The following is a 115343-nucleotide window of genomic DNA, read 5'->3' as shown; positions in this document are numbered from 1 at the left end:
CTGAGGTGTTGTCGCACGGCAGTGTGAGCAGTCGGAGGCAAAGAAATAGACAAAGAAGCTGTCTTTGTTATCAATTCTGGCTTTCAGATCAGCAGGCAAAATAATTTGTTGGTAGTTCGGATCGTCCAGCAGTTCGCGTGTTGCGGGATTAAGTTTGGAGGCGGCGATGCCATAGGCATTCTGCACGCTGTCCATCTGTTTCTTGGATTGCTGGTTCACCAGGACAAGTGCTGCAATCAATACGACGAAAATACCCAGGAAAATAAGGATCGCAGCACTTTTCTTTTTCTTCTTGGATTTCATTAAGACATCCCCCATCGATCATATCGAAATATAGTTTTGGCAAAAATACAGGATGGGATAATATGCATAAACACCCGAATTTTTGCACATCCATCAATCTACTTGCCATTATACTACATTACACGCTGTAGTGGAATATATATGATGCATGAAGCAATAGGAAAGCCATGCCCGGATATGATAACATAGGACTAGTTGCAATTTTAACAAGACAGGATGAGTGGGATTATGGCTGTACAGCTGCCTTCGATATTTGCCGAGCGAATGAAAAGCTTGTTAGGCGATGAATTTGAACAATTTATGAAATCTTATGAGCAGTCGCCACATGCGGGGCTGAGAGTGAATACGTTAAAAATATCGCTGGAACAATTCAAGGAAATTGCTCCATTTGATATGCGACCCATTCCGTGGTGCGGAACGGGTTTTTATGTGCCTCACGGGGTTAAGCCGGGGTTACATCCTTATTATCATGCGGGCTTGTATTATATCCAGGAACCAAGCGCCATGGCCCCGGTTGAATTATTGAATGTGAAGCCGGGGGAACGTGTGCTGGATCTGTGTGCTGCTCCTGGCGGGAAAACAACCCAGATCGCAGCCAAGCTTCAGGGGAAAGGTGTACTGGTTACGAATGATATCCATGCGGAACGTACGAAAGCCCTCGCCAAAAACGTGGAATTGTATGGGGTACGCAATGCTGTTGTATTAAATGAATCACCGGAACGGATTGCGAATGCATTCCCTCATTATTTTGACAAAGTGTTAATCGACGCGCCTTGCTCGGGTGAGGGCATGTTCCGCAAAGATGAGGATATGGTGAAATCATGGGAAAATCATTCGGTGGAAAAATGTGTGCTGATGCAGCGCGATATTCTGGAGACTGCGGCCAAGCTGCTTGCTCCAGGGGGGACCATCGTATATTCCACATGTACATTTGCACCAGAGGAAAATGAAGCGATGATTGCGGAATTTCTGAACATCAATCCTGATTTTGTGGTGAATGACATCCCGGAAAGTGCAGGATTTGCTCCAGGACGACCGGAATGGGTGCGGCAGATTTTGCCCGAAAAAGCAGAAGAAACGGAATCTGTGCTGGATCAAACACGCGGCACTGCGAGGTTATGGCCTCATCTGTTGGAGGGGGAGGGACATTATGTTGCTGTATTGCAGCATCGTGCGGAATCTTTTGCAGAAGAAGACGGAAGTCAAGAACAGGGCAGCGGACTACAAACTGGACAGGCAGTGGGCGCAGATTTCACCGAACCAAATGAATTGGTAGAACCATTTATCCGTGTATCTGTACCCATCAGTAAAGAAGAGCGGAAACGGGAACGTCTAATGAGAACCGAATCCAGAGAACATGATAAGCATACCCGTGGTGGCAAGGCTCAGGGAAAACAGGGCAAAGGAAACGTACGTGGTGGTCGCAAAAACGAACGGGCTCAGGGACGAGGAACGGACCAGGCAAATGTCGATCCAGGAATGGTGTATGCTCAATTTGTACAAGGAAATTTGGAAATCGAGCTTGCTGGAGAAACGGTGTATTACGGCGATCGAGTGTATCAATCTTCAGTGGGTGCTGCCCGTCTGGAAGGGCTCAAGGTTATACGGCCAGGGTGGTTTATGGGTACCGTCAAGAATGGGCGATTTGTGCCCTCCCATCCGCTTGCATGTGCTTTGAATGCAGCTGAAGCCCAGAGATCCGTTAATTTATCTTCGGTAGACGGTGAAGCGGTAAGGTATCTCAAAGGAGAGACGTTGAACATCGAAGAAGCAAGAGTTGAACGTCAAGCAGATACGGCTGCCAAAGGTTATGTGTTGGTGTGTGTGGACGGATTTGCGGCTGGCTGGGGGAAATGGCTGGATGGTGTACTGAAAAATGAGTATCCGGCAGGCTGGAGGTGGACATCGGTATGAGTGGAAAAGGCAAACAAACGCTGCGTCTGGATAAAATATTGAGCCACATGGGCGTGGGGTCTCGAAGTGAGCTCAAAAAGATGGTGAAGCAGGGCAGAATCCGTGTGGACGGTAAACCGGTGAAAGACAGCGGTGTGCAGGTTAATCCAGACGTAAACGTAATTGAAGCTGACGGAGAGCGGATTGTGTATCGTGAAATGATCTACCTGATGCTTCACAAACCACCTGGCGTGGTGTCGGCAACCGAAGATAATCGGGATAAAACGGTGATTGATCTGCTGCGTAAAGAGGAGCGTGTCTTCGATCCGTTCCCTGTGGGACGACTCGACAAAGATACCGAGGGTCTGCTCATTCTAACGAATGATGGGCCGCTTGCCCATGATCTGTTATCCCCGCGTAAACATGTGCCTAAGACGTATGAAGCTCGTGTGCTGGGAAACGTTGACGAAGAAGATATTGAACAGTTCAAAGCCGGCATTCAGCTGGATGATGGATATGAGACGTTGCCTGCGGAACTGACGGTGCTGGATCGTGAGGAAACGGAGGAGGGCGTGATTTCTTCCATTTCATTGATCATTCATGAGGGCAAGTTCCACCAGGTGAAAAGAATGTTCCAGGCTGTTGGCAAACGTGTGGTTTATTTGAAACGTGTTGCCATGGGTGACCTGGAGCTGGATGCCAATCTGGAAATTGGCAGTTATCGCGAACTAACCGCTGACGAGTTAGATCGTCTGCGGAAGTAACAGCTCCCGCCCTTCGCGAAGCGGAGCAGGGAGCCGGGCAGGGTGCGAAGCGCTGCCCACCGCGCCAAAGGCGCAACAGCTCCCGTCCTTCGCGAAGCGGAGCAGGGAGCCGGGCAGGGGGCGAAGCGCTGCCCGTAATGGTCCCGCTTGAGCTTGGGCGGGACCGCCGCTGTCAAGCGGCAGCCCCGGCAACCAAGCGCTCCCACGCCTCCCGTCACATAGCAAGATCGAAACCTCCGCCGGTTAACGAGACGGGAGTCCAGAGGGCAGAGCCCTCTGGGGCCCTCCCTCGGAAGGGAGGGTTTGGGTGGGTGCGACTCTTTTACAGATAAGGAATGAAGACAATGACAATTAAATTAATCGCACTGGATGTCGATGGAACGCTGCTTAATGATCATCATGAACTTACCGAATTGACGCAAGAGACTTTAATTCGTGCTTCCCGTCAGGGAGCTGAGATTGTCCTGTGTTCAGGCAGAGGTCCTGCAAACACGATCCCGTTTATGGAGCAGATGGGACTTGACGGATATGTCATTACACATAATGGGGCGGTAACTGCACAGGTTCAGACTCGTGAAGTGGTGCACCATTTTGCCATGGATGGACAGGGACTGGAGCCTTTCATAACTTACTGCCGTGCGCAAGGTGTACATTTTGATATCAACACGGCGTTTGGACTCTATGTGGATCAGCCGGAAGGTTTGGAGCTGCAGGTACGCGAAATGTATCAAAACTTCATGGCAGAGCCATTAAAGCTGCCGCAATGGGCGGATATGACAGAGCCGCTTGCGAAATTCACTGCGTTTGGACCCATCGAGCAGATGAATGCGGTGCAACAGGAGTGGTCGACCTGGAATCTTCCATATTATATGACGCGCAGCGGTGATTTTTTCATTGATCTGATGCATCCCGAAGCCTCCAAAGGTGCAGCTCTAAAAAGACTGGCCGAAGCCAAAGGAATTCTGCCTTCCGAGATCATGGCGGTCGGTAACTACTACAATGACATCACCATGTTGACCTTTGCAGGCAAAGGAGTTGCGATGGATAATTCCCCGGAAGAAGTCAAGGCTGCTGCGGATGAGGTTACACTTTCGAACAACGATCAGGGTGTGGCCCACGCCATCCAAAAGTATGTATTGTCCGTCTAACCGTACACTATTAAATCTTGATTAGATGCTGTATCTTATAAACTGTCGCTCTCAAGGGTAACCTAACAGAATAACGTTAGAACCGAGGGGGACAGATACATGGAACTGAAAGTAGAGCTGATTCCTGATCTTCGTACATCAGGTGGCGAAGTGCAGGATATTATGGTGGACGGTCAATATGCGGGTTCGCTGCTGCTGGTGTTCAGAGAAGGAGATCGGGTATCTGGCAGTCTTCAGATCGAGCAGATTTCGCTACCTGACGAGACAGAACAATATATTGTGGAGCAGGTGCACGAATATATTCGTTCTCTCGCGGATGCGGTAAGTGCTGCTGAATATGAAGTGCTTGTAAGCTGCAGTACATTGTATTCTGTGTTACAAAAGCCAGAGTCTCAAACGGATGTATTAGTCCAGTCTTCACGGTCTGAAGATACGTATAACCACGATGGACAGAATGTTGGGGCTGTTGTAAATGAAGTAAACGTCATTCCTGGCTCACAAGCCGAATCGTTTACATATGAAGACCCGGAACATTTGCTGGAGATGGAGCTGGTAAGCGCCGGACGCAGCATATCCACCTATGTATTTAATGATGCCAATGGACAGGAGCTGGCCGAAGCCTCTTTGAAACAATATGGTACTGAGGTACAGGGTGAGATCCATTGGTATGATGAACCGGCAGAGAGTTATCAGGATGCGGCTGCCGAGCTGCTGGTACGAGAGCTGGATGAAGAAATCATCGATACGATTACGATCCGCATGTGGCATCAGGGGCAGGAGCTTGAAGCGGCGGAATGGGTGCATCGGGATTTTGCGGATGAGGATGAAATAGAGTCCGAAGAAGAGCTCGAAGAGATTGAAGCTGCTGAAGAAGCCTGTTATGTAATGTTGGTACGCAAAGATCGGGAGTTTCGGGTATATGATCTGTTTCTACAAGAACGCGGAGGGTTACCTGTAGGTACAGCAACGATCGATACCTCACAAGCGGATTTGTCAGGCTATATGGATTATCAGGTTCCCGGCACAAGTGCTCAGCGAAAGAGTCTGGTTGAAGTTCTAATGCGAGAGCTGGACAAAGAGCTTGAATTTGATACATTACATCTCACGATGTTATACCGAAATCAAATGATCGATGAAGCGAAGATCGAAGGGTAAGAGGCACAGCCTCTTGCCTCTTTTGTTTTCTTTTTGACGAAAAAGCCATTTCCCGGTATAGTACCATTAGTTTAAGAGAGACCTGGAAGTGGAGGAGAATCATGAAGCACTCATTCAGTATCACAACAGACTACATCAATGATGAATTCAAGGCATTGCAAGCCCAGCCGGAAGACACGGAGGATGTGATGTCCCTGCTTATGGAAACGGCCGAATGGCTGCGGAGCCAGGGGTCTTCTCAATGGAATGCTTTGTTAATAGGTGAGGATTCTCATAATACGGCGGAGGCCATTCAGCGTGGAGATGTATTTATATTTAAAAAGGGTTCTGACGTAGCTGGCATGGTTATTTTGATGAGTCAGCCAAGTCCATGGGATGTGCATTTGTGGGGAAGCCAAGCGCATGCCGGGGATGGCGCACTTTATTTACACCGATTAGCCATTCGCAGAAAGTATGCCCAGAGTGGACTGGGACGGGCGATTTTGCAATGGTCCAGCAGCGGGATACAGTTTGAGGACAAACATATTGTCCGATTGGATTGTGGAGCGGACAACGCAACATTGAATGCATTCTATGCGCGTAATGACTATACCTTTGTGCGAGAGATAGACGGCTACAGTACGTATGAGAAGGCGGTCACACATCGGTCTGTATAACACTGTATCCAACATAAGAAGTACATTCAAAAAGCCGGGGGCTACGATTGCTCACTGGCTTTCATTTGCATGTGCGCAAAGCGGCTTAACTTTCCATGCATGCATCTGATTCTTAGCCGAGCATCTCCTGAATATGTTGTATATACGACTCCGGAGTGAGGGCGTACGCTCAAACAAGATGAAAAAGATGAACGTATAGTAGAATAAAGGCAGCCAAGGAGCGATTATTTCCAGTGGAGTTGCCCCAATACCTAACAATATTCGTCATGTCGTCAGCGTCAGAACCAGCATGGTACAATTGATATTGAAATGAATTCTATTATTCAGCTGTAAATGAGCGAGTGATAAGAAATCTCATTTTGTACCTTTACTGAACATATGTTCTGGTATATCATGATTGAAGATGTAATGAAGAGACTTATGCTAGAAAGGGGGAAACTAACGGTGAGATTGCTGCAGGCGCTTTTCTTTCCTCCGGAGCAGCCCGGAGGTGTATCCTCTATGATTCCGTATATGCAAGAGAGGTTTACAACCCCGAGGTGGGAGATGGATCTGTTCTCATTGCCTAAGCGAATTCGCAACAAAGGCAGAGAAGATGTCCAGTTTGAGACGTTCGATTGGACTCAGTATCAGGATAGTCCTGTCGTGCAAAAATATATGCAAACCTACCGGGATTATTTGTGGTGGACCAAGCTGCGTATTCAGAAGCCTTACGATCTGATTCATGCCCATCACCCTATTGCGGGGCTTGCAATGAAGAAGGTTTTCCCGGATGTTCCCCTCATTCAAACGATCCACTCCAGTTATGAGCGAGAGCTGATTCTGAATGGGCGCATTGAGCCGGACGGACCGGAGCATCAATTCCTGCTGGCCATCTATGGTGAGCTGGAGCACCAGGCAGAGCGGTTGTTAACGGTATCGGATTCTTTCCGTCGTTATCTGGCGCCTTATGTACAGCATCCCGATGTTATCGGTGTCATTCCGAATGGTTTTGATGAGAAAAGGTTTAAGCCCATTCCCCATGAGAATGCGATCCCACAGCTGGTCACGGTATGCCGTCTGGTTCCGGCGAAAGGGCTGGATATTCTGTTCAAAGCCTGTGCCGAGCTGAAAGCGCGGGGACATGATTATGTGCTTCATATTATTGGGGACGGACCCATCCGTCCGGATTTGGAAGAATTGGCCCAGCGGCTGGGCATATATAATGAGACTATTTTTTATGGTTACACGCTGCACCCGGAGGAATTCATGCCATTTTTTGATATTTTTGTGCTTCCTTCGCGGGCGGAGGCGTTCGGGTCTGTTTTCGCGGAGGCAGCGCTTAGCTGTCTTGCCCTTGTAGGCACAGATGTTGGCGGCATACCAGAGCAGATCGAAAACGGCAGTAACGGCTTACTGGTGCCTTCAGAAGATCCGTCTGCATTGGCAGAAGCGCTGGAGAAGGTAATGGTTGACCCGGCATACCGTTATGAGCTCGCCCGTTCGGCCTGTGAGAAGGCCAAAACCCATTACTCTTTGGGCAGATCAGTCAATGAACTGAAAAAAATGTATTTACAATTTTCGAGCCAGGTCTAGTTTTCGGAAAAGGGAAAGAAGCAAGCCGCTGTGCGAACAGCGGCTTTTTTATGTTTAGGGAAATGATGTTTCGCAACAAAAATACGTTGTTATAGGTGTTTGTTACGACCTCGAAAGCTTCCCCATCGATTCATTACTAATTTTGCCCCCCATATTAGTGCCAAACTGCCGAAAATGGGGTAAAGAATAGAGAGTAGGGAACTGAATCCAAACTGGCTGAGCGAATAACATAGCAGCATGATGGCCAGTATGAGTAGTTTGGGATGTACTTGAACATGCTGTCTGAGTTGGAGGGTCATTCCATAAATATCGGCTACAAACGTACTGAAGATTTCCATAAAAATCAGAGATACATAGATAGACTGGACTACCCATCCGAGTTGAAAGGCAATGCTGCCCATTGGAATTTCAAATTGTGTGATGCCAGGCATCTGGGCTGACATGGCGAAATGAGCTGCCATAAGCATGAATCCTACACCAATCCCGCCCAGAACGCCACCCCATTTGAGTACCTTTCGGCTACGAATCTGATTCCCCACCGGGACGAGTACAGCTTGGGCGAGTGCCAGGTTGAATGAAGTATACAACAGAGGAGATAACCAGACCTGGATTGGATTGCTGTCGGTGGTTAAAGTAATAAATCGGTTTGCGCCGGGATGATGTATGGTGCTGATAATCATAAGCAGGGATAGCAAAAGCATCATGGGCACCACGATACTGTTCATTTGCAGAATGGCCTGAATGCCCCGTCCAAGCAGCAGATATGTACCGATAAGGGTAACAATAAGTCCAGTCTGGTAATGAAGCCCCAGATGCTCTACAAAGACCGACCCGGCTCCTGCCAGCATGACGCTGTTTACTCCAATGAGAATCAGAAGGGTAACCCAAGTGATCCAGTTTCCTGCTTTATGACCGAATAGATGTTTGTTGAGATCTTCGTAAGAACGCGAGCCGGTATCATGGGCAATCAGCATCATTTTTGTACCTAACCAGACAAAAAGCATGGTGGATAAGCCAATGGTAATGGTGGCCCATTTGCCATACTGGGTAAAAAACTGCAATATCTCTTGCCCTGTTGCAAAGCCGGCTCCTACTACCGTTCCAATGTATGTAAATGCGATCTGCAGCACCCGAAATGCCTGTTTCATGCGTTTCCCCTCTCAGGCCCCTGGATAGTTTGGACATGCGGGTGCCATGGTACAAGGTATGCTTGACCCACCAAAGTCATGACAATTGAAGTGTGACAAAGGGTCATTTAACATGCTCTGAACAAGAGCAAAGGCAATTTCGCTTGAACTGATAGCCGGATCTATGATACTTTTACGTCATAGGAACGGCTTGGGAGGTCAAATTATGGAAGTATTGAAACAACGAATTTTACAAGAAGGTGTAGTCATGTCAGATCAGGTGCTTAAGCTGGATGGTCTGCTGAATCACCAGATTGATCCTGCATTGACGATGGAAATGGGACGGGAATTTGCCGCTCGTTTTCGTGAAAGTGGTGTAACTCGGGTCATTACAGTGGAGTCTTCCGGGATTCCGGTCGCCTTTGCTGCCGCTCATGAACTGGGTGTTCCGCTGGTATTTGCCCGACGCAAAAAAACACTTTTGGCTGACCCCGACGCCTACTGTGAAAGAGTACCTTCTTTTACCAAAGGGATTGTAACAGATATTATGGTGTCCCGTGAATATATTCATGAGAATGACCGTATTTTGTTTATTGACGATATCATTGCAAATGGCGATGCCGCTCGTGGTGTCATCAAAATTATCGAACGTTCGGGAGCGGAATTGGTTGGATTCGGTGTTGTGGTCGAAAAATGTTTTCAGGCCGGAGCGCGGACCATTCGTGAGCAGGGCATCCCGGTTGAAGCGTTGGTGCGCATTCGTTCACTGAACGATGGCACCGTGCAATTTGACGATAACGAATTGTGACTTTTTAAAGGAAATAGTGCCTATTTTTATAACAATGCCTTTGCATGACCGCTGATTTCATTTATAATGGGGTTATGTTAGGGAGAGGAGGCAACACCATGGGTAACCAACCGGCAACAGAACAATTTTTTATTGATAAGCTGGCGGAATCGAAAGTACATTTTGAGCGTGCCCTGGATTGTAAACATACGGAATTCGATGACCTTTATCCCTATATGATTGAACATCCTCAATTTTTCTGGTACAAACGCTACGTCGCCTGGTCAGAATTGCTGACGATTGTAGGCTTGTGCGAAGAGTTGTCCTTCTCTTGGAAAGAACAATTTACAGCGCATCAAGTGGAGTACCTTGAAGAACGTGTGATGTCCGCCAAAGTGCTTGATTTTTGGTTTGAGAAGAACGACAGCAAAGAGCACGCGCAGCGGTAACTTTCAGTCGGGACATACTTTCGAATGACATGACAGTCCAATACAGTCACGTGAGACCTAAATGACATTTCATTTAGGTCTCTTTTTGTAAATAATTTTTTTGGGAAAGTAGGCGCCGGGAATATGATTAGTGATGCAGAATTGGATGCACTGCGTTTATCGGGTGAAAAAGTAAGGGTAGTACGGGACGAGATTCAGTCCAATGATGTGACGGGCATTGTGGTGGCCTGGGACGGGGAGCAGGTGCTCATTCGCCGTCAGAATCGTCGTGTGGTTAAGCTTGACCGGAATTATCGGTATCAGTTGTTCAGCGAACCACGTAAGAGCCCGCTCGAAGAATAGGACATGCTTTTTTAGGTTCATTTACCATGGATGTTTTGGCATAATTGCACCTCCCGGGAGAAAAGATAGGTACAGTGAGAGCTTGTAACATATCAGCCGAGAGGATGTGCGGTAACCATGACATTGATGAATGATAAGGTTCATGCCTATAAAGATCAGATTGGTGAATTAAGCGACGTGCTGCCAGCTGTGGTAAAGTCTTATCATGAGTTCACTGGAGAGTGTTTTCAGGCAGGGGCGATTGATGCCAAAACTAAGCAGCTCATTGCGCTTGGCATTGGTTTGTTTGCAAACAATGAGGTATGTACGTTTTACCATGTGCAAGAGGCACGAGCCAAAGGAGCGACCGATCAGGAAATTATGGAGACGGTTGCTGTGGCTGGAGCGGTTGGCGGAGGGCATGCGTTGTCTCAGGGGGCAATGAGAGTACAGAAGGCTCTACATTAAGTATAGAAGTCTACAGCACATCGGAATTGTAAATAAAAGCCCCAAAACAAACAAAAAGGAGGTCCCGGATTCACCCGGAGCCTCCTTTTTGTGGTATATCAACTCAAACTTATATTTTGCCCAGCATTTTGTTATACATAAACTGTCCTGTTACCCGGCGTGCTGTTACATAACGATCGTTGAAGTAAGAATTGGATAAAGGAGTGATGCTGACACCCTTGCTGCTTGAAGCATGAGCGAATTGTCCGCCCCCGATATATACACCTGTATGTGAAATGCCATTGCCCATTGTATTAAAGAATACCAGGTCACCCGTACGCAGATTAGCTTTGGATACCGGCGTGCCGGCCTTCGCTTGCTGCTGGGAAGTGCGTGGTAATTCAATGCTATATTTGTTGAAAATATATCTCATAAATCCAGAGCAATCAAATCCGGCCAATGTCGTGCCGCCCCATTTGTAAGGTATGCCTGTCATGTTGTTAACGACGGTGTTAATACTGCTTGCCTCTGTGCTTGCTGCACCGGATGTAAATAGAACTGCTGCTCCAAAAATGGAGATGATAAGCTTTTTCAAAATGTTTGTTCTCCCTTCGATGCCTACGGAGTTAGCTAAGGGTTCGGTAGAAGGTTCCCTATATTTCCTATGTATAAGAATAATTCACCCAAAATGGTTCCCCCGTTTTCAAACATGAAACTCGGCAAATGAATAATTAAGTTTTTGTAACCTTTTGAAACTATATTGCATAAATGCGAAAATGTCAAACCGTTATTGAACGCTTCTTATCATCTCAATGTTAACGGAATTATCGCTATTTATGTAGAAATAACTCGAATATTGGGTTTTAATAGATGACAAAAAAGTAACTACTGTTTCAAATGGAAAAAAATTGGACAATTTATTGGCTTTCTCACATTTCGATTAAACGATACCTATAGGTTAAGACAAAGAATTTGTTACATATTGTTGCAAATATTGACAAAATTCATTGTTTTGCATAAAATTCTCTTTATCCAATCCACTTATTGGATGAAAAGAAATAGTTTGAGTTTAAAAACAAATATAAGGAGGATAGATGACGCAAGGAAAACCGTTTGCAGAAAATGAACTGGGGAGTGTTTTAAACAATGTTGAAGGCAAAAGTAAGTTTTGCATCTTTGGTTATGGCATGTACAATGGTATTCTCCGTTGTCGGAATGGTATTTCAGCCTACTGCTGAGGTATCTGCTGCAGACGCCTCTGGAACAACAGCAAGTATCTCAGATATTTTGAAGAATCAACGTCCAGATGGGGGATGGAAGAAGGATTACAAAGAAACAAGTGGTGAGTGGGCCAAATCTACGATTGATAACAAAGCTACATACTCAGAGATTAGAAGATTAGCCAAGGAATTTAAAAAGACGAATGATCCCCGTTATTCAGCTGCTGCCATCAAAGGAATCAACTTTTTGCTGAACATGCAGTATTCCAATGGGGGTTGGCCACAAGTATACCAAAGCTCCGGCTATCACAAGCACATCACCTTCAACGACGATGCCATGATTAATGTCATGTATATGCTGGATGAAGTAGGTACACGTAAAGGTGATTTCTCATTCATCGACAGCTCTCTTGCAGATCGCAGTAAAAAATCAGTTGCCAAAGGTGTAGAGGCTATCCACAATACCCAGGTTGTAGCGAACGGTAAACTGACTGCATGGGGACAGCAGCATGATTCCAGCTCCCTTAAACCTGCAGGAGCAAGGATTTATGAAGTGCCTTCTTTAAGTGCAGGGGAGAGCAGTACGATTGTAAAGTTTTTGAAAACAAGACCGGCTAACTCCAAAATTACTGCCTCCATCAAAGCGGCAGAGGCCTGGTTCAACAAAGTTAAAATTACTGGATACAAGTATGTCAGAGAAAACGGGGATAGCCAACTCGTAGCTGATTCAGGTGCAGCGCCAATTTGGGCACGTTTTTACGAAATTGGAACGGATAAACCAATCTTCGTAGGACGTGATGGAATGGTGAAATACAAACTCAGCGATATCGATAAGGAAAGAAGAGGCGGGTATGCCTGGTACGGCAACTGGCCTTCCAAAATCTGATTTATAAAAAGCTTTACACATTAGAAAAGGAATTATTTTTTTGTTGACACTAATTACCTGCACATGATATATTATTTCTTGTCGCCGCGATATAATTTCTCGGAGATAAGATATACGCGGTCGTGGCGGAATTGGCAGACGCGCACGGTTCAGGTCCGTGTGGGCTAACCCCCGTGGAGGTTCGAGTCCTCTCGACCGCATTATACTTAGTAATAATAAAAAGGCTTTCGATCTGCTTTTTCTAGCAGTTCGGAAGCCTTTTTATTATTTTATATTTTTAAAAGCTGGTCTCATTACTCTGGTTCCGTTCTTGTATACGTCGAGGTTCCTTGTCCCGCTCTTCGAGCGCAAAACGGATTTTCACAAGTTGTGGCTGTGGTAGCGCCATAGATGTCATTTCATTGGATCACCGCATCTGTATTCGCCTCACTATCGATGTAACTCGAATCGGTAATTCCCGGATCAATAGATTCGTTCTCCGAGCCGGTCACGTCGGTGCTTGATGTGATGGAACCGCCGGTGAGATTGGCTACGAAGGTCGTAACGCTTTGGGGTGGTAGCTGGGCTGTAAAGGCTTTATTGGTTACACTAATGGACGAACCGGCCTGCAGGTTTCGACTAACATCGGTTACCCAGGAGGAGACGGTAGAGGCGTTACCGTTTTGCAGCACAAACTTCTGATTTGCTGCTGAAGTACCACGGTTGATTGCCACGATAACAATTTTGTTATCACCTTTATAGGCAGAGACGAACGTGTTTGTATCCGGATTTTTAGTTGCGTCGACCCTTACATAACCTGGACGAACGAATTTGGAGAAATGAGCCATATTATAACCGCGTTTGCTGATCGTACCGTCTTCTTTCATCGGGCCATACTGTCTGCGGATATACCACCACACATAGGCCTGAAAGTCTGCCTCGACCATGGATTGGTGCATATGATAGGAAACATCCAGAGCCTCCGGCCAGCGATCGGCTGAGTTGCTGTCGCTGTTCGGATAGTACACCTCTGTCATCCACAGTTCTTTGCCTGCGCCTTTTTGCTTGAACAGTGGGTAAGGGAAGTTGCTGAACTGTGTACCGTACGTATGCGCACCCAGAATATCCATATTGGCGAGAGCTTGCGGATCATTCAGGATAGGATCAGACATATTTTTCAAATATTGAAAGGACTCCGGTGCCATGACTTTTGTATTGTTGATGGATCCTGCATTCTCCTTCATAAAGCGAAGCATTTCTTGTGGCGTCCACCATGTCCAATCATGAGCGTAATCCGGCTCATTTTGTACCGAGATGGCATACAGATTTACGCCGTTATTTTTCATATAGGTTACAAAGTCATTAAGATGCTGTGCATAAGCAGCGTACTTGTCGTATTTCAGCCTTTTGGCATTGGTATCTCCATTGCGATTAAACGTCTCAACCATATCGCTCGGAGGATTCCAGGGTGAAGCAAATACGATAGCGCCCTTTTCAATGGCACGTTTGGCTGTAGCCACCTCACGAGACCAGTTATTTCGGTCTGGATCAACGGAGATTCGGAGTACAGAGAAGCCAAGCTGATTCGTACCGTTCCCGAAGGCGGTTTCCCGCTGAGCTGCCGTCAGGTCTCCGATCCAGACGGGATGATTAATGCCTCCAAAACCGCGAATGACCTGTTTTTCTGCCGACAGATTCACGGTAACATCGCTTGCTGCCGACACCTGGGCAGGAGTTTGCACGGTTAGCATAAGAGGCAAAGCGGTTAAACAGGCCAAGACGACGCTGATCGTTCGTTTAAAACGTAAATTCATAATCCTCAACCTCCTCATAAAATATCAAATCCCTCAAAAACCTGAACACTTGACAAGTGCTGCTTCTAGGCTATTTCACAACCCGTGTAACCACCCCTTTCGTAAAGCCGATTTACCCGCAAGAAGTAATGAAGCATGGTTCCCCCAATGGAAGTATCATTCTTCGCATCGGATAGAAAAAAGAGTATACAAGAATGCGCTTTCACAACTAGCATCGCAGGAACCAATGATTGTTTTATTCTCCACAAATTTACATTATCCTGCAAGAAAATTGAAAATATTTACGAATACATCTGTTTTTGTCTCCGGATTTTACCGATACGTACGAACAAAAAAATGTATGTATAAAATTTGTGTCAACCGATTGACACATTGTATGTCAACCGGTTATCATAAGAACAAATCACAGATGTAAACGCATTCATAATGATGATCAGGGGGGAACTTTCAAGATGAAGAAGAAAATCACACCATTTATTAGCTTCTTGTTGCTGTTAACGTTGCTCACAGCTTGTTCGCAGGGCAAAGGGACGGGGGCAACGACTGAGAATCCGGAAACTTCGGGTGAAGCCGGGAAAGATGTCAAAATTACGTTCTTTAATACGTCTGCCGAAGTAAACTCTGTATTTGAAACTCTTTTTAAGAAATACCATGAGTTGCATCCCGAAGTGACCATTGAATTGATTCCTACTCCGATTGGCGGAGCACAGCTTGAAAAGTTCCAATCGTTGCTTGCATCAGGTAACCCGGCCACAATTGCGAATCTGGATCCAGGCACCATTTTGCAGTATCAAGACAAATTCCTGGATCTTGAATCGGAAAAGTCAACGTATGAACAGCTAACGAAGCAGGGAGCGGTAGAGGGTGCTTTGCTGGACGGAAAATTCCTCGGTATTCCATGGACGGCGCAAGGGTACGGGCTGCTGTATAACAAACGTGTAGTGGAGGAAGCCATCGGGGGAACCTTCGATCCGCAATCGATCAAGACCCGCGATGATTTGGAAGCGCTTTTTAAGAAGATTGAGGCTGCTGGAAAAGCTCCTATCATGCTTCATGGGGCGGATTGGTCCCTCGGTGCTCACTATTTGGGACTGACCTATTCCCTGCAATCCGACAGTGTGGATGAGAATCGCAAATTTGTGGATGGTTTGAAAGACGGTACTGTTTCATTGGCGGATAATGCCCCATTTAACGGCTTGATGGATACCTTCGATCTGCTGAAAAAATACAATGCCCGCAGCAAGGATCCGCTTGTAGCTGATTACAACAAGGATAGCGCTGATTTTGCCAAGGGCGAGGCTGCATTCTACTTTATGGGCGATTGGACATGGGCGGTCATCGGCACGCTGGAGGGCCGTGATGATGAATTCGGAGTCATTCCGGTACCGATCAGCAACAACCCTGAAGATTTCGGCAATACCCAAGTCGCTTATAGTGAGCCCAAATTATTTGCCATCGACAATTCGGGTTCCTCCGAAGCGCAGCAGGCTGCTGCAAAAGAATTTATCAAGTGGCTGGTGACCAGTGACGAGGGGCAGGAAGCTATCGTTTCTCAAATGGGTCTGTCCTTGCCGTACAAAGATGTCAAAGTAAAAGGCACCAACATTATAGCTGATGCAGTCAACCAATATGTAGATCAAGGAAAAGTGCTGAATATTGGCGTCATCAATTACCTGCCACAGGATTATTGGGCGAAGACAGGAGCATCCATGCAAAAGTATCTGGTGGATGTCATCGATCGAAAAGGACTTATCGATGAAGTTCAAGCCTATTGGGCTTCCCAGGCTGGCAAATAACGATTGAACAAAAGGCATATAGAGGGGATGAGCCTGAACATTAAAGGTTCGTCCCCCATATGTGAAGCCAGAGGGTAATCAAGGAGGTCAGCATGGACAGAAAACAGTTGATGAGAAACACCGGGACATTTTTGCTTTTTGGTGGCCCTTCCGTCATCGCCTTTACAGCAGTCGTTGTCATCCCTTTCATCTTAGGTCTTTACCTTACATTCACGAACTGGGATGTTCGCACAGCAGACAGCACGCTCATCGGTTTTTCCAATTATGTCGAGGTTTTTCAGGATAAAGTTTTTTTGGGCCAATTGTGGTTTACGCTGAAATATGTGTTTTTTACAGTCATTATTGCGAATGGTGCTGCCTTTTTCATCGCATTGGCACTTACAGGCGGGGGCAAAGGGGAACAGTGGCTGCGGACAGGCTTTTTCACACCCAATCTGATTGGCGGAATTGTTCTGGGATATTTATGGCAAACGCTTTTCTCACAGGTCATGCCCTATTTGGGAGAGAAATATGGATGGGCTTGGTTTGAAACGTCCTGGCTGACCAATACGGATACAGCCTTCTGGGCGCTGGTGATTACAACGTCATGGCAGTTGATCGGTTATCTAATGATTATCTACATCGCCGGCTTTTCCGGTGTCCCTAATGATGTGCTGGAAGCTGCCAGCATCGATGGAGCCAACAGAACGGCGATCATTCGTAGAATCATGCTGCCGCTCACTGTGCCTGCCATCGTAATCTGCATTTTCATTTCGGTTTCCCGGTCCTTTTTGACCTATGACATCAACCTTGCCTTGACCAAAGGCGGGCCGTTTAATTCCACCGAGCTGGCAACGTATCACATTGTGCAAAAAGCATTTTTGTCCAATCAATATGGGGTTGGTCAAGCTGAAGCGGTAGTGCTCTTCGCTGTAGTAGCGATTATCGCGCTTACGCAATCCTACCTTCTCAAGAAATTGGAGGTTGAATCGTAATGAAGAGCCGTCGATCTCTGCCAAACATAAAAACGCTGCTGCTGTATGTGCTGTTGCTTGTGTTCCTGACGCCCTTTTTAATGATTGTCATGAACTCGTTCAAGTCTACGCAGCAATTTGTCGAGAATCCATTATCGCTGCCCACAAGCTTTCAGTTTGGAAACTATGTTAGTGCATTTGAAAATATGGACTTTCTGCAAGGCTTTATGAATTCCTTGATCATTACCGTGCTGTCCGTGCTGTTCATTCTTATATTTTCTTCCATGACAGGATATTTATTTGTCCGGTTCAAATGGCGTATTAACGGCATCATTTTCTTTGTTATGCTGGCCTCACTGGCTTTGCCTTTCCAAGTGCTCATGATTCCGTTGGTGATGCTGTATGGCAACATGAATTTGCTGGACACGAAGGGGATTTTGCTGTTTATGTATTTGGGCTTTGGTGTGCCATTTGGCGTATTTACGTTTCATGGCTTTATCAAGGGTATCCCGTTTGAGCTGGAGGAATCTGCTTTTATTGAGGGCAGCTCCAGAGTGAGAACTTTTTTTCAGATCGTGCTCCCTCTCCTGAAGCCGGTGTTTGTAACACTCGTCGTTTTGGATGTGCTGTGGATTTGGAATGATTATTTGCTGCCGAGCCTGGTTCTGCTCTCGCCAGATCACAAGACGCTGCCTCTTTCAACGTATAACTTTTTCTCATCCTATTCGGTTGATTATGCTCCTTTAATGGCCGGGCTGATCATGACGATTGTACCGGTGCTGCTACTCTATCTGTTTCTGCAAAAGCAGATCATTCAAGGCATTACGGAAGGGGCTCTGAAATAGCGTTTGGTCATAATGGCTGAAAGAGGACGATGAAAGGTTTATAATTGGGTTAAAAAAGCAAGGTGGTTGTCAGGTTATGCCCAAAATCGAAGATGTTGCCAAACAGGCAGGAGTGTCCGTAACCACGGTGTCCCGTGTATTGAATAATAGAGGGTACATTAGTCAGAAAACGCGAGATAAAGTCAATCAGGTCATGAAACAGCTCAACTATCAACCCAATGAGATGGCGCGTGCCCTGTTCAGAAGAAAATCCAATATGATCGGTCTCATTATCCCGGATGTCTCCCACCCCTTTTTCAGTCAGCTGACGTATTATTTGGAGCATTATGCAGACGAGCGGGGCTACAAGTTGCTGCTCTGCAACTCCAATCGTGATGTGCTGAAGGAAGGCCAGTATATTGAGATGTTGAAAAAAAATCAGGTGGATGCCATCATCATGGGCAGCTCGGTACTCGATGTCGGTCATTATCTGGAGCTGAATCTGCCGATCGTATCCCTCGATCGCGAGGTAGCGAATCATATTCCGATGGTGTCTTCTGACAACCTCATGGGAGGCAAGCTTGCTACTCAGCTGCTTATTGAGAAAGGCTGCACACAGCCGGCTTTTGTCTATCGGGGTATCGGTGGTCCTCATCATCAGGCTCTGCTGGCAAACGGGAGGGCACAGGGATATGACGAGATGCTGGATGCCGCCGGGATGACCCCGATTCATTTGCAGCTGAATGCGGCCCTCGAAGATGAACAGGAGATTGAACAGGAGATTATGCGTTTGCTTCAGGGACATCCGGGGATCGATGGCATATTTGCGAGCAGTGATGTTATTGCAGCCGAGGTTGTTCAGGCCTGTCGCCAATGGGGAAAACAAATCCCGGCGGATATTCGTATTGTGGGTTATGACGATATCAAAATCGCTTCGCTCGTTACTCCGCGTCTGAGCACAGTCAGACAGCCTATTCGAGAGATGGGTGAACGTATCATTGATCTGATCATGAACCAGATTGAAGGAGAAGAGGTTCCCAAGATGAACATCCTTCCGGTGAAGCTGATCGAACGCGAGACGACATGAAAATGCACAGCTTTATGGAGAAAAGTCTGAAGACTTTTCCGTGCGACGATTATATCAACCGGTTGACATAAAATGACGTGGGGCAAAAAAAGGAGAAGCATTCTCCCCTCGTTTCAGCTTTGAAGGGCAGAGGGTCAGCATTCATTATTTTCATTTGAATTTTGCGTGTATTGACGAGCAATTTAGCGGTCTGATGGTGAATGGAGGAACAGAGATGGAATTTACGAGTCGGGTGCTCCCGGAATTACAGCAGAGTCTCAACACACTCGAAACGATTCGCCTGCCGGAAGAGCTTATGCAAGCCAGGGCGGTACAGCCGCCAATCGTTCAACAATCGGAAAATATATCTGTCTCGGATCTTCATATACCGGGCTGGCGGGGACAACCCTTGCGCATTCGAGTTTACAGACCGGTCCATCAGGGAGACAGACGGTTGCCAGCCTTGTTGTGGACTCATGGCGGCGGATACATTTTGGGAAGTGCTGAATCGGATGATGGTTTGTGTATGGAGTTTGTGCAAACTGCGGATTGCATTGTCGTGTCGCCGGATTACCGTCTGGCGCCGGAATATCCTTATCCGGCAGCGATTGAGGATTGTTACGCCGCTCTGCGTTGGATGGCAGAGTCTGCGGACGAATCGGGAATGAACATCAACCGGATCGCGGTTGGCGGCGCCAGTGCAGGCGGGGGACTTGCGGCGGCGGTGGCATTAATGGCACGGGATCGGAATGGGCCGGAGCTCTGCTTCCAGATGCCGCTCTACCCCATGATTGATCATCGTAACGTGACGCCATCCAGTTACGAGATTACACATCCTGCGGTTTGGAACCGGGCCAATAATCTGGCTGCCTGGCGGATGTATCTAGGGCAGGAGCAAGCCGGAGACGTGTCGCCTTATGCCTCTCCCAGCCTCGCTGACGATCTTACACGTTTACCCCCGGCATACATCTGTATTGGTCAGCTTGATCCCTTTCGTGATGAGACGATGGATTACGCAGTGCGTCTGGCACAGGCCGGGGTCGAGGTAGAATTCCACCTGTATCCGGGCTGTTATCATGCCTTTGAGCACGCGGCCCCCGATGCGGCGATTAGCAGGCGTGCCCGATTGGAGTATGTTCATGCCATGTCCAGAGCCTTGAACCGGTAAGCCTGGGAAAACCCGGATTTTTGAAAAAACAGAGCGCTTTAATTAAACTTTCTGGCAGGCATCATCAATACGATAGAATTATTTTACAAATTATGTGCAACATGAAAGCGTGCTTTTTCAAGGGGGAAGATTATGTTTGAGCTGGATAAAGGCATTCGTTTTGAAAATAAGTCCAATGATCTGCTGACGGTGGGTGAGCTGCTCGTCGATCTGATCTCGAATGAATATGATGTGAATTTCGACTGTGACGGCTACACCCGTTTTTTTGGCGGGGCTCCATCCAATATTGGCATCAATGTAAGCAAGCTGGGGGCGCGTTCCCACATCGCCTCGGCGGTCGGGGAGGACGGGTTCGGCACATTTCTGATCAATCACCTGCGCAGGGCAGGCATGGATACGAGCAACATTCAACGAGTGCACGAGGCCACAAGCGTGGTCGTCGTCACCAGAAGCAAGAATACGCCTGTACCGATATTTTATCGCGGAGCCGATTATCATCTGAACTTCGACCCGTCGCTGGAGCACGTTCTGAGCCATTCCAAAATCGTTCATTTTTCCTGCTGGCCCATCTCAAGAGCTCCTGCTCGCCAAACGGTGGAAAGAGTCATTGCCGAGGCCAAAAGCCACGGTGTGCTGATCGGTTTCGATCCCAATTACCATCGCATGATCTGGCAGCGGGGCGAGGACGGCATTGAATATGTGAAATCCATGATTTCACAGGTAGATGTGATCAAGCCATCGGAGGATGACGCCGAGCGCTTGTTTGGCAAGGCGGCTCCCGAGCGCCAATTGGAGCGATTTCTGGAGCTGGGTGCCAAAATGGTCATTATGACCCTGGGCAAGGACGGGGCTATCGTTTGTAATGGCAATGAAACTGTCTCATTTCCGTCCTGCGCTGACGAGATTGTGGATACAACAGGCGCAGGCGACGCATTCTGGTCCGGTTTTTATACCGCTTTGGTGAAGGGGCATACCGTCAGAAAGGCATTAGAGCTAGGTTTCGCTGTCAGTGCCTACAAGCTGAGATATAGCGGTGCTGTGGTGAACTTGCCGAGAATTGAGTCGATTAAGGAACAGTTTGGTTTATAGGAGGCTCTTGAATGACGACGTTAAAAAATAAAGTCCAATTAATTACGTATCCCGATTCCCTGGGTGGCAATCTGAAGGAACTGAATACCGTGCTGCACACTCATTTTTCAGATATTTTCACGGGAGGTGTGCACATCCTGCCCCCGTTTCCTTCATCAGGGGATCGTGGTTTTGCCCCGCTCACCTATTTGGAAATTGATCCAGCCCTTGGCTCCTGGGAAGATGTGCGATCCATTGGCGAGCATTTTGACATTCTGGTGGATCTGATGGTGAATCACATCTCGCAGCAATCACCCTATTTTCAGGATTTTCTCGCCAAGGGGCGATCGTCGGAATATGCCGATTTGTTTTTGACGCTTGACAAGCTGTGGACGGACGGAAAGCCGGACCAGGCCGATATCGACAAAATGTTTCTGCGGCGTGCCAAGCCCTACTCCACGTTTCGGATCGAAGAGAGCGGTGTGGAGGAGACGGTATGGACCACGTTTGGCAAAACCGATCCGTCGGAGCAGATTGATCTGGACGTGCGTTCCGAGCTGACCCGGCAGCTGCTTAGATCCTTCTTTGAAAATTTCAAAGAACAAAATGTCAAAATAGTAAGGCTGGACGCCGTTGGCTATATCATCAAAAAGCTTGGAACAAGCTGTTTTTTTGTAGAGCCGGATATTTATCTTTTTCTCGATTGGGTGAAGGAACTGGCAGATTCGCTTGACATTGAACTGTTGCCCGAGGTTCACGCGCACTACAGCACGCAATACAAGCTGGCAGACTACGGCTGCTGGATTTATGATTTTATTTTGCCTTATCGTGTGCTGGAGGCATTGGTTAATAGGAGCGCAGCAGAGCTGTGCCACTATTTGAAAACAAGGCCGGCCAAGCAGTTCACCATGCTGGATTGCCATGATGGCATTCCAGTCAAACCGGACCTGGATGGACTTATTGATACGGCAGAAGCCAGACGGCTTGTCGATGTCTGTCTGGAGCGCGGAGCCAATCTGAGCCTGATCCTGTCAGACGAGCACAAGGCAGAGGATGGCTTCGATGTGCATCAGATACGTTGCACGTATTACAGTGCGCTGGATCATAATGACGACGCCTATATGGCAGCAAGAGCCATTCAATTTTTTGCCCCGGGTATTCCCCAAGTTTATTATGTAGGGCTGCTTGCTGGTGAGAACGATGTGGAGCGAGTCAAGCTCACGGGTGAAGGCAGAGAGATTAACCGTCATAATTATACGTTGGAGGAAATTGAACAGGCGTTGGAGAAAGAGGTTGTGCAGCGTCTTCTGGGTCTCATCCGGTTTCGGAATTCACATGATGCATTCAACGGGCAATTCAGTGTGCTGGATGCGAGCGATGACGAGATTCGTCTGCAATGGAGCTATGGGGAGCAATACTGCACCCTGACAGTGAATCTCAACACCTATCAATCCGTTATTCGCTACAAGGATGAACAGGGACGCGAGGCAAACTATGTGATCTAATGATTTAATAAGGAGGCTTGATCATTATGGCTATGCTACAGGTTAACTTTTTCTCCAAGAGCTTGCGCAGAGAAGTCACGTTTAATGCCCTGCTGCCGGTAGATGCTCCGGTCATCCCCGGACAGCCTGACCCCGGTGCGGATCGGAAGCCGCTGAAGTCGCTCTATCTTTTGAATGGGTATTCAGGCAGTTACACCGATTGGATCAGCTACACGCGGATTCGGGAGCTCTCGGACAGGCACCGTATTGCCGTGTTTATGCCTGCTGGAGAAAATCACTTTTATGTCGACGACGAGGCCAAGGGTGATTTCTATGGTGAGTATGTCGGCAAGGAGCTGGTTGAATTTACACGCAGCCTGTTTCCCCTGTCCACCAGCCGAGAGGATACCTATATCGGCGGCTTATCCATGGGAGGATACGGCGCCATTCGCAACGGGTTGAAGTATGCGGAGCACTTCGGTCGCATCATCGCCTTGTCTTCAGCCATCCTGCCTTACAAAATTGCCAATGCATCACCTGGCTATAGCGACGGGGTTGCCAATTATGAATACTTCACGCGTGTGTTTGGCGATCTGGATCAACTGACAGGCAGCGACAATGACCCGGAAGCCCTGGTCATGCGGCTGAAGCATACCAACATTCCTGTGCCCGAAATATATATGGCATGTGGAACGGAGGACTTTTTACTGGATGTCAATCAACGTTTTCACGATTTCCTTAAACGGGAGAACGTCGATGTCACCTATATTGAGAGTGCCGGGGTTCACAACTGGGATTTCTGGAATGACTACATTCTTTTGGCACTGGAATGGGCAGCCGCGGATACCGAGTCTGTCCAGTAAACTATAAAATGACCTTCTTAGCCTCTTAGCCTTTCCGATATTTGTGAGCTTGAGCTTGATAAGAAAGAAAGCCTGTTCCAGCACTTAGAGCTGCGCAGGCTTTTTGCCTTGGTATCAAATTTTACCGCAGGGCGAACAGGGTGTCGCGTACATATTCCCTCCTCCATAATGAAACAATGAGGACAAGGACATAAGGAGGGATTCGCCATGAAAGAAAAAAAATCATATCAATATGTAATCTCTGCATTCTTCGCCTTGGCATTGCTGCTGCAGAGCTCAGGCGACATTGCGATTGCGACTGGTCTGGATATAGCGGACCCCAAGACCGCCACGGACATTCGGACATTGCCGGCCCGGCACACACCGGAGAATGGCAATATGAATGTGCAGTCCTCAGCCCAGCACAAACGAATGGCGATCATCATTGATGATGCGGGTAATGACATGAAAGGTACATCTGAAATTTTGGCGACCCCGGTTAAGTTAACGTTGGCCGTGATGCCATTCCTGCAAACGACGAAGAAAGATGCGATTGCGGCACATGAAAAAGGAATGGATGTGATTGTTCACATGCCGATGGAGCCTAATAAAGGCAGACCTGAATGGCTCGGTCCAGGTGCGATCACAGCCAATCTGACGGATGAGGAAGTCCGTGAGCGAGTGGAGAAAGCCATTGATGAAGTTCCTTATGCCGTCGGCATGAACAACCATATGGGTTCTAAAATTACATCTGACAAACGCATCATGTCCATTGTATTGGATGTATGTCGAGAGCGAGGGCTGTTTTTTGTGGATAGTCGTACCAATTTCCGCTCCGTGGTGGGGGAATTGGCCATCGCCAAAAATATGCCACCCGTCGGCAACGATATTTTTCTGGATGACCATAATTCCAAACAGCAAATTCGCAAGCAAATGGATTTGGCGGCAAAACGTGCGCTCGACAAGGATATGTGTGTCGTAATCGGTCATGTTGGCCATACCGGATTAAATACCTCTGCTGTCGTCCATGAATCCGTATCCCGGCTCAAAGGTCAGATTGAGTTCGTCGGTATTAGCGATCTGGTCCGAGATGTATGGCATTGGCAAGCTGAGCCTAAACTGCCGACAGATAATAAATAATACCGTTAGCAATGGACTGTGCAATCCGTTTCTGTTCGCCCGGGTCACTGATCATTGCGCGATCGCGTGCATTGCTCAGAAATCCGGTTTCAACAATTACAGCGGGTTGCTTCACATGGTTTAACAGGTAAAAGGGCTTGCCCCATACCACATCGCGCTCCGTCTCGTACAATTGATTAAGCTGATTCTGAATGGAACTTGCGAGCATGTAGCTGCGTCCTTCGTTCTGATGTAAAACAACCGGGCCTCGTGCAGCTGATCTTGGACTCCAGTTGGCATGGATACTGACGACGATGTCGGTGCTAACCTCTTCGCTAAGGCTTTTGCGTTGAGCCAAATCCCTGCGATGGCGTGAGCGACTGTTTAACCAGCGATTCTCGTCACTCAGCGCATAATCGCCGAGTCGGTTGATGATGACTGCATAACCCTTGCTGCGAAGCAGGAGATACACCTTTTGGCTAATGGCCAGGTTGATGTCTTTTTCCAGTACGCCATGGTCTGTTGTTCCACCGTCGATGCCGCCGTGACCAACGTCCAGAAGGATCACAGGAGCTGCAAACGCATGATGAGTGGAGTGATAGGCATCCCCATCGGTTACCGGCAGCATGGATGGGGTTATGGGTGATGGTTGTGAATGCAATGTAGGCAGATCGGTTAAGGCAAATTTTGCCGCGCTGGCATGAGAGATCAGGGGGATGCAACTGATGCTGATTAGCATTGCCATCGATGCGGCCAGCAGCTTATACATGAGAATACACGCTCCTTCTTGAAATAGGCATGTTATGCCATAAAGTAAGTGGATGGATACCTTTGGCATTAGACTGTGCATTCTTCAGTTTTTCATACTCTTTGCAGCAAAAAAAATGTTTATTGATGATCCCTTCTGCACACAATAGAGATAACATAAGCCCCGGCTTTGCCGGAGCTAAAGGAGGCAGAGGTTATGGCCAAAAGTGATGAGCTGGTAAAATACATTACAGAGCGAGTCGTTCATTATATCGATACACCGAAGGATGAACGTAAAGGACGCACCAAAACCAAAGAGCCGTGGACGATGAAATGGTTTGGCATGATTCCTTTTGCCGTGTCCCTGTGGGTTGGGAAAAAGGAAAAAGCGATGAATTCGCAGGGGAAAATGCAGAAACGAAGCTCTTCGGGTAAAGGGTAAATCAAGAACCAACGGAGGTGGCAGCTTCCAAGAAAAAGACGCATTCCTATGAAGAACCAGAGGAAGGCGTCTTATTTTGTTGTATGGATGGTTCACGGTTTCACAGCATAGAAATTCCCGTCCCGCAACAAGCTTTGAAGAGGTACAAATCGTCTTACCGAAGTATTCCCGCCAATAGCTACATACTGATTATGAACTGTTCCCCGTTCGTCACGCCAGATCTGATAACCACTGACAGGCAAAGGACCGCCATATAAGACATTTTGATGATCCGCAGAGAAAACGATTTTTTTATGTTCTTTCCATTGCTGATTTAATGTTTTCACGCCGTTGATTGAAAGTGCTTTTGACGTGATCCATAACAGATTGTCTGCGGGATCAAACAGAGGTTGCAGATCCAGGGAGTCAACGGACAACGAGGAAACTTGAGGCGAATCTTCGGGCGTCATCACGACAGCTTGTACAGATATGGACCTTATGGACTTCATTCGTTTCGAAGCCTGCCGTGAGTCCGTATCGAGTGCTTTCAGAACACCGGTTGGCAAGGTATCGCCGTTGGTCGCGTCAATATAGATTACATCATCATTAGGCATTTCCACTTTCCAATAAGCGAGCAGGGGAGGCGCATAACGTAATTGAAGCCCTCCACCGTCAGGAATTAGCTCCTCCAAGTCCAGTTGCTGTCGATCCAGAGCTTGATATAACAAGGAAATATTGTACGGTCGTTGTTCTCCCTGACCATACTCGCTAAGCTGCAATTGTCCTTGATCGTTCGCTGAAATAATCATATAACCAACGGGTGACTCTCCAACATTAGCGTATACCAGCCAACTGCGTGTGCCTGGACCGAGGGGATAAAAGTCCAATTGAGCATGATCCCATTGGTTCCCTGCTTGTTCAGTACCTAGGATGATAGCTTGCTCGTGAGCAAATTGTTGAACTGCATCAGGAGCCAGTGTGTCGGAATGAAGTTCCGTCGTACTTTTGATCAATGTAAAGGGTTGCATCAATCTAGTAGCATTTTGAATTCCAGCACCTTCAGCTTGCAGGAAAGGGAGCAGGGTAACTACACATATAAGGCTCACAGCAATGCCTGTAATTCGTCGTAATACGTTCCACGCTGGGTGGAAGGTTTTTTTCATGCCAACACCTACTTTTCTGAGGTACATATCCCATATCCTGACAAAACGGACTTCATTTTCGCTGCGTAATCGGTTCTCATTTCATTTTAGAGGACAGGTTGCGCAAAGGTTGCTGCAACCTGTCGGGCTGTCACTCATGAATAAACACTACTTTTGCCATCATTTGCGGGAAAAGTAGTGTCTTCGTCGTTTATCTCAAGTGAAACATGCCGCTGCTTATCGCGGTAACCTTCACTTTGGGCTCATATTGCCAGATCATCTCGGTACGGCGTGTTTCGTATTGCAGCTTCATAGCTTCCCGGTCCATGACCGCTTGGCGGGCTTTCTCCTGTTCCGGGTCCGTTTCTGGTTCTGCCTGAACAGCCGCTTCAGCCGCGAGTTCGACATCTGATCCGATGGTCACACCCGTTGGTTCGACGGACTGCAGACGTGCATTCTGGATACGGGAGGGGCCGGAGCGGGAAGTCTGAATTTGGGCAGATGGCCCGGTTCCTGCATGTTCCTGATCCGTTGAACTACCGTCTGTGCTCGAGGCAGAGGTTGTATCTACGTCGACCTCAGGGGTGTCCTCTCTAAGAACTGCTTCATAGTACGTGTCCACAACAGCAAGTTCCAGATCAAGCCGTTCTTTGGCTTTCTCTGCCCAGCTATAGTCGAGTTCCAGCAGGCGGTTCGTCAAATGCGATTCCAGAGCTGCTCCGGCATCAGCTAACGATACTTTGGCGGTCTGGACGTGCATATTCTCAGCGAGCCTTGGGCTAAGGTCTCGCCTGTTCAGCTTCGAGCCGAACTTCTCGACAATTTCCCCGGTTCTGAGGGAGATGCCGATAAAATGAAGCTCCTCTTTTTTCAGATCACAGGCAAATTCCACTTTAAAACACACACCAAGCCATGGCTCATATACTGCGGGTGCGGTAGCACGCAATTGCCTTTTTGCAGCCTGTTCAAACAGGTTCACGAATGCGCCACCTTCACGTGCTGCATTGAAGATCTGCTGCAACCTACGGCTGCCATATACAACATCTTCTTTCAAAATGCGTCCAGGTCCCAGCTGAGGCAGAGAAGGGACAATACCGAAGTACCGACCTAGAATAGTCTCTTTGGGAGCTTCGGGGGTACCGGCACCTGGTGAGGGTGGTGGAGCTAACTGTGCAGCTTTTGCTTCTTCGGCTTCCAACGCTTGCTGATAGGCATCCGAATCAAAGACGAATGTAAAGGACATCGTCTCCGCAGGAGCGCCGGTTCGCTCCACAAATCCCCAATAATACGGACGGTTGGTTAACGCCTTGTCGGCTTCAGGTGAAAGCTTTACCGTAACATGAGCAGGGGAACGCTCCATAATCTGGCAATCGAGTGTTTCCAGGTAAGTGAGCACATACGCCTGCACTTCATGGGGTGACATGGTCATGATCAGAGCCCTCCTTTACGAAGGTCAAGCCCGGATACGGCGGGTGCCTCATCTGCGACTTCGCGCTGAATGGAGTTCAGCGATTGTCCAAGCGAGTCCATTTTGCGGCGAATATCCTCTTCGTTTTGTGATTCAAGCATGATTTTGTACAAACTTTTTTCGATCGATTCCTTCTTCTCCAGCCGCTCCAGAATGACATCCAAGCCACCAATAACCATCTCGAACATATTGATCTTCTCATGCAGCAGATTCAGAATATGCTCCTCGATTGTGCCTGTCGTGGAAAGGTTGTAGATGTTCACATCATTCTGCTGTCCCAATCGGTGAACGCGACCGATCCGCTGCTCGACACGCATCGGATTCCAGGGCAGGTCGAAGTTGATCATGTGATGGCAAAATTGCAGGTTGATGCCCTCACCGCCCGCTTCGGTTGCAATCATTGCCTGTACGCGGCCGCGGAAGAGGTCCATCATCCAGTCCTTTTTACCCCGGTTCATGCCGCCCCGGTAGGGAACAGCGGTCAGGCCGTTGTTGCGAAAATAATTGAGCAAATACTCCTGCGTGGCACGGTATTCGGTGAAAATAATAACTTTCTCATTCATGTTACGAACGAGTTCCATCGTTTTTTCCGCTTTGGTATTTTCCTTGATCGCTTTAATATGGGCAACGAGCTCCCAAATCTTATCTCGCAGCGGGGAGTCCAGTGGAAGCTTCTTGGACAGATTGACCAACGTCACAAATACGGCATCCCGGCTGCTGCATACTTCTCGCTGCAACGTTACCAGTGAAAGCATGCTGCTCAGATTGCCGCCCGCTTCCTGGTACTGATCCTTCACAAAGGAAGTCACCCCATCGTAAAGGGCCTGTTCTTCAGGCGAAAGCTGCAAATTCACATTGGACACGTTCCGTTTGGTAAATTGTACAGGGCCTTCACCGCGGCGGTTACGGATCATGACTTTGGACAACTCATCCTTGAGCTGCTCCTGATTTTTCGGAATGCGTTTGTCGACGACAAAATTGGCTGCAAAATCACCCTGACGGCCAAGCTGTCCCGGCTTGAGCAGGTTAATGAGGTTGAACAGCTCGCTCATGTCATTCTGCACCGGTGTGGCGGTAAGCAGCAGGCAGTACTTTTTCCGCAATTTCAGCATGAATTGATAGTTGGTCGTTTTTTTATTTTTGAGCTTATGAGCCTCATCGATAATAATCATGTCGTAATCGGTATTCAGCAGCATATCCTTATGCGGATCACGCTTGGCTGTATCCATCGAGGCAACCACGACTTCATTTTGCCAGGAATACGCCTTTTTCTGTGCCACCGCAGGGATGCCAAATTTGGAATTCAGCTCCCGGACCCATTGCAGTACAAGGGACGCGGGCACGAGAATGAGCACTTTGGAGACGAGTCCACGGACCATATATTCTTTCAAAATCAGGCCAGCTTCAATCGTTTTGCCAAGTCCCACCTCATCGGCAAGAATAGCACGGCCTGACATTTCAAACAGTACTCTGCGTGCAGTATCCATCTGGTGTGGAAGAGGGGTGAGTCCCTGTAAATGCTTGAGACACTGGATTTCATCAAAATTGGGAATCAGATTCGTCTCTTCGGCTTGAATGCCAAGTTGAAAGAGTCTGTAATCACCCCAAGGGCCGCCTTTATCGAGTCTGGACTCCAGTTGCGTAATCCAGCTGCGATCGAATTCAAGCGGAACGGGTAATTCTGCTGCAGGTTGATTGATTAGATGCGGGTTTTTCCGGTTCATGGTGCTTCCTCCCCTGCCATTCGTAATGACGGTTTATTCGTAGGTAATAGTATGGACGAATGAGAGGCAGTTCATAACCAACCTTGGAATAAGGGGTGATTGCAGTCAGGAAATCTGGAAGGGTGCGGATCGGGTTATTGACAGCATTGAGGAGTTGAAGACTTTAATCGGTGTACTGTAAAATGGATGCGACAAAAAAGCGGCCCATGTGGCCGCTTTATTAATTAATTAGTTAAAGAGATTAACTCCAATATTTCTTGATAATCTCGTCGCGTCCGGAATAAATCCGGGAATCTTTATAATATTTCGGATCCTTGCGATGGAAATTTTGATGATATTCTTCTGCCGGATAAAATACGGAGGCTTCCTCAATGGCCGTAACGACAGGTTTATCGAATCGGCCTGTGTTGGCCAGTTCCTCTCGGGATTTCAGGGCCAATTGGCGCTGCTCTTCATTGTGATACAGGATGGCAGCCCGATATTGGCTCTTGCGATCATTACCCTGTCCCGTGGCATCTGTGGGATCGATCTGCGGCCAGTACAGCTCAAGCAATTTCTCATAGGGGAAAATGGCTGGATCAAACGAGATTTGCACAACTTCCAAATGTCCTGTTTCCCCGGTTAATACTTGCTCATATGTAGGGTTTTCTACGGTTCCACCCATGTATCCGGATATAATCCCGTGAATGCCGGGCTGCTCTTCAAAGGGACTTACCATACACCAGAAACATCCCCCGGCAAACGTTGCTTTTTCAATCACTGCTATTCCCCATTTCTCAGTTGTGTTTAATCAAGATTACTATGAATGCGAGTCATAACGCAATCCATTTGATAGTTCATCCACCCGCTCCTCTTCAAAAAGTGATTTGGCATAAAAGGAAGTAATTCTTTTTCATCCTTTACTTATATTGTATAATAATGGATGAGAAAACGGCCTGTTACAGCTTTGGGGCCAATTGAAAACGAAGAGGTGATCAGATGCGGAAACCGATAGATGAACCTATGTTTTATTCCTATCCCGGCATGGTGGCGGTAGTGACATCCCGTCATAAGGGCATGCAGAATCTGATGGCCTCAGGCTGGCATACCTATATTGGGTCGTCTCCCGGAATTTACGGGATATCGCTGAGGAAGGAAACGTACTCTTATGAATTGATTGAGCAGAGTGGAGTATTCGGGGTACACTTCCTTCCGGGTCATCATTCGGAGTGGATTCAGGCTGCGGGAACCTTCAGTGGAAGAGACACAGACAAATTCTCGAAATTCGGGATTACATACGAAGAAGGAATTAAAGTGAATGTACCCATTCTGACTGAATCTTATTTTGCTTACGAGTGCAAGGTAATCGATATGATAACGTACGGGGATCATGAATGGATTGCAGGTGAAGTGTTACAGCGGTATCAAGACCCGGAATACTTCTTGGAAAATGGAATGGTTAATCTGGACAAATTGCAGATTCCAATGTACGTAGGACGATCCTCTTATCGGATTCTTGATGGGAGTGCGGAGGAGAAGGTTCATCCGTTTTACCTCTAGGGTCCTAGGCACCAAGATGCAATTATGAGCAAAACTTTCAATCCGGCAAGAGATAGGTTTATAATGGTTATTGGCTGCTGAGCAAGTCGGCAGCCTTTTCCTATTGGCTTAATTGTACACTCCAGACCCTCAGAGGGATCTGCTCATATATGAAATAAAAGGCAAGGTAATATTAGCCATTCTATGAAAAATGCTGTATTTAACAATAAAATTAGAGTATGATTTTACAGCTATATATGCTTGGCAGGAAAGGTTACATCGTTTCACTGGATTGTAACTATTACTGTAATTTGTGAATAATCTTTCGGGCGTATAATGCTAAACGGGACATAACGACAAAGATATAAAGAAATCGTAATCATAAAACATCATGGTTAAGTAATACGTCTTCTTTATGTTGTAAATGAATGATGGAAGGTGCAATACGTATGTTAATGACAACCAGAACCACAAGGAGTTCTCGAACGCCCCAGACATGGATGATGTCGACTCACATGGTCAAGGAGGGGCTCGCATGTCACAATCGTTGAAAAGCAAGCGGCATATGAACGGACTGGATGGTTTGAGGGCCATCGCTGTGCTTGCAGTCATAGGGTATCATCTGAATTTAGGTTTTATTCCGGGCGGGTTGCTCGGTGTAGGCATTTTCTTTGTTCTATCAGGGTATTTGATTACAGACATTCTTTTGACACAATGGCAGGAGCATGGTCGGATATCCCTCGGTGATTTCTGGGTGCGCAGAGTAAGGCGCTTATTACCTGGCATGATCACGATGACTGCAGTGGTGATGATTTGGCTACTTTGCACAGACCCATCTCGACTGGCTGCGTTGCGTGGTGACATTGTCTCGGGAGTATTATACATAAGCAATTGGTGGTATATCTTTCATAACGTTTCCTATTTCGAAAGTTTCGGCCCTCCATCACCCTTTGGACATTTCTGGTCGCTGGCTGTGGAAGAACAGTTTTACATTGTTTGGCCCCTTCTACTGGTCGCGGCAATCGTCCTGTTCAAAAGAAAGGGATGGCTGGTCGTCTTTATTGTCGTAGCAGCTGAATTGTCTGCTGGTGCGATGGCCATCATGTATAATCCGGATCTGGACCCGAGCCGTGTTTATTATGGAACAGATACAAGAGCATTCGCCTTACTGGCTGGTGCTGCACTGGCCGTGGTTTGGCCGAGTCGCAAACTATCGTCATCCCTTGCCCACACCAATCGCCTTGTCCTGGACGTGTTAGGTTTAGCTGCGCTGGCTTGGTTAATCTACATGATGCTGAATAGCAGCGAGTACGACCCTTCATTGTATCGAGGAGGAATGGTACTTCAGGCTATAGCGACGACTTTGCTCGTAGCTGTACTGGCTCATCCATCATCCTTCCTGGCACGGCTCATTGGCGCCAAGCCATTGCGCTGGATCGGGGAACGATCCTATGGATTATATTTGTGGCACTATACTGTCATTATTCTAACGAGTCCAACGGTAGACACGGGTGGAGCACATCCTGTACGAATGGTTTTGCAGGTTGCAGCAACGGTTGCACTGGCCTCCTTGTCACTTAAATATATTGAAAATCCAATTCGTCATAACGGATTTCGTGATTCCTGGTCCCGGTTATGGGGAAGAGGGCACAATACAACCATTCGCAACGTATGGTGGAAGCGCGCTGGATTGCTGATGAGCATTCTGTTGATGTGTTTTACGGTGTCACAGATGATGATTACGTCAGCAGCGAATTCTGATTCCCATTCGGTATCGATGTCGGCCACGCTGAATGGAGATCATTCCGTAACGGAGGAAAAGGGACAGGACGTTCTTCCAGCAACAGTGAACACCTCCGGGGGCGACAACCAACCTGCGCCACAGAAAAACGATAAACCAGCGGCGAACGCTGGAGATCCACTAGGCAAAGGAGAACAGCAAACGACGAAGCCAGGCAATGCTCCGAAATCAGAGGAACCAACTTCAGGTGAGCAGAAAGGATCAACTCCTGGCGACTCAAACCATGCTGTTGGTAAACCCAAAGGCAGCACCGACAATCCGGGAAATCCAGAAGACAACGGTAATGACCAACCAGAGGATCCTGTCAATACGTCAGATTCGTCCAAAGAGCAAGGAGAAACAGCCCCTCCAGCCAAAGACGGCAAGGTTCATTATACGGTCATTGGAGATTCAGTTATTTTGGACGCCAAGCCTTATCTTGAACAGACCATTTCGGGCGTGCACGTGGACGGTCATATCGGTCGTCAGATGTGGGAGGCTGCCGATGTACTGGATGGCCTGAAGAGAAATAACCAAATGGGCAGTCAGGTCGTACTGGAGCTTGGAACAAACGGTTCCTTCAATTCCAAAAGTCTGAATTCGGTGCTGGATTATTTGAAAGATGAAGAACATGTTTATCTGGTTACTGTGCGAGTCCCTCGCCCATGGGAACGAACCGTGAATAAAGCACTGAACGAAGCGGCGTCCGATTATAGCAATGTATCTCTCATTGACTGGCACACTGCAAGTGAAGGACATGACGAATATTTCGAAAAAGATGGCGTACATCTGACGAAGGAAGGTTCGGAAGCTTTTGCAGCACTTGTGAAAGACAGTATGAAATAAATCAGAACTTATCTATTCATTTATTTATAAATTCAAGAATGTTTACGAATCCAAATACAGAAAGAGCTCTCATGATGAGGGCTCTTTCTGTATGTAAGCAAAGATTGCAGCATCAACGGGGTATCCGATATTTTTCACCCCTGCATCCGTGCATCGTCACCTTACAGAATGATAGCGTTACCATTTACAATAAGTGTATTCAAATCGCCAAGGGGGAGTATAGAGATGTTGAAAAAATGGGTTTCGGGAATGCTCGCAATGGCGTTGTTTTCCATCGCTCTGGCTGGTTGCGGAAGCGGGGACAGCTCAGAAGGCAGCGACAGCAAGGATAAAGTAACCGTCACCATCTGGCACAACTGGACTGGACAGGACGCCAAAGCGGTGGCGATGCGCAAAATCATTGAAGACTTCCGTGGGTCGCACCCGGATATTGAAGTCGTGGATGAAGGTCTGCCGACAGATGGCCTCAAAACAAGGCTCCGGACGGTGGCAGCGGCCAATGAAATGCCGGATCTGTTCGTCATGTGGCCGGATGCGATGACCAAGGAGTTTGTGAAAGGGGATCTGTTGCAGCCGATCAATGCCGAGCTGGACGCGAAGCCGGAATGGAAAGACAACTTTATTCCGAACGCTCTGGATGGATATACGGTGGACGGGGAGATCTACTCGGTACCGATGAATCTCGCACCCACTTCCTTTATTTATTACAATGAAGCACTGTTTAAGCAGTACAACGTGAAAGTACCTGAAACGTGGGCTGAGCTGGAGCAGGCCATCGCTACATTTAATGAGAACAAAGTAATACCGATCGCACTGGGGAACAAGGCTAATTGGGTGGCTCAATCCACGATCTTCAGTACACTGGCTGACCGGGTAACCGGCACAGACTGGTTCTTAAAAGCAGCAGCGCAGGATGGAGCCAGCTTTACAGACCCACAATTCATCCAGGCGCTGGACAAAATGCAGGAACTCGGTAACAGCAAAGCATTTCAGGATGGTTTCAACAGTATTGACGAAACACAGATGATGCAGCTGTACTTCCAGGGAAAAGCAGCGATGGTGATGAACGGCGGATGGGCATTGGCCAACCTCGTCAACAACGCACCGGAAGACATTTTGAACAATACACACATAACAATTTTACCAGCAGTAGATGGAGGCCAGGGTGAGGCCAGGACGACATCTGGCGTTGTAGGGACAGGCTTGGGTGTAAGCAAAAAGTTAAGCGGTGCCCAGAAAGATGCGGCCATGGAGCTATTCTACGCTTTGGCAGGCCCTGACGGTCAGAAAGCAACCCTGGATAGCAGCACACTCGTCAGCTACAAGATTGATCTGGACAAATCAAAAGCCCATCCATTGTTTGTGGAGCTCTATGACTTAATGCAGGAAGTAAAGATTACTCCGGTGTATGATTCCAAACTAGGATCTGCAACCGTCGAGGTTATCAACAATGGATTGCAGGAGCTATTGATGGGTGGTAAAGCCGCAGATATCGCGAATAAAATCCAGGCATCGCAAGCCAGTGCAGTGGGAAATTAAGGTCATAGGTCATTCCGATCCAGATCTGGATGAGCTGAAAGATGCTTTGCGGTAAGATTCAGACCCCTTCCCGGTAGGGGAGGGGTTTTGCATGGATATCAAGGGTTGTAATTACCAAAGGTTTGATGAAAGGAAGTGAGCAAGATGAACGCATTGCGCAGTCGACGTTTTATTATGCTGGGGCTCGCTCCGGCAGTTCTAATTTACGCTTTGTTTGTATTTGTGCCGGTTGTATGGTCAGCGTACTATGGATTCTTCAACTGGTCGGGAATCGGAGAGTCAACATATATCGGACTGGATAACTATGTGGAAATATGGCATGATTCCGTATTTTGGCGGGCACTGAAAAACAACGTCATTTTTGTTCTAGCTTCAGTATTTGGGCAAATTCCGTTAGCGTTGATGCTGGCGGTCATTTTGCACAAAAGCAATCCGTTACAGCGTTTTCTGCGTTCAGCCGTATTTCTGCCGATGGTATTATCCACAGTAGTTATCGGTATGATCTGGCAATATATCTATCACCCGCAGATCGGGATACTGAACTTTCTACTGGATGCATTAGGGCTGGAAAGCTGGAAGCTGCAGTGGCTTTCAGATGACAAAATCGCCATTTTCTCCTTGGTGCCACCGCTGCTCTGGAGTTTTGTCGGTTTGTACTTGATTATCTTCATCTCCGCGCTGCAGAATATTCCCGGCGAAATTCATGACGCTGCCAAGATTGACGGTGCTTCCGGAATCCGCAAGCTGGTTTCCATTTCTTTGCCCATGATCTGGGGAACGGTTCAGGTAGCGATCATTCTATGTATCTCGGGCAGCCTAAAATCATTCGATCTGGTGTACATCATGACCAAAGGCGGCCCGGCGCATGCGACAGAGCTGCTGGCAACGTATATGTATAATTCAACCTTCAACACGTATCGCTATGGCTTCGGGAGTGCTATCTCGACCACCATCGTGTTAATCTCCCTTTTGCTGATCGGAACAAGCCAGTGGGCGACAAGCCGTAAGAGAAAAGAGAATTAGGAGAGAGGGGGGAATGTAATGAGTGTTACACCGTTATCGATTCCAACACCAGGGAATACTTCAGGCCATCCGGTTCGCCGATTCCGTAGTGGAATTGTTTGGACGCTGTTGACAATCTATGGTATTTTAACATTGTATCCGTTCTATTGGCTTGTGATCAGTGCATTCAAAACGAATGAAGATTTCTATAGCAGGCCCTTCGGGCTTCCGGAGAAATGGAACGTGGAGAATTTCAGTAATGCTTGGGAGAGCTCAAAGCTGGGAACCGCTTTTGGCAATTCCCTGATTGTGTCCGTAGGTTCGCTTATCCTAACGCTTTTTATAGCAGCGCTGGCCTCATTTATACTCGCACGTTTCCAGTTTCCCTGGAAAGGGCTGATCATGACCTTCTTCGTTGTAGGTATGCTGATTCCCATTCATAGCACATTGGTTCCGTTATTTATTTTGATGAAACAGATGTCCCTGCTGAATACGTATTGGGCACTGATATTGCCGTATACCGCATTTGCTTTGCCAACCGCGATATTTGTGCTAACCGCTTATTTGACTAGCATTCCACGTGACATTGAAGAGGCCGCTTTTATTGATGGAACAGGTCTATGGGGGCTGTTCACCCGGATCATGCTTCCCATGTCTGTGCCTGCCTTGTCAACGGTCACTATTCTGAGTTTTCTACACGCGTGGAATGACTTTTCGTTCGCACTCGTGTTTATTAACAAAACAGGTTTGAAAACGTTACCGCTCGCGATTGCCAACTTTGCCGACGGATATCAGACCGATTACGGCCTGACTCTTGCTGCCATGACCTTGTCCGTAATTCCGACCATCATTCTATACCTGATATTTCAGGAACAAGTCATGAAAGGCATGACGGCCGGAGCAGTCAAAGGTTAAATGAGAGCGCATCCAGAGGAGGAAAAGGTGTGGGACGCTGGCTAACATCTTCACTGCAACGGAAGCTATCCGTCGTGGTTACGGCTTCCATGATTGTGCCGCTGCTGGCATTGGGGCTGTTCGCCTTTCTGATCTCTTCCCGCATCACAGAGCAAAAAACAAAGCTTTCCGGCATGGACACACTGAAGCAGGTGGAAGCGAATTTGCGCTATATGCTGCAGGATGCCGAGACATTATCGATTTTTTTGATTGGAGAAAGGGACATTCAGCAGTATTTAAGTAACGATGAGGACGATGTGCAGGAGCGTGTGGATATTCTGGGCAGGATGACCAATCTGGCCGCTTCCAAAAAATATATTGCCAACATTGCCATCTATCCGGAACGTTTCGATGCGGCTCTGTCCACGGCTACATGGTATGAATCATCCAATGCCACTTATCCTCCTGCTCCGCGTGGTGATGCGGTGAAGGCATGGACTGGCGTATATCCGGTTCAGAATTATGCGGGAATCCAAAATGTAATTACATTGGTTCGACCCATTCGCAGCATTCATGATTATCAGCCTATCGGATGGCTGGCAATCAGTCTAGACGAGAAGGCAATCTCGAAAGGATGGGCGGCGCTGGGACTGGGTATGGGGGAAGGGCGACTCGAATTGATCGGTCCGACTGGAGAGATTTTGTCTTCCATGGACAAATCCCGTCTTGGACAGTCTCTGGAGAAGATCGAGCCTGAAGTACATACGCTGATCCAACAAGAGGGAAGCGGAACAGCCACGTTTGGCAGCGGCGATGAGAAACGTACGTTGCTCTATTATCCGGAAATGTTGACAGGCTGGACGCTAACGGCAACGGTTCCCTACGATCAGTATAAGTCCGAAAACGGTTATATTCTGATCCTAACTGCTGTTGCAGTGAGCCTGTCTGCTGCGATCAGTGCAGGACTGGTCTGGTTTACGGTACGACGAGTCACAAAGCCGCTGCGAATTCTTACGAAGCATTTGTCCCGAATGGACCCCGATCGACCACTGCCCCTATTCCGATCGGATAGTGATGATGAAATCGGCAAGCTGGGAGAGAGTTATAATTTGCTCGGTGCCCATATTGAGAGATTGAAGGAAGAGGTTATCCGCGGCGAAGCCCGTAAAAAGGAAGCTGATCTCAGGGCACTTCAGGCTCAGATCAATCCTCATTTTCTGTATAACACACTTTCATCCATTCACTGGATTGCCTTGATGTCTGAGGAAAAGCGGATTGCAGAGATGGTCGAAGGATTGAGTGATTTTTTGCGCATCAGCTTGAATCAAGGTAGGGATTATTGTCCGGTAGGGCAGGAGATTGCCCATATTCGCCATTATGTTCGTGTACAGTCCATCCGATTTCCCGACAAGTTCGCCGTGCATTATATTGTGGATCCGGCACTTGAACAGCGAATGATGCTGAAATTGCTGCTCCAACCGCTCGTCGAAAATGCCATGATTCACGGAATTCAGCCGAAAGCGGGTACGGGCACAATCACAATCCTGATTCGGCAAGAACAGGAACGAATAAATGTGCTAGTTCTGGATGACGGGGCTGGCATGGAGCGGGACAGACTGGAGCATGTGAGAAGCAGCCTTGTGTCATCGGATGAGGGAGAGCACCATGATTCAAACTATCCCTGGACGGAAAAAGAACCAATGAAGCAAACATCCCAAGGTGGCTATGGACTCCGCAATGTGAACGAGAGACTACTGCTTCATTATGGAGCGGAGGCGCAGCTCGAAGTGGACAGCCGGGTCGGAGGTGGAACCCGGATTTCATTTTCCATTCCAATCCTGGAGGAATCGCCATGAGATTATTGATTGTTGATGATGAAGTAATTATCCGCACAGGGCTTGCCAGTGTAATCGCTTGGCATGAACTGGGGATTGAGCTGCTTTCGCCAGCAGCCTCGGCAGAAGAGGCGTTAGCACGAATGGCCGAGGAGCGGCCGCATATTCTGATGACTGATATTCGGATGACGGGAAGGACGGGGCTTGAACTGGCAGAGGAAGGGCTGCAACTGCTGCCGGAACTCGAGGTCATTATTTTATCGGGATACGATGACTTCTCTTACGCTCAGCAAGCCATTCGTCAAGGTGTCACGGATTATCTGCTTAAGACGAGTAAACCGGAAGAGATTATCGAGACGGTGCTTCAGGCCAAACAACGGATTACCGAACGATGGGCTGAGAAATCAAGAGAAGGACAGCTGCTGCGAGAGAACAAGCAGCGTCTATTCGCTCGATGGATCATTGATGGAGACGTTGAATCTAGCCCTTGTCCTGTATTTCTGCAGTCGGGAATGAATGTGCAATCGGAAGGTTTCTCCGACATGGATCATATGCAGAGACAGATTCTAATCTTGAAAGCTGCGGGATGGAATCGTTCTTCGGCTGCTTTGCTAAACTTTGCCGTACAAAATATGCTGGAGGATGTTCTGCCGGGCGCAGTTGCACACATTCATAAGGACCGGATTATCTGTGTTGTTCAGCTGCCGCCGGATGAGCAGGATTTCCAATTTACTTTGGGCATTGCGTTAACCCGGATGGAGCAACTGTTGAAATGTACATTGCGTGCAGCAGCAGGTCGACCCTGTATGGAGGTTCAACTTCTGCATGAGAGCTACCGTACGGCATCGATTGCATACCGTTACCATGGGTTAATTGAGGACAGGATATGGCAATATGAAGACGTTTTGCACCGCATAGGAGGCAAAGCCGTCCTTCAGCATGAGGAAGAAACTACCCTGGGGACATTGTTAATGGATAACGACTCGATTATGCTGACCACATGGACGCGAGAACTGGTGAATGAACTCCTGTTGGACCCCGAAGTAACGCCAGAGTCTTTTGATGCCTGTCTGCATGCTGCGGTGAATGCCGGACAGCGCTGGTTGATTCGCACGATGCGGGCCATTGGAAGAGACGATCTGGAACGATTCGAACCATGGAGGCCAAACCCGGATGCCGATGCTGGTGAACTTCGTGATCTGCTGTTTCATCATTTATATGGGCTGATGCATACCTATCACAGCCAGATGGGACAAGGGCGGACTACCCATGTACAGAAGGCTATTGCTTATATGGAATCCGGTTTGGCACAGGATATTAGCCTGCAATATGTCGCAGGTCAGGTTCATCTGCATCCGGGCCATCTCAGTGAACTGTTTAAGAAGGAAACGGGCGTCACTTTTGGTGATTTTGTAACAGGAATGCGAATTCGACGCGCGATGGACATGCTGGTGGTTTCTCCCGCAAAAGTAAGTGAAGTGGCGGCTATCAGCGGATATGAAGACGTTAAGTATTTTAGCAGGCTGTTCAAAAAACATACAGGCAAGACTCCGAGTGAGTTTCGCGAGGAGGCTGTGTCGTACAAGAATTCCGGACATTAAAGGTTAGCAGGCTAAAGAACGAACGAAGTCATGTTTATATTGCAAACGTTTTCGATATTTTATTACCAAGGAAACTGGGGAGCGAGGCAAGGATGAAGATGATTAATTCAAGTCAGGATTTGTCAGGACAATGGAAAATACAGCATTTCGAGGTTGGGGAGAAGCGGTCCATGGATGTTGCAGCGGCAGCGCTTGATGATCGATTTTGGATCGGAGCGGAGGTGCCAGGGGATGTGCACACCGCTCTGGTGGAACGCAGCATCATTGATCCGCCCTACTATGGGCATAACGATGCCAAGAGTCGATGGATCGAGCAGAAGGAATGGTGGTATCGTACTAGCTTCAACCTGTCGAAGGATGGGGAAGCAGAGGAGTACTTTGAGTTAGTATTCGACGGGTTGGATACGTTCGCCACCGTATATGTGAACGGACATGAAGTGGGGCAAACGGCCAACATGCTCATGTCCCACACTTTCGATGTGACGACACTGGTTCGTAATGGCTGGAATGCCATAGCGGTCAAGTTCGACCCCCTTGATCTGCATCACAGAGACAAGGAAACGTTTGACTGGTCTTCATATACGAAGGAACGTCCCTGGTTGCGCAAAGCTGCGATGAATTTTGGCTGGGACTGGGGTCCACGGATGGTCACCGTAGGAATTTGGGGAGGGGTTCGTCTTGAAAGACGAACGATTGCAAAGCTGGAGAACGTATTTGCACGTACCGAATCAGCCAGCAAGCAGCAAGCAGTTGTCCATGTCACTGCGGATGTGAAGTCCGTATTGTCTTTCCGTAGCAGACAGAAACGTGAAAAAGCGGTGGCCCTGTCTTGTGATATCCGTTTACTGGACGCGAGTGGACATGAAGTGGCACGGTCAGCCGAAGCAGTTGTGGAAAATGGTCTCGCCGATACAATACTAAAATTAGATTCACCACAATTATGGTGGACGCATGATATGGGTGAGCCTTACTTGTACAGGATGGAAGTTACGCTATTTGCCGATGGGGTGGAAGTAGATCGTTACAACGAGCCTTACGGTGTACGAACCATTGAACTGGCGCTTCATAATGGACAGGGTGAGGATGCGTTTACGTTTATCCTGAACGGAGTGCGTGTGTACGCGAAGGGAGCCAACTGGATTCCGGCCGACCATCTGATTGGTGCCATCCCCGCCTCCCGGTATCGTGAGCTGATCGAGTTGACTGTGGAAGGGCATATGAATATGCTGCGTGTCTGGGCAGGCGGTATATATGAAAAGGACGTCTTCTATGATGAATGTGATCGGCAAGGCGTACTGGTGTGGCAGGATTTTGCTTTTGCCAACGCCTTATTCCCTGATTTCAATCGGGATTTCATGAACAATGTACGGGATGAGGTAGAAAATAATGTCCTGCGTCTACGCAATCGTGCCTCGCTTGCACTCTGGTGTGGCAATAACGAAATTGACTGGCTCTATGATATGAAGTCCGCCAGTGGAGATATTACCAGCCCCTTCTATGGAGAACTGATCTACCATGAGCTGATCCCGGAAGTGCTGGAGCGGCTGGATCCATCTCGTCCATACTGGCCTTCCTCACCCTATGGGGACAGTCTCGGCAATGATGCCAATGATCCGGATGTGGGGGATCGCCATAACTGGCAGGTATGGCATGGTTCCGTCTATCCACGAAAACACGGCGAGCCGCCACTGCTGAACTACAGTATTGAGGGTGTGACCTTCAAAAACTATAAACACGACAATGCCCTGTTCAGCAGTGAATTCGGCATGCATGCCTCGGCCAACCGCCATACACTGGAGAAAAACATGCCTGCAGGCCAATTTTACTGGGGCAGTCCCGAAATGGCCTATCGGAATAAGGATACCAATCATCAGAAAGGTATTCTTCTGATGGAAGGATACACGGGCATTCCGCAAAATATCGAAGAGTACATGAACTATTCAATGCTGACACAGGCAGAAGGATTACGGTATGGCATTGAACATTTCCGGCGGATCAATCATCGCAATAGCGGAGCCCTTGTGTGGCAGCTGAATGACAGCTGGCCAGGCACAAGCTGGTCCATGATTGACTACGAGCTGCTGCCGAAGGCCTCCTTTTATTACGGAAAAGTATTCTTTCATCCGATACTGCTGTCTCTGGAACATGAACCGGGTGAGCCGCTTACGTTATGGGTTGTGAATGACACACGGGAGACTCTGAAGGGACAACTTCGACTTAATGTCTATGGATTGAATGGGGAAAAGGTGTACTCCGGTTCTCATTATGTGGAGACAGGTTCGCAATCCGCTACTCGCATTGCAGAGCTGAGCGAAGCGGAAGTATTGGGAGGCAGATTGGCGGAAGAAGTAATGGTCGAATTAGTGGCCGAAGGTTTCACTGCACCACTCAATCGATATTTCTTACGTGATCCGAAGCATGTTAACCTGCCTCAAGCGCAGCTCAGTGTGCATGTGAACGAAGAGGAGCAATCCGTATCGGTCACGGCCATGGGTGCAATTGCACGGTTGGTGAAGCTCGAGCTGCCCCTTGGTCGTGTTCGTTTCAGTGATAATTATTTCGATCTTCTCCCTGGTGAGAGCCGTAAGGTGAGATTGCGTCATCCCGAGAAGCTGTCTCTGCCGATGACTGAGCTACGCGTAAGCGCAATGAATGGTAGTGAAGCCTGATCCCTAATTGTTTTTCCACAAAGAACAAAACAGCCGATGCTTCCCCAACAGGGAGTCATCGGCTGTTTGTTGATTTACGCGGTGCGTGAATAACACGCCCCATTATTGAAAAGATTCGTACCGCTGCTGGAACGAAGACTCCATCTCCAGTTGCCTAGCCAACTGCTGCTTCACTTTTTCTCCACGTCGGGCCTGCAGCTCTTGCAGCCGTTCTGTAGAAGTGAATTGATCGGCTGCCATATCAATGAGCAGCTCAGCGAGCACGTCCGCATCTTCCAATGCTGCATTCAATCCAAAAGCGCCCGTCGGAGTCATCGTGTGAGCGGCATCACCAAGCAAGACCACGTTGTCCTGCGCCCATAATTCGGCGAAACTGCTCTCTACGGATAACAAAACAAAATCACTCCATGTCTGGATATGTTGAGCTACCGAATCAGCGAGACAGGGGAAGGCCGCCACGAGTTTCTGTACAAAGGGAGCAAAAGGCTGTTCACGCAGCTTGGAGAAGGACCCTTGCGGGATGTTCCATCCGATCTGTACGTATCCTCCAAATTGTGAGAATAGCGCCAACTGCTGACCATCCATACTGGCCATTCGAACAGCAGGTTCCCAGCCTGCTGGAGCAGGAATGCGAGCCCATAACAGATCGTATCCATGTTTGCGGATATCCGGGGTCAGACCAGCGTGTCTGCGTACAGCTGAATATCTGCCGTCTGCACCAACAATAACCGCTGCTTCAATGGAAGCAGGCCGTCCTTCTTGCCGAATGTTGATGCCAACCGTGTGGTCAGCCTTATTCCGTAATAATCCAGTCATAACCGTATTATAAAGGACTTGTTCGTTTTCCTGGTTCTGTGATTGTGACACGATGACTTCCAGCAGATGATCCTGAGGAACATGAATGCCCACATGGGATTCTTGCTCTCCAGGGAAAATGGTGTGGATGATCTGACCGTTCTCCCAATATTGAATTTGCTCCAGAGGCAGCACGCCACGCTGGGTGACAGAAGGGTATAACCCATGTTTATTCAATACATGTTCACCATCTGCATTAAGAACTTCGCCACGAAACGACTTAAGAAGGTGCGGCTGGCGCTCGATCAGAATGGTGGATATTCCCTGCCGTTTCAGCAGGAATGAGAGTAGAGCCCCACCAGGACCAGCTCCCACAATACAAACGTCAGTTTTTAAATACGAATTTTGATTCATGTGTAAAATTCCCTTGCAATATAATGGATGAATAACCTATTACTTTATAATAACAGATTTATAAAAATCATTAAGTAACTAAAAGTAACTTTAAAGATATACGTTATTATAAACAAATTCAATCCAATAATGCAATAGAATCCTTCTATTTCTCTACAGGAAGGAGGATTCAAGCCTGCGGTACTGCTTTTCAGCTTATGAGCGCAGGCTTGATAAGAACAGCAAATTCTTTTAAGGGAAATACTCTGATATCTATGTGATTAGTCGGTTGGTTATGCGAGCCACGCGTTCTCCCAGAGCTTTACCAAGTGCTATGCCCTGTTCGCTAAGCAGATCATCACTGTCCACCGGACATGTCACCCCAACACCATAATAAGATCCATATAATGCATTATCTGCAAAGTTTCCAGGTAGTCCGGTAATGATCATGCCCTGATGGAGCATGGGTGTCAGCAGATGAATCAACGTTGACTCCAGTCCTCCATGCTCGGTCGCGATGGTACAGAACACTGCACCCACTTTGTCTACAAGCTTGCCCTCTGCCCAGAGGTAGCCCAGCTTGTCGATCCACTTTTTCAACCCGGAGCTGATGGAACCAAAATGTCCGGGGCAGCCCCAGATAATGGCGTCCATTTCCACCAGCTTATAGATGTCGGCTTCTTCTGTGGAATGCAAATGAACGGTTGCACCATGCACACTGGCCGCGCCAGCAGCAATCGACTCGCCAAGTGCTCGTGTATGACCGCCTTCACTATCGAAAACAATATAAATGTTCATTGCTTCATTCCTCCTTGTGTGGTTATCTGTTCATGCTATAAGATAGCTTGTCACATGAAACCGTAAAATAAGCATGAACTTTACAGACAAGTAAAGGGTTTGGGAAACAAGCGCATTTTTCACAAACAAAATAGTACAAATATGTTACAATATAAGGTAGGTTATGATCAAAGGTAGGAGGAACGTTTATGAGCCCGGATACGGAGCGAAACTCTCAATTGGCAAATGTGGATCAATTGTTGGAGGCCTTCTTCAGATATAAAAATAAAGTATTGGATCAGCAGCAAAAGAATGAAACAAACTGCAAATTGAATCCGACGAAAAGTCATATATTGGGTATGATTCTACGTGAAGAACGCTGTATGGCTGTGGATGTGGCCAGACAACTTAGTCTATCTTCAGGAGCAACCACAATTGTGCTGAATCAACTGGAAAGTGAAGGTCTTATTCAGCGGGTGCGCAGCGAAGAGGACCGAAGAATTGTATGGTTGTCCTTAACGGAAGATGGGAAGCAGCTTGCAAAAACGTTGATTAATAATCGCGGTCGGATGACGTGGGAACTTTTGCAGGCGCTTACGGAAGAGGAACAACTGCAGATGTTTGGCATGCTGAAGAAAATTGAGCTGAAACTGCTGGAAAAAATGAAAACGTTGGAACAAACGCATCGCTAAATAAAAGGTGTGTAAAACGCCAGCCTTCAAGATTTGAAGCCCGCTTTGGGACTTGAATCTTGAAGGCTGGCGTTTTAATTTTCAATCAGAGATGGAAACGTTGAATGTGATCGGTCAAACCTTCCATGATCAGAATTTCCTTCTGTTTTTTACCGAGCAGGTCAAAATGGGGGAAAGGCTGACGCCGATGGATGTAACGTGGGTCGAGTCCATGCTCTCTACACCAGTCCTCAAGCCGTTTCAGATCCGAGCAGCCCACTTTGGTCACACTGGTAATGCCCGGAAAACGGTTGTCGATCCAGAAATGAGTGAGATAGGCAAGGTCGCCACGAGAAACACGTTCTTTCCACTCAGCCAGCTCCTGTCGTTTAATTCCAAATGCCATAGACACCAAGTTCCTTTCCAAACGGGTATTGTCCTGAGCATATTGTAACATCTTATAAACAGAACCAATCAGAAATCTGCAATCGGACTGTTGTCCATTCGCTTTGGACGGGTATTAATATGACAACATTTTTATAATGAACTTTGGTTTATGTTAAAATAAGGTACACAAAATGGTTTCACCACTTCATTATTCGGAAAGGGATTGTCATCATGGAACTATTTATCGCCGTGCTTGTTTTGCTGGTACTGATCGGTTTATCGAATATTTTGAACCGATTTGTACCCTTTATCCCCATTCCGTTGATTCAGATTGTTCTCGGTGTAGCCATTGCACTATTACCTGCGGGTGTGCATCTGCCACTGAATCCGGAACTGTTTTTCGTGCTCTTTATCGCTCCGTTGCTGTACAACGACGGGAAGCGAACACCGAGGCACGAGCTGTGGAATCTAAGAGCGCCCATCCTTTTGCTGGCCCTGGGCCTTGTATTTGTCACGGTTGTTGTGGCAGGATATGCCATTCACTGGCTCATTCCAACCATTCCGCTTCCTGCGGCTTTTGCACTTGCGGCAATTCTGTCCCCGACAGACGCTGTGGCTGTAGGCGCTATGGCAGGTCGTGTGCATTTACCCAAGAGCATACATAGGCTTCTTGAGGGAGAAGCATTGATGAATGATGCATCCGGTCTGGTTGCATTCAAATTTGCGATTGCCGCCACGGTTACAGGGGTATTTTCCCTGGCTCAGGCGTCATTTAGTTTTATACTTATCGCGATTGGCGGGTTGCTGATTGGTGCCTTGTTATCGTTCCTGTTGATCCGATTGGGTGTCTGGATTCGGCGTCTGGGGATGGAAGATGTCACGATTCATATGTTACTGCAAATTCTAACGCCCTTTGTCATTTATCTGGTCAGTGAAGAGGTCGGTGTTTCGGGCATTCTTGCGGTCGTCGCTGGTGGGATCATTCATGCGATTGAGCGTGATCGGACTGAGTCTGTACAACTGAAGATGCAGGTGGTATCTGCCAGTACCTGGTCTGTCATTTTATTTATTTTAAACGGATTGGTCTTTGTCATTCTGGGGGTACAGATTCCGGATGTGTTAAGTACTATCTTCGAGAATGTCTCGTTTGATAACCTCCAAGTAATTGGCTATGTGGGCCTCATCTCAGTGTTGTTGTTGGTGCTTCGTTTTGTCTGGATCTATCTGTTCTGGAAAGGAAATGAAAATTCCGGTGAGGCGTTGTCGAGCGGGAAGCCCCGGCTGAAAGAAATTACGATCATTACCCTTTCGGGTGTGAGAGGGGCTGTAACACTGGCGGGGGCCTTCTCCATCCCTTATGTTCTCCAAGACGGGTCTCCATTTCCTGAAAGGGATCTGATCATATTCCTGGCGGCAGGTGTGATTCTGTTCACTCTGATTGCTGCAAGTGTGTTCCTTCCTATTCTTGCGAAGAACGAAGAAAAAGCGGAGGAAGGCACACCGCAAACGACGGAACGAAAAGCACAGGATATTATGCTGAATGCTGCCATTCGTGCAGTCAAGTCGGAAATGAATGATGAGAACAAAGCGGCTGCGCTTGCGGTTGTTTCCGATCTGTCGAAATATATCAGGCAGGCGGCTGGCGAGCTTACTGCGGGTAAGCGCAAGGACATTTTGAAACAGGAAACAGCCATTAATCTCATCGGTACGCGGGCTGAACGCAAGGAGATTGAGAAGATGATGGATGAAAATGTCATTGCTTCGGAAGCCGCCTTTAAATGCAACAGCTGGCTGGATCGTAAGGAGATGATGCTTGCGAACCGTACGAATACCCAGATGATGTTCTCGCTCAGTGAAATTGCACGCGTGTTTGGACATGTGTTTACGAATGGTTCAAAGAAGCCGGATCAGCCGTTTATGCTTGAGAATGCCGACCTGTTCCGTCAAGTGAAGATGCGTACCTCTGAAGCAGCGATCAAGGCGATTCGTGCTCATATGAACGATAGTAACCGGATTGTCGCTCTGTCGGTTATCTCCAGATATGAACGGGTTATTGCCAAATTACGCACCTGGAATCAGGGCAAAACCGAAGACCCATTTGACCAGGAAAAGCTGGAATTGCAAATGGTGGCGATTCAGGAGCAGCGCAATACGATACAGCAGCTATACGAAAATGGTGAAATCAACCGCGATGTGGCCGCCAAACTTCGTCGATTCATCAATGATGTGGAAGCCAATGCGCTGAAAAACACTTAATCCGATAAACCCGATAATTTAAATATGCTTAACCCTCTGATATAATATCATTTGAGTTATCAACGCTCAGAAAAGGAGATGGATGAGAATGGCAGAACAACGTACTCGTTTGGGCAAAACCGATCTGATGGTTAACCCGATTGGATTGGGGGCAAATGCAGTAGGAGGACATAACATCTATCCGAATATGCTGAATGATGAGACAGGCAAGGATGTCGTTCGTACGGCTTTGAAACAGGGCATTAACTTTCTGGATACTGCTTTCATCTATGGTCCTGAGCATTCAGAACGATTAATTGGTGAAGTGCTGAAAGAAACGGGTCAGCGCCAAGATACCATCATTGCAACGAAAGCTGCACATCAATTTGTGGATGGCAACGTCGTTATTGATAACTCGCCTGCTTTCCTCAAAACCTCTGTAGATGAGGCTCTGCAACGTCTGCAGACCGATTATATCGACTTGTTTTATATTCATTTCCCGGATGAGCATACACCGAAGGATGAGGCCGTAGGTGCGCTGAAACGTTTGAAGGACGAAGGTAAAATTCGTGCCATCGGAGTGTCCAACTTCTCTATTGATCAGCTGCGTGAGGCGAATCGGGATGGAGATGTAGATGTACTGCAGTCTGAATATAATCTGTTCAAAAGAGAAGCGGAGAAGCAATTACTGCCCTATACGGCAGAGCATAACATTTCTTTTGTACCTTACTTCCCACTGGCAGCAGGTCTGCTGGGAGGCAAATATAATCGGGATACAACCTTCCAGGATGGACGGGCCAAGAACCCGTTATTCACGGGGGAAGCCTTTATTCAGAATCTGGACAAGGTGGAACAACTACGTAGCATTGCACAGTCCAAGAATGCTGAGGTGGCACATCTCGTTCTGGCCTGGTATTTGACTCAGCCGTCTATCGATGCGCTCATTCCTGGTGCCAAGAAGCCGGAGCAGGTCATCAACAATCTGAAAACACTGGATGTTGAGCTCACAGCTGAGGAAATTGCAGTCATTGATCAAATATTTCGTTAATTAGTTCGAATGAATCGGGAAATGCTAACAGGGAGTTTACGTTTGAAGATAAAGAGAGGACATAAACATGAACCTGAAGGCAGCCCGATGCATCGGATTGTGTACGCTGGTTTTTTTGCTTGGCAGCAGTTCTGCCTACGCCAAACCTGTGCAGAAGAATCGACAGTATTATGAGGAACGGGGAGAGATTGTGTGGGAGGTTCCCACGCATGACAAACTCATCGCACTGACCTTTGATGATGGACCAGATCCGGTCCAGACCCCGCAGATTCTGGCTTTGCTCCAGCAATATCAGGCCAAAGGCACTTTTTTTGTGCTTGGTAAATGGGCGGATAAGTTTCCTGACTTGATTAAGCAGGAGCAGCGGGAAGGACATGAAATCGCTAATCATACGTATGCACATACGTACGCGGTCAGGTCAACAAGGGCGGACAAGTACAGCCACGAAATGAACATAGCGGAGAAATCCATTGTTGGAGCAGGGGCGCAGCGTCCGACGTTGTTTAGACCCCCGGGAGGCTATTACAATGACATGGTCATTCAGGTCGCCAAACAGCAAGGCTATACGATTGTGCTATGGTCCTGGCATCAGGATACACGTGATTGGGCTTCACCAGGTGTATCAGCCATTGTGAACAAAGTGCTAAAGAATGCACGTAACGGGGACATTGTTCTGTTTCATGATAAGGTGGAGGGCAAGTCTCAGACCGTTGCCGCGCTAAAAACAATTCTGCCTAAGTTGCAGGAGCAGGGATATCGTTTTGTAACTGTATCGGAACTGCTTGCCGTCAAGGCGAGAGAGGCTGCCAAGGATGACAATTCATCCTTACCCAAGCTTCCATAGCACAAGCAAAAACCGCAGGTCTCTGGATTGAAGAGACTTGCGGTTTTTATTGTTTCCATTGATCTAAGTAAAGCTTGCGGATTTTATCTGTGATACAGGGTTGTATAGAGGGTTAGAGGTTGCCAGCGTATTTAGCGTTCAGGCTTGACTTTACGAGGACGGGAGCGAGCCCGCCGCAGGAACAATGACAGAAACAGACCAATGATCGAAATCCAGGTCGCTACAATGAAAGCATCGTTAATGCCTTCAATGGTTGACGTCTGAACAGCAATACCATAGAGCTGCTGTAATGCTAGACTGGTACCTTGTTCAGGTGGCATTCCCGCCGCAGTAGCCATTTGCGTGCCCAGCATACCGACTTGTTCTGTCAGTGCGACATTGGTTGTGGTCACGGTATTGCTGTAATCGGCCAAATGAATGCCTGCACGTGTCGCCATTACGGTGATGAGCAGCGCGGTTCCGATTGAGCCTGCGACCTGTCTGACCGTATTGGACATGGCCGTACCATGACTGGTGAGATGAGGCGGCAATTGGTTTAACCCCTCTGTCTGTACAGACATCATCAGCATGGACATGCCGAAGCTGCGGAACGTGTATAGCATCATGATGTGACCATAAGGTGTCTCCCCCGTCAATTTGCTAAACTCAAAGGTGGTGATGGCGGTAATGATCAAACCAACAATGGCTAGGGGGCGAGAGCCGATTCGGTCAAACAGGGCACCTGAGATGGGAGACATGACGCCCATTAGCAATGCGCCAGGCAGCAGCAATAACCCGGATTGCAATGGAGAGAAGCCCCTTATATTTTGCAGATAGATCGGTAACAGCAGCATGCCGCCAAAGAGTGCCATGTTAATCGTTGCACTGACCAGCGTCGAGATGGTGAAGATGTCGTATTTGAATACACGAAATTCCAGCAGAGGGTTCTTCATGGCCGTTTCTCTGAGAACAAAGAAGACGATGAAGAGCACGCCGATGATCAGTGTCAACAGCACTGTCGCACTGGTCCAGCCTTTATCTCCTGCAGAGCTGAATCCATATAACAGAAAGCCGAAACCGATGGTGGAGAATAAAGCGCCAAAACCATCAAATTTCGGTGAAGTAAGCTTGGACACATTTCTCAGCCAAATAAAGGCAAACAAAATATCAAGCAAGGCAAGCGGGATGACCATATAGAACAGAATCCGCCATGTATAGTGTTCCACGATCCATCCAGATAACGTCGGGCCAATGGCCGGAGCAAACATCATGGCAATGCCCATCGTGCCCATGGCGGTTCCCCGTTTCTCAGGAGGGAATACAGTCAGAAACACGTTCATAACCAAAGGCATAATAATACCGGCCCCACTGGCTTGTACGATACGACCGATGAGCATGACCGTAAATCCAGGACTGATGGCACAGATCAACGAACCTAACGTAAACAACAGCATCGCAGTCACGAACAATTTGCGGGTTCCGAACGACTCGATCAAGTAGGCGGTAATCGGTATGAGTACCCCGTTCACCAGCAAATAAGCTGTGGACAGCCACTGCACGGTCGTTGCGGAGACATTGAAGTCATTCATCAGATGGGGGATGGCTACATTGAGCAAAGTCTGGTTCAGAATGGCGATAAAGGCGCCAAGCAGCAGGACAGCAATGGTTTTCCCAAGAGGTACTTGATTATCCATCGGCAGCCTTAGATATGAACGCGCACGGTAGCGCTCATGCCGGGAACTACACCCAGTCCTTTATATCCTTCGATCGTAATGATGATCGGGATGACTTGTGTTACTTTGGTGTAATTCGCATTGGTATTGGACGACGGCAGCAATGAAAAGGAGGACGCCGTGGCAAGTCCGATCTGGTCTACTTTGCCTGTCAATGTGGTGTCTGGAAACGCATCGACATATACATCGACGATCTGACCTGCTTTAATTTTATCAATCGCGGTCTCGTCCACATTGGCCGTCACGTACAGGTTATTGAAATCATAGGCCCGTGCGAGGGGCGTACCGGCAGATACTAGCGAATTCTCGACGGCGGTCTGTTGTACGATGGTGCCATTGACAGGCATCGTCACGGATGTGGATTTTCCTGCAGCAGTGACAGTGGCAACGGTATCACCTGCATTAAATGTTGTTCCCACCTTGCCTTTCCAGGATCGAAGCTCACCGCCTACTGCGGAAGCCACGGAGATCGGCTGCCCGGTAACAAGTGCATTATCGGTTTTAACGTAGCTGGTGGATTGGTTGTAATAGTAGATCCCGGCCGCTCCGGCTCCCAAAATCACCAGTATAACAATGATATTGATCAAAATGGCGCGTGAATTCATGCTGATCATTCCTCCTCAATTCGGTTTTCTGTATACCTTCTCTACAATCGGTGCTGAAAGTCTTCTGCTGACAATCCTGTTTGGAGCATTCCCGCTACTTTGTCGCTCTATACGAAACAAGATGAAATATTATTCGCAGAATAGGGCACCAATATATTGATTAAGGCTGCCTACAGGCGGATGATAAGGAGGATGCTCATATGTTGATCATTTTGGTGGTAATTGTTGTTATTGGGGTTGTGTTTCTGATGATTTATAACTCCAGATCGTCCCGCAAGGCTGCAGAAGCAAGAGCTTCCAAAATAGCAGAGGTGGATAAAGGGCCTGTCCTGCTGCATGAAGAAGATCAAACCCGGAAGGAAGACCGAATTTACGCAGAGGCAGAGCATGCAGAGGTTTTGGAGCATGAGGATCACAGGCAAACGGAGATTCACCATATGGATTCCACTTCCCAGGTGACCCCTTCACCTCAGAAAAAGGAGACACAGACGACAGATGGTGATCAAGCTTACCGTCAAGCGTTGCTTCATTTCCGTAAACCTGCTGAAGTGGAAGAGGAAGCGGTGCTGACGGAGACAAAAGAATCTGAAAAGAGTGCAGATGAAGTCTATCGATCAGCTCTGAAAGTGATGAAAAGCAAATCTTCTGATCCCTCTTCAGAGCGGAAATAACAGTTCAGTTATGTTTTTGAACATTGGACATGGCTTTCGTTTTCAATCCAAAACGTCTACAATAGATGAAGCTTTGTAAATTAGGGCTGCATGACATGGAATACGTTGAAGAGGAGAGGAAACCCATGAACGGACAACAACGCGTAAATATCAAACCGGGTCTTGAAGTGGATATCGTGCTCAAGCAAGATCAGCCGACAGGCAAACTGACACGTGGTATCGTGAAGGATTTGTTGACCAAATCGCCTACACACCCGCATGGAATCAAAGTACGTTTGACCAGTGGACAGGTAGGGCGTGTGAAACAAGTCGTTACAGGAGCATCGGAATGAGCCGGTGCCCGAGGTTGTCACATGATGGTTCATCTGGCCGCAATGAGCAAGGATGAGCTTTGGCAATGGGCACGTTTACGTACGTCTTTTCAGTTCGAATAAAATGGTCTCGCAATCAGATTAGAAAGATAGCCACAATGGTAGTAACTGTTAATCCCAGCAGTACCGGCTTCAGATTACGTCGTGCCAGTTCAAATGGACTGACTCCGCAAATGGCAGCGGCTGGAATTAAGGCCCATGGAATTAAGGTCCCACCGCCTACCCATATGGCGGCGACCTGACCCAGTGCCGTCAAGACAGGTGCGGAATCTGCCGTGCCTGCAAACATGGACGCAATGGAGCCGACCAGGGATATTCCAGAGAACCCCGAACCATCCATTCCCGTGACTGCTCCGGTCACAGTCATCGTTATAGCACCTACCGTATTATTCAATGGCACTAACCCTGCTAGAGCAACCCCTAAATCATTCACAATCCCGTGTGAACCAGCAGGCAGCGGGTTGTTGAACAGTTCTTTGATCGCAGCATCCCCAAGATAAAAGAAAGCGGCAATTGGTATGACAGGACCAAACACCTTGAACCCGAACTGAAATCCTTCAATTAAATAGTTTGTTGTTTCTTCCGGACCTGTATGACGATGCGCGGCAATTGATACGGCAATCAGAATGAGCACGGCTGTTCCACCAATTAACGCTGTGGCATCACCGCCTTGAAGTTTAAGTAAAAACATCAGAATGACATCGACTAAAAATAACAATGGGATAATTAAAGCAAATACCTTTTGCAAACGTGGCGGCATTGGTTGACGTGGAACGGCTGGCATCTCGGAAATCGGCGCAGAGTCTGACGAAGGTGGATGGACGGTTACGGCTTCACTAGAGATCGGATCACTAAGTTTAACGGGGGAAATTGACTTCATCTCCTTGCGCAGCATCCAGAATGCGGTTACCGTTGATACTGTCCCCATCACGATGACAAGCGGGATACTTGCAGTCATAACAGCGGTAACGGGAAGTCCAGCTGCATCAGCTGTCAGTTTGGGTGCCCCTTGGATAATGTAATCCCCTGATAAGGCAATTCCATGCCCGAACAGATTCATGGCAATGGCAGCGCCGATGGGAGAAAGTCCGACTCGTACTGCTACCGGAAGAAGTACAGCCCCAACGAGAGCAACGGCAGGTGAGGGCCAGAAGAACAGTGATACGATCATCATAATAAATCCAATTCCCCAATAGGCGACCTGTGGAGAACGGATGAACCGGGTAAGCGGTGTCACCATGACTTCATTGATCCCCGTCCGAATTAACACCCGACTCATGGCGACAATGATCGAGATGATAAAAATGGTGCTGAGCAGCTCTTTGGCTGCGTAGATAAAGCTGCTGAAGATGCCGGAAACCGATCCGCTTAATGTTTCGGTCGCGAGGAGTCCAATGGTCATAATACCTGCCACACAAATGATGGTTGTGTCTCTACGCCGAACCATGACGGCGATAATCAAGACGATAAAAGCCAGATATACATAATGCAATGGGACGAGTTGAATATTCATCGGACATGCCTCCTTACATCCTTGGTGTCAATTCAAGGAGTGGTATATCGTATGCATGTCATCACCGGGCGTTCGTGGAGTGTGGAGCAGGATTTTTTTTACAGATGGAGAACTAATTAGAGCATGGACCCTCGAACACGTACTTTAAGCCAAGAAGTGCAAGTCACCAGAATTGACAGTAATAGGTCACGGAACCACATAGACAGACGCAAGCAAGTATGACTACAATAAACATGCCATTATAAGGAAGAAGATGGAAGAAACACAGAGGTGGAGCATCGAAAAACAGGAGAAACACTTGATCCTGATAGCGGTTAAAACGTAGTGTAAAAGAACTGAAATCCAGATTAGACAAAAGGGCGGGAATTCATGAATTTCATCCGTTCATTGCGCTTTAAGTTTATTGTGGGTCTGACATTGATCATGCTGCCGCTATTCATGCTGCTATATTACAACAACGTATATGCCATGAAAGTTGTGCGTGATCAAGTGTCTCTCACCAATATGAATCATCTTGCGAAAAGTGTGGAGCAGAACGAACGCGTGCTGCAGGAGACCAATCGGTATTTATACAGTCTGGGCGAGCGTGACCCGGATATTATCTCGCTGTTTTTTCTGAAGTACGGCAGCGGCGATTACATTATTGCAAAACAACGCATTATGAACAAATTCATGACCGATATCGGATTTTATAATCTGATCGATTCATTTTTTCTGTACGATACTGTGAATGACGATCTGTTACTCGCTACTTCAGGCAATTATGATGTCAAAATGTCGGTTGTGCAGGAGAGCATGCCGGTACAAATCCAGCAGCTGGAGGGGGAAATCCAGAAGCCAGAGTGGAGCATCGTTCGGGGGGGCACTTGGAATGCCTTGGTCAAAACGGTGCGGATCAACGCCCAGTTCTATGCAGGGGCACTGGTGGACATGAACGCACTGAATCACCCCGAGCAATTCACGGAATCCGGTGACCGGGGAGGTGCAGTCATCGTGGGGGCGGATGGCGGGGCGCTGTCTGATTCAGCCCTGAACTCGGCACAAATCAAACTGGCTGCAGCCCATATTACTGGACTGAATAATCCATACCAGGTGATCTCTGAAGTGACATCCACAGGCAATGCACGTCAGTATCTGATGCTTGGCATTCCCTCAGCTATGTCTGAGATGAATTATATTGTGCTGCTGCCCGAGGAGGATATGATGCGAAACCTGCCATTTTTTCAGCAGATCATTCGCCTGCTTCCGATTGGTGCAGCGGTCATCCTGATTACAGCTATGATCTTCCTCAGGCAGCTTCTGTTCCGTCCAATGAATGTGCTCATACGCGGCATGAGGAGGGTTAGCCGTGGAGAACTTGATGTAAGGCTTGAGACGCCGGCTTCATCTGAACTGGAGTTTGTCACGCACAGCTTCAATCAGATGACAAGTGAGATCCAGCATCTGAAGATTGATGTGTATGAGGAGCAATTGCGGACGAGGGAAGCAGAGTTTAAACAATTGCAGATGCAGATTAATCCTCACTTTTACCTGAATTCATTGAATATCATTCATAGCCTGGCTTCCTTGCAAAAGCATGAGCTGGTGCAGCAGATGGCTGGTCATCTGGCAGATTATTTCAGGTTCAGCCTGCGTGCAGGCAAACGTGTCATTCGATTGGATGAAGAATTGGAACATATCAGTCATTATTTGGAGATCCAGAAGCTGCGGTTTCCAAACAAGCTGGATTTCGTTCTGGATGTTGAACCGGATCTTGGGCACTATGTGCTGCCGCCCTTAACGATTCAGCCTTTTGTGGAGAATGCTATCATTCATGGTTATCAGCGACGCACAGAGCCATTTGTTATTCGCATAACAGCACGCAAGTCGAAAACGTTATCTGATCCTGCGCCATCTTCGGTTCTTCAACTTGCGATTACGGATAACGGTGTTGGATTTGAGCAAGAAATACTGGAGCGCCTGCAACAGGGGCATTACGCCGAAGATCCGGGGGGACAACACATTGGCATCTGGAATGTTATCCATCGGCTGCTTGTAAAATACGGCGAACATGCCGGATTGCAGTTTAGCAATCAGACTGAAGGAGGGGCAGCAGTCCATATTCATATGCCCGCCCAGACGGAAGAGGAAGAAGGGAGAGCCTATGCGGAACCTGTTGATCGTGGATGATGAAGTATACGCCCTGCAAGCGATGGTGGAAGGGGTGGACTGGAGCCTGGCCGGAATTGACCAGGTATTCAGTGCTGGTGATGCGGAAGAGGCGAGAGTGCTGATGAAAGCCCATCCCATCGATATTATGATCTGTGATATTGAAATGCCGGGTGAAACGGGACTGGATCTGCAGAGCTGGGTGTTAAAGCATGATCCCGGCATGCTGACGATTTTTCTTACAGGGCATGCCCTGTTCGATTATGCCCAAACGGCAATCAAGCTGAACAGCTTCGATTATGTACTGAAACCTGCTCCCGCAGACCAGTTGCTCAAGGTAGTGAGCCAGGCCATGGACAAAATCAAGGATGGCGAGCAGCGTTCCCGCACCAATGAAGTATATGAGACCGTGTACAAACGCTGGCAAACGCATAAACCGCTGTTAACCGAGCGTTTCTGGAAAGACGCCATCTCACAGCGCGTAACCTTAACCCAGCAAAAGCTTCAGGAGCTGGCCGAGGTCTATGGAGCCGAGATTGATCCGCAAGTGCGACTGTTGCCCATTGTCATATCTGTCGAAGAATGGGTGCGAGACTTTGATCTGCGTGATGAGGAAGTCCTGGAATATGCGCTTCGCAATGCTGCCAAGGAAATGCTGCTTGGTGACAAACCCGGTGAAGTGTTTCAGGACCACAGTGGGCTAAATATTGTGCTTGCATACGAACAGGATGGGATCGTACCTACGGCGAGTGAAGTGGCACAAGGATGTCAGAGCTATATCCAGGAGTGTGGTACGTACTTTTATTGCCGATTGTCCTGTTACGTCGGAGTCCCGGTTGCTGTTACAGATTTACAGGGGATGCTGAATGAGCTGATGGACATGGAGCGTCGCAATATCAACGAGCTTGAAGGGGTCTTCATCTATGACGAGGTGGGCCGGGATACGGAGGACCGCTTTCTGCCGATACCGTGGTTTTCCGAGCTGTCCATCCTGTTCGAAACGGGAAAGTTTGACGACCTGCGCGAGCGTGTAGATGAAATCTTTGAATTACTGGCTGCACAGGAGCGTTTGTCACCCGAAATTCTGCGCTTGTATTATCATGCGATGCTGCATGTAATCTACCCGTTGCTTCATCAGAAGAATGTATCTGTACGCAGCCTGTACCCCGGAGAACGGGAGCCGGAAGAAAACGTTGTGACACGTTCGTTGCCCCAGCTGAAGCAGTGGACATCAGACCTGATCAGTCGTGCGATCCCGGTTTTGTACCCGGACGATCACAGTCCAATGACCATTGTGGACCAGTTGTGCATTTACATTGAAAATCATATTGGTGAAGAGCTGATGCGAGAAGAACTTGCATCCTTTGCCGGATTTAATCCGGCCTATCTATCCCGCCTGTTTCGTAAAGAAAAGGGCATGTCGCTTTCCGAATTCATTCTCCAGCGCAGAGTAGCCAAAGCGAAGACGTTATTGGCCCAGTCTACCGTGAAGGTGACGGATATCGCAGGCAAGGTCGGGTACTACAATTACTCTCATTTTACGAAAATGTTCAAAAAGTGCACGGGCATTACCCCACAGGAGTTTCGCAAGCAGTCCCGAACGGTACAGATTTGACGCAGCATGCTGCGTCTTTTGTTTTTTTGTGCCCTAAAGTCATAATTTGATCAGTGAACAGGTCACCACAGCAGATAGTGGACCTGAACGCCCCGCCGTATACTTGAACCACAGGAGACACAGCGGTGTTTCATCCTGAGGATGAAATTCAAGAGGAGTGAGGGAGAACAAGTTATGAAGACACAACCCCAGGCGGGTAAGGCAGCACGTCTATCGGATGGAAGGGACATACCGGTTCGAAAACGAAAGTCTGTCCTGTACAATCTAGGTAAATTCAAGGTTTTGTATCTCATGTTTTTGCCAGGCATTCTATTTCTGCTGGTGAACAACTATATGCCGATGTTCGGCGTTCTGATTGCATTCAAAAATGTAAACTATGCCGACGGCATTTGGGGCAGTCCGTGGAGCGGCTGGGATAATTTCAAGTATTTGTTCTCCACCAGTGATGCTTGGGAGATCACACGTAATACGCTCGCATATAACACCGTATTTATTGCGCTGAATTTAGTTGTAGGTGTAGGGCTTGCGATATTGTTGAATGAAGTGAAGAACAAGGCAATGTCCAAATTGTATCAGTCCCTCATGCTGCTTCCATATTTTCTCTCGATGATCGTAGTCAGCTATCTGGTGCTCGCGTTTCTGGGCAAGGATTCAGGCTTCATGAACTCGACGATTCTTCAGATCTTTGGCGGACAACCAATTGACTGGTATTCAGAACCCAAGTATTGGCCGTACATTTTGCCGCTGGTGAATACATGGAAGAATATCGGTTATTATGCGGTCATTTATCTGGCAGCAGTGGTAGGTATCGATGAGGAATATTATGAAGCGGCCGTGCTGGATGGTGCGAGCAAGTGGCATCAGATTCGCTTCATTACCGTTCCGTTTCTCGTGCCGCTGATCGTGATTATGACATTGCTTCAGATCGGTCGTATTTTCTACGCGGATTTCAGTCTGTTCTACCAGGTTCCGCTGGAATCAGGCGCATTGTTCCCGGTCACGAACGTCCTGGATACGTATGTATACCGAACCTTCCTTATTGGGGGCGATATCGGGATGTCCTCGGCAGCCGGGCTGTATCAGGCTGTTGTCGGATTTGTACTGGTTCTCGTATCCAATACCATCGTTAGGAGAATGGACAAAGATAATGCATTATTTTGAGAGGAGGCAAGCCAGCTGTGAAATCACGTGATCCATTAGCCGTGTCGCGGCGTTCCGCGTCTATCATACACGCTATGTTTATATTCTATGCCATTGCCTGCATCGTGCCGATCCTGCTTGTCTTCGCGATCTCATTCTCGGACGAGACGACAGTCATTGCGAACGGGTATAAGCTGATTCCGGAGAAATTCAGCCTGACGGCCTATGATTTTCTGTTCAAAGATATGGATCAGATCATCCATTCCTATGGCATTTCAATTATCGTAACCGTGATAGGTACAATAACGAGTGTAGCACTGACGGCATTGTACGCGTACCCGCTTTCCCGGAGGGATTTGCCGTATCGCGGGTGGTTCGCCTTTTTCATCTTTTTCACCATGCTGTTCAATGGCGGCCTGGTCCCTTGGTATCTCGTCTATGTAAACGTACTGGATTTGAAAAACTCGATTCTGGCACTGATCATGCCGCTGCTGCTGTCACCGTTCTTCGTGCTGGTCATGCGTACGTTCTTCGCCAATTCCATTCCGTTATCCATTCTTGAATCGGCACGGATTGATGGAGCGGGTGAATTGAGAACGTTTACACGTATCGTGCTTCCGCTCTCCCTTCCGGTGATGGCGACCGTTGCACTGTTCAGCACATTGAATTATTGGAACGACTGGTATCTCAGCATGATTTTTATATCTGATAACCGGACGATCAGTCTTCAGTACCTTATGTACCGGACGCTGCTCGATATTCAATATTTAACATCCAACTCCAATGTCTCTTCACAGATTTCATCACAGGGCATATTGCTGAATCTGCCGAATAAAACACTGCAAATGGCGATGGCTGTTGTCGGTATTGGTCCAATCGTACTGGCATATCCATTCTTCCAGCGGTATTTCATCAAAGGTCTTACAGTAGGCGCAGTGAAGGGGTAACTCCGGCCGGTTAGCGGAGAGGGCAACGGATCATCGAAGATGGACCTGAGAGGGCATATACAAAAAGCAGCGAGTACAGTCTCGCCGGAGGGCCGGCAAAGGAACGGACTTTTGCAGATTGGGGAACATTGCGAATTGGGGCAATCGGTTGCAGGGTCCAACATATGACGGGAGGGGTTCAATTGGTAAGAACGTTTAAGGTATGGCCGCGTATCGCGGCAGCAGTTGTGGCGCTGAGCCTGGTGCTGGCAGGTTGCTCATCGGACAAAGGCGGAAAAACACCGGAAGCACAGGGTGGCGGTGCAGCGGAGAGTGGAGGCAAGCCCTATGAAGTGACGCTGTATTATCCGGGAACACCACAGAAAGATGTGGCTCTGGTCGAAGCTGAGATCAACAAAAGGATGGAGCCAAAGATCGGCGCAACACTCAAGATTAATGCGATCGACTGGGGTCAGTGGGATAACAAGCTGAACTTGATGATTTCTTCCGGCGAAAAAGCGGACATTATTTTCACGGCGGCTTGGCAAAATTATACCGTCAATGTGGCAAAAGGTGCGTTCTTGCCGCTGAACGATCTGCTTGACAAGTATGGGCAGGATATCAAAAAAAATCTGGATCCAGCCTTTTTGGAAGGCTCCCAGGTGGATGGCGTAAACTATGGTGTTCCTACCAACAAAGAATTGGCAGCAACTCGTGGTGTACTGGTACGCAAAGATCTGGCTGACAAATACAAGCTCGATCTGACCGCAGTGAAAACATGGGCTGACTTGGAACCGCTGCTCAAAACGATCAAGGAAAATGAGCCGGGCATCACTCCATTCTATATTTCCAATACCAGTGGTAACGGGCTGCTTGAGAATCTGGACTGGGATTATCTGGGCGATGCATCCGTTCCAGGCGTCATCTCCAAAACCGCGGGTTCAACGAAGGTACTGAACGAAGTAGAGACCCCTGAATTCAAGGAAGCCGCTGAGCTTGCACGCAAGTGGTATCAGGCTGGATACATTAACAGTGATGCAGCAACTTCCAATGTGTTCCCGAAAGATCAGGCCAAGGCAGGCAAGGCTTTCCTGTGGACCGATGGCATGAAGCCGGGCAAGGATAAGGAAGAAGAAGGGTACGTCGGATATCCACTGACCCAGATTGAGATGACCCAGCCTACGATTACAACCGGAGATGCTTCTGGTGCGATGCTGGCGATCTCCCGTTCCTCGGAGCAGCCGGAGAAGGCGATGCAAGTCATTAACCTGCTGCATTCCGACAAAGAAATCAACAACCTGCTCAACTTCGGAATTGAAGGCACACATTATGTGAAAAAAGAAGGACAGGACAACATTATTACCCTTCCGGAAGGGGTAGATGCTAACAGTCGCACATACAATCCGGGCGCACAATGGCAGCTGGGTAACCAGTTCCTGAACTATCTCTGGGATAATGAAGATCCGCAGAAATGGGAAAAGTTCAAGGAGTTTAATGCCAAAGGTGTTAAGTCACCTGCACTGGGCTTTACGTTCAACAGCCAATCCGTCAAAAACGAAATTGCTGCGGTCAACAACGTGAACAAACAGTTTAAACCGGGTATGACCTCGGGTGCAGTAGATCCGAACGAGATGATTCCGAAATATCTGGAGAAGCTGAAAGCCGCAGGTATTGATAAAATCATTGCAGCCAAACAAGAGCAGCTCGACGCATTCCTGTCGAAGAAGTAGACTGGAGTTGCAAAACCAAAGACGTGTTCGGTTAAAAACCGAAGCGTCTTTTTTTATTTGGATTGTAAACCATAATAAGGAAAAATATGATATAATCAGGTGGCTGATTAGGGGGTGTTCGTGTGTCGAGAACCAGACTTGTGTTCTCTGCGATGTTATTGCTGTTTGGTATCATTTTTACGTTTAAGCATCACCTCGGTTTCTCTGTGGGGGACACGATGTTGTCTGCTATAGGCATGTCACCTTATACCACATCCTACGTAAGTGGTGTGCATATCACGTTATTTTTTGGAATGGGTATATTAGCGTGCAGCTACTATCTTACACGCAAAGAAATATTGCCATTATATCCGGTTCTGGCCAAACGGCTCTGGCTGATCGTTCTCGCGATTGTTCTCAGTTATTCCTACATGACGGATAAATTGATGTATGTAGCCAAATGGGGGGCTTCCGGTATCCATGGTGTTTCCTATGTTCAAAATGATAGCTCCTGTACCTATGATGTACTGGACAATGGCATTACACGAGTAAACTGTGACCTGACACTCAAAAATTACACCCGAGAGCCTGTAGCAGCTGTTCTCTTGCCTGACTTGGCCAGCAGTTACAAACACCAGGATGATCCGCTCTATAAATCCCTGCAATCTGTCCAGCTGAAGCCTGTGCATGTAGAGATTGAGCCGCATGGAACATTTAAAGGTCAACTGGCATTTTCCGGTTTGGCAGGCTCCCCGCTGCGAGTCAAAGGAAAGCTAACCGATATTGTAATGGATGTCGCCGTAGATGGAGAGAATACCGTGTTTGACTACGATATTCCATAATGATTTTGCGTTAGCAAGGTAGAATAAATACATAAGAAGAGCATTGAGAATTAGAAGAAATGAATCAATATACAGTGTTTAGGAAGGAGCTGGCAGTTGTCGGCTCTTTTTTGCGTGGAAGTTGCAATTAGTGCAGAAAAGTTGGTTTTGTCACCTTTATGCATGGATATGGTAACGCTTACGATATATATATAGAATCTCTTAAATTGATTAAGTCAGGAATAACAGATGAGCTGTGAAGCGGATTCGCTTAAAAAAAAGTTTATGTTTAACGCTTTCATCGTTAAAATTAGATTCACTGACTAATGAAGGCAAGGTGAGGTAAGCAGATGTCATACCGGACGAATCTATTTTCCAAAATGGTCATTTTAATTCTAATTATGCTGGTTCCAGTCGTACTGCTCTACTGGTATTCCAACCATAAAACGACAGCAGTTCTGCGGGATGAGCTCAATCGCTCCAACAGCAACCAACTGGAATTTTTTCAAAATCAGGTGAACACACACATCGAGTTATTATCCTCGTGGCCAAATCTGCTCATCCATGATCCCGATATTGCGAGCTTCCGGCGGATTTATGGGTACAGCACATACTTTGATCTGGATACGATCAATCTGGTTAAACGTATTCAGAACAAGCTGAGTATTCAGGAGAGTTCGTCCAATTGGACAACGAAATTATACCTTTATTCTCCCACGCTCGGCAGAGTCATCTCTGAACGAGATGCTGGCTATTACGATCAGCAGACGCTGCGAGGCAACATATCATCTGGATGGAATGTTCGAAAGCTTCAGGAGGAACAGGATGATCGATTCATTTTCAGTTGGATCACTGTATCTCCATACGGCATTAACGATCCTGCAGCCAATGCGCAGACCGTGATTAAGCTTGAATTCGATAGTGACAACATTCGAGATATGCTGGACAAATTCAAGGACGATGGTCGCCATGATCCGTTTTATTACCGGGAAGAGACGGGGGTTATCTATAATCGAACCTCGGATCGTGCCCTGACAGGTCAGCTGATGGACAAGCTGGCCATTGATAAGCTGAAGGATGTGGATAACCGGACGGTAGTCATTGACGGCGAGCCTTACATGGTTAATACGGTAAAGTCCAGCACGACAGGCTGGTATCTGGTTGATTACATGCCACTATCGGCTATTCTGAAGCCGATTCATCAATCGAATATACTATTTTATTCAGCGATGATCTGTTTGCTATTAATGAGCTTTGCCGTGGCCTATCTGTTATATGTACAGGTTCAAGTCCCTGTCAAACAGTTGATTCGTGGATTCCAACGATTGAAGCAGGAGGATTATTCAGTCCGAATTACGCCCAAAGGACGCAATGAATTCAGCTTTTTGTCCGAGCGATTCAACTCCATGGTGGCGCAGATTCAGCAGTTGTTTGAACACGTGTATCTGGAACAGATTCATGTGCGTGAAGCCCGGCTGAAACAGCTGCAATCGCAGATTAATCCACACTTTTTCTATAATTGTTTCTCATTCATTACAAGCATGGCCAAGTTGAAGCGTGTCGATGCCGTGGTTGCCATGTCGCATAATCTGTCTCGGTACTATCGGTATACGACGAGACAGGAGCGTGATGTGGTGCCGCTGATGGAGGAAATTGAGTTCGTCACCTGTTATCTGGAGATTCAGCAGATGCGTATGGATCGAATACGTTTCAAAATCGACTTATCGGAAGACATCCTGAGGCAGGAAGTACCTCCTCTCATCGTACAACCACTGGTGGAAAATGCGGTTATTCATGGCATTGAAGCCGATGCCGAAGCTGGGGAAATACGGGTGTCGGGAGAACAAAGAGATGGCATGATGATTCTTACCGTAGATGACGACGGACAAGGTATGGATGAGATGGCCAGGCAGATGCTGCTCCATAAACTCACAGGCGGTATGGATCAAGAGATGGGATGTGGGTTGTGGAACGTCAACCAGCGTCTTCAGCTCAGGTATGGAGACCAGGCGGGAATTAGCATTACGGAATCACCGCTTGGTGGACTGCGTGTTACCTTGTCCTGGCCCGCTGACGAAGAACATTTTCTTGAATAGAAGGATAGACATAGAGACGCCATAGGACTACAGCATGATCGCTATAGAAAGAATACATTGCATAACGAAGCAAATAGGGAGTGACTGTGTTGATTGATATTTTACTGGTGGATGATGAAACGTATGTTACTGAAAGTCTGGAATTGACTATTCCCTGGGGAGAGCTCGGGGTTACGACGGTCTTGCGTGCGGCTTCTGGCAAGGAAGCGCTGCAGATCTTGGAAGAGAACGCAGTGGACCTCGTGGTGACCGATATTCGAATGCCGGGCATGTCTGGACTGGAGCTGATTGAGGAGGTAAGCAGTCGATGGGCGCATATCCGCTGCATCCTGCTGACCGGGCACAGTGATTTTCAATATGCCAAGAAAGCTATTCAGCTGCAGGCTGCCGATTATATTCTCAAGCCGGTGAACGATGAGGAATTCATGGCTTCGGTCTCCGCCGCCATCACGTCCCTTCGGGATGATTGGGATGAATTTGATAAATACCATCGGTTGTTATACAGCCGGAAGTCAGATTATAAAATTTTACGGGAGAATCTGTTGCATGACCTGTTGCTGGGCCGCGAGATTACAGCTCGGGCACTGGGTGAACAGCTTGAGAAGTACGAGATTGTGCTCCAGCCCGATCAACCGGCAGTAATGATGCTGATTCGCCTTACAGGCCGGTTCTCGGCAATGGATCAGCAATCATTGGATTTGATGGAGTTTGCCGTTGGCAATATTGCCGAAGAGGTGTTTGGTCCCCATTATAACGTGTGGTTTGGGCGTGGTCCTCATGAGAGTCTGGTCATGATGATACAGAGTCCGGACTGGACGGAGCCTGTGCAGACAAATGTGGAAGAACTGAAACAGCCAGTGGGGACTTTCCGCGAGCATGTGATTCGATATCTGCAAGGCGATCTGTCCATGGTGGTCACAGCACCGTTTCAATTTGCCGATCTGACGACCGCTTATCGTAAAGGTTTAGGATCACTCGTTCTATCGGGTCCAGAGGAAAATACGATTATTTACATGGATAAAGAGCTGTCCAAACGGCCGGAGAACGATGCGGCACAAGCGCTTGAAGAGCTCTATAAACCCCCCGTACTGCCTCAATTGCTTGAAACCAAACAGTGGGAGGCAGCGGCACGTAAACTGAATGCTGTCTTTGATGCAGCAGAGCGCGTATGTCTCTCCAGAGAGCATGTATATGAGATGTATTTGTCTGTAACGAATGCCTTTATGTATATCGCGCACAAGCAGGGGCATCTCGTACATGAGATTGATCATGCGGGATTTGACCTGCTGCTCGCGCATCAGTTGATTCAATCCCCTGACAAGCTTCGCCGCTGGGCGATGGACATGCTTGCCAAGTTGCAGGAGGAACTGTCGGATCAGGAAGGTGTGCAGAGTCGCCGCCATGTTATCAAGCAGGTTCAGGAGATGGTAACCAGAGACACCGGGCAGGATCTGTCCGTGAAGATGATCGCAGACAAGGTGTATCTGCACCCTGTATATCTGTCCAAAATCTACAAAGCCGAGACAGGTGAGGGGTTGGGAGATTATATGATCCGTATGCGGATGGAGCGTGCTTTGTATTTGCTCAAAAATACGAACAAAAAGATATACGAGATTACCAGTGAGCTAGGATACCAAAATCCGCAATATTTCAGCAAAATGTTCAAAAAGCATTACGGCATGACACCGAATGAATATCGGGATCAGGCATAATTTCAACATCATTCCAATATATAGGTTGCCAAAGGTGCAGAAATCTTGTTTTCGTGACATAGGCTGAAAGACCTGGCAGGCCTATAATGAAAGGGTAACCAAAATGATTAAGGGGGAACAACAAATGAGAGCGAAATCTACAAAAAAGAGATGGCTACCGCTCCTCGCTACGACAACCTGTCTCGCTGTCATCCTATCTGCATGTGGAGGAGGCAACAGTGGCGGTGAGAACGCGGGTTCGAGCACGTCAGCCGTTGAAAACGAATACAAAGAAAAATATGATCCAGCAGTAACGATTACAACAGCATGGGGAATCGACCCTGAGCTGAAATTTAAAAATGGCGAATCGATGGAAAATAACGTGGCAACCAAGTGGGCCAAAGACAAATTTGGAATTGAAATCAAATCCTTGTGGTCTGTGACAGATACGAACAGTGCATTCGCAACCAAACTTCGTCTTGCCATGTCTTCCGGCCAGGAAATGCCGGATGTTGTGACAATAGGGCAGCCGGATAATTTAGTTGCTCAAGATTTGATTGATTCCGGCATGTATCAGGAAGCGGGCCCACTGTTCGACAAATATGCTTCCGACACATGGAAAAAAGCGATGGAGCAGGATCCCAATGTCTGGAACCAGTATAGCCGTGAAGGCAAAAGAATGGGTATTCCTGTACTGGACTATGCCTACAACAATGACTACCTGCTCTGGATTCGTCAGGATTGGCTGGACAAGCTGAATCTGAAAGCACCAAAAACCATTGACGAACTGGAAACCGTAATGGAAGCCTTCAAAAACAAAAATCCGGATGGATTGGCTCCAGACAAAGTTACTCCAATGAGCATTGGTTTCAAAAAATCCATGAACACATGGATGGGAGATCCATCCTGGATCTTTGGTGCATATGGCACCTTACCGCAACAATGGAATGTAGGAGCAGACGGCAAGTTGGAGTACGGCTCCATCAATTCGGGCATGAAGCAAGGTCTGACCAAATTGAATGAATGGCTCAAAAAAGGATATATCCCGCAGGAAGCAGCGTTGTGGGATGAAAACAAAACGGCAGAGCCGGCAGTTGCAGGTACTGCTGGCATTATTCCAGGTCCATACTGGATGAGCGGATGGCCATTGAACGATACGGTGAAGAATGTCCCAGGTGCCGTGTGGAAACCAATTGCAATTCCGGCAGGCTCTGATGGTAAAGCAATGCGTCATGGTACACAATTTGTAAATGGTGTTACGCTAATTAAAAAAGATATGGAACATCCGGAAGCATTCTTCACATACCAAAACTATCTGTTTGATAATTACGCAGATCCGAAGCCAGGCAGTGAATATGATAACGGTCTATTTGCAGGCTACGACTATCAATTGGATGGAAATGGAAAACAAAAACGGTATGAAGAAATTGATGGCGGGCATGTCAACGTTGTACGTTATTTGCTCGTGCGTGATGGTGCCCGTATTCCGGACGCTCAGATAAAAGCTCTGATGAATCTGGCAGATGGTAAAGAGCCGGAAACCAAGCTGGAAAAAGATGTTGCCGCGAACTATGGTAAGGAAACCCCTGCCGCAGCGAAGGTGTTACTGAGTCAGGAAGAAATCTCTTACAAAAACATGTTCACAGGTCCTACAACGCAGACGATGAAATCGAAGCTGGACTATTTGAACAAAATTGAGAATCAGGTCTTCAATGAAATCATCTATGGCAAAAATCCGGTAGATGCGTTCGATACATTTGTACAAACGTGGAAATCGGGTGGCGGTGACCAAATCACACAAGAGGTCAACGAATGGTATGACAGTGTGAAAAAATAAGGATACAGGGGCGTGCAGACCAACCAGGTCTGCACGCTTTTTTTGTCGTTATGAGAGCTTGATTTGCTTGCGGGAGGTGCATGTCAGTAGTAAATGAATGACTCCAATGACAGCGAGTCCAAACTGGTTGCTTTTGTGCCATTTATATTGCTTTTATGTGCTGTTTGACCTATGCAAACGGTTGATATAATCGCAGTATAAGCCACTCAGGGAGCACTTGAGTAGGAAGAATTACAGGGGGAGCAATCATGAGAACTTTAAAACGAACTTGGCCATTCCACGTAATGCTGCTGCCAGCCATCATCTTTCTGATTATATTCAGTTATGTGCCTATGGGCGGAATTGTTATGGCATTTCAGAACTACAAACCATGGCTCGGCATCAGCGGCTCGGAGTGGGTCGGGCTTGATAATTTTAGATATTTGTTTGAACGCGAGGACAGCCTGCAAGTCATTTGGAATACACTGATCATTGCTGTGCTCAAACTCATCTTTAATTTGTTTGTCCCGTTTGTGTTCGCGATTCTGCTCAATGAGGTTCGCAAGATGGCGATTCAGCGAACGATCCAAACCTTGGTGTATCTACCTCACTTCTTGTCTTGGGTTATCCTTGGCGGAATTCTGATTGATCTGTTATCCACTGGAGGACTGGTGAACCGGGTACTCGGGACATTTGGACTTGGACCATATTTCTTCCTTGGCGATAACAGCTGGTTCCGACCGACGATCATTCTAACGGATGTGTGGAAGGAATTCGGCTATAACATGATTGTCTTCCTGGCTGCCCTTGCCGGCATTAACCCGGCGTTGTATGAAGCAGCAGAGATTGACGGAGCGGGTCGCTGGAAGCAGACGCTGCATATTACCATCCCGTCTCTTGTACCGATGCTGATGGTGGTTGGAACACTGGCACTGGGTAACGTACTTAACGCCGGGTTCGATCAGATTTTCAACCTGTACAACCCGCTGGTATATCAAACGGGCGACATTATTGATACATTCGTTTATCGCTCGGCGCTGGAAAATGGAGAGATGGGCTTCGCGACCGCCATTGGATTATTTAAATCGGTCATCAGCATGGTCTTGATCCTTGTATCATACAGCTTAGCCAAAAAATACGCCGGATATCGCATATTCTAATCGAATGAACGGAGAAAGAAGGGACCACGATGTATCATAAATCAACGCCTTATCGCGTGTTCAACGTCATCAACATTTGTTTTCTCATTTTGGTTGCCATTATGTGTATTGTACCGATGATTCATGTTCTGGCTGTATCCTTCAGTAACAAGGCTGCCGCAGACGCCAACCTCGTCAGTCTCTGGCCAGTAGGGTTCTCACTTGAAGCATACAAAAAAACGATGAATAATCCCATTTTCCTAAACTCTCTCTGGATTTCCTTACTGCGCACAGTCATTGGTACGGGGATTACGTTGCTGATTACCTTTTTGGCGGCGTACCCGTTGTCAAAAGAAAATAATGAATTTAAAGGAAGAACCGTCTATTCATGGATTTTTGTTTTTAGTATGATCTTCAATGGGGGACTCGTTCCCTTCTATATGGTCATCCAGAAGATCGGCCTGATGGATTCCTTCTGGGTGCTGGTGCTTCCGGGAGCTGTTAACACCTTCCTCGTTATTCTGATGCTAAACTTCTTCCGGGGTATTCCGAAAGAGCTTGAGGAAGCGGCGCTGATGGATGGAGCCAATCATTTCAGAACGTTGTTCAGTATCTTCCTGCCGATTTCGATGCCATCGATCGCAACCATTGCACTGTTCAGCATGGTGTTTCACTGGAACTCATGGTTTGACGGATTGCTCTACATGAACAATGCCAAGGATTATCCGCTGGCTACTTTCATGCAGACCGTAATTATCAAACGTGATATGAGTACGATGGCTATGAACCCGAAAGAGATGGAGAGCATTTCTCAAACCACAGTAAGAGCGGCACAGATATTTATCGGAAGTACGCCAATCCTCATTGTGTATCCATTCCTGCAGCGCTTCTTTGTCAAAGGTATGACCTTGGGTTCGGTTAAAGGCTGAGACTGCATCTAAATTAAACGGAGGTTGATGAAGTGAGCCATTTAAAGGAAGAGGCATTCATTCTGGGAATGGATGTGTCATTTATGGATGAAATTGAGCAGCATGGTGGGAGCTATCGTGATGAGCATGGGCAGCAGGGGGACTTGCTGACCCTTCTCAAGCTGGGTGATGCCAATGCAATCCGGTTGCGAATCTGGAATGATCCTGTAGGCGGATTCTGTAATCTGGAGCGGACAGTAGCGGTAGCCAAACGGATCAAGGAACAAGGCTTGCAATTTTTGCTGGACTTTCATTATTCGGATCGCTGGGCTGATCCAGCCAATCAATGTAAGCCAAAGGCGTGGGAGAAGCTGTCCTATGATGAACTGCAACGTGAGGTATGTACCTATACGGCAGATGTACTGAGAACACTCAAGGAGCATGATGCGTTGCCGGATATGGTGCAGGTGGGAAATGAGATTACACCTGGCATGTTATGGGATGAAGGGCGTGTTGCTGGGGAAGAGCATGATACTGACGAACAGTGGGAGCGTTTTGCTGGTCTTGTGAAGTATGGCATTGCTGCGGTTAAGTCCGTCGATCCTGACATCAAGATCATGATCCATATAGACCGTGGTGGTGATAATGCGGAGAGTCGCAAGTTCTATGATCGATTTGAAGCGCTTGGTGTGGAGTTCGACATCATTGGGCTCTCATATTACCCTTGGTGGCATGGAACACTGGATACACTGCGGGATAATCTGCATGACCTGGCTAAACGCTACGGCAAACCCATCAATGTGGTTGAAACCGCTTATCCTTGGACATTGGAGCAGCCTGAAGGCCACGAGTGGATTTTGAATCAGGAAGAGCTGCTATTGCCGGGATATCCGGCAAGTGTGGAAGGACAAACACGTTATCTGAAGGATCTGCTGCAGATTATTCGTGAAGTTCCCGGCGGTCTCGGAGCGGGATTCTATTACTGGGAGCCTGCCTGGATTCCTAGCAAGGAAGAGTGGTCTGTTGGACATCCGAATAACTGGGGCAACCTGACGATGTTTGACTTCACGGGTCAGAAGTTGCAATCGTTTTCAGCGCTGAAGGCTGGAGAGGAACATGACGCTGCATTGGATGAGCAGCCGAGTGCTGCATTAATTAAATAGATGATTCAAAATGAAATGAAATACAAAGGAGTTTTCAACATGACATACAAATATCCACCGGTAAGCTCCAAAGCACCTCATATGTTACATGGTGCAGACTATAACCCGGAGCAATGGCTCCGCTATCCTGAAGTCCTTGAGGAAGATATTCGCCTGATGAAGCTTGCCAAATGTAATGTGATGTCCATTGGCATCTTCTCATGGGTATCCCTTGAACCGGAGGAAGGCGTGTACACGTTTGACTGGATGGATCAAGTACTGGATCGATTTGCTGCCAATGGAATCTATGCATTCCTGGCTACCCCAAGCGGTGCAAGACCTGCCTGGATGTCGGCCAAGTATCCTGAAGTGCTGCGTGTTGGGGCTAATCGGGTTCGCAACCTGCATGGCTTCCGCCACAACCATTGTTATACTTCGCCTGTATACCGGGAGAAGGTTACTGCAATCAATACCAAACTTGCAGAACGTTACTGGGATCATCCCGCAGTGATTGGCTGGCACATTTCCAATGAATTCGGCGGGGATTGCCATTGTGATTATTGCCAGGACGCTTTTCGCAGCTGGGTGAAAAACAAATACGGCACTCTGGACGAGTTGAATCACTCCTGGTGGACAACATTCTGGAGTCATACCGTGACAGACTGGAGTCAAGTGGAGTCGCCTGCCCCGCACGGAGAGACACAGGTCCACGCGATGAATCTGGACTGGCGCAGGTTTGTTACGGATCAGACTGCTGATTTTATCGTGCACGAAACGAAACCGCTGAAGGCGAAAAATCCCGATCTGCCGGTAACGACCAACCTGATGGAATTTTATGAAGGATTGAACTACTGGAAGTTCGCTGACATTCTGGATTTCCTGTCATGGGACAGTTATCCGACATGGCATGATGCGGATGAAGAATATACGCTGGCATCCCGAATAGCCATGATGCATGATATTGTTCGTTCCATCAAGGGTGGGCAGCCGTTTCTATTGATGGAGAGCACACCAAGCTCAACCAACTGGCAAGAGACCAGCAAATTGAAACGTCCTGGAATGCATCTGCTGGCATCTCTGCAAGCTGTAGCGCACGGCTCGGACAGTGTACAGTACTTCCAGTGGAGGAAGAGTCGGGGTTCCAGTGAAAAGCTTCATGGAGCGGTTGTGGACCATGTTGGGCATGAACATACCCGTGTGTTCCAGGATGTAGCGAATGTAGGTAAGGCACTAGAGAGCATGGAGGATATTGTAGGAACTTCGGTCCCTGCCGAAGTTGCCATTATCTTCGACTGGGAAAATCGCTGGGCCGTGAATGATTCACAGGGACCACGCAATATCGGATTGAAATACGAAAAGACGGTAGAAGCTCACTACGAAGCGTTCTGGAAAAAAGGTGTGGCAGTTGATGTCATCGACATGGATGCAGATCTGTCTAATTACAAGCTATTGGTTGCGCCGATGTTGTATCTGGTTCGTGAAGGAGTTGGAGAACGGATCGAGAAGTTTGTGGAGCAGGGCGGTACGTTCGTAACCACATATTGGTCTGGTATCGTTAACGAAAACGATCTGTGTTTCCTTGGTGGATTCCCTGGACCGCTCCGCAAAATACTGGGCATTTGGTCCGAGGAGATTGACGGATTGCATGATCACGAGCTGAACGGAATTATTCCGGAGAAAGGCAATGAGCTTCAGCTAAGCGCTGAGTATGATGCGATTGAACTCTGTGACCTGATTCATCTAGAAGGTGCCACGTCTCTGGCAACGTACCGTTCCGATTTCTATGCTGAACGTCCGGCATTAACGATGAACCGATTCGGTTCAGGCAAAGCCTATTATATGGCTACACGTATGAAAGCTCCGTTCTATGATGATTTCTATGGTCAGTTGATCAGTGATTTGAGTATTGAGAGGGCTCTAGATATCGTACTTCCTACTGGAGTAACGGCCCATATGAGAACTGATGGTTCAAGGGATTATGTTTTTGTACAAAATTACACTTCAGAGTACAAGCGGATTGATTTAGATGCATTGTATTACAAGGACTTGTTAACTGACAAATTATTAGATTCTTATTTGAAACTAAATCCCTATGATATATCTGTTCTATCTAGAGAGAAAAAGAAGAAAATTAGTTTATAACTGTACTTGTACTTGCCATTAATCTCTTTGAATATTTGTAAATTCAAAGAGATGGCAGCATTCTTGGGCTACTCTGAGTTGCGGTTTGATTTGTTCTAAACTGACTCCCTGGTTTGAGCTTAGCTGTGGAAATATTTAATATTTTTGTTTTTTTAAAATAATTAAATTAATATTTACCATATATCAAGTTTACCCTCTTTCAACATAAGAGCAGAGGGTGTGTTTACCTTATTAGCAATATATCCGATAAGCGGAGGAGCCAATGGTCACCCGATCGGTATCCGATTTGCAAAGCTTTGGAGCGATGTCTGATCCTTGAAGATTAAAGAATACTGTTGATTTTCAAATCGCTAATGACATGAAAACCTCTCTTTGCTCTAGTTTGAAGCACTTAACGGATAGATATCAGAACGTATGTACTTAATATGGGCATCTGAACGATCTGGACAATTCACAATCCAAGTTGTTTGTGCTCTTTTCTTTATAAATCGTAACGCGTTCTGTAGCAAAGGAAACACTTGATCCCAATCGAAGCAGAGTTTGAACAACGGCGTGCCTGTAGACGTGAGGACCGTTGAGATGAGAATGTTGAAATGAACAACCTTGAGTAGTGTACGCAACCTGTAACGAGTGCTCGGGTTTTTCACACAAGGGTTTATGGCAATATTCTAGGTGCAAGTTCCAGAGTGAACATTTACAGCGCTATTTGTTAGACGAGCGTGTAGGGGAATTCCAGGGACCTTAGAGCATCCTTTCAATAGATTGAAACCGCGATGAAGCTAGCGGAAAAACGCCGAATGTACGAAAGCATCACCAGAAACGTATATTGCATCTACAAAAGAACAGAAATTGTTCATTGCTTTTTTTTACAGCGCCCAAGCACTGCCGACATGCAAAGATCGTTTTCTATTCTCTATAACCTTGCTGAGCCGAGGCGTTTTTCCAATCTGCGATGAATTCGCAAACAGTATTCGTCCATTTTTAAAAATGCGTGATGATGCGTCTGTGGGGCTAAAGCAGCGTCACCGAAGGTATTATGAAAAGGAAAAACGACGGGCGATTCTAAAAACATATAATAATATTTTTTAAATTTAATTTACTTATGAACAAAAGTTCGACAATGACTGAGCAATATTAGGACCGTGATCACTAGCACTTATTCAAGTTTATTACGAATGCTGTCCTTTTTTTGGCAGAATCTCTTCAAATAGCTCGATAAACTTTTCTTAGTCACATGTATAGGATATCTCTTACTTGTGACATCTACATAGTTGCTGAATGTTATATATTTTTGTAACCGATTTTCCTGTGTTATCTAAACAAATATTAACAATTTACATGTGTTTATATTTTACAGATTTAATTGTTCATGGAATAAAAAAAAGGTATTATTATCTTAATTAAATGAAGATATATCATATAAAGAATAAATAGTTTTTAAATATAATTATGTGGTTTTCTTGCCTAAAAATAACATAAAATGGAAGTGTGTTCTTCGAAAAAGAGTGGGATATTTACACATCTTTTTCGAATATTATAAAAAGGGGCTGAAATGAATGAATGTTTCATTTGAGGTACCAAGGCAACTCCTTAACAAGGTTGAAATTTTACTAGAGAGAATCCCTTACTTATCAGAAATCATAACAGCAATGTCTTATAACAATGAGGCTCGTATTGTAAATCTGACAGTGAGTGAACAAGATTTGAATTCGACACAAATGAGTGAATTGAGAACATCGTATCTAGAGTTGTGTGACAGTCTTGAAAATACACGTGTATTAAAAGAGCGGGTTGTAAAAAGTAATTTAGATATGGGGCACGACATTCAATTAAAACCAAAGGATGATAGCTCGATTCAGCAACTTTACATGGATGAGTTTGATATCCTGTTGCTTGAAAAATTGGATAAAGAATTTATTCGTATTGCTACAAATCATGGAGCGGAATTGAGGGAATACCCATCCGTGTTGAACAGAAAAAACATGACCAGAAACCAATATCATATTCATTTTCCTCAGAATATTTTTGGTGTTACATCGGTGCCACATGACTATAACGCGATAAACAATTTTCGCTTGCAGGCTCAACAGGACACTTATGATGGATCATTATTATTTCAAGGAGAGGTACTACAACCTTGCATATGTTATCACTGCTATGAAGAATTACAAGAGAAGAAGTGGTCCAATGCAAGAGTATTAACAGGCAAAGGAAAATGTTTCCGTCATGAAATCGAGTGGAGGAAGGATAACTTCAGACGCAATGAATTTACTATGCGAGAAATTGTATATTTCGGCAATGAAGACTGGGTTGTTCATAAGCGCAATCACATTATGGAGGATGTCTGGGGTTTATTTGAATCCTTAGGGATGAAGGGGAGAATTGCAACTGCGACCGATCCGTTCTTCTTTAGTCAGGATTTAAATACAAAAGGAACATACCAGATGATGAGTAATGCCAAATATGAATTGATTGCTACAACTCTGAGCGGCAAAGACATCTCTATTGCATCTTTTAATTATTGTCAGGATATGCTCTGTTCCAAATATGAGATTAAAAATAATGAGGATACCACGTTGCACTCAGGTTGTGTAGCATTCGGGATTGATCGATGGAAAGAAGCTTTCATAGACTTATATGGTCGTGAGTTAAATCAATGGCCAGAAACAAAAATTGAGAAGGAGATGTTAATTTGACATTCCCACAAATAACATCAATAGAGGAATCGATTACAGATGAGCTAAGCGAGCTTCTAGGCAGAAAAGTAAACCTTGAAAAGCATACGGATTTAAGGGATGAGGGATTGGACTCTATAGTGACGATCAAGTTAATTATAAACCTGGAGGTCAAATTTGACATTCAAATTGAAGATGATGACCTGTTGATAGAAAATTTCTCAACTCTAAATAAAATATCAAACTTACTCTCTCAGAAATACGGTGTACTGACGTGAAAGCTCACAGCAATCGACATTAATGAAAGATGCAAAGTTAGAAGTTAAGGTTTTAGGATTGTGGAGAGGTCTCTTATTAAATGATGAGGAGGTTCAAAGTGAAGAAAATTGGTGTCGTTGGGGCTGGGGTTATGGGGAGAGGTGTGGCCCAAAATTTTGCCCAATCCGGTTATCCAGTAATACTCATTGATATAGATGAAAGTATACTCGAGAACGCTCGTGAGGAGATATTTACTAACGCAAGGTTTCAGGGATTGTTTCAGAAGACGTACGATATCATGGAGCCTGAGGCCGTTATGGAAAAAATCACATTTTCGACTGACTATGATTTACTCGCCGATGCGAGCTTTATTATTGAAAATGTGACAGAGAATTGGGAGATCAAGGAGAGTGTTCATCAAAAAATAGATACGATTTGTGCAGAAGACTCCATAATTCTTGTGAATACTTCCTGCATATCGATTACAAAAGTTGCGGCTCTGACCAACAGACCCTCTTTCATTATCGGAGTTCATTTTATGAATCCGGTTCCCATGAAATCGACGGTAGAGGTGATCCGGGGGTATCACACAGACGAGTCGGCTATAGAGCGGACAAAGGATCTTCTTAAAACCATCGGTAAAGAATCTATCGTTGTTAATGATCACCCGGGATTCGTATCTAACAGAATTTCTCATTTGTTTATGAATGAGGCGGCATTTGTAGTTCAGGATCAAGTTGCTTCCCCTCAGGAAGTGGATAATATTTTTAAAAAATGTTATTCGCATAAGATGGGACCTCTAGAAACTGCCGATTTGATAGGACTGGATACGGTTGTGCAGTCTTTGGATGTTTTATATGAAAGCTATCAGGATTCAAAATTTCGCTGTTGTCCTCTGTTACGGAAAATGGTTGATGCCGGCCTATATGGCAGAAAGTCGGGCAAAGGATTTTACACCTATTCTTGATAGATGATATGACAAAATATTTTCAATTAATGGAAGGGGATTTATTTATGGATGATGTAAAAGTTCGGATCAAAGAGTTTCTTGACAGATATCTCAAGAAGCATGAGTTGCAAGATAGCGACGATATTTTTTCATTGGGTTATGTCAACTCATTGTTTGCCATGCAATTAGTAATGTTTCTGGAAAAAGAGTTTGGAATCCAGGTAGATAATAAAGATCTCGATATGAACAATTTCAAATCTATTAACGCTATCTGTGAGTTTTTAGAGCGGAAAGCGAGCTAAAGAATGTCCAAGTATCGGACAATTTGAAACGAGAAACCAACAGAAATGTAGGGATTATGATGAAATTGGAATTAACAAGGGAACAACTGCAGTGGAAAAACGACTTCAAGATGTTTGTAGATGAAGTAGTGGCTCCGAGTGCTGTCGAGAGTGATCGAGAGGAACGAATCTCGCCCGAAATCATAGAGAAGCTCAAAGAAAAAGGTTATCTAGGTTCCATGCTGCAAAAGGAATACGGCGGAATGGGACTCGATTGGGTTACTATCGGAATCTTGAATGAAGAGTTAGGACGCGGATGCTCTTCAGTCAGAAGTTTACTGACGGTTCATGGAATGGTGGCACTAGCCATTCTGAGATGGGGAACTGATGAACAAAGAAGCCGATTGCTGCCCTCAATGGCTGCCGGATCTACAATAGGCGCCTTTGCACTGACAGAACCCGAGGTTGGCAGTGATGCCAAAAATGTACAAACAACGGCGGTTCTATTGGACGACTGTTATGTATTGAATGGACGCAAAAAATGGATCACGATGGGTCAGATCGCGGATATCTATTTAGTGTTTGCTCAGTGTGAGGGTAAACCTACTGCTTTTCTGGTCGAAAGCGATGCTCCTGGATTTAGCAGAACATCGATAACGGGCATGATAGGAGTAAGAGGGTCGATGCTGGCAGAGCTTCATTTGGACGATTGTGTAATCCCAAAAGAAAATATAGTGGGATTGATAGGGACTGGCTTGTCGCATGTGGCTTTAAATTGTCTGGATTATGGAAGATACACTGTGGCCAGTGGATGTGTCGGCCTGGGACAGGCCTGCTTGGAACAATCTATCTATTATGCAGGACAACGGAAGCAATTCGGTTTGCCTTTGAGAGAAAATCAATTGATACAGAAGATGTTGACGGAGATGGCGGTAAATGTTAAAGCAGCGCGCCTTTTATACTACCACGCAGGTTATTTGAGAGAAATGATGGATCCCGATTCTATTATGGAGACATGGAAAACTAAATACTTTGCATCTAGGATGGTTAATCAGGTTGCAAGTGATGCTGTGCAAATCCATGGGGCAAATGGATGCAGCCGCGATTATCCGGTTGAACGGTATATGCGTGATGCAAAAATTAACGAAATAATTGAAGGGACTACCCAGATGCATGAGGTGTTTATTGCAAAAAACATGTTGAGCTAATATTTTAGCCTGCTCAACACAATCCGGGGTGGAGGGATAAAGGATGTCAAATGAAAGCATTGCAGTAGGGAAGAATCAAAAAGTTAAATGTTTGGTATGGGATCTGGACAATACAATATGGGACGGGGTCCTGCTTGAAGACAACAACGTCACGCTTCGTAGCACAGTTGTTGATATTATCAAAACGCTTGACAACCGGGGAGTTTTGCAGTCTGTAGCTAGCAAGAATGAATATAACGCAGCAATGGACAAGCTTGAAGAGTTTGGACTGAAAGAGTATTTCATCTACCCCCAAATCAACTGGCATTCTAAATCTTCCTCTCTCTCGGTAATTGCCGCTGCTATTAATATAGGTATAGACACTCTGGCATTTATCGATGATCAACCATTTGAAAGAGAAGAAGTGAATTTCATACATCCAACAGTTTTTTGTATAGATGTATCAGAGTTGCCCCATTTACTGGATATGCCCGAAATGAGTCCCAAATTTATAACAGAGGATTCTAAAAACCGAAGACATATGTATTTAAGCGATATTAAAAGGAAAGATATTGAGGATAATTTCGTAGGAACGCATGAGGATTTTTTAGCATCGCTTGATATGAAATTTACCATATCCAGAGTGAAAGAGGGAGATTTGCAGCGAGCTGAGGAGTTGACGGTTAGAACTCACCAACTAAATACGACCGGCTACACCTATTCGTATGAAGAGATCGATAATCTGAGGAAATCCGAATCGCATTTGTTACTTGTTTCAGATTTGGAGGATAAATACGGCTTTTACGGCAAGATTGGACTAACAATTGTTGAGATGAAAGAAAACGTTTGGACTATTAAGCTGTTACTGATGTCATGTCGTGTCATGTCGCGTGGAGTAGGAAGTGTCATGATTAACCATATTATAAATCTTGCCAAAAAAGCAAATGCAACGCTGCGCGCTGAGTTTATTAGTACGGATAAAAACAGGATGATGTACGTTACTTATAAGTTTGCGGGTTTCAAGGAACTTTATGAAGATGGGGATTACGTAGTATTCGAAAACGATCTGTCTGAGATACAGCAGTTACCTTCATACATCAGGCTGGTCGTTGAGGAATAATATATTGAGGGAGGCATATAGTCATGGATAAGTTTGCTTTTATTTTTCCTGGCCAAGGAACTCAGTTTATACAGATGGGTAAATCGTTTTACGATCAGTATGCAATCTCGAAACAAACCTTTGAGGAAGCAAGTGATGTTTCTGGTATCGATATGGCTAATTTATGTTTTAACGGAAGCATAAGCAGCATCAATGAATTTAGTAATATGCAGCTTGCTATCCTGACTACAGAGGTATCTATTTTCAGAGCTTATATGGAGGATTATGGCGTTTATCCTCAATTTGCTGTCGGTCACAGCATCGGGGAATACGCCGCTCTTGTGAGTGCAGGTGCAGTGACTTTCAGAGACGCGGTTAAAATTATGATGAAACGTGGAGAGCTAGTCAACGGAATCATTCAAAAGAATATAGGTCACATGGCCATAATCGAACAATCTGATCAGAAAACCATAGAATCGTGCATCAAAGCCGCCAATGCCGAAGGAAGTGTCTTCATCTCCTGTTATAATTCCAATAGTCAGCTCGCAATAAGCGGGTTCAATGACAAACTTGATGCAGTAGAACGGCTATTACTTGACAAAGAGGCCCTCGTATCGCCACTATTCAGCGGTCCTCCAATGCATTCTCCCATTATGAATGAAATCTGCATGGAATATTTGGAGTTTGTTAACGGCTTTGAATTTCACCCTTTCCACTTCCCTGTTATTTCCAATTATACCGGGGAGCCATTGTCCGATCCTGATCAAATCGCTAGAAGCCTGACCTATCATTTGATTAACCCGGTACTGTTTATCCCAGCTCTTCACTTGTTCCGTCGCTATGGCGTTACTGCAACCATTGAGATGAGTCCCAAGCTATTATTATCTGAGTTTGTTAAGGAAAATCTTCCGGAAATGAAAACCTATTGTTACGGCTTGTTCCAGGACAAGCAAAAACTTGATAATTTATTTACATCCGATTCTAATTTTGTAAAGGATATGCCTAATTTTGCTGGGAAATGCCTCAGTATTCTAGCTTCCACAGAAAACAAGAATACAAATCAAAATGAATATAAGGAAGTTATTAAAATCTACGATAAAATTAAAGAACAATACAATGCTTCTTTAGGGAGGAATGGCGTAGCTAAAGGTGAGCCACAAGCCGAGCTGCTGACAATGCTAATTGAAGCGCTGCAAATCAAGAAGCTTGAACCGAGGAAAATCAGACATTGTGTAAAATCGTTATTGGATGAAACCAATTCATTTTATTATTTTGAAAATACGCTTACGGCTCTATAAAAGGATATCATTATGAAATTATTTTGTATTCCACATGCTGGGGGTTCAACAATTCCTTATAATGCATGGAAAAAACATCTGCATGATCATATTGAGTTCATTCCTCTTGATTTGCCAGGTCATATGCCCAGATTTCGTGAACCGTTATGTGACAATGTAGAAGATATTGTGAATGATCTTTTACAGTCTGTAAAAAACAGTTTGCATCCGGATGAAACATATGCCTTATATGGACACAGTATGGGAGGAATGTTGTTATATTTTCTATACTTTCGTCTCTTGGAGGAAGGGTATGAGCCTCCTGCACATCTGTTTTTTTCAAGTCGTTGGCCACCTTATCATCATAATGAAAAAGCCCAATATGACTTGGAAAACGAGAAGGAAAGCAAAAGAAGATTTCTGGGAATGGGCGGATTTAATGAGATCATTTTGAATAATCCATCTATGCTCGACTATCATATGAACGTATTGCTTACAGATTTTCGTTTGATCCAAAGTGTTGGAACCAGTAGTCTCCGGACTATTTATTCCGATATCACTGTATTATGGAGTGACAAAGAGCCAGATATAGAGGATGAAGATATTTATAAATGGAAGCTTTCTGCGGGGAAAAGCATTGCCTTTGTGAAAATGAAAGGTTCACACTTCTTCCCTACGGAAGAACCGTTAAAAACGGCAAATGTCATTAATGTGACATTACGAAAATATAAAGAAAGCGGGGGCATGCCATGAGTAAGAGCCATATGGATCATTCGACTTATAAAGAAGATGACATCGCCGTTATTGGCATAGGAATGCAAATAGCTGGTACAAGTACTCTGGATGAATACTGGGGGGTTTTTGAGAACAATATTGATCTTATCCGAGATTTGCCGCAAGGTCGTCAGGTTGATCTGGAAGAGTTTTCTCATATCTATTCGTTAATGATGCCAAATCACAATGGAAAGGTCTCGTACAATAAGGCAGGATATGTAGAAAGTCTAGATAAGTTCGACTATGAATTTTTTAAGCTCCCGCCTATTGAAGCCCAGGTCATGGACCCGATACAACGAATTCTGCTACAAACTATTTTTCATGCATTCGATGATGCTGGCTATACGTCGGAGATGCTGAACGGGTCCCAAACCGGCATTTTTATCGGTTATACCCCAGGCTCATCCAAAGATAACTATTCAACTAATATTTTTCATACTAATCCCGAATTAATCAAATATTCGAATGTTGGCAATATGCCATGTATGGTGCCTTCCCGTGCATCATATTTACTGAATTTGAGAGGACCTACTATGGTTATTGATTCGGCTTGTTCCTCCTCTTTGGTGGCAATTCATGATGCATGCACCAGTATCAAAAATGGAACATGCTCTATGGCAATAGCAGGTGGTATAAGGCTACATTCATTCCCTATCGCGTATGATGATATGAATGTTGGTTTCGAAACAGACGACAACAAAACTCGCACCTTTGATAATACAGCCTCTGGAGCGGCAATAGGTGAAGGGTCTGCCGTTGTGCTGTTGAAATCACTAAAGGCAGCAGAGCAAGATAAGGATTATATCTACGGTGTAATCAAGGGTAGTGCAATTAACAACGACGGAACATCTGCAAGCATAACTGCTCCCAATCCCGCAGCTCAGGCTAATGTTATTCTGGATGCTTTGCAAGCATCGGGTATTGCGCCTGAAGAAATCGATTATATTGAGACGCATGGAACCGCAACTGCGCTTGGAGATCCCATTGAATTCCGAGGTCTTACGAGTGCCTACGAGAAATTTACAGATAAAAAGCAGTTCTGCGGATTGAGCTCTTCCAAAAGTAATATTGGGCATTTATATGAAGCTGCTGGAGTGGCGTCGTTTATTAAAGCACTAGCGGCTATTAAACATAAAAAAATACCTGGTTCAAGCCACTTCAATATCCCTAATCTAAAGATTGATTTTTGTGATTCTCCCTTCTATGTAAGCAATCAGACACGTGACTGGGAAAAGGATGGACTGAGGACTTGCGGTATCAGCGCCTTCGGTATAAGTGGTACAAATTCTCATGTCATTTTGCAGGAATATAAAAATAATATGTATGGTGGTGTGAAGTTGCCTGATCAAGGCATACTCGCGATTTCAGCTAAATCATCGGAAAGTATGGTCTCTTTAGTCGAGCAATATAAGGAGTACATTGAGAATACCGATGTGGATGCAAGTGTTTTTGCAGCAAATGCGAATCTATACAGAACCCACTATGACAAAAGACTGGCTATCGTATTCTCTAATCGGGATCAATTGACGGACACTTTAAATCAACTGACATGCAGTGAGATGATTGAATGGGGACATATTTCGGGTGTCTATTATAATCATGGGAATACTTCCAAGGAGATAGACTACAGTCTAATTCGATCAACTCTAAAATGCTGCAATGGCAATATTGCAAGCGCTGCAGAGAATCCTCCGGCGGGATCCATAAATAATGAAATGAAATCCGATCTTGAGTATCTGGCGGATATGTACAGTTATGGTGCTAAACTTGATTGGAAATCATTCTACAAAGGGATCGAACCGAGACATATTCCTCTTCCGTCCTATCCGTTTAAGCCAACTCGTTGCTGGCTGCCAAAAAAGGAGAAGCAAAGTATCCCGCTTGAACTGGACAGAAATGCGAGCGTCCACAAAGGAGATAAACCCGTTATATCTGCGGCGGCAACTAAGAGCATTCCTGTTTCCGAAGATCCAGTTACTAATTCAGATTCATCCGATCTGTTCTACGAACGGACTTTTTTAGAAGCGGAACCGATTCTAAAGAATTCGAATCTGGGAAGATGTTTGTTTATTCACGATCAATCTGCTCCATTTGAACCCTTATATGACAGTTTGCAGCAGCGTTTTTTTAACGTGGACAAGATATCCGTTAATGCTGAAGAAGCCAAGCGGATTGGCATCGAAAAATATTTTGGCCAGCTATACAGGGAGATCACATTTAAAGATATCTCCCATATTGTGATGACCGATTTAATTGGCAATCATGAGAATTCGTCGTCTGATCAATTGCTTCATTCTCATAATATACAGTTACTGAGTATTGTCAGCCTGTACCGCGAATTTACAAATTACGAGAATACGATAAAGGTAGTTCCGATTCTCGATCATTGTTTTCAGATTACAGGACAAGAAGCTTATTTAAATCCTAATGGCGCACCTGTATTTGGTTTGTGTAAATCCTTTAACCGGATGTTTAAGAACATTGTTTCATGCTGCATAGATACGGATTCCGAGACATCATGGACAAAAGTTGTAGATGAAATTTGTGCAATAGCCCCGAAAGACATTGTTGCTTATCGGAATAACCAACGTTTCTATGAAGGGCTGCAGGAAGCGAAAGTCGTAACAGACAGCAATCAGATCATTATTAAAAATAAAGGTGTTTATTTCATTAGCGGCGGATTGGGTGGCATTGGTTATGAGACGGCGATGGAAATGACTGCTCGTGCCAAGGAAATTACTTTAATCCTTGTTGGGCGAACGCCTATGGCAGACCCAGCGGAATGGGATACAATCCTGCGTACCAGTCCTGAGAGTGCTATGGCGGAGAAGATCGAACGGTTGCAGTCGCTTAAGGCTAAGGCAGAGCATGTGGAGTATTATTCGGTGGATATTGGAGACGCTGCGGCGTTGAAGTCGCTGATTGAAGCTGTAAACACGAAGCATGGAAAGATTAACGGGATTGTTCACGGCGCTGGAATTAGCGGAGGGATTACGTTTGAACAGCTTAATGAAGAGCATTTCACCAACATATTGATGCCAAAATTGGTTGGAACATATGTACTGGATAAGGCTACTAGAGAACAGAACCTGGACTTCTTCCTCATGTTCTCGAGTATATCCACCATTTTTAGCAGCGCTGACTTGCCGGGTTATATTGCAGGCAACATGTATTTGGATAGCTATAGCCATTATCGCAACAAAGCGATTGGGGGCAAAAGCATTACCGTCAACTGGGCGACATGGTCAGAGATCGGCATGGCTGTTAATTCCAATTTCACAATCGATACGTTATTTCAAGCAATCAAGACTAGAGAGGCTATCGGTGCATTATTTTCAGTACTGCAAAACAACAGCGGTGCTGTCGTAGTGGCCCGATTAAATTTGCAGAGTAAAATCTCCATGCTGTTAAAAACGTATCCAATGCAGCTTTCTTCTAAAATTGTTCAATCTATGCAGGCAGGTACAGAAAACACAGGTACTGTCCAAACCAATCCGGTGAAAGAAAATGAAGATTACGCCAACATTGAACGTTCGGTTATTGAAGTCTGTTGCAAAAATCTTGGTTATACCGAACTTAATGTCCATCATAACTTCTTTGAGCTGGGTGCCAATTCGATTCTGTTATCGATTATTTATAAGGATCTCAATGAATTGTTCCCAGGAATTTTGCAAGTTACCGATCTATTTTCATATCCGACGGTCAGTTTACTTGCGGATTATGTCCATAATAAAACTCCGCAAGGTATGGGTACTGTGGAGTCTGAACGTCCAGAGGTGGTGCTGGCGATAAATGAAAGTACATCTGTGAGGACTGCTGCTACGGTAGACTCTGCTGAAAGCAAGGTTCATGTATCCAGAGCAGAGATTGCTTCGGAGGAATCTGAACCGAATGAAACGAATGAAATGGATGATGACGGTGTTGCCATTATTGGCGTCGGAATGGAGCTTCCGGCTGGAAATAATCTGAATACGTATTGGGACGTTCTAATTAATGGCATCAACGTTGTCCGTGACATTCCATCGGAACGATCCGTCGATATTACAAATCACCTGCTCTTCCGTGGTATGAGTGAAGATCAAATTCGCTTCCGAAAAAGCGGTTACCTTGATGAGGTAAATACATTCGATCATGCTTTTTTTGGTATATCACCTCGTGATGCTGCATTGCTTGATCCGGTGCTGCGTATATTCTTGCAATGCTGCTCCACTGCAATCGATGATTCCGGCTATGGCGCGGATGGTGTGAAAGGCACGAATACAGGAATATTCCTTGGTTATACCGCTAATCTCGGGAATGCATACAACAGGCTTTTATATGAAGTTGATCCTAAGCTTTTCAATGATGCTTTGCCAATCGGACAAGTAAGCATGACTGCGAGCAGAGCTGCGTATGTATTTGATTTAAAGGGACCAAGTATGGTCGTAGACACAGCATGCTCGTCATCCTTAACAGCATTGCATATGGCATGTGAGCAAATTCGTTTTGGCAAATGCGATATGGCGTTGGCAGGAGGCGCGTCCCTCATGGGCATTCCGCTGGCAGACGGAAGCGGAATCGGCTTCGAATCACCGGAAGAAAAAACGCGAACCTTCTCTGACCAGGCTAGCGGAGCGGCTATAGCTGAAGGGGTAGGAGTGGTTCTACTTAAATCGCTGAAGAAAGCAAAAAGGGATGGAGACTCCATCTATGCCGTCATCAAAGGAAGTGCTATTAATCAGGATGGCAGCTCCTTCGGCATTGCTGCGCCGAATTACTTGGCACAATCGGAGGCCATTCAGAAGGCATGGGCGGATGCTGGAGTTACGGCTACAGATATTAGTTATATTGAAGCGCACGGTACAGGTACACAACTTGGCGATCCTATTGAGATCAAGGGGATTCATCATGCGTTTGAAACCGTAACCGATGATAAGCAAATATGCGGGATTGGATCGGTTAAGACGAACCTGGGACATGCCAACGAAGCTGCTGGGATGTGTGGATTGTTCAAATGTATCCTTATGCTCCAAAACAAAACTATTCCGCCTACTCTTCACTTTCAAGTTCCTAACCCGAATATTGACTTTATTCGCTCGCCTTTGTATGTCGTGGATAAAGTTACCCCCCTCAAGCCAAAAGGTGAGAGGACACTTGTTGGAATAAGCGGTTTTGGTATGAGCGGAACCAATGCGCACCTGATTCTGGAGGAAGCTCCTAAAGCTTCCGTTCGCAGAAATCAGAGCAGCGCCAAACAGCCGTTAATTTTCACCGTATCGGCAAGAACAGAGCAGGCTGCATTTCAATTGATTTCCGAATACAGAACCTACCTGCTAAAAAACAAGAATGTTGATCTCGTGGATTTAACCTGCACCTTGAACATTGGAAGAAAACATTATTCTCATCGGATTGCCTTTATCTATTATAGTCAACATGACCTGTTAACCAAGCTGACCGAACTACATCAGTATGACTCATTCAATAAGATTAAAAATGATTGGTGCTATAGCGGATATTACGCAATTGTTCCCGAGAGCAAGAAAGAAAAATATCCATATGAGATTACTTCCAAAGAACAGCAAAAGCTATCCGAAGAAGCCCAGCATTATTGCGAGTTGGCGGATAGACAAAATGAGGCGGGATTGCTGGCTACCATAAAAAGTTACATTAGAGGAGCCAACATCGGTTGGCGAGCTTTATACAACCAAGCATATCGGAAACTTAACCTGCCTACGTATCCTTATGCGAAACATTATGCATGGTATCAGTTACCGGTGAAATACAAGAAGGCTATTAAGGTGAAGAGTCTGTATGATCATTTCTTCCATCATAAGAAATGGGTGGCTCAGGAGAAAGTTGCCGTCAAGTTGCCTCAGATCGATGAGGTCTGTGTGGTCGTCCATAGCGACAGTAGCGGTAAGCATGATCTCTCCAACAGGCTGAAGGAAAGAGGAGTAAGGGTCATTGATGTTTTTGCAGCACATCATTCCTTCCACAAAGCAGATGAGGATACTTACCGGATAGAGAATAGCGTGGATCACTTCAAGGAATTATTTTCACAGCTTTCGGAACATTCTATCGGCAAAATTGTCCATGTAGGTGCATATCGTAATCTTGTTGATGTGAAGGACGCCGATGAATTGTACGGAGAACTCGAGTATGGCTTTTTTAACGTTGTGAATTTGGTCAAAGGCGTTGTCAAGGCTCGTCTTGATCAGGATATCAGGCTTGTGCTTGTGGCATCCAGCGTTAATCTGATCTCAGGACAAGAACAACGAATATTGCCTCACAATGCTACTGTTCTGAGCCTTGGCAAGATCATTGAGCAAGAGAATCCTAATATAAGTTGTAGAGCCATTGATACGGATATGGAAACATCCGTCGATCAACTTATAGATCAGCTCTATACCGATCACAGCATGTATTTGGTTGGTTTGCGCCAAGGAAGAGGATACATTGAGGAATTTGATGCAGTAGACGTTGCGCCGGAGACGAACAATCGTATTGTAACCGGAGGGACATACATTATTACAGGTGGGACTTCGGGCATCGGTGTTCAAAATGCGAAGTTGTTCAGCAGGCAGGCTAAATGCAACTTAATCCTTTTAAGCAGAAGTGGATTTCCTGATGAATCGTTGTGGGGAACTTACGAGGAAAAGGATGGCTACAAGGAAAATATTAAAGACTTTAAGGAGATCAGGAAGAGCGGATCTACGTTGGAGTTTATGAAGTGTGATATCAGTAATGCGGATGATGTGCAGGGCATGCTTGCAACCGTGCGTGCAAAATACAATAAAATAAATGGCATCGTCCATTGTGCCGGCGTGATTGAACCGGGATTCATACTTCGCAAAGAAAAGAGTAGCTTTTTGTCCGTCTTTGCTCCTAAAATACTGGGAACTTGGAATCTGGATAAATTGACACAACAGGATAAACTGGACTTTCTCTTATTGCATTCTTCCAATGTAACTGATAGCGGTGAACCAGGGCAAAGCTGCTATATGGCTGCCAACGCATTTTTGGATTCATACACCGATTATTTAAATGCACAAGGAAGGAATACGTATACGGTGAACTGGGTCGCGTGGAAGGAAACAGGCATGGCCTACAAACAAGGCACAAATGCCGACACAACGACCAAAGCTATAACGAATCTGGATGCAACGAACGCACTTAATGATTTGCTCAGAAGCAAACCGCAGCGAGTTATAATTGGCCAATTTAATGAGAAGGTTGATCTTATCGCGTTGCTGAAGCATAGTCGGAATGCGGTGGCCCCGGGCTTCACAGCAAAAATCATTCAGCAAGCTTATGAGAAGCAGACAAATGAGGTTGCTGCAACGACTAACGGGGTTGCGGTGCTAGCGCGACCTTCGGTTGTACCAGCAACGAGCTCTGAACAAAAAGTGGAAAAAGAAGTGAATTTAACAGGGAATATAGAGGGCAAATATACTTTACTTGAAAGGCAAATCGGTAAAATTTATTGTGATATTCTGGGATATGAAGAAGCCGATATTTATGAGGGGTTCTTCGAAATGGGAGGCGACTCGATTCTCCTTACGGAAATGCATGACACCATCAACAAGTTGCATCCCAATATTGTGAAAATTGCTGATTTATTCGAATTTGATTCGATCCATAGCCTTGCCGAATATATGACGCCACGTATTAAATCGGAAGAAAAGCCGGATGTTCTGGAGAGCGTCACGACAGCGGTTGCTAAGGAAGTTAAACTGAAAGGGAATGTAGAGGGGGTTTACACACCTGTTGAGGAAAGAATCGGCGAAATCTACTGTGCGATTCTTGGATACGACGAAGTGGATATTTATGAAGGCTTCTTCGAAATGGGAGGCGACTCGATCCTCCTTACGGAAATGCATGACACCATTAACAAGCTGCATCCTAATATTGTGAAAATCGCTGATTTATTCGAATTTGATTCGGTCCATAGCCTTGCTGAATATATGACATCGCGCATCAAATTGGAAGAAAAGCCGGAAGTTCTGGAGAACGTCACGACAGCGGTTGTTAAGGAATTTAAATTGAAAGGGAATGTAGAAGGAGTTTACACGTCTACTGAGGAAAGAATCGGCGAAATCTACTGTACGATTCTTGGTTACGACGAAGTGGATATTTATGAAGGCTTCTTTGAAATGGGGGGCGACTCCATCCTGCTGACCGAAATGCATGCCACTATAAATACGTTGTACCCAAATATAGTAAAGATCGCTGATCTGTTTGAATTTGATTCTGTACAAACTCTCGCGGAATATATTGCTTCCCGCATTGAAAAAGCGGAGCAGGTCAAAAAAGCAGAAAAAGTGGAACAGACAAAAACGGAAGAGCTAAGTTCTCCCAAAGAAGAGCTGGCCGTAACCGAATATCATGATATGAGCAACCCGCAAGAACGGATTTATGCAGACTACAGGTTCTCGCACAATAAAAATGTTTATAATATCGGCTTTATATCGGACCAATCTAACGAGAGTTATGAGGAATTGGTCATTAATGCTAACAAGTTTTTTAATCGGTTTGAGATGCTGAGAACCACCTTTAAAACGGTAAACAAAAAATTGGTGCAATTCATCAATCCGATACAGCCCATTGAGATTAAGCGTGTCCAAGTAGCATCGGTGGCGGACATCGACTACACCAAATATTTAAAAACATTCAAACTTAATGAATATCCGCTGTTTAATCTGACTCTATTCGAAGCTCCTGACAGAAAATTATTATTCTTTGACGTTCATCATATTTTGCTTGACGGCTATTCAACTACGATCTTCCAGGAACATATGGAAGCATTTGGTACAGATGCGATTGTTCCTCCTTTGCATCCCTACTCAAAGTATGTTGAGTTCGAGAAGACATTTTATAACTCTGAGGAATATAGGGGAATGGGGGATTATTGGAAAGATAAACTTGGTGGCTTTGACTTTACAAATCCTCTTGAGAGCAAAGATGAAGAGGACAAAACCTACGGGCACACGTCAATTGAATTGAGCACGGAACTTACGGATGCACTGCTGAAGTTTGCCAAATCAAGAAAAACAACGATGTTCAATATTTTATTGGCTTCTTATGCACTTGCACTTTCGAGTTTCACTCAAAGAAAGGACATCTCAATTCTTACGCCTGTATTAAACAGATATTTACCAGAATTCAAAAATGCGATAGGTGTTTTCACCAATCTAATTCCTTTAAGGGTGGATGTCCAGCCCCATCAGTTATTGGGTGAATACATTAAAAATGTTTCAAAAACAACGGTCGAAGGAATTAAAAATCAATTCTATCAGTATAATCACCTAATCAAAGATTTCAAAAGCTCGAATCCGGAATTTTTCTTTTATTTGGATTTTGAGGATAACTCTCTTAAGAAATTCAGAGAAACCGAGGATATCCCTTATGCTGTCAATATTCCAAAATTCGCTTTGGATGTAGAGATCAAAAATTTTAACAACAAGTATCTTGTAGCCGCCTCGTATAAGAAAAAGCATTTAAGTGATGATGAGGTGTCAACGATTCTGTATTTGCTTGTCACAAATTTAAAAGAGAATTTCAGAAACGACAACTTGAATCAAGTGTTGGATACATTCGTTAAGAGTTAAGGTAGCGAATGAGAGATCTGCCTACAGGGGGGACATGCAGGAGATACATGCATCATCCTCTCCCTGGGGGCTAATGGAGGCTGAGTGACGATTAATATTATAAAGAATCTGATAAGCCTGTATAAATTGGTGTTTATAAACAATAAAATCTATTTATTCGTTTCTTTATGGCATATTATCAGTAATGCTGTCGCCCCTTTTATTACAATCGTCTACTTTAAGTATTTATTGGATGCTCTGCAGTTTGGTTACGGACTACCTTACATATTGAAAATCACCATAGTGATGATTGTCGTTAATTTGGTTGTAACAAATGTTCAGATTTATACAAAAAGCTCAACGACTCTTTATTCCAAATGGCTTCTCGTCCCGCTGACCGCAATGTTCTGCAAGAAATCCATTGATATGGATTACAACTGTACGGAAGACCAATCAATCATTCAAGAGATGAATAGGGCATCCTTTGTTTTGGCGAACGGTGATAATCTGGAAAAGTACTTAGCGGCAGTAAACGGTATATTTATTGCGATCATACAATTGGTGTTTATCACCTATTTAGCAACGTTGTTAAACCCGCTTATGATCATCATCGTACTGGCAGTTGCTCTCATCAATGCGGTCATCAGTTTAAAGGTACAGAAAAAAAATTATCACATTCATCGGGAATCCTTACCGATCGACAGGAAGTGGCGTTACATAATTAACCTAGCCACCGAGCTGAGATTTGCAAAAGAAGTCCGATTGTTCAGCTTGAAAAATTTTGTGACTCGCAAAGGGGATGAAAATAGAGCGGAGTTTTTCTCGTACTTTGATAAAACCAACACCAATGAAAGAAAAGGATTGTTAACCAGCACCTTTGTAAATATTCTTCAGGAAATTGGGGTTTTCGTTATCCTTATCTATTCCGTTATCTTCAAAGGACTAACCATCGGTAATTTTATTGTTCTAATGAACGGTATTCGGCAGTTCAGTGTCAGCTTCCGGGATTTGTTCGATCATATCGTTAATTTGTACACGATCAGCAATTATGTTAATGATTTCTTTGTTTTCATGAATCGAAAGAGCGAACTCAGAGCAACATCTAAAAATATCTTCATAGACTCCGGTAGTGCTCCAGGTAAATTCGAGTTTATCAATGTTTCATTTCACTATCCCAATGATCCCAGGATGATTCTGAAAAACATCAATTTGTCCATCGAACCGGGAGAATGTCTTGTAATCGTAGGTGAAAATGGAGCGGGTAAAACAACATTAGTAAAACTTCTGATGCGACTTTACGATGTAACTTCGGGAAAGATTCTTTACAACGGAATCAACATACAGGATTACGATTACGACAGCTATATGAATGCGCTAGCAAGCGTGTTCCAGGACTTTAAAATTTTTGCAGTTAGTGTACATGAAAATATTACATTCAAAGATCAAATTGAGCCTGATCTCTATGTAGATTCGTTGCTTGAACGAAATAATCTTCTGGAAAAAATTCAATCACTACCCTATCGGGAGAAAACCGTTCTATCGAGAAAGTTTGAGAGTGATGGAGTGGAGCTTTCGGGGGGACAAGCACAGAGATTGGTGTTCTGCCGAGCGATGCACAAGAACAGTCCTGTTCTGATACTGGATGAACCAAGCGCCAGCTTGTCACCAATTGCAGAAAATGAAATGTACATTATGTTCTCGAAAATAATAAAGGATAAAACGACGATCTTTATCTCTCATCGGCTGAGTAGCTCTACCATCAGCGATAAAATTTGCGTTTTGGATGACGGAGAAATTGTGGAGTACGGGACGCATAGTGAACTATTAAATAAAAATGGTTTATATCACAGCATGTATGAAATTCAGTCGCGTTATTACAAGGAAACGGTATAATCCATTGTCTTTACGCTTTGATGAACGGAGGAAAGCATGTTGGAGAAACTACTTTTGAAAATCAATGTGAGAATAATCTACTTCCGAAATATCTATCTGTTGTATAAGAAGATATGGGCTCTTGATAAATTCTATGTTTTTAACAGTATCCTCATTGTAGGAATGAGGGCAGCCCATCCATTTAACAGCGTTCTTTTCCTGAAATGGATCGTAGATGAATTGACTGGGCCGGGGAGATGGACGCAATCGCTCCTGCTCGTAGGGCTTATGTGCGTGATCGAGCTCGTGCTTCGATCTCTGGACGGCATATTCTGGACGTATGAACAAAAGAAAATTCTGCTATTCAAAACTGACTTTTTAAAAGAAATAAACTTGAAAACAATGAGTTTATCCTATCAGCAAATTGAAGAGCCAAAACTTATTGATGACAGACAAAAGGCGATGGAGATTTTTTATCCAGGGCAGGCTCATTTTATGGATTTAAAAAACACGATTATCGACTCCAAACAACTGGTTGCCAATACGCTTCAGTTTATTGGTGTAATCACGATTCTCATTATGCTCGGCCCCTATATTTTCTTTGCTCTGCTGGTTACTTATTTTATCAGTGTGGTCCTTAATACAATAGCTGCTGACAAAGAATTTAATGTGTGGAGCCATTCCTTGGTCAATATTGGACGAAGAATTGGATATTTTCAAGAGTTATCTACAGATTTCACCTATGCCAAGGAAATGAGGATTAATAGGCTAGGTCAATGGATCGTAGACAAGATGCAATATTATTTTAAAAACATGAGAAAAGATGTAACTAAGGCTGTTCATGCTTTTACATTTATGAGTATGATTTCAAATACACTACAGGTGCTTGTAAATGGCGGCGTTTATTTTTACATTGGATGGCTGGCTTACAGAGGTCTTGTTTCAGTATCGGAAATTGTAGTATACATAACGAGCTTGGGCGTTTTTGTAGCTGCCTTGTTCGGTATTTCAGCCTGCATCATATCGCTTCAAAAAGCCGGGATGCATCTGTCCACTTACTTTACCTATTTGAAGACGGTTTCTTCCAACGAGCTAACCCACACGGATACAGACTTTATTTCCGATTTCGAATTAAATTCTGATCAGATTGAGATTGAATTTGTCGATGTGTGGTTCCAATATCCCAATCAAGAGCACTTTACCATCAAAAGTTTAAATTTGACCATACTCCCCAACGAGAAACTAGCGATTGTAGGAGAGAATGGTGCGGGCAAAACAACGTTGGTCAAATTGTTATTAAGGTTCTATAAACCTACCAGAGGTCACATTTTATTAAACGGAATCGATATTCATCGCATCAGTCTGGATGACTATATGAAAAATATAACCGCTGTATTCCAAGATTTTAATATATTGAATTTCTCTCTACTGGACAATCTTGTATTCGATCAAGAGTATCAGGATAATGAGATTGCAAAAATTATCAATAGCCTAAATCTGAACAAAACCGTCGAGAATTTGCCGAAACAGCTGGAGACAGAATTAGGACGTTTGTTTAATCAGAATGGAATCGAACTGTCTGGGGGGCAGCAGCAAAAGCTGGCTATAGCTCGAGCTCTGTTCAGAGATTGTCCTTTAGTTATTTTGGATGAGCCTACGGCGATGCTTTCACCAAAAGCAGAATATGAGATATATTCTAACTTTTCCGAGTTGACGCAAAATAAAACAACCGTTTACATTTCCCATCGAATGTCAAGTTGTCGATTCTGTCATAGAATTGTAGTGATGAGCCGAGGAGAAATGGTTGAATTGGGAAGTCATGAGCAGTTAATACAGGAGAAAGGTGAATATTACAGATTATATACGACACAGGCCGAGTTTTATAAAAATTTGGAGGTTTCTTAATGATTGATACAAGGAAGACTGCATGTCTTTTTGGAGGACAAGGCTTACAATACATCGGTATGGGGAAGGAATTTTATGAGTTTGATGAAGACTGCCGTCAAATATTCAAAACAGCTGAAGATGTGATGGGCTATGATATGGCGGAATTATGTTTTTACGGGCAAGAAGAATCTTTTGAAAAGGAAATCAACTCTTTGCCCAGTATGCTGACGATTGACTTGTGCGCCTTTACAGTGGCACTCAAGAAGGGGGTTTCCTTCCAGGCCGTAGCAGGCTTCTCGCTTGGTGAGTACGCGTGTCTAGTGGCTGCGAAAGTTGTTACTGTGAAGGAAGCGTTCGAGCTTGTGAAAATTATTGCCATGATATCGGAATCGGAACTAACGGATGATAGTTATGGTATGGCCGCTGTGTTCACAACGGCCGAGATGTGTGAGAATATATGCGCCTCGATACAGAATGGATATGTAAAAATATCCAATTACAATTCAATCAAGCAAGTGACGATAGCGGGCGATATGAATGGGTTGGAATCATTTAGACAAATTGCTGCTGGATTGAGGATAAAAGTAATACCTATTAAGGTCAATCGTCCCTTTCATAGCGGGCTGATGGAGACTGCGGCCAAGATTTATCATAACGAAATACGGGCAACCAGATTCGCCGCGCCCGTTATTCCAATCTATATGAATGTAACCGGTGAGGCAGAGACAAATGCGGAGGAGATTAAAGCTAATTTAATAAAAAGCTTATATTCGCCGGTTTTATGGACGGAAACATTGAGGAACCTGCACTTGGCTGGATTTGAGCACTACGTAGAATGCGGACTGAACAATGTACTGTGTCGAATGGTCAGAGACACGCTGGGAATAGATAAGAAAAATACTTTATTTATAAGAGCAACCTAAAGTAGTGATTTTAAATGATCCCGTTACCATAATGTTTATTATGAGTTATTAACTTACTGCTCAACTCTCGCATCTAGAATATTGCCATAAAGCCTTGAATGCATGAAAATATTTAGAAATATACGCCATATTTACAAAAAAATAATTTATTTGGTGTCATGGAACTGTAAAGCAACCATGCTAAAAAGAAAGGTATGTAACCCACAACAACATCTCTTGTCTTCATAGTTTGGCTAGACATCGCTTTGCAACATGCAGGCCTTTTCAATCGTTTGGCCTTTCGAGTTTAGTGATTTTTAGAATCGTATTCTCTTTGGTCTTTAAAGGAAACAACTTGATTCGTCTTTTTGAAAAGCGAACGCAGAGTTTATCTTCCAAGCCAAGATGCCGTTTTTGAGTTTTTTATTCAATCTTCCTTGTGTGAAGACGATGCTTATATACTACGTTAAGCCTTCGGACCATACGTCATTTCGAATCGCTTTTTATTCCCAAATGAGTGAGTGGATTTATCGTTGACAATTCAATGCTAAACCAAAACCTAATCAAAAAAGCGGAATTAATAGCTCGGCTATTTGACCATTCCACAGGCAAATATACTAAAATGGGTAAACTACGCTTACGCTAGGTTGGTCGGACGATTTCACCTCCGCTCCGCACGGTTTTGTAATGCCTTCTTCAGCCAACTTGCCTAATATATTTGCGAAATGGCTACCAATCTATTAAAAACGTAGCAAGGGAAACAAACGCTACATCAGGCTTTTTCTCGTAAGCCTGATGCGGTTATACCCTTGTTCGCTACTAAAGTGAGTGTTGAGCGATTGATCTTTCAATTGAAGGATTGTTGTAATATTAAAGAAAATTTATTTAATAGCGAGAGGTGTGCTAATGGATTTCATTTTGTTGAATACATTTCAAGTTACATTAATGCCTCATACTTTCATTAAAAAGAACATACAAAAAAACTGCTTTATCTATATAAAAGCTAAAGATGAGATAAAAATATTGAATCGTAAATCAAAATATGTATTACGTACTGGAGACGAAGCAATTGTTAATTTAGAAAATTTAGTGTTATGTAATGAATTTGAACATATTTCTACAGTGAGTGGCTTTCTATTTCGAACAAGATTCTCGTCTAATTATTTGAAAAAAGTATACATTATGAATGAATCGCTCTTCAAAGAAGATATTGTTATTGAACCAATTAACACAATTAAAAACAGCATTATAGATACTTGTCAAACTTGTTTTTCTATGGAAAAATGTGTAATTAATGATAAGAAAATTGACACTAGACTAATTAAGGTGAATCGATATATTAGAGCTAATTATAGAGAAATGATTACCTTGAATATGTTGTCAGATTTAGTGGAAACTAATCCTGTTTATCTTTGTAATTCTTATTCAAGAGTTTTTGGATTTCCGCCTATTTACCATTTAAATAACTTGAAAATTAATGAAGCGAAAGTGCTATTAGTTCACACGTCTCTTACGATTAAGGAAATAGTAGCTACGCTTGGTTTTTCAAATAGCTCTCAATTCTCATCTTTATTTAAAAGATATGTTCGCCAATCTCCAATTGAATTTAAGGATAAGATGTTAAATGAATTAATTATGAATACTGTTTCCATGCCTAAGTGAAAATTCTTGGGTTTGAGCTGTTCCGGATTGTTGATGCTCATGTGCCTTGACACAATGGTTGAAAATCATTTCATTCTTAGCAATGTAACTGTTTAAACATCGCTGAGATTGAACTAAAGAACGGTTGATAAAATAGAACCTGATATAGAGTCGGTAAATGATTATCAAAGGCATCTTCATAATCTCGTCCATGAATTGCTACACATATATTCGAATGGTAAATAAGTTCTTAATCATATCGGATTTGAGCTATGTCCATTACTCCTCGACTTTATTAAGTTGAGGGTTGTAAGAGGCTAAGAAAACTGAACTATACTGTATTTGCTTATAATCTATTCAAATATTTGCAAGTTCAAAGAGCTACAGTTTTCTTATGCGCCTCCGAACTATGTTTAAATTGATCTAATGTAGCTCCAGTCTTGGTTATAGATATATTCAATCATGTATTTCCTTTTCTGTAAAAGGTAGTAAGGTATCTCATCCAAAAAGCTCCCAGGCCTGTCATATTTGTAACATAGTACAGCCTCTTTCCAATATAAGAAGAGAGGTTGTCCTTCCCTTTTCAGGGATATATCTGATAGGGGGAGCCGATGGTTACCAAATTGGTACTAGGAATTCATCAGTACGTAGGTGCATCCCATGGCCTCTTAACGGTTAGGGGCATTTCGCAACTCAAATCGATTTTATGCTCTTTCATTTCTGAATCGTAAAGTTTTGTAGCAAAAGGAAACCCTGATTCTAGAACGAAGCATTGTTTGTACAATAGTGTGACTGTAGACGTGCCGACCCTTGAGATGAGAATGTTTAAATAAAGCGCCTTAAATCGTGTATGCAGTCTGTAACGAGGGCTTGTTTTTTTCACACATGGTAGCATCAAGAACGACAAAAATTATGCTGCGATTTGGCTTCTCGTAAATCCACTAGAAAGCAAAAACTTTTAGATAGTGTTTGATGTGATTAAGCATCGGCTTTTAGAAATGTAGCGGAGGTTTCCAATGTTCAAGCAGAGTGTACCAATGATTTTGATGTGATAAAGTATACATATGAGACATGCCTTGTTCTCCTCTGCAAAGGATGGAAGGTAGTACTTTTATTTTGCACGGAGAGTCAAGGGGGGTTCTTTTAACATTAAATAGAACTGATTTTGAACAAATACAGTTAAGAAGTGATTATTAATCTATTATAGAAGTATTGTAAATCAATATCGCTGTACTTTTTCTGGGCAAGATAAAGGATAAACGTGTCCGCGCAGCGAAGACAAACAGGTAACATTGCAACTCATGACTTTCAGTCTGGGAGGAATTGGAATGAATCAAAGGAATTTAGACGGTAACAGCTTTATTATTCGGCTGGAAATGACAACAAAAGATATCAAGTTTGGTGAAGTGGCCTCGGCCATCTCGGAAGCTGGCGGAGACATTATCGCCATTGACGTCATTTCGACCAATCAGGATGTAAGTGTGCGCGACTTAACTGTCGCTGTAACGGATGCACAAGATAACAGCAAAATTATAGAAGGGGTGCGCCAGCTTAAAGGGGCATCCATCATAAACGTATCGGATCGGACGTTCCTGCTGCACTTGGGCGGCAAGATCGAGGTTACTCCGAAGGTTCCGATTCATAACCGGGAAGATCTGTCACGTGTATATACACCGGATGTGGCCCGGGTATGTTCAGCTATATCAGAAGAGCCTGGAAAGGCATTTTCGCTGACAATCAAGCGGAATACGGTTGCCGTAGTATCGGATGGCAGTGCCGTGCTCGGGCTTGGCAACATTGGACCACGTGCCGCGATGCCGGTCATGGAAGGTAAAGCGATGTTGTTCAAGCAGTTTGCAGGAGTGGACGCTTTTCCAATCTGCCTGGATACACAGGATACCGAGGAAATCATTCGAACTGTGAAAGCGATCTCACCAGCATTTGGCGGGATTAATCTGGAGGATATTTCCTCACCGCGTTGCTTTGAAATTGAGCGTCGCTTGAATGAGGAATTGGACATTCCGGTATTTCATGACGATCAGCATGGTACAGCAGTTGTGTTGTATGCAGGTCTGATCAATGCGCTCAAGCTGGTTGGTAAATCCATCACGGATGTAAAAATTGTCGTCTGTGGTATCGGTGCAGCAGGTGTGGCATGCAGTAATATTCTGCTGTCCGCGGGTGCGAGTCGGGTTGTCGGGGTCGATCGTGATGGTGCGCTGGTACGGACGAATACCTATGAAAATGAAGTATGGAGCGACTATGCGGCTCGTACCAATCCGGAACTGGAGACAGGTTCACTTCGTGAAGTTATTCGCGGAGCAGATGTCTTCATCGGCTTGTCACGCGGTAATCTGTTAACCCGGGAAGATGTGCAAACCATGGCCGCCGATCCAATTGTTTTCGCTATGGCGAATCCTGTACCAGAGATTATGCCGTCTGTGGTGGAAGACATCGTGGCTGTCATGGCGACAGGACGCTCGGATTATCCGAATCAGATCAATAACGTATTGTGTTTCCCAGGTATGTTCAGAGCTGTTCTGGATTGCCGTGCCAGTGAGATTAATGAAGAGATGAAGCTCGCAGCAGCTCAGGCGATTGCTTCTGCCATTTCGGATGAAGAGCGCACCCGTTATTATATTATTCCGAGTGTGTTTAATGATAAAATCGTCAAATCGATGCGCAATCGCGTGATTGAAGCAGCGGTTAAGACCGGCGTGGCGAGACGTATACCGCGTGAACAAGCCCGCGAAGGCGGGGACGTGTAAGATGAAACAGAATTCCCCTCAACATCTGAACCTACGCACGCAACAATTAGGGCATGGGGATCAGGTTGATGGAACGTTAACAGGAGAGGCCATCCTTCGCGCGGCTCGTACTTTTGTTCAGGGAGACGCTGCAGGGCATACGGATGGTCATGACTGGCCGCATATCGAGCGGGTGACCGCACTTGCGGTCGAGCTCGCTCACCGTATGGGTGCCGATCCTTTCATCTGTGAACTCGCTGCGTTGCTTCATGATGTGCCGGATGAGAAGCTGAACGAAAGTCTGGAAGCCGGAATGGCAAAGCTGAATGCATGGCTGGATACCCAGCCGCTTGAAGCGGGTACACGGGAAGCTGTGGTACACATCATTAGTTCCATTTCCTATGCAGGAGGACAGCGACCTGCCGTCTCATCCCTGGAAGCTCAGGTAGTGCAGGATGCGGATCGTCTGGATGCGCTGGGCGCTATTGGTATTGCGCGTACGTTTGCTTTTGCCGGCGCGAGAGGTCGTGAGATGTATGATCCCTCCCTTCCGCCACGAGAGCAGATGACGCGGGAGGAATACCGGAATGGACGCAGTACAACGATCAATCACTTTTACGAAAAGCTGTTTAAGCTAAAAGATCTGATGAACACATCCTATGGCAAGGAACTGGCAGAGCAGCGGCATGACTTTATGGTGAAGTTTGTGGAGCAGTTCAAGCGTGAATGGGAAGGAAGGTTCTCATAACTTTCGCCGTTTGAGTTAAACCTACAATACCCCCTACTTCCGAGAGTGGAGTGTGGGGTATTGTTGTGTATACATAGAAGTAATAGGGAATGGAATTTAACTCATCAACAGGATACAGGGCATGGTAACCCAAAGGCTTCCATGATACAATAAATCGTTCTCCTGAATTGATTCGGGCAAAAAAAGAAATATGGGGTAATAATGATAATGATCATCCAACGAATGAAATCAGTTTCGAAAAAGAGGAGGGGTCACCATGTCATTTGGTGCACGTGTACTTAAGACAGGGATTGCGGTCACGCTGGCCCTGTATCTTAGCAGCATGTTCCTGAACCCGCAATCTCCTGTTCCAGCCGCAATTGCGGCCATCTTTGCGATGCAGCCATCCATTTATCGTTCCTGGAAGTATTTCCTGGATCAGCTGCAGACCACCACACTTGGGGCAATTGTGGCCCTGCTGGGAGGCATGGTGCTGTCCAATGAGCCCATCGCCGTCGGGTTAATTATTGTGCTGGTTATTATGATTTGTCTTAAATTGAATATGGGCGAAACGGTTGGCCTGACGCTGGTAACCGTTGTATCGATTATGGAAGCGTCGGGTGACTGGCATTTTGCATTGAACCGTTTCCTGCTGACACTTGTCGGCATTGTATCTGCTTTTCTTATTAATATTACCGTATTTCCACCCAAGCCGAAGATTCAGTTCGTGAAACAGATTCAGAGTGTGTTCAGCGGCATGTCACTGCTGCTGCGGACATCGATCTCGGATGAGATTAAGGAAGTGGTGTTCCGGGATGAGAAAAATAATCTGGGCGGTTCCATTAAATCTTTGTCAGATAAATATAATTTATTTGAAGAAGAACAGAAGAAGATGAAACGTTCCAAATTCAGCGAGACTCGGCAGATGGTCGTATACAAACAGATGCTGCTGAGTTTGCAAAAAGGATTCGATGTGCTGGATTCGGTAGAACGCCATTATTTCCAGGCATCACGAACACCGGAAATGGATCAGTTCTTTGATGCACATCTGGAGCTTGTTATCAAATTCCATGAACATGCGCTGCTCAAATTCGAGGATAAGCTGAAACCGAACGGGGAAGAGGCGGCACAGTTCATTTTGGATAATGATCGTTTCATGGAGCAGGCCATTTCCCAGTTTGATATTGATCAGGAAGGGATGCTGAGACTGTCCATCGTAGCTGCCGCGATCTATGACTATGGCTATCAGCTGGAACGATTGAACCGGCTTGCCGAACATGTGCATAGTGCCAGTGAAGACAAGGAGTCACAGGATAAAATTCTGAATTGGCTTAAATGGCCGTAAACATGGTAATACGGTTTGCGGTGATGTGGTTTCATCATATACAATGGAACCACAACCAGCCCGGACAGCGTGTCCGGGTTGTTTTGCATACATAGCGCAAACCTTGCGCAACCAACTCAATCGAACCGAGGTAGATACGTATGAATTTAACACAGCTTGACCCTAAATGGACGCAGTGGTTCAATGGACAGGATCTGGAGCAGAAGCAGCACGAAGCGATGCAATTGCTGACGGTGTCCGAAGATGGCTGGCCATATCAGGCGATGATCAGTATGGGAGAAGTCATTGCCGTCACGCCCAACCTGCTGAGACTGGCTTTATGGCCGGGAACACAGACAAGTATGAATATGAAGCGAACAGGCAAGGCTACCTTGATTGCTGTTCATCAGCAGAGCTTGTTATCTATTCGTCTGGAAGTGACCTCACTACCACAGCTCATGGAAGCTGTGCATCCGAGAGAACGTTTTGAGGCTCAGGTTTTAAACGTTCGAGTAGATTATGCACCCTATGCGGAGATTACCTCAGGGATAACATTTCAATTAAAAGATGAGTCTGGGACCATTACACGGTGGAGAGAGACCATTGAAGAATTAGGACAATAGATTGGTTAACGTTCTATATTCATCCCAATCGAGGGTAATAATAGAATGAAAACAACAAAAAACGCCTCCGCTTGCATCGGGACGTTGTCACTGGTACAATAAAAAATGGTTTTCAGAAAATTAGAACTAATTAACATAAAATAAAAATGTTTACTTTCTAATTAATTATACCATAGCCTTTTCGGGCTTGTCAAATGGGCTTTTGAGGACACAATCCGGGGAAAGAGGGGCGTATTAACATATGAGTACAGACCAGCAATGGAGCGAGGAGCAACAGCGGGTCAACATTGTAACAGAACAGATTGATCGGAAAATAGACATCCTAGAAAAAGAGGTAGGTTCCTTCAGGGATGAAGTTGTGGGGATGAGAAAAGACTTCTGGGACGAAGTCACCATGAACTTCAGCGAAGCGGATGACGTGGGTGAAACCTCCACCAGCATGCGGCAGCAATCGCAGGTTTTATCGGACCGGGAGCGTAGTCACCTGAATACGGCAGCAGCGCTGGACAAAATGAAACGGCTGCATCATTCACCGTATTTTGGACGCATTGATTTTAAGGAAAATGGCTATCCGAATGCAGAACGAATCTATCTGGGGATCGCATCATTGCTGGATGAGAAGGAGGAGTCCTTCCTTGTCTATGACTGGCGTGCACCCATATCGAACCTGTATTACGATGGTGCGCCAGGTCCGGTCACGTATCATACACCGAGTGGTGAGATCCGTGGCGATATTGAGATGAAACGGCAGTTTGTTATTCGGGACGGACGTATCCGTTTTATGTTCGACACCGGGGTTACGATTGGGGACGAACTGTTACAGGCCGTTCTCAGTCGAACCTCAGATGCACAGATGAAAAGCATTGTGGCGACCATCCAGAAGGAGCAGAATCGGATTATCCGTAATGACCGGACTCGCATGTTGATCGTGCAGGGAGCTGCTGGCAGTGGTAAAACATCCGCTGCACTTCAACGTGTGGCGTATCTTCTCTATAAATACCGCGAGCACCTGCAAGCGGATCAAATGGTCCTTTTCTCGCCAAACCCGATGTTCAACAGCTATGTTTCTACTGTACTACCTGAGCTTGGGGAGGAAAATATGCTGCAAACGACCTTCCAGGAGTATCTGGAACGCCGTCTGGGCCGTGAATATCAGCTGGAAGACCCATTCATTCAGCTTGAATATGTACTGACCGGATCAGAAGATCCTCAGTACGAAGCACGTATGTCCGGCATTCGATTCAAGTCATCCGAATCTTTCCTGAAGGTGATAACACGTTATAAGGACAGCATGATGTCGGAAGGCATGAAGTTCAAGCCGGTTCGTTTCCAGGGAAAAGCTGTGGTTACAGCTGAGGCCATGGAGGAGAAATTTTATAGCTTCGAGCCATCGGTCAAACTGGTGAATCGATTGGAAATCCTGCGGGACTGGATGCTGAAAGAGTTATCGGCCTTTGGCAAAGGTGAATTGGAGGCACCTTGGGTAGATCAACAACTGGATTTGATGGAGCCGGAGGATCTGCAGCGGGCCTACCAGCGCCTCAAGCGAAAGCAAAAAGGGAAGTCAGACACGTTCGATGATTTCCAGCAGGAACGGGAGATCCTTGCTCGGATGGTGGTCAGTGATCGGCTCAAGCCTTTACGCAAATGGATCAAATCGCTACGTTTTGTCGATGTCCGTCAACTGTACGCGCACTTATTCAACGACCGGGCCCAGATGGTTCGCCTGTTGGGAGAGGAAGCACCGCCTTCCCATTGGGAAGAGATTAGTGAGATGACACTGCGTAGACTGAAAGTACAGGAGCTGGCTTATGAGGATATCACACCTTATTTGTATCTGCGTGAGTTGCTGCTTGGTTTCCATATTAACTCCAATATCCGCCATGTGATCATAGACGAGGCGCAGGATTACTCTGCCTTCCAGCTGGCATTTATGAAAAGATTGTTCCCGAGATCGAAAATCACCGCACTTGGAGATTTTAATCAAGCTATCTATGCACACTCTTCGGTATTGAGTGGTACGGGACCGCTGACTAACCTGTATGGACCGGAAAATACGGAAGTGATCGAGCTGACGAGAAGTTATCGTTCAACACAGGAGATCGTGGAGTTTACACGCGGCATGGTTCCGGGTGGAGAAGAGATCGTTCCATTTAACCGAGGCGGGGAGAAGCCGAAAGTAATCGTTTCCTCCAATGAACAGGAGCATCTGGATGTTATTACAGCTGATCTCAAGCACCTGATCCAGGAAGGATATGAATCGGTTGCGGTCATCTGCAAAACCGCGGAAGAGAGCAAGGACATTCATGAGGCGTTAAGCAAAGTACTGCCTGCGGCACCGAAGCTGATCAAGAAAACAACACTGGCCTTTGAACGGGGTGTGCATGTCATCCCGGCGTATCTGGCCAAAGGTGTGGAGTTTGATGCCGTTCTGATCTATGACGGATCTGCATCGCAATATGCGCAGGAACATGAACGTAAGCTGTTCTATACGGCATGTACCCGTGCCATGCATTTGCTGCATGTCTATTGCATGGGGAAACCGAGCCCATTCATTACGTCACAGTCCGAGGAATTGTATGATATGGGCAAGGTGTCTGCGGCTCAGGCTGATTGACTTCGTCTTTCATGTTCTTGGAGAAGGCTTCCGTTCGAATGGACGGGAGTCTTTCTGAGTATTACGGTGTATCGCGGAATACGATGCGGGGAATAAGAAGCTCCATGAGATTAGGCTTTGCTGTGAGTGGTACGAAGTAGATCTCTGGACATAACTGGACATAGATCATTTCATCTCTTCTGACATGAGATTAGACGGATTAGGTTTCATGGATAAAAAATGATCCAGCATTTGTGTTCATGCACAATAGGTGTGAATTTTCTTTACACATGACGGCGAGACTCATATAATCGTAACAATCTATTTTTTTTTGGATCGTTTATTTAATGAAGGAGGCAGCAACATGAACACACCATCTTTTGAACGCCCATTAATGGCGGATTGCGTACCGGATCTGGTGGCAACAGCACGGGGAGACTTGCCTGCGACCTTGGTCATTCGGGGCGGAACGCTGGTTAATGTGGTTTCGGGTGAAATTTTGCCGGGCATGTCTGTAGCGGTACAGGGCGCCCGGATTGCATATGTTGGTAAAGATGTAAGCCATACGATTGGAGAGCATACACGCATCATTGAGGCTGAAGGCAAATACATTGCTCCCGGATTGCTGGATGGGCACTGTCACATTGAAAGTACACAAATGAAAGTAACGGAGTTTGCGAGAGCCGTTCTACCTTCCGGTACAACGGGAGGGTTCTTTGACCCGCATGAGATCTCCAATGTGCTTGGACTCAAAGGTCTGCGATTGATGCTGGATGAAGCACGGACGACGCCAATGGCTGCTTATATGCAGGTGGCTTCCTGTGTTCCTTCCACACATCCTGGACTGGAGACCACTGGCGCTTATATTGGACCGGAAGAAGTGGCGGAAGCCCTCTCCTGGGGTCCGGATATGATTGGTCTCGGTGAAGTGATGAACTTCCCTGGGGTCGTGTACGGGGACGAGACGATGATCGGTGAAATTCAGGCGACGCTCCGAGCAGGCAAGGTGGCAGACGGTCACTTCACCTGGGCAGCGGATGACTGGCGTCTGCCAGCCTACGCAGCAAGCGGCGTTACGGGGGATCATGAATGTGTTACGAAGGAAGATGTGGTGGAACGCCTGCGGCTTGGCATGTACGCCAAAATGCGTCAGGGCTCTGCGTGGCATGACGTTGCGGAAACGATCAAAGCCTGCACAGAGCTTGGCCTGGATACACGTCGCATGATGCTGGTGACTGATGACCGGAGTTCGGAATCGCTGCTCAAAGAAGGCCATATGGACTTTGTTGTGCGTTTGGCCATTTCTCAAGGGGTGAAGCCGGTTACCGCTTTCCAGATGGCAACAATCAATACGGCTGAACGTTTCGGTGTAGCACGCGATATTGGTGCGGTTATTCCGGGGAATATCGCCGACATTATTTTGCTGGATGGACGCTTGACTGATGTCCGTGTAGGCATGACGATTGCCGCAGGGCATATCGTGGCAGAGAACGGCAAAATGACAGCGGTCTGGGACAGCTTCACATATCCGGAAGAGGCGCTGAATACCGTGAAACTGGAAGCCAACATCCAGCCGAAGGACATGGAGCTGTCTGCGCCGATTACCGAAGGTACGATTGGAGCGAAAGTCATTCATGTGACGGAGAATCATGTGGATACCAAGGAGAAGCATGTTAATGTCACGGTAGAACATGGCAATGTCGTCGTTTCAACATCAGGTGAAATCTGCAAAATTGCAGTGCTGGAGCGTCACAAACAAACGGGCAATCGCGCCGTTGCTCTTGTTGGGGGCATAGGCTTCACAGGTCCTGCGGCCATTGCGATGACCGTTGCGCATGACAGCCACAATCTGCTCATGATCGGGAATGATGACGCATTGATGGCTGAAGCGGGCAACCGGGTTATTGGAATGCAGGGCGGCGTAGCTGTCGTGACTGCCTCGGGTGTGACTGAATTCCCGCTGCGCATTGCAGGCTTGATGTCCACGGAATCTTTTGAAGTGGTAGCAGCTCAATCTGCGGCTGTCAGTGAAGCGTTACAGTCTGCGGGCTGTACGTTAAATAATGCGTTTATGACGCTATCTCTGTTGGCACTTGTTGTTATTCCGGAATTGCGTTTGTCTGATAAAGGACTGGTACGCATTTCGGCAGAAGGCATTGAGCTGGTATCCCTGTTTGATGAGATGGTGGAGAATACACCGGCTGCTCCAGCTGGTAATTAATGAATAATAGCGTGTCCATTCTTCCTTGAAATAGGAAGAGAAGTGTAGGGTCGCCTTTGGGCGGCCTTTTTTTATTGTCATAGGAAAACGCTTACTAGGTCTTGAGTCGTCTGTTGTACATATGCAAAAATGACCCATGTTGGGGTGGAATTAGGCTTAAATTAAAAAGTTTTTCATAAATGAGACTTTAGAACTATAAATACAGAAGTGTGAATACCCGAAATAAAGTTATATGATTCTTTCGTCGTGAGTCTAAGAGATGATGTTGCATATAAAAGCAATGTAAATAGTCGTACATCGAAATCGTATCTAATGAATGAATATAAAACGACAGAATTTCATCGAGATTTGCACGGTAGAGCTGCATAACATCAAAGGGAGTGTACAAATATGAAAAGCAAAAAGAGATACCAATTCATTTTGTTAATTAGTTGTTTCATGCTGTTTGTAGGGAATACGTATGTTTGCAAGGCCACTGCACTTGGCTCAGTCGACAGTTATGAAACCATCCATGGAACGGTACAGGGATCGGTAAGAGCAACCTGGGTATGGGACACCACGCAGATTCAAAGTAACCCTCAGCTAGTGCTGAAGTTTGCCACAACGAACAAAATCAATACGATCTACCTACAAATGAATCGGGATGTAAAGCTTCCGTACTATACGGATTTCATTCGTAAGGCCAGAGAGAAAAATATTGCCGTAGACGTTATGGATGGAAGACCTGCCTGGGGACTGACGGAGAGCCGGGATCAAATTACAGATTTCCTGGACTGGGTTGAAGCGTATCAAAATCAAGTAGAGCCCAATGAGAAATTTGCCGGCATCCATCTGGACATTGAACCTCATGTACATCCTGAGTGGAAAACCAATCAGGCCAGTGTGATTACGCAGTGGCAGGGGAATGTTCAATACATCGTTGATCGGGCCGCACGGATGAAAATGCCTGTAGCTGCGGATTTGCCTTTCTGGCTGGACGGTTACAAGATTCCGGGTTCCACGATGAATGTAAGCAGCTGGATGATCCGCAAGTTTGACTCGATTACCATTATGGCTTACCGGGATACGGCTGCGGCCATCTATAATGTAGCGAAGGATGAGCTGGACGAAGCTTCAACTTTGGGTAAAACGGTATCGATTGCCGTGGAGACCAAGCAAAGCAAGGAAGGCGATTTTATTACCTTTTATGAAGAGGGTACAGCATATATGGAAGCACAGCTCAAGCTGGTCGAGAAAATGGCAAGTGTGCATTCGTCCTTTAACGGATTCTCGGTGCATGAGTACAGCTCATGGGAAACATTGAAAAAGTAAAATGAAATTCAATTCATCAGAATGATAAAGAAGGTGCTTACGGCCGAACAGGCTGTGGCACCTTCTTTGCATCTGCTATCTGGAATATAAGTGGAGAACAGCGAACAATCGTCAGTTCAATGTGCTGAGTGCCGCACCAGAAAGGAGTTTAAGCTTAGACTAGTGCAGGTTCCATCGCCACTTTCTCATAAAACATTTTGCGATATTGGGACGGGGTAATGTTCTTGTGTTTTTTGAATGTTGTAATGAAATAGCTCAAATGCTCAAACCCGACGTCCAGGGCAATATCCACAATTTTGTGATCGGTATTCTCAAGCTGAACACAGGCCTGCTGGATGCGATAATAGTTGATATAGTCGACCGGGCTTTTCTGCACCATCTGTTTGAAAAAGCGACAAAAGTGTCCTTCGCTCATATTGGCCTCATCTGCCAGTTCTTTTAACTTGAGTGGTTCAGGGTAACGCTTGTGAATATAACTTAGCACTGATTTCAGGCGTTCCACTTTATCATGACTGCCTGATGGGACTGTCCCTTTGAGTGCGGCAGGTCTCATATGTTCAAACATTTGTGCAAATATTAGATAGAGGTAAGCTTTGGTCGTCATCTCGCAGGTGGGTGTCCCGGCGGCATGATCGGCGAAAATACGTTTCAAGTGAAAAATGATTTCTTGTCCCCACGCCTCATTGGTTTGGATATGGTAAGGGGGAATAATCGTTTTGTGTACAAGTGGACCAACGAATTTCTCCTGTACAGCATCAAACGTGCGACTCCCTAACAGCTCCGGGTTAAATACAATGGATGAAAAAACACAAGGGACATCGCCTTTCAGATAGCCTGCATGAATCTCCCCCCGATTGATAAAGATGGCTTCTCCCGCCTGAACCTCTACCGTATTCATATCAATTTGAAAAACAGCACTGCCCTGAGTCACCATGGTGAACTCCATCTCGTCGTGCCAGTGGCAATCCAGTATGCTGTCGCCATTCAATTGCTGAATATCCGGGTACACACTGACTGGATACATGGCATTGCCGTGAATCCGGTCTTCCCGTAATCGTTCACGTTCCATATGTGAATCTCCTTTTGCATCATTATTAATGTAAACGTTACCATGGATTGGTGGTGTTTATAAAGAATCGGATAAGAAATATCAGAATCGTGATATATTTGGTCAAAATATGAGAAGAAATTCGTTATTAATGTCAATATTATTATAGTATAACCAAAGGGGGAAAGAAAACATGAAATTTACTGATGGATTCTGGATGACTCGTGAAGGGTACCACGTTCAAAACCCGACTGACATTCGTGATATTGTGCAAAAAGAGGATTCTTTAACCGTACATGCGGCTACTAAATATATTCGTACCAAAGGCGACACGTTGAACGGTACATTACTTAAAGCAACATACAGCTCCCCTATGCCTAACGTTATTCGCGTAACCTTGAATCACCATAAGGGCAGAGTGAAAAAAGGGCCTGAGTTTGAGCTTAACCATCAAGATGTGAAAGTAGACATCTCGAAAAATGAACAAGGCGCTGTTTTGAAAAGCGGCAATCTGGAAGTTCAAATCGACAAAACGAACGGTTGGGACGTCAGCTTCGTGTATGGAGGAAAACGGATTACAGGTAGCGGTCAAAGAGCGGCTGGTTATATTACTGGTCCAAGTAAGGAAGCGTACTTCCGCGAGCAGCTTGATCTCGGCATTGGTGAATACGTTTACGGACTCGGTGAGCGCTTCACACCATTTGTTAAGAATGGCCAAGTGGTGGACACTTGGAATGAGGACGGCGGTACAAGCAGTGAGCAGTCCTATAAGAATATTCCTTTCTACTTGTCCAATAAAGGATATGGCGTATTTGTAAATCATCCTGAACGCGTATCGTATGAGATTGCATCTGAGAATGTATCTAAAGTGCAGTTCAGCGTAGAAGGCGAGACGTTGGAATACTTCATTATCGGTGGGGACAATCCAAAGGATGTACTTAATAATTATACGAAATTAACAGGTAAACCAGCGCTCCCACCGGCATGGACGTTTGGTCTGTGGCTGACAACATCATTTACAACGGATTATGATGAAGCAACGGTTAACCATTTCGTCGATGGCATGGCTGAACGCGATCTTCCGCTGTCTGTATTCCATTTCGACTGTTTCTGGATGAAGGAATACCAATGGTCTGATTTCGTATGGGATGAAGCGATGTTCCCCGATCCGGAAGGCATGCTTGCACGTCTGAAAGAAAAAGGACTCAAAATCTGTGCGTGGATCAATCCATACATTGCAGAGAAATCCTACTTGTTCGATGAAGGTATGGAGAACGGTTACCTGGTCAAAACAGCGGATGGCAGCGTATGGCAATGGGATATGTGGCAAGCAGGGATGGCTCTGGTTGATTTCACGAATCCGGATGCTGTGAATTGGTATAAGAGCAAGCTGGAAGTTCTGCTTGATCAAGGTGTTGATTCATTCAAAACAGACTTCGGTGAAAGAATTCCGACAGATGTCGTGTACTTCGATGGCTCTGATCCGGTTAAAATGCACAACTATTATACACAGCTCTATAACAAAGCTGTATTTGAATTGCTCGAAGAGAAGATTGGCAAAAACGAAGCTGCCCTGTTTGCACGCTCTGCAACAGCAGGTGGTCAACAGTTCCCGGTTCACTGGGGCGGAGATTGCTCTTCTACTTATGAATCCATGGCTGAATCACTTCGCGGCGGCCTCTCACTTGGACTTTCCGGTTTCGGGTTCTGGAGCCATGATATTAGCGGCTTTGAAAGTACAGCGACCCCTGACGTATACAAACGCTGGGTACAATTCGGACTTTTATCTTCTCACAGCCGCCTACACGGAAGCACTTCGTATCGTGTGCCTTGGCTGTTTGACGAGGAATCCGTGGACGTTGTTCGTGACTTTACCAAACTCAAAATCAGCCTGATGCCGTATCTTTACAATTCTGCGGTCGAGTCGACTGTAAAAGGTATTCCAATGATGCGCGCTATGCTGCTTGATTTCCCAGAGGATCCAACAACATACAGCCTGGATACACAATACATGTTTGGTAATTCGATTCTGGTGGCTCCAATCTTCAACAAGGAGGGTGATGTTCGTTATTACCTGCCTGAAGGTACATGGACCAACTATCTGACAGGTGCTAAAGTTGAAGGTGGACGCTGGATAAGCGAAAACCATGACTTCAAAACACTGCCAATGATGGTTAAGCCAAACAGCCTGATTGCTGTTGGTGCTGTGGATAGCAAACCGGATTATGACTTTGCGGACAATGTGTCCCTTCACTTGTTCGAACTGGCTGACGGCAACTCCGCTCAAGCGGTGGTTGTGAACCAAAGTGCTGAGCAGGAGCTGGTTGTTAACGTATCACGTAACGGTTCTGTTCTGGAAGTTCGTGCTGAAGGTGCAGGCAAACCATGGAATCTCGTGCTGCGTGGCATGGATAGTGTATCCGGCGTAGAGGGTGGTTCCCAAGCGTCTGGTGCAAATGGTGTTGTCGTTACGGCAGCAGCAGGTACAGGCTCGCTTACAATTCAACTGTAATGTTTAATGGATAAACAGAAGGACGGTACCGCAAGGTGCCGTCTGTTTGTCTACTGTCTACTGTCTACTGTCTACTGTCGTGCCATGGAAGTATGGTGGGGAAGCCAACGTGCTTGTCCATGAGGAAAACGGGCAGCTAAACATTGCCGCCATCATTGATGGGGATCGTTCCATGTTTGCGGACAGGGCGTTTGAGGCGATTTTATCGACAGAATCATCCGCTGGTTTTCATGAAGGTTATGGCCGGCCACAGGATATGTCCGATGAGGGACAGGCATGCCTTCTTGCCTATCGCATACTTTCCTCTTACTTTAACGCATATGTGCATGAACATCAGGTGGATCAGCCGGAGGCAGGAACGGAAGTATCGTGAGCGTACACTGGATCTATTGAAAGAATGGAAGGGACTCAAACTTAACGAATAAGAAGTCCAGCGGTATGATGTCAAGCTCCTAAATGTGTTGAATTGGAAATTCTCCTTAGGAAAAGCATCAGTAGCCGAAAAAAATGGCATCAGCAAA

Annotated in this window: 86 protein-coding genes, 1 tRNA gene and 1 riboswitch (1 of these 88 running past the window's edge); of the genes, 71 read left to right on the top strand and 16 right to left on the bottom strand. The window is 45.8% G+C overall.

Going from position 1 to position 115343, the window contains the following annotated elements:
- Positions 1-303, bottom strand: partial view of a thioredoxin family protein gene (locus BMW94_RS20390; RefSeq protein WP_091000783.1) — the 5' portion only. Its footprint begins 246 nt before the window's first position; only the first 303 of its 549 coding nucleotides appear in the window; its start codon is at positions 301-303; its stop codon lies beyond the left edge, outside the window.
- A gap of 228 nt (positions 304-531) precedes the next feature.
- On the opposite strand from BMW94_RS20390, the gene BMW94_RS20385 reads away from it, so the two are divergent.
- From BMW94_RS20385 to BMW94_RS20355, 6 genes are all read left to right on the top strand, one after another.
- Positions 532-2217, top strand: coding sequence for an RsmB/NOP family class I SAM-dependent RNA methyltransferase (locus BMW94_RS20385; RefSeq protein WP_091000782.1), 1686 nt, complete (start codon positions 532-534; stop codon positions 2215-2217).
- Entirely contained in the window at positions 2214-2960 is a 747-nt protein-coding gene (locus BMW94_RS20380) for a pseudouridine synthase (RefSeq protein ID WP_091000781.1), read from the top strand. The genes BMW94_RS20385 and BMW94_RS20380 overlap by 4 nt, the downstream gene beginning before the upstream one ends.
- A 344-nt stretch (positions 2961-3304) precedes the next feature.
- Positions 3305-4108 (top strand): Cof-type HAD-IIB family hydrolase, encoded by an 804-nt coding sequence (locus BMW94_RS20370; protein WP_091000852.1) that lies wholly within the window; start codon positions 3305-3307, stop codon positions 4106-4108.
- A 99-nt stretch (positions 4109-4207) separates the two neighbouring features.
- Positions 4208-5263 (top strand): hypothetical protein, encoded by a 1056-nt coding sequence (locus BMW94_RS20365; protein ID WP_091000779.1) that lies wholly within the window; start codon positions 4208-4210, stop codon positions 5261-5263.
- Between the two features lie 101 nt (positions 5264-5364).
- Entirely contained in the window at positions 5365-5919 is a 555-nt protein-coding gene (locus BMW94_RS20360; protein WP_091000778.1) for a GNAT family N-acetyltransferase, read from the top strand.
- Between the two features lie 444 nt (positions 5920-6363).
- Positions 6364-7494 (top strand): glycosyltransferase family 4 protein, encoded by a 1131-nt coding sequence (locus BMW94_RS20355; RefSeq protein ID WP_091000777.1) that lies wholly within the window; start codon positions 6364-6366, stop codon positions 7492-7494.
- 89 nt (positions 7495-7583) lie between these two features.
- On the opposite strand, the gene BMW94_RS20350 is transcribed toward BMW94_RS20355, so the two are convergent.
- Complete coding sequence (locus BMW94_RS20350) at positions 7584-8642, bottom strand: YkvI family membrane protein (protein ID WP_091000776.1); 1059 nt, start codon at positions 8640-8642, stop codon at positions 7584-7586.
- 205 nt (positions 8643-8847) lie between these two features.
- Between BMW94_RS20350 and BMW94_RS20345 the strand changes: the two genes are divergently transcribed.
- From BMW94_RS20345 to BMW94_RS20330, 4 genes are all read left to right on the top strand, one after another.
- Entirely contained in the window at positions 8848-9429 is a 582-nt protein-coding gene (locus BMW94_RS20345; protein ID WP_063564778.1) for a xanthine phosphoribosyltransferase, read from the top strand.
- A 98-nt stretch (positions 9430-9527) separates the two neighbouring features.
- The gene (locus BMW94_RS20340; protein ID WP_091000775.1) at positions 9528-9857 is read left to right on the top strand and encodes a hypothetical protein; all 330 of its coding nucleotides are present in this window, start codon (positions 9528-9530) and stop codon (positions 9855-9857) included.
- Between the two features lie 123 nt (positions 9858-9980).
- Complete coding sequence (locus BMW94_RS20335) at positions 9981-10199, top strand: hypothetical protein (protein ID WP_053783659.1); 219 nt, start codon at positions 9981-9983, stop codon at positions 10197-10199.
- Between the two features lie 117 nt (positions 10200-10316).
- The gene (locus BMW94_RS20330) at positions 10317-10646 is read left to right on the top strand and encodes a carboxymuconolactone decarboxylase family protein (protein WP_091000774.1); all 330 of its coding nucleotides are present in this window, start codon (positions 10317-10319) and stop codon (positions 10644-10646) included.
- Positions 10647-10755: 109 nt separating this feature from the next.
- On the opposite strand, the gene BMW94_RS20325 is transcribed toward BMW94_RS20330, so the two are convergent.
- Complete coding sequence (locus BMW94_RS20325) at positions 10756-11220, bottom strand: C40 family peptidase (RefSeq protein ID WP_091000773.1); 465 nt, start codon at positions 11218-11220, stop codon at positions 10756-10758.
- 5 nt (positions 11221-11225) lie between these two features.
- A riboswitch (cyclic di-AMP (ydaO/yuaA leader) is annotated at positions 11226-11357 on the bottom strand.
- A gap of 414 nt (positions 11358-11771) precedes the next feature.
- Between BMW94_RS20325 and pelA the strand changes: the two genes are divergently transcribed.
- Positions 11772-12731, top strand: coding sequence for a pectate lyase (gene pelA, locus BMW94_RS20320; protein ID WP_091000772.1), 960 nt, complete (start codon positions 11772-11774; stop codon positions 12729-12731).
- 116 nt (positions 12732-12847) lie between these two features.
- Positions 12848-12931: transfer RNA gene (locus tag BMW94_RS20315), tRNA-Leu, on the top strand.
- Between the two features lie 198 nt (positions 12932-13129).
- On the opposite strand, the gene BMW94_RS20310 is transcribed toward BMW94_RS20315, so the two are convergent.
- The gene (locus tag BMW94_RS20310; RefSeq protein ID WP_139209375.1) at positions 13130-14524 is read right to left on the bottom strand and encodes a glucuronoarabinoxylan endo-1,4-beta-xylanase XynC; all 1395 of its coding nucleotides are present in this window, start codon (positions 14522-14524) and stop codon (positions 13130-13132) included.
- A 452-nt stretch (positions 14525-14976) separates the two neighbouring features.
- Here BMW94_RS20310 and BMW94_RS20305 point away from each other — a divergent pair, with 452 nt between their 5' ends.
- The 9 genes from BMW94_RS20305 (at position 14977) to BMW94_RS20265 (ending at position 24865) form a co-directional block, all read left to right on the top strand.
- Entirely contained in the window at positions 14977-16320 is a 1344-nt protein-coding gene (locus tag BMW94_RS20305; protein WP_091000771.1) for an ABC transporter substrate-binding protein, read from the top strand.
- A 92-nt stretch (positions 16321-16412) separates the two neighbouring features.
- Entirely contained in the window at positions 16413-17294 is an 882-nt protein-coding gene (locus tag BMW94_RS20300) for a carbohydrate ABC transporter permease (protein WP_091000770.1), read from the top strand.
- The gene (locus BMW94_RS20295) at positions 17294-18118 is read left to right on the top strand and encodes a carbohydrate ABC transporter permease (RefSeq protein WP_091000769.1); all 825 of its coding nucleotides are present in this window, start codon (positions 17294-17296) and stop codon (positions 18116-18118) included. The genes BMW94_RS20300 and BMW94_RS20295 overlap by 1 nt, the downstream gene beginning before the upstream one ends.
- Before the next feature lie 76 nt (positions 18119-18194).
- Positions 18195-19184 carry a LacI family DNA-binding transcriptional regulator gene (locus BMW94_RS20290; RefSeq protein ID WP_091000768.1) on the top strand — a complete coding sequence of 330 codons (990 nt, stop codon included), beginning with the start codon at positions 18195-18197 and terminating at the stop codon, positions 19182-19184.
- 214 nt (positions 19185-19398) lie between these two features.
- Positions 19399-20331: an alpha/beta hydrolase gene (locus BMW94_RS20285; RefSeq protein WP_091000767.1), complete on the top strand. Its 933-nt coding sequence runs from the start codon at positions 19399-19401 to the stop codon at positions 20329-20331.
- A 132-nt stretch (positions 20332-20463) separates the two neighbouring features.
- Positions 20464-21420, top strand: coding sequence for a carbohydrate kinase family protein (locus BMW94_RS20280; RefSeq protein ID WP_091000766.1), 957 nt, complete (start codon positions 20464-20466; stop codon positions 21418-21420).
- 11 nt (positions 21421-21431) lie between these two features.
- Entirely contained in the window at positions 21432-22904 is a 1473-nt protein-coding gene (gene gtfA, locus BMW94_RS20275) for a sucrose phosphorylase (protein WP_091000765.1), read from the top strand.
- Between the two features lie 26 nt (positions 22905-22930).
- Entirely contained in the window at positions 22931-23746 is an 816-nt protein-coding gene (locus BMW94_RS20270) for an alpha/beta hydrolase (RefSeq protein WP_091000764.1), read from the top strand.
- Positions 23747-23953: 207 nt separating this feature from the next.
- The gene (locus BMW94_RS20265; RefSeq protein ID WP_254790315.1) at positions 23954-24865 is read left to right on the top strand and encodes a divergent polysaccharide deacetylase family protein; all 912 of its coding nucleotides are present in this window, start codon (positions 23954-23956) and stop codon (positions 24863-24865) included.
- Here BMW94_RS20265 and BMW94_RS20260 read toward each other — a convergent pair.
- The gene (locus tag BMW94_RS20260; protein ID WP_091000763.1) at positions 24840-25613 is read right to left on the bottom strand and encodes an N-acetylmuramoyl-L-alanine amidase family protein; all 774 of its coding nucleotides are present in this window, start codon (positions 25611-25613) and stop codon (positions 24840-24842) included. The genes BMW94_RS20265 and BMW94_RS20260 overlap by 26 nt on opposite strands.
- A 195-nt stretch (positions 25614-25808) precedes the next feature.
- On the opposite strand from BMW94_RS20260, the gene BMW94_RS20255 reads away from it, so the two are divergent.
- Positions 25809-26033, top strand: a complete 225-nt coding sequence (locus BMW94_RS20255; RefSeq protein WP_063564759.1) for a YqzE family protein — start codon at positions 25809-25811, stop codon at positions 26031-26033.
- Between the two features lie 92 nt (positions 26034-26125).
- Here the strand turns inward: BMW94_RS20255 and BMW94_RS20250 are convergent, their stop codons facing one another.
- The 4 genes from BMW94_RS20250 to msrA all read right to left on the bottom strand — a co-directional run bounded on the left by BMW94_RS20250 (position 26126) and on the right by msrA (position 31103).
- Positions 26126-27202 carry a hypothetical protein gene (locus BMW94_RS20250; protein ID WP_091000762.1) on the bottom strand — a complete coding sequence of 359 codons (1077 nt, stop codon included), beginning with the start codon at positions 27200-27202 and terminating at the stop codon, positions 26126-26128.
- 163 nt (positions 27203-27365) lie between these two features.
- Positions 27366-28583 carry a YqhG family protein gene (locus tag BMW94_RS20245; RefSeq protein ID WP_091000761.1) on the bottom strand — a complete coding sequence of 406 codons (1218 nt, stop codon included), beginning with the start codon at positions 28581-28583 and terminating at the stop codon, positions 27366-27368.
- Between the two features lie 2 nt (positions 28584-28585).
- Positions 28586-30346, bottom strand: coding sequence for a DEAD/DEAH box helicase (locus BMW94_RS20240; RefSeq protein ID WP_091000760.1), 1761 nt, complete (start codon positions 30344-30346; stop codon positions 28586-28588).
- Positions 30347-30587: 241 nt separating this feature from the next.
- Positions 30588-31103 (bottom strand): peptide-methionine (S)-S-oxide reductase MsrA, encoded by a 516-nt coding sequence (gene msrA, locus BMW94_RS20235; protein ID WP_175480785.1) that lies wholly within the window; start codon positions 31101-31103, stop codon positions 30588-30590.
- Positions 31104-31324: 221 nt separating this feature from the next.
- Between msrA and BMW94_RS20230 the strand changes: the two genes are divergently transcribed.
- The 8 genes from BMW94_RS20230 to BMW94_RS20195 all read left to right on the top strand — a co-directional run bounded on the left by BMW94_RS20230 (position 31325) and on the right by BMW94_RS20195 (position 44030).
- Complete coding sequence (locus BMW94_RS20230; protein ID WP_091000758.1) at positions 31325-31885, top strand: flavin reductase family protein; 561 nt, start codon at positions 31325-31327, stop codon at positions 31883-31885.
- Between the two features lie 514 nt (positions 31886-32399).
- Complete coding sequence (locus BMW94_RS20225; RefSeq protein ID WP_091000757.1) at positions 32400-34490, top strand: acyltransferase family protein; 2091 nt, start codon at positions 32400-32402, stop codon at positions 34488-34490.
- A 225-nt stretch (positions 34491-34715) separates the two neighbouring features.
- Positions 34716-36029: an extracellular solute-binding protein gene (locus BMW94_RS20220; RefSeq protein ID WP_091000756.1), complete on the top strand. Its 1314-nt coding sequence runs from the start codon at positions 34716-34718 to the stop codon at positions 36027-36029.
- A 144-nt stretch (positions 36030-36173) separates the two neighbouring features.
- Positions 36174-37052: a carbohydrate ABC transporter permease gene (locus BMW94_RS20215; protein WP_091000755.1), complete on the top strand. Its 879-nt coding sequence runs from the start codon at positions 36174-36176 to the stop codon at positions 37050-37052.
- An 18-nt stretch (positions 37053-37070) separates the two neighbouring features.
- Entirely contained in the window at positions 37071-37946 is an 876-nt protein-coding gene (locus BMW94_RS20210) for a carbohydrate ABC transporter permease (protein WP_091000754.1), read from the top strand.
- A gap of 29 nt (positions 37947-37975) precedes the next feature.
- Positions 37976-39781: a cache domain-containing sensor histidine kinase gene (locus BMW94_RS20205; RefSeq protein ID WP_091000753.1), complete on the top strand. Its 1806-nt coding sequence runs from the start codon at positions 37976-37978 to the stop codon at positions 39779-39781.
- On the top strand, positions 39778-41361 hold the full coding sequence (locus BMW94_RS20200) for a helix-turn-helix domain-containing protein (RefSeq protein WP_091000752.1): 1584 nt from the start codon (positions 39778-39780) through the stop codon (positions 41359-41361). The genes BMW94_RS20205 and BMW94_RS20200 overlap by 4 nt, the downstream gene beginning before the upstream one ends.
- A gap of 92 nt (positions 41362-41453) precedes the next feature.
- On the top strand, positions 41454-44030 hold the full coding sequence (locus tag BMW94_RS20195; protein ID WP_091000751.1) for a beta-mannosidase: 2577 nt from the start codon (positions 41454-41456) through the stop codon (positions 44028-44030).
- 102 nt (positions 44031-44132) lie between these two features.
- On the opposite strand, the gene BMW94_RS20190 is transcribed toward BMW94_RS20195, so the two are convergent.
- Together BMW94_RS20190 and BMW94_RS20185 are read right to left on the bottom strand one after the other, a co-directional pair.
- The gene (locus BMW94_RS20190) at positions 44133-45239 is read right to left on the bottom strand and encodes an FAD-dependent monooxygenase (protein ID WP_091000750.1); all 1107 of its coding nucleotides are present in this window, start codon (positions 45237-45239) and stop codon (positions 44133-44135) included.
- 252 nt (positions 45240-45491) lie between these two features.
- Positions 45492-46016, bottom strand: coding sequence for an NAD(P)H-dependent oxidoreductase (locus BMW94_RS20185; RefSeq protein WP_091000749.1), 525 nt, complete (start codon positions 46014-46016; stop codon positions 45492-45494).
- A 188-nt stretch (positions 46017-46204) separates the two neighbouring features.
- Between BMW94_RS20185 and BMW94_RS20180 the strand changes: the two genes are divergently transcribed.
- Positions 46205-46687 carry a MarR family winged helix-turn-helix transcriptional regulator gene (locus tag BMW94_RS20180; protein ID WP_091000748.1) on the top strand — a complete coding sequence of 161 codons (483 nt, stop codon included), beginning with the start codon at positions 46205-46207 and terminating at the stop codon, positions 46685-46687.
- Between the two features lie 85 nt (positions 46688-46772).
- On the opposite strand, the gene BMW94_RS20175 is transcribed toward BMW94_RS20180, so the two are convergent.
- Positions 46773-47072 carry a hypothetical protein gene (locus BMW94_RS20175; RefSeq protein WP_091000747.1) on the bottom strand — a complete coding sequence of 100 codons (300 nt, stop codon included), beginning with the start codon at positions 47070-47072 and terminating at the stop codon, positions 46773-46775.
- Between the two features lie 212 nt (positions 47073-47284).
- On the opposite strand from BMW94_RS20175, the gene BMW94_RS20170 reads away from it, so the two are divergent.
- The 3 genes from BMW94_RS20170 to BMW94_RS20160 all read left to right on the top strand — a co-directional run bounded on the left by BMW94_RS20170 (position 47285) and on the right by BMW94_RS20160 (position 51180).
- Complete coding sequence (locus BMW94_RS20170; protein ID WP_091000746.1) at positions 47285-49309, top strand: Na+/H+ antiporter; 2025 nt, start codon at positions 47285-47287, stop codon at positions 49307-49309.
- A gap of 88 nt (positions 49310-49397) precedes the next feature.
- A complete protein-coding gene (locus tag BMW94_RS20165) occupies positions 49398-50336 on the top strand; it encodes an aldo/keto reductase (RefSeq protein WP_091000745.1) in 939 nt (312 codons plus the stop codon).
- A 67-nt stretch (positions 50337-50403) separates the two neighbouring features.
- Entirely contained in the window at positions 50404-51180 is a 777-nt protein-coding gene (locus BMW94_RS20160) for a polysaccharide deacetylase family protein (RefSeq protein WP_091000744.1), read from the top strand.
- Between the two features lie 131 nt (positions 51181-51311).
- On the opposite strand, the gene BMW94_RS20155 is transcribed toward BMW94_RS20160, so the two are convergent.
- Positions 51312-52853, bottom strand: a complete 1542-nt coding sequence (locus BMW94_RS20155) for a DHA2 family efflux MFS transporter permease subunit (RefSeq protein WP_091000743.1) — start codon at positions 52851-52853, stop codon at positions 51312-51314.
- Between the two features lie 8 nt (positions 52854-52861).
- Positions 52862-53497, bottom strand: a complete 636-nt coding sequence (locus tag BMW94_RS20150) for a biotin/lipoyl-containing protein (protein WP_091000742.1) — start codon at positions 53495-53497, stop codon at positions 52862-52864.
- A 200-nt stretch (positions 53498-53697) separates the two neighbouring features.
- Here BMW94_RS20150 and BMW94_RS20145 point away from each other — a divergent pair, with 200 nt between their 5' ends.
- Together BMW94_RS20145 and BMW94_RS20140 are read left to right on the top strand one after the other, a co-directional pair.
- Positions 53698-54168, top strand: coding sequence for a hypothetical protein (locus tag BMW94_RS20145; protein WP_091000741.1), 471 nt, complete (start codon positions 53698-53700; stop codon positions 54166-54168).
- A gap of 125 nt (positions 54169-54293) precedes the next feature.
- Entirely contained in the window at positions 54294-54500 is a 207-nt protein-coding gene (locus tag BMW94_RS20140; protein ID WP_063564738.1) for a YwbE family protein, read from the top strand.
- Positions 54501-54615: 115 nt separating this feature from the next.
- On the opposite strand, the gene BMW94_RS20135 is transcribed toward BMW94_RS20140, so the two are convergent.
- Positions 54616-56052 carry a hypothetical protein gene (locus BMW94_RS20135; protein WP_091000740.1) on the bottom strand — a complete coding sequence of 479 codons (1437 nt, stop codon included), beginning with the start codon at positions 56050-56052 and terminating at the stop codon, positions 54616-54618.
- Positions 56053-56421: 369 nt separating this feature from the next.
- Here BMW94_RS20135 and BMW94_RS20130 point away from each other — a divergent pair, with 369 nt between their 5' ends.
- The 33 genes from BMW94_RS20130 to BMW94_RS19970 all read left to right on the top strand — a co-directional run bounded on the left by BMW94_RS20130 (position 56422) and on the right by BMW94_RS19970 (position 111262).
- The gene (locus BMW94_RS20130) at positions 56422-58221 is read left to right on the top strand and encodes a sensor histidine kinase (RefSeq protein WP_091000739.1); all 1800 of its coding nucleotides are present in this window, start codon (positions 56422-56424) and stop codon (positions 58219-58221) included.
- On the top strand, positions 58196-59815 hold the full coding sequence (locus BMW94_RS20125; RefSeq protein WP_175480776.1) for a response regulator transcription factor: 1620 nt from the start codon (positions 58196-58198) through the stop codon (positions 59813-59815). The genes BMW94_RS20130 and BMW94_RS20125 overlap by 26 nt, the downstream gene beginning before the upstream one ends.
- Before the next feature lie 174 nt (positions 59816-59989).
- Complete coding sequence (locus BMW94_RS20120) at positions 59990-60976, top strand: ABC transporter permease (RefSeq protein WP_091000737.1); 987 nt, start codon at positions 59990-59992, stop codon at positions 60974-60976.
- 17 nt (positions 60977-60993) lie between these two features.
- Positions 60994-61902, top strand: a complete 909-nt coding sequence (locus BMW94_RS20115; RefSeq protein WP_091000736.1) for a carbohydrate ABC transporter permease — start codon at positions 60994-60996, stop codon at positions 61900-61902.
- A 182-nt stretch (positions 61903-62084) separates the two neighbouring features.
- A complete protein-coding gene (locus tag BMW94_RS20110) occupies positions 62085-63611 on the top strand; it encodes an ABC transporter substrate-binding protein (RefSeq protein WP_091000735.1) in 1527 nt (508 codons plus the stop codon).
- Positions 63612-63733: 122 nt separating this feature from the next.
- Positions 63734-64432: a hypothetical protein gene (locus BMW94_RS20105; protein ID WP_091000734.1), complete on the top strand. Its 699-nt coding sequence runs from the start codon at positions 63734-63736 to the stop codon at positions 64430-64432.
- A 329-nt stretch (positions 64433-64761) separates the two neighbouring features.
- Positions 64762-66507 carry a sensor histidine kinase gene (locus BMW94_RS20100; RefSeq protein WP_091000733.1) on the top strand — a complete coding sequence of 582 codons (1746 nt, stop codon included), beginning with the start codon at positions 64762-64764 and terminating at the stop codon, positions 66505-66507.
- A gap of 89 nt (positions 66508-66596) precedes the next feature.
- On the top strand, positions 66597-68219 hold the full coding sequence (locus BMW94_RS20095; RefSeq protein WP_091000732.1) for a response regulator: 1623 nt from the start codon (positions 66597-66599) through the stop codon (positions 68217-68219).
- A 124-nt stretch (positions 68220-68343) separates the two neighbouring features.
- Positions 68344-70035: a type 2 periplasmic-binding domain-containing protein gene (locus BMW94_RS20090; RefSeq protein WP_091000731.1), complete on the top strand. Its 1692-nt coding sequence runs from the start codon at positions 68344-68346 to the stop codon at positions 70033-70035.
- A 248-nt stretch (positions 70036-70283) separates the two neighbouring features.
- The gene (locus BMW94_RS20085) at positions 70284-71174 is read left to right on the top strand and encodes an ABC transporter permease (RefSeq protein ID WP_062321959.1); all 891 of its coding nucleotides are present in this window, start codon (positions 70284-70286) and stop codon (positions 71172-71174) included.
- Between the two features lie 29 nt (positions 71175-71203).
- Complete coding sequence (locus tag BMW94_RS20080; RefSeq protein ID WP_091000730.1) at positions 71204-72082, top strand: carbohydrate ABC transporter permease; 879 nt, start codon at positions 71204-71206, stop codon at positions 72080-72082.
- 32 nt (positions 72083-72114) lie between these two features.
- The gene (locus tag BMW94_RS20075) at positions 72115-73224 is read left to right on the top strand and encodes a glycoside hydrolase family 53 protein (protein ID WP_091000729.1); all 1110 of its coding nucleotides are present in this window, start codon (positions 72115-72117) and stop codon (positions 73222-73224) included.
- Positions 73225-73263: 39 nt separating this feature from the next.
- The gene (locus tag BMW94_RS20070; protein WP_091000728.1) at positions 73264-75345 is read left to right on the top strand and encodes a beta-galactosidase; all 2082 of its coding nucleotides are present in this window, start codon (positions 73264-73266) and stop codon (positions 75343-75345) included.
- 1556 nt (positions 75346-76901) lie between these two features.
- Positions 76902-78041, top strand: coding sequence for a class-II aminoacyl-tRNA synthetase family protein (locus BMW94_RS20065; RefSeq protein WP_091000727.1), 1140 nt, complete (start codon positions 76902-76904; stop codon positions 78039-78041).
- Positions 78038-78298, top strand: a complete 261-nt coding sequence (locus BMW94_RS20060) for an acyl carrier protein (RefSeq protein WP_091000726.1) — start codon at positions 78038-78040, stop codon at positions 78296-78298. The genes BMW94_RS20065 and BMW94_RS20060 overlap by 4 nt, the downstream gene beginning before the upstream one ends.
- 83 nt (positions 78299-78381) lie before the next feature.
- Positions 78382-79245: a 3-hydroxyacyl-CoA dehydrogenase family protein gene (locus tag BMW94_RS20055; RefSeq protein WP_091000850.1), complete on the top strand. Its 864-nt coding sequence runs from the start codon at positions 78382-78384 to the stop codon at positions 79243-79245.
- 47 nt (positions 79246-79292) lie between these two features.
- Positions 79293-79529 (top strand): acyl carrier protein, encoded by a 237-nt coding sequence (locus BMW94_RS20050; RefSeq protein ID WP_091000725.1) that lies wholly within the window; start codon positions 79293-79295, stop codon positions 79527-79529.
- Positions 79530-79588: 59 nt separating this feature from the next.
- Complete coding sequence (locus tag BMW94_RS20045; RefSeq protein ID WP_091000849.1) at positions 79589-80716, top strand: acyl-CoA dehydrogenase family protein; 1128 nt, start codon at positions 79589-79591, stop codon at positions 80714-80716.
- A gap of 43 nt (positions 80717-80759) precedes the next feature.
- The gene (locus BMW94_RS20040; RefSeq protein ID WP_091000724.1) at positions 80760-81815 is read left to right on the top strand and encodes an HAD-IIIC family phosphatase; all 1056 of its coding nucleotides are present in this window, start codon (positions 80760-80762) and stop codon (positions 81813-81815) included.
- A 23-nt stretch (positions 81816-81838) separates the two neighbouring features.
- A complete protein-coding gene (locus BMW94_RS20035) occupies positions 81839-83092 on the top strand; it encodes an ACP S-malonyltransferase (RefSeq protein ID WP_091000723.1) in 1254 nt (417 codons plus the stop codon).
- A gap of 12 nt (positions 83093-83104) precedes the next feature.
- On the top strand, positions 83105-83824 hold the full coding sequence (locus BMW94_RS20030; RefSeq protein WP_091000722.1) for a thioesterase II family protein: 720 nt from the start codon (positions 83105-83107) through the stop codon (positions 83822-83824).
- Entirely contained in the window at positions 83821-93432 is a 9612-nt protein-coding gene (locus BMW94_RS20025) for an SDR family NAD(P)-dependent oxidoreductase (protein ID WP_091000721.1), read from the top strand. Before BMW94_RS20030 ends, BMW94_RS20025 begins: the two co-directional genes overlap by 4 nt.
- Positions 93433-93516: 84 nt before the next feature.
- Positions 93517-95304: an ABC transporter ATP-binding protein gene (locus BMW94_RS20020; RefSeq protein WP_091000720.1), complete on the top strand. Its 1788-nt coding sequence runs from the start codon at positions 93517-93519 to the stop codon at positions 95302-95304.
- Positions 95305-95340: 36 nt separating this feature from the next.
- Positions 95341-97188 (top strand): ABC transporter ATP-binding protein, encoded by a 1848-nt coding sequence (locus tag BMW94_RS20015; RefSeq protein ID WP_091000719.1) that lies wholly within the window; start codon positions 95341-95343, stop codon positions 97186-97188.
- Positions 97188-98093, top strand: coding sequence for an ACP S-malonyltransferase (locus BMW94_RS20010; RefSeq protein WP_091000718.1), 906 nt, complete (start codon positions 97188-97190; stop codon positions 98091-98093). Before BMW94_RS20015 ends, BMW94_RS20010 begins: the two co-directional genes overlap by 1 nt.
- Positions 98094-98978: 885 nt before the next feature.
- Positions 98979-99734 (top strand): helix-turn-helix domain-containing protein, encoded by a 756-nt coding sequence (locus tag BMW94_RS20005; RefSeq protein WP_091000717.1) that lies wholly within the window; start codon positions 98979-98981, stop codon positions 99732-99734.
- A 1307-nt stretch (positions 99735-101041) separates the two neighbouring features.
- Positions 101042-102481 (top strand): NAD-dependent malic enzyme, encoded by a 1440-nt coding sequence (locus tag BMW94_RS20000; RefSeq protein WP_091000716.1) that lies wholly within the window; start codon positions 101042-101044, stop codon positions 102479-102481.
- Between the two features lies 1 nt (position 102482).
- Entirely contained in the window at positions 102483-103208 is a 726-nt protein-coding gene (locus BMW94_RS19995; protein ID WP_254790314.1) for an HD domain-containing protein, read from the top strand.
- A gap of 256 nt (positions 103209-103464) precedes the next feature.
- Positions 103465-104532: an FUSC family protein gene (locus BMW94_RS19990; RefSeq protein ID WP_091000715.1), complete on the top strand. Its 1068-nt coding sequence runs from the start codon at positions 103465-103467 to the stop codon at positions 104530-104532.
- 140 nt (positions 104533-104672) lie between these two features.
- On the top strand, positions 104673-105134 hold the full coding sequence (locus tag BMW94_RS19985) for a hypothetical protein (protein ID WP_091000714.1): 462 nt from the start codon (positions 104673-104675) through the stop codon (positions 105132-105134).
- 241 nt (positions 105135-105375) lie between these two features.
- The gene (gene helD / locus BMW94_RS19980; RefSeq protein ID WP_091000713.1) at positions 105376-107751 is read left to right on the top strand and encodes an RNA polymerase recycling motor HelD; all 2376 of its coding nucleotides are present in this window, start codon (positions 105376-105378) and stop codon (positions 107749-107751) included.
- Positions 107752-108094: 343 nt separating this feature from the next.
- Complete coding sequence (locus tag BMW94_RS19975; RefSeq protein ID WP_091000712.1) at positions 108095-109951, top strand: adenine deaminase; 1857 nt, start codon at positions 108095-108097, stop codon at positions 109949-109951.
- 390 nt (positions 109952-110341) lie between these two features.
- Positions 110342-111262: a hypothetical protein gene (locus tag BMW94_RS19970; protein ID WP_091000711.1), complete on the top strand. Its 921-nt coding sequence runs from the start codon at positions 110342-110344 to the stop codon at positions 111260-111262.
- Between the two features lie 154 nt (positions 111263-111416).
- Here the strand turns inward: BMW94_RS19970 and BMW94_RS19965 are convergent, their stop codons facing one another.
- Positions 111417-112331, bottom strand: a complete 915-nt coding sequence (locus BMW94_RS19965; protein ID WP_091000710.1) for an AraC family transcriptional regulator — start codon at positions 112329-112331, stop codon at positions 111417-111419.
- Positions 112332-112503: 172 nt separating this feature from the next.
- Here BMW94_RS19965 and yicI point away from each other — a divergent pair, with 172 nt between their 5' ends.
- On the top strand, positions 112504-114822 hold the full coding sequence (gene yicI / locus BMW94_RS19960) for an alpha-xylosidase (protein ID WP_091000709.1): 2319 nt from the start codon (positions 112504-112506) through the stop codon (positions 114820-114822).
- Positions 114823-114868: 46 nt separating this feature from the next.
- A complete protein-coding gene (locus BMW94_RS19955; RefSeq protein ID WP_139209374.1) occupies positions 114869-115195 on the top strand; it encodes a hypothetical protein in 327 nt (108 codons plus the stop codon).
- Positions 115196-115343: the final 148 nt, after the last annotated feature.

It is taken from the genome of Paenibacillus sp. OK003 (genome assembly GCF_900109515.1).
Lineage (GTDB): Bacteria > Bacillota > Bacilli > Paenibacillales > Paenibacillaceae > Paenibacillus > Paenibacillus marchantiae.
Note: the sequence above shows the minus strand (reverse complement) of the source record. Positions and strands in the feature narration are given on the sequence as shown.

Coding starts and splice junctions, on each gene's coding strand:
- BMW94_RS20385 (WP_091000782.1), top strand. CDS start 532: ATGGCTGTACAGCTGCCTTCGATATTTGCCGAGCGAATGAAAAGCTTG.
- BMW94_RS20380 (WP_091000781.1), top strand. CDS start 2,214: ATGAGTGGAAAAGGCAAACAAACGCTGCGTCTGGATAAAATATTGAGC.
- BMW94_RS20370 (WP_091000852.1), top strand. CDS start 3,305: ATGACAATTAAATTAATCGCACTGGATGTCGATGGAACGCTGCTTAAT.
- BMW94_RS20365 (WP_091000779.1), top strand. CDS start 4,208: ATGGAACTGAAAGTAGAGCTGATTCCTGATCTTCGTACATCAGGTGGC.
- BMW94_RS20360 (WP_091000778.1), top strand. CDS start 5,365: ATGAAGCACTCATTCAGTATCACAACAGACTACATCAATGATGAATTC.
- BMW94_RS20350 (WP_091000776.1), bottom strand. CDS start 8,642: ATGAAACAGGCATTTCGGGTGCTGCAGATCGCATTTACATACATTGGA.
- BMW94_RS20345 (WP_063564778.1), top strand. CDS start 8,848: ATGGAAGTATTGAAACAACGAATTTTACAAGAAGGTGTAGTCATGTCA.
- BMW94_RS20340 (WP_091000775.1), top strand. CDS start 9,528: ATGGGTAACCAACCGGCAACAGAACAATTTTTTATTGATAAGCTGGCG.
- BMW94_RS20335 (WP_053783659.1), top strand. CDS start 9,981: ATGATTAGTGATGCAGAATTGGATGCACTGCGTTTATCGGGTGAAAAA.
- BMW94_RS20330 (WP_091000774.1), top strand. CDS start 10,317: ATGACATTGATGAATGATAAGGTTCATGCCTATAAAGATCAGATTGGT.
- pelA (WP_091000772.1), top strand. CDS start 11,772: ATGTTGAAGGCAAAAGTAAGTTTTGCATCTTTGGTTATGGCATGTACA.
- BMW94_RS20310 (WP_139209375.1), bottom strand. CDS start 14,524: ATGAATTTACGTTTTAAACGAACGATCAGCGTCGTCTTGGCCTGTTTA.
- BMW94_RS20305 (WP_091000771.1), top strand. CDS start 14,977: ATGAAGAAGAAAATCACACCATTTATTAGCTTCTTGTTGCTGTTAACG.
- BMW94_RS20300 (WP_091000770.1), top strand. CDS start 16,413: ATGGACAGAAAACAGTTGATGAGAAACACCGGGACATTTTTGCTTTTT.
- BMW94_RS20295 (WP_091000769.1), top strand. CDS start 17,294: ATGAAGAGCCGTCGATCTCTGCCAAACATAAAAACGCTGCTGCTGTAT.
- BMW94_RS20290 (WP_091000768.1), top strand. CDS start 18,195: ATGCCCAAAATCGAAGATGTTGCCAAACAGGCAGGAGTGTCCGTAACC.
- BMW94_RS20285 (WP_091000767.1), top strand. CDS start 19,399: ATGGAATTTACGAGTCGGGTGCTCCCGGAATTACAGCAGAGTCTCAAC.
- BMW94_RS20280 (WP_091000766.1), top strand. CDS start 20,464: ATGTTTGAGCTGGATAAAGGCATTCGTTTTGAAAATAAGTCCAATGAT.
- gtfA (WP_091000765.1), top strand. CDS start 21,432: ATGACGACGTTAAAAAATAAAGTCCAATTAATTACGTATCCCGATTCC.
- BMW94_RS20270 (WP_091000764.1), top strand. CDS start 22,931: ATGGCTATGCTACAGGTTAACTTTTTCTCCAAGAGCTTGCGCAGAGAA.
- BMW94_RS20265 (WP_254790315.1), top strand. CDS start 23,954: ATGAAAGAAAAAAAATCATATCAATATGTAATCTCTGCATTCTTCGCC.
- BMW94_RS20260 (WP_091000763.1), bottom strand. CDS start 25,613: ATGTATAAGCTGCTGGCCGCATCGATGGCAATGCTAATCAGCATCAGT.
- BMW94_RS20255 (WP_063564759.1), top strand. CDS start 25,809: ATGGCCAAAAGTGATGAGCTGGTAAAATACATTACAGAGCGAGTCGTT.
- BMW94_RS20250 (WP_091000762.1), bottom strand. CDS start 27,202: ATGTACCTCAGAAAAGTAGGTGTTGGCATGAAAAAAACCTTCCACCCA.
- BMW94_RS20245 (WP_091000761.1), bottom strand. CDS start 28,583: ATGACCATGTCACCCCATGAAGTGCAGGCGTATGTGCTCACTTACCTG.
- BMW94_RS20240 (WP_091000760.1), bottom strand. CDS start 30,346: ATGAACCGGAAAAACCCGCATCTAATCAATCAACCTGCAGCAGAATTA.
- BMW94_RS20230 (WP_091000758.1), top strand. CDS start 31,325: ATGCGGAAACCGATAGATGAACCTATGTTTTATTCCTATCCCGGCATG.
- BMW94_RS20225 (WP_091000757.1), top strand. CDS start 32,400: ATGTCACAATCGTTGAAAAGCAAGCGGCATATGAACGGACTGGATGGT.
- BMW94_RS20220 (WP_091000756.1), top strand. CDS start 34,716: ATGTTGAAAAAATGGGTTTCGGGAATGCTCGCAATGGCGTTGTTTTCC.
- BMW94_RS20215 (WP_091000755.1), top strand. CDS start 36,174: ATGAACGCATTGCGCAGTCGACGTTTTATTATGCTGGGGCTCGCTCCG.
- BMW94_RS20210 (WP_091000754.1), top strand. CDS start 37,071: ATGAGTGTTACACCGTTATCGATTCCAACACCAGGGAATACTTCAGGC.
- BMW94_RS20200 (WP_091000752.1), top strand. CDS start 39,778: ATGAGATTATTGATTGTTGATGATGAAGTAATTATCCGCACAGGGCTT.
- BMW94_RS20195 (WP_091000751.1), top strand. CDS start 41,454: ATGAAGATGATTAATTCAAGTCAGGATTTGTCAGGACAATGGAAAATA.
- BMW94_RS20190 (WP_091000750.1), bottom strand. CDS start 45,239: ATGAATCAAAATTCGTATTTAAAAACTGACGTTTGTATTGTGGGAGCT.
- BMW94_RS20185 (WP_091000749.1), bottom strand. CDS start 46,016: ATGAACATTTATATTGTTTTCGATAGTGAAGGCGGTCATACACGAGCA.
- BMW94_RS20180 (WP_091000748.1), top strand. CDS start 46,205: ATGAGCCCGGATACGGAGCGAAACTCTCAATTGGCAAATGTGGATCAA.
- BMW94_RS20175 (WP_091000747.1), bottom strand. CDS start 47,072: ATGGCATTTGGAATTAAACGACAGGAGCTGGCTGAGTGGAAAGAACGT.
- BMW94_RS20170 (WP_091000746.1), top strand. CDS start 47,285: ATGGAACTATTTATCGCCGTGCTTGTTTTGCTGGTACTGATCGGTTTA.
- BMW94_RS20165 (WP_091000745.1), top strand. CDS start 49,398: ATGGCAGAACAACGTACTCGTTTGGGCAAAACCGATCTGATGGTTAAC.
- BMW94_RS20160 (WP_091000744.1), top strand. CDS start 50,404: ATGAACCTGAAGGCAGCCCGATGCATCGGATTGTGTACGCTGGTTTTT.
- BMW94_RS20155 (WP_091000743.1), bottom strand. CDS start 52,853: ATGGATAATCAAGTACCTCTTGGGAAAACCATTGCTGTCCTGCTGCTT.
- BMW94_RS20150 (WP_091000742.1), bottom strand. CDS start 53,497: ATGAATTCACGCGCCATTTTGATCAATATCATTGTTATACTGGTGATT.
- BMW94_RS20145 (WP_091000741.1), top strand. CDS start 53,698: ATGTTGATCATTTTGGTGGTAATTGTTGTTATTGGGGTTGTGTTTCTG.
- BMW94_RS20140 (WP_063564738.1), top strand. CDS start 54,294: ATGAACGGACAACAACGCGTAAATATCAAACCGGGTCTTGAAGTGGAT.
- BMW94_RS20135 (WP_091000740.1), bottom strand. CDS start 56,052: ATGAATATTCAACTCGTCCCATTGCATTATGTATATCTGGCTTTTATC.
- BMW94_RS20130 (WP_091000739.1), top strand. CDS start 56,422: ATGAATTTCATCCGTTCATTGCGCTTTAAGTTTATTGTGGGTCTGACA.
- BMW94_RS20125 (WP_175480776.1), top strand. CDS start 58,196: ATGCGGAACCTGTTGATCGTGGATGATGAAGTATACGCCCTGCAAGCG.
- BMW94_RS20120 (WP_091000737.1), top strand. CDS start 59,990: ATGAAGACACAACCCCAGGCGGGTAAGGCAGCACGTCTATCGGATGGA.
- BMW94_RS20100 (WP_091000733.1), top strand. CDS start 64,762: ATGTCATACCGGACGAATCTATTTTCCAAAATGGTCATTTTAATTCTA.
- BMW94_RS20090 (WP_091000731.1), top strand. CDS start 68,344: ATGAGAGCGAAATCTACAAAAAAGAGATGGCTACCGCTCCTCGCTACG.
- BMW94_RS20085 (WP_062321959.1), top strand. CDS start 70,284: ATGAGAACTTTAAAACGAACTTGGCCATTCCACGTAATGCTGCTGCCA.
- BMW94_RS20080 (WP_091000730.1), top strand. CDS start 71,204: ATGTATCATAAATCAACGCCTTATCGCGTGTTCAACGTCATCAACATT.
- BMW94_RS20070 (WP_091000728.1), top strand. CDS start 73,264: ATGACATACAAATATCCACCGGTAAGCTCCAAAGCACCTCATATGTTA.
- BMW94_RS20065 (WP_091000727.1), top strand. CDS start 76,902: ATGAATGTTTCATTTGAGGTACCAAGGCAACTCCTTAACAAGGTTGAA.
- BMW94_RS20055 (WP_091000850.1), top strand. CDS start 78,382: ATGAGGAGGTTCAAAGTGAAGAAAATTGGTGTCGTTGGGGCTGGGGTT.
- BMW94_RS20050 (WP_091000725.1), top strand. CDS start 79,293: ATGGATGATGTAAAAGTTCGGATCAAAGAGTTTCTTGACAGATATCTC.
- BMW94_RS20045 (WP_091000849.1), top strand. CDS start 79,589: ATGAAATTGGAATTAACAAGGGAACAACTGCAGTGGAAAAACGACTTC.
- BMW94_RS20040 (WP_091000724.1), top strand. CDS start 80,760: ATGTCAAATGAAAGCATTGCAGTAGGGAAGAATCAAAAAGTTAAATGT.
- BMW94_RS20035 (WP_091000723.1), top strand. CDS start 81,839: ATGGATAAGTTTGCTTTTATTTTTCCTGGCCAAGGAACTCAGTTTATA.
- BMW94_RS20030 (WP_091000722.1), top strand. CDS start 83,105: ATGAAATTATTTTGTATTCCACATGCTGGGGGTTCAACAATTCCTTAT.
- BMW94_RS20025 (WP_091000721.1), top strand. CDS start 83,821: ATGAGTAAGAGCCATATGGATCATTCGACTTATAAAGAAGATGACATC.
- BMW94_RS20015 (WP_091000719.1), top strand. CDS start 95,341: ATGTTGGAGAAACTACTTTTGAAAATCAATGTGAGAATAATCTACTTC.
- BMW94_RS20010 (WP_091000718.1), top strand. CDS start 97,188: ATGATTGATACAAGGAAGACTGCATGTCTTTTTGGAGGACAAGGCTTA.
- BMW94_RS20005 (WP_091000717.1), top strand. CDS start 98,979: ATGGATTTCATTTTGTTGAATACATTTCAAGTTACATTAATGCCTCAT.
- BMW94_RS20000 (WP_091000716.1), top strand. CDS start 101,042: ATGAATCAAAGGAATTTAGACGGTAACAGCTTTATTATTCGGCTGGAA.
- BMW94_RS19995 (WP_254790314.1), top strand. CDS start 102,483: ATGAAACAGAATTCCCCTCAACATCTGAACCTACGCACGCAACAATTA.
- BMW94_RS19990 (WP_091000715.1), top strand. CDS start 103,465: ATGTCATTTGGTGCACGTGTACTTAAGACAGGGATTGCGGTCACGCTG.
- BMW94_RS19985 (WP_091000714.1), top strand. CDS start 104,673: ATGAATTTAACACAGCTTGACCCTAAATGGACGCAGTGGTTCAATGGA.
- helD (WP_091000713.1), top strand. CDS start 105,376: ATGAGTACAGACCAGCAATGGAGCGAGGAGCAACAGCGGGTCAACATT.
- BMW94_RS19975 (WP_091000712.1), top strand. CDS start 108,095: ATGAACACACCATCTTTTGAACGCCCATTAATGGCGGATTGCGTACCG.
- BMW94_RS19970 (WP_091000711.1), top strand. CDS start 110,342: ATGAAAAGCAAAAAGAGATACCAATTCATTTTGTTAATTAGTTGTTTC.
- BMW94_RS19965 (WP_091000710.1), bottom strand. CDS start 112,331: ATGGAACGTGAACGATTACGGGAAGACCGGATTCACGGCAATGCCATG.
- yicI (WP_091000709.1), top strand. CDS start 112,504: ATGAAATTTACTGATGGATTCTGGATGACTCGTGAAGGGTACCACGTT.